The following is a 91,820-nucleotide window of genomic DNA, read 5'->3' as shown; positions in this document are numbered from 1 at the left end:
GGCCGGCCGTGAGAACGGCCACCGGCCGCCGGGCCCGCCAGGTGGCCACGGCCATGAGTCCCAGGCCGAACAGCGCAGCGGCGAACCAGATGATGGCGCCCACGATCGGGAAGAAGCCTACTCCGCGCAGGATCGCCCATCCCACCAGGAACGCCGGGTAGCGGCGGAGGCTCCGGCCGTGCCGCGACGGGCGGATCAGGGCCCGGCCCAGTGCCCACGAGGTCCAGACGTAGCCGACGGCGTACAGGAACGCCAGGGCCAGCAGCAGCCCGACCCCGAACGGGATGCCGACCAGGGTGACGATGGCGAGCACGGCCAGGATCGGAAGGCCCACGAACAGGGCCGCACCCCATCCGGTCGCGGCGCCAGGCGCGGAGGTGGACACGGCCGCGATCGCGTCGGCTCCCCGCGGCGCCAGCAGGAGCAACAGCACGCCCAGCAACAGGGTGGAGAGCGAGATGGCGAGCCACACCGGGAACCGGGCCACCACGGTCCCGGGCGCCGCGAACCGAAGGATCGTTCCCGTGTGCAGCCGCCCGTCGATGGCCGAGCCCACCTCCGTGACGGCCCGCCCCCGGCCCACCCAGACGTCGCCGGTGACGTGGGCCCCCCGCAGGAGGGTGACCGTCCCGTCCAGGGCCGCCACGTCCCCCTTCACCAGGCCGGAGACCGTGACGGGCCCGTCGAACACCACCACGGATCCCCGGACGATCCCCTCGACGTTCGCGCTGCCGTGGACCACCACGACGTCGCGAGACACCTCACCCCGGCGAACGTGGACGTCCCCCGACAGCACGACCTGGACGTGCGGCGGCGGGGCGGTCGCGGATGCCGGGGAACCGGCGGCCAGGGCTCCCGCGGGAACGACGGAACCGACCAGCGCGGAACCGAGCACGACCGAGCCGAAGAGGAAGGATGGGATCAGGCGACGCACCGCGAGCATCCTAGCCGCGGCGTTCAGCCGGACGAACGACCGAGGGCAACGGTCCGCCGGACGACCCCCGAGGGGTCAGGCGCTTCGCGCGGGCCGCGTTCGGGCCGGCATCCAGGTCCACCCGCGCGCCTCGTCCCGCACGAAGGAAGCACCGCAGCCGGCGCACGCGTACACCTCGTAGCGGACGCCTGGGCCGATGTCCACTCGCTGGACCCTTGTGAAGCGGCGCGTCTCGCCGCAGTGCGGGCAGGCTTCGTCCGGCATGTCGAGCGGAGGTGTTCCCTCCATCTTCGGTTTCGAATCATCCATATGCCCGGGGCTAAGGATTTTCGGGCGTCGATGCCGATACTCACCGTAGATGCAGCCGGCCGATGGTCTCGATCGCGCCGCCGGGCCCAGCCGCGCCCTGGTGGGCCGGGTCGCTGCCGTCCTCCTGCTGGCCTCGGGCGCCATTACCGCGGTCACCCTGCCACTTGCCGGCGGGCCCGGCGTCAACCGGCCCGCCCTCCTGGCGGTCTCCGCGGTGGCGCTGGCCACCGGCATCGGAGCGTGGCTCGCCCCCTGGGGCCGGTGGCCGAGGCGGGCCAGCCTGTGGCTGGTGCCGCCCGCCCTGGCCCTCATCGCGGCCGGGAACGCCTACGGCGGCACGGCCATCTACACCTACGGCGTGTTCTTCGTGGTGGTGTTCGCGTGGGTCGGCATCGGCCACCGGCCGTGGACGTCGCTAAAGCTCTCCCCGCTGGCCGCCCTGGCCTACGTGCTGCCGATCCTGGCCCTGCCCGGCGAGCACGGGACCGGCCTGGGGTCGGCGGCCGTGGTCGTGCCGGTGGCGGTGCTGGTGGGCGAATCGGCGGCGTGGCTGACGATGTCGCTTCGGCGGACCGCCGGCGAGCTCGGTCGGAGGACGGCGGAGCTCGAGCTGATGCGGGAGATCGCCACGGCGTCGAACGAGGCCACCTTGGTGGAAGAGGTCATCCGCCGGGCCCTCGACCTCGTGTGCGGGCACACCGGATGGCCGGTGGGCCACGCCTTCGTCCTGGACGAGGAAGGCCGCCCGGGGCGGCCTGGTCTCCTCGGGGGTCTGGCATCTCGCCGACCCCCGGCGCTTCGAGACGTTCCGGGCCGTGACCGAGGCCACCCGGACCGGGGGGGCGGTCGGCCTCCCCGCCGAGGTCCTGGCCACCGGCGAGCCGGCCTGGGTGACGGACCTGGCCCGCGATACCTCGTTCCTGGACGGGACCCTCGCGGGGGAGCTGGACATCCGGGCAAGCTTCGCGTTTCCGGTCCTGATCGAGCGGGAGGTGGTGGCGGTGCTGGAGTTCTTCGCCGACCGGCCCGCCGATCCGGACCCCTCGATGCTGGAGGTCATGGCCGACGTGGGGGCCCAGCTGGGCCGGGTGGTCGAGCGCAAGCGGGCCGCCGAGGCCCTGCGGTCGGAGGAGATCGCACGCCGGGCCCTGCACGACTCGCTGACCGGCCTGCCGAACATGACCCTGTTCACCGATCACCTCAGCATGGCCCTGTCGCGCCTGAGCCGCCACCCCGGAACGGTGGGCGTGCTGTTCGTGGACCTCGACCGCTTCAAGGCCGTGAACGACACCTATGGCCACGCGGCCGGCAGCGCGCTGCTGATCCAGGTGGTCCGCCGGCTCGAGCAGATGGTCCGGCCCACCGACACCATCGCCCGCTTCGGCGGGGACGAGTTCGTGGTCCTGTGCGAGGACCTCCCCGGCAAGCAGGAGGCCCTCCGCATCGCCGAACGCATCACCGGGGCCCTGGCCGAGCCGTTCGACGTGGACGGCCGGCGCATCTCCATCTCGGGAAGCGTGGGGCTGGCCATGTCCCACGAGCCCGGGCGCGATCCCGAGGAGCTGATCCAGGACGCGGACACCGCCATGTACCGGGCCAAGCGCCACGGGCGGGCCCGCTACGAGCTGTTCGACGGCCGGATGCGCTCGCAGGCCCGGGGGCGCCGGCGCGTGGAGACGGCCCTGCGCGAAGCGCTGGAACGCGACGAGCTGCGGCTGTACCTCCAGCCGGTGGTCCGTCTGGAGGACGAAGCCGCGGTGGGCGCCGAGGCGCTCGTGCGGTGGCGCCATCCCACCCGGGGCCTGCTGGCACCCCCGCAGTTCCTGCTGGTGGCCGAGGAGTCGGGGCTGATCGTGCAGATCGACCGCTGGATGCTCCAGCACGCCGCCGCCTGGCTGCGGAGCGCCGGAAACGCCGAGGGTGGGGGCGAGCCGATCTGGGTCAGCCTCAATCTGTCCGCCCGTCAGTTCGAGCGGGCCGACCTGGCCGAGGTGACCGCGAAGACGATCCGCTCCGCGGGCATCGACCCGGCGTCGATCTGCCTCGAGGTATCCGAGAGTGCGCTGGTGGAGGACCCCGAGGGGGCGGACGGCCGTCTGCGTGCCCTCAAGGAAGTCGGGGTCCGTCTGGCCGTGGACGGGTTCGGGACCGGGTTCGCCTCGCCCGGATTCGTGAACCGGTTCCCCATCGACATGCTGAAGCTGGCCCGACCGCTGATCGCCGGTCTGGGCTCCTCGGGGCGGCAGACCGCGATCGTGGACGGAATCGTGCGCATGGCAGGTGCGCTCGGCCTCCAGACCGTCGGCGAAGGCGTGGAGACCGAGGAGCAGGCCGCGGCCTCCGGGCGATCGGCTGCCAGATGGCCCAGGGCAACCGATGGAGCCGCCCGCAGCCGGCGGAGTCGTTCGCCCGCTTCCTGGAGCGCCGGCGTGTCGGGCAGGACCGCCGCCAGGACGCCCGGCAGGACGCGTAGCCACAGACGGCAGCAACCGCCCTCCGGCGTACACTTCGCCGCCATGCGGCGGGAGGACCGGGTCGAGCGGGACTTCTGGTGGCGGACCGGCCTCTACACGGTGGGAACCGTGGCCCGAGCCTGCTTCGACGTCCACTTCGCGGGGACGCACAACATCCCACGGAAGGGACCGGCCATCCTGGCCTCCAACCACATCAGCGTGATCGACCCGGTGATCATCGCGCTGGCCCCCTCCTACCGCGGCCGGACGGTCCGGTTCCTGGCCGCGGCCGAGATGTTCGAGAAGCCGCTGATCGGGACGGGGCTTCGGCTGATCAAGCAGATCCCCATCCGCCGGGGCGAGCGCGACTTCAAGGCGCTGGAGGAAGCGGCGGGCGTCATCGCCACTGGAGCGCTGGCCGGAATCTTCCCGGAGGGCGGGGTGGGCCCGGGGCCGCTCCAGCCGGGCCGGCGCGGTGCGGCCCGCATCGCCCTGTCCGGCGGCGTTCCGTTGATCCCGGTGGCCGTGTGGGGAACCCACCGTAGGTGGCCCCAGTTCGGGTTCAGGGTGGCGCCGCCGTGGCGGCCCAGGGTGGCGGCCGTGTTCGGCCCACCCATCACGCCGGTGGGCTCGGCGCGGAACCCGCACGACGTCCACGAGCTGAACGACCGCATCATGCGCGAGATCGCCCAGGCGCTGGACCGAGCCAAGCGCATCGCCGGCCCCTGAGGGCGGGCGAGCCTTTCCGCGGGCGCGGCCAGCGGCGCACGGCGGAGAGCACGACACCGACCCGGCTCAAAGATTTCCTGGCACGCGCGTTGACCCGCTGAGTGCCCGATATCGTCCATAACAGGCCCCGTCGATCGGAGCCAATGCCGTCGGAGAGCCTCGGACGAGATTGGCGCGGGCCGTACCATGCGGCCATGGAGGAGCTCACCTGTGAGGAGGTGGCGCGCCGGGCCGGCGCGGCGCCCGAGGAGATCGACCGGTTCGCGGCCCTGGGCATCCTCTCCAGCCGCAACGAGCCGTTCCGGTCTGTCGACGTCACCCGAGTCCGTCTCCTCCAGGCCTTGGAGCAGTCCGGCATCCGCCCAGAGGACGTGGGCACGGCCATTGCGTCCGGCGAGTTCTCCTTCGCCTTCGTGGACGCGCTGTTTCCCGAGCAGAACACCGCTGCGCTCTCGGACCGCGACTTCGAGGAGCTGTGCCGGCAGTTCGGAGTCCCCTTCGAGTTCCTGCAAGACGCCTACGCGGGGCTCGGTCTCCCCCAGCCGACGCTGAAGGACCGGGTCCGCCAGGACGATCTGGACATGGCGCCCGTGCTCCAGGCCATCCGGGGCATGCCGGTCGCCGGGACCGAAGGGGCCATCGCGCACGCCGCGCGGTTCTGGGGCGAGAACCTGCGGAACCTGACACGAGCGGAGCTCAACTTCTTCGAGACCTACGTGATGAACCCGCTGTTGCGTTCGGGGCTGCCGGAGCAGCAGATGCTCGAGATCGCGCTGCCGCAGGGCCAGATGGCCCAGGAGCTCGACGAGCGGGTGCTGGTGTGGCTGCACCGCCGGCACGTGGAGCAGGGGATGATCGAGTCGGTCCTCGAGCACGTCGAGGCGGCCATCGAACGGACGGGGGCCATTCGCCGTCCGCCCCGCCACGTGCCGGCGATCGGGTTCCTGGACCTGTCCGGGTTCACCGCGCTCACCGAGGAGCGGGGCGACGAGGCCGCGGTCGACCTCACGGTGAAGCTCTCCGACCTCGTTCGGTCGGCGACCCGCCGCCACGGCGGCAGGCCGGTGAAGTTCCTGGGTGACGGCGTGATGTGCTACTTCGCGCGGCCAACGGAGGGTGTCCTGGCAGCCCTCGAGATGGTGCGGGAAGCGCCGAGGGTAGGCCTCCCGCCCGCCAGGGTGGGACTGCACGCGGGCCCGGTCATCGCCAGGGACAGCGACTACTTCGGAAGGACGGTCAACATCGCCTCACGCGTGTCGGCCCACGCGCAGGCCGATCAGGTCGTGGTGACCGAGGACGTCTACACCCTGTGCGACTCGGACGACGTTCGCTTCGAGCCGCTCGGATCGGTCGCGCTCAAGGGCATCACGGCTCCCGTCGCCCTGCACCGGGCGACATCGGCCTAGCAACGACGGCAGGAACGCTGCTGGACGCGTCGTACATCTCGCGGGCGGTGATCACCCGCTCCATGTGAGCTACGGCCCAGTCACGGATCGTCGCGATCGGGTCGACCAGCTCCTTCCCGAGCTCGGTGAGCGAGTACTCCACCCGGGGTGGGATCTCCGGGAAGATCTCCCGCCTGACGAGTCCGTCCCGTTCCATCGCACGAAGGGTCTGCGTCAAGACCTTCGGGCTGATCCCGCGGACCAGCGACAGAAGCTGACCGAAACGCCGCTCCCGCTCCTCGAGGGCGCCCACGATCAACACCGTCCAGCGATCTCCGATCCGGCTCAACAGCTGCCGGGTGGGACAGTTCGGATCGTACGGATCCCACGGGCCCTGGAGCTTCGTTCCCGGTACCAGGTCAGTTTCCACAGGGAAATCATACCACTTTGAGGTCACTACTTCCCGTTGGGAATTAGCCAAGGGTACCGTCGGTTGCGCACGGCGATGCCCTCGATCGGCGAGGGCGAATGGGAGGAGGACCCCATGGCCGACCTGAAGCTCGATGTGTTCGTGGGAGGCGACAACGCCTTCAACGTGACGTCGACCATCGTGTCCGGTGAGCGCGACGCCGTCGTGGTCGACGGGCAGTTCACCCGGACCGACGCGGAGCGGCTTGCCGAGACCATCAAGGCCACCGGCAAGAACCTGACGGCCGTGTACATCACCCACGGGCACCCGGACCACTACTGGGGGCTCACCACCCTCAGGGCCGCGTTCCCCCAGGCTCGGTTCGTCACCGCGCCGGAGGTGATCGGCGTGATCGAGGAGACCCTGGCTGCCAAGGTGGCGCAGTGGGAGCCGCTCGACGGCGACGTGATCGACCTCGAGGGCAATGAGCTCCGGATCATCCACCTCGGACAGGGCGACGTCCACGACTCGACAGTGGTGTGGATCCCGTCGATTCGCGCCCTGGCCGCCGGGGACGTCGCCTACAACGGGACCCACGTGTGGCTCGCCGAGGCAAACGCCGACGAGCGGAAGGAGTGGATCGCCAACCTCGAGAAGCTGGCCGGCATGGACCCGGTCACGGTGGTGGCGGGCCACAAGGTGCCCGGGACCGACGACGAGGCGAGGCGGGTCCTGTTGGACGAGACCCGGGACTACGTAGCCGCCTTCGACGCCGCGGTCGAGCAGGGCTCGCCCAAGCAGGAGCTCATCCAGCGCGTCACAGCGAAGTACGGCGACCGGGCACTACCCATGATCCTGGACATCGCGGCCGGTGCCGCCTTCCCCGGGTGAACCGTAAGCCCGGGCTGGCGAGGCAACTTGTCATCTCGTGGGGACCGAGCCGCAGGTGATGTTCGCGGCGCCGGCGGTCATGGCGCTGGCCTGGTCCGAAGCCACGAAGGCGGCCACGTTCCCCACCTCGGCCAGCGACGTCAGCCGGTTCAGCATCGTCTTCCCTCGCAGCCACGCGATCAGCTCATCGCGCGTCATGCCCTTTCCCGAACCGGTGCCGTAGTCGAGGAAGCGCTCGATGTCGGCGATGGCCTCGGGGAGGCCGGTCGTCTGGAGCCAGACGACGCGGACGCCGAGCGGCCCGAGTTCGCATGCCCACTGCCGGCACAGGCTCTCGATGGCGTCGAAGGTGACCCCCGTGCCTCCGACCTCCGGGATCACCTGCCGGGCCGTCGTCGCGGTGATCGCCATGATCACGCCCGAGCCCCGCTCGACCATGTGCCGAGCCGCGGCCCGCCCGGTCAGGAACTGTGCGCGCATGGCCGTGGTGATGGGGCGAGCGAAGTCCTCGTAGTCCATCTGCAGCAGGGGCGTCCCGTGGACGTCCCCATGGCTGATCGCGTTGAAGGAGATGTCGATTCCCCCCGCCTTCTCGGCCACGGCGCGGGCGTGCTCCTCGACGGCCCGCTCGTCGAGGGCATCGACCTCCGCCGCCTCGGCCACCCCTCCCGCGGCGGTGATCGCCTTGGCCACCCGGTCCAGCGTGGCAACGGTCCGGCCGGCCAGGAAGACCCTCGCCCCCTCGCGGGCGAAGGCTCGGGCCACCGCGCCACCGACCGAGCCGCCCCCTCCGTAGATCACGGCGTTCTTGTTCTCGAGCAGCACGTGCGTCCTCCCTGTGCGCCGAATCGATCGAACGACGGGCCAGCATAGGCGCATCGGCTCCGGCGCCCGACGCTACATTGCGCTCTGACATGGCAGAGCTGCCCACCGGGACGGTCACCTTCCTGTTCACCGACATCGAGGGCTCCACACGCCTACTTCAGGAGCTCGCTGACCGGTACGCGGCGGTCCGCGACCAGCACGCGGCGATCGTCCGACGGGCCGTCGCCGCGAACGGCGGCGTCGAGGTCAGCACGCAGGGGGACTCCTTCTTCCTCGCGTTCCGCAACCCCGGTGGGGCGATCGAGGCCGCGGTGGCCGTCCAGCGGGACCTGGCCGCCCACGACTGGTCCTCGGGTTCACCCGTGAGGGTCCGCATGGGCGTCCACACCGGAGAAGGCGTGCTGGGCGGGGACGACTATGTCGGCATCGACGTGAACCGGGCGGCGCGGATCGCCGACGCGGCGCACGGCGGCCAGGTCATCGTCTCCGACGCCACCCGGGGGCTGGTGGAGCGCACCCTCCCCGACGAGGTCTCCCTTCGGGACCTCGGGCAGCACCGCCTCAAGGACATCGTGCATCCCGAGCATCTGTACGCCCTGGTGATCGAGGGGCTGCCGGCCGACTTCCCGCCTCCCCGGACGCTCGACGCCCGTCCCAACAACCTCCCCGCCCAGCTCACCTCGTTCGTGGGCCGGGAGGAGGAGATCGCCGAGATCAGGGACCTCCTGGCCCGAACCCGGCTCCTCACCCTCACCGGCGCCGGGGGTCCGGGAAGACCCGGCTGGCCCTGCAAGTGTCCGCGGCTGTCCTCACCGAATTCGGCGACGGGGCGTTCTTCGCGGACCTGTCGTCGTTGACCGATCCCGCCCTGGTTCCCTCGGTCGTGGCCCGGGCCCTGGGGGTCCCGGAGGCCGCCGGGCGGCCCATCCTCGAAGTCGTCCAGGATCACCTCCGCGATAAAGACCTCCTCCTGGTCGTCGACAACCTCGAGCAGGTGGCGGAGGCGGCCCCCGTGATCGAGGAGCTCCTCACGGCCGCCCCGAACCTGAAGGTCCTGGCGACCTCGCGCGTCGTGCTGTCGCTCCGGGGGGAGCAGGAGTACGTGGTGCCGCCGCTCGAGCCCCCCGATCCCGAGCGGCTCCCGGATCTCCTCACCCTCGGCCGGTTCGACGCGGTCCGCCTGTTCACCGAACGGGCCATCGCGGTACGGCCCCGGTTCCGGATCACGAAGGAGAACGCCCCGGCGGTGGCGGGGATCACCGCTCGGCTCGACGGCCTTCCGCTGGCCATCGAGCTGGCGGCGACCCGGACCAAGGTCCTGACGCCCGAGCAGATCCTGCCCCGTCTCCAGAAGCGCCTGTCCATCCTCACCTCCGGGGCGCGGACGCTACCCGAGCGCCAGCGGACCCTCCGCGGCGCCATCGCCTGGAGCCACGACCTGCTCGACGATGCCGAGCGACGCCTGTTCGCCCGGCTGTCGGTGTTCGCCGGGGGGTGGACCCTCGAGTCGGCCGAGGCGGTGTGCGCCCCGGAGGAGCTCGGCCTCGATGTCCTCGAGGGACTGACCTCGCTGGTGGACAAGTCGCTGGTCCGCGGGACCGAGCTCCCCGACGGCGAACGCAGGTTCTCCATGCTGGAGACGATCCGGGAGTTCGGGCAGGAGCAGCTCGCGGCCGGGGGCGACCTGGACCTGATCCTGCGGCGCCACGGCGAGCACTTCCTCCACCTTGCGGTAGAGGCCGAACCCCACCTCACGGCCGACGACCAGATCCCGTGGCTCGACCGGTGCGACCGGGAGCACGCCAATATCCGCAACGCCCTCCGCTGGGCCATCGAGACCGGAGCGGCGGACCGGGCCCAGGAGTCCGCCGCCGCGCTGTGGCGGTTCTGGCAGCAGCGGGGGCACCTGGCCGAGGGCCGGCGGTGGCTCGACGAGATCCTGGCGATGCCGTCGGGTCAGGGGCCGACCGCGGCCCGGGCCAAGGCCCTGATCGGAGCCGGAGGGATCGCCTGGTGGCAGCAGGACCGCGAGGCGGCCGGAGTGTTCTACGGGGAGGCGGTGGCCGTCGAGCGGGAGCTCGGCGACCCCGCCCGCACCGCGGAGGCCCTGTACAACCTGTCGTTCGTGGCGGCCGGGGACGACCTCGCCGCCGCGGGCCCCTTGCTGGACGAGAGCCTCGAGCTGTTCCGCCGGGCGAACGACGAGCGCGGGGTGGCCCAGGTCCTGACGCTGCTCGTGATGCCGGACGCCGAGGCCGGGCGGTGGGACGCGGTCATCGACAGCCTCGAGGAGGTCGTGGCCATCTGGCGGCGGCTGGGGGAGCGCCTGCACCTCGCATTCGACCTCCTGTGGCTGTCCTTCTCCCACGGCCGCGTCGGCCACCGGCGGGAGGCGCGTTCCGCCGGCCTCGAAGCGTTGGAGCTGTTCCGCGAGGTCGACAACCGCACGGGGATCGGGATCACCTTCACGGACCTGGCGTTCCTGGCGACCTGGGAGGGGCGGCACGAGGACGCCATCCGGCTGGCCGGCGCCTCGGAATCCATCAAGGAGCAGGTGGGTGGGCCCCCGGGTGCCATCGGCGGGTTGCTGGAAGGGGATCCGGTTGCGGAGGCCCGCGCGCATCTCTCGGAGGGCGCGGCCGACCGGGCCTGGGAAGAGGGCCGCGCCATGACCGTGGACGAGGCCGTGGCCGTCGCGAGGCGGGAGCCCGGGCTCGAACCCGACGGGCCGGCCGGCACGTAGGTCGACTTCGGCCAGGCGCGTTGACGTGGCCGGCGCTGCTCGATCATGCCCCCCACGCTTCCGGCTATCGTGATACACGGTGCCCACGACGCGTCGAACGGCCTCGTCCGAGCCGCCCCGACGCCTTCCGGACGTGCCAGAGGGACGGCGTCGGGTGGTCATCGAAGGGGTGACCCCCGAGATCGACGGGGGCCGTTTCCCCATCAAGCGAGTGGTCGGCGAGACGGTGGCCGTGGAGGCCGACGTGTTCGCCGACGGGCACGATCAGCTGGCCTGCGTCCTGCGATACCGGCGGGACGAGGACCCGCTGTGGTCGGAGTGCGCCATGGAGCCGATCGGCAACGACCGGTGGCGGGGCGAGTTCACCGTTGCCGAGCTTGGCCGGTACCGCTACACGCTCCGGGGCTGGATCGACCGGTTCGGCAGCTGGCGCCGGGACACCTCCGTGAAGATCGAGGCCGGGCAGGACGTCACCGTCGAGCTGCTGGCCGGGGCGGAAATGGTGGAGCGGGCCGCGGGACGCGCGGTCGGCGCCGACCGCAAGGCCCTCCGCGAGTTCGCCGCCGACCTCCGTTCGGGCGGGCCCCTCGGGGAGAAGGCCGCGCTCTCGGTCGAGCTGGCCGAGCGCATGGAGCAGCACCCGGACCGCCGCTTCTCCACGGCCTACGGCAGGGAGCTGGAGGTCGTGGTGGACCGGGAACGGGCCCGGTTCGGAGCGTGGTACGAGCTCTTCCCCCGGTCCACCAGCCCCGACCCCAAGCGGCCGGGGACGCTCCGCGACACCGTCAAATGGCTGCCGTACGTGGCCGAGATGGGGTTCGACGTGCTGTACCTGCCGCCGGTCCACCCGATCGGGCGGACCCACCGAAAAGGCAGGAACAACGACCCGAGGGGCGGCCCGGGCGACCCCGGGAGCCCGTGGGCCATCGGGGCCGAGGAGGGCGGGCACACCGCCATCCATCCCGACCTCGGCACGTTCGAGGACTTCGACGCGCTGGTCGCCGCGGCCCGCGACCACGGCCTCGAGATCGCCATGGACGTGGCCTACCAGTGCTCGCCCGACCACCCGTGGGTCAAGGAGCACCCGGAGTGGTTCCGCCGCCGGCCCGACGGCTCCATCCAGTACGCCGAGAACCCGCCCAAGAAGTACCAGGACATCTTCCCGCTCGATTTCGAGACCGGCGCCTGGCGGGAGCTGTGGGCCGAGCTGCGGGCGGTCATGGAGTTCTGGATCGCCCGCGGCGTCCGGATCTTCCGGGTCGACAACCCCCACACCAAGTCGCTGCGGTTCTGGGGGTGGGTCATCCGTGAGCTGAAGGACGAGCACCCGGAGCTGATCTTCCTGTCCGAGGCGTTCACCCGTCCCCGGCTGATGTACGGCCTGGCCAAGCTGGGGTTCACCCAGTCCTACACGTACTTCGCCTGGAGGAGCACGAAGCCGGAGCTCACCGACTACTTCACCGAGCTCACCCGGACCGAGGTCCGGGAGTACTTCCGCCCGAACCTGTGGCCGAACACGCCGGACATCCTGACGGCGGAGCTCCAGACCGGGTACCGGTCGACGTTCATGGCCCGGCTGGTGCTCGCCGCCACGCTGGGCGCCAGCTACGGCATCTACGGGCCCGCCTACGAGCTGATGGAGCACGACCCGATCTCCCCCGGGAAGGAGGAATACCGCAACTCCGAGAAATACGAGATCCGCCACTGGAACCTGACGGATCCCCGGAGCCTGGCCCCTTTCATCGCCGCGGTGAACCGGGCCCGCCACGAGAACCCGGCGCTCCAGGCCGACCGGGACCTGGTGTTCCATCCCACCACGAACGACATGCTGATCGCGTACAGCAAGGCCACGGCCGACCGGTCCAACGTGGTGCTGACCGTGGTCAACCTGGACCCGGTGCACCGCCAGTCGGGATGGCTGCACCTGTGGCTGGACGACCTCGGCGCACCGAGGGACGAGCCGTACGTGGTGGACGACCTCCTGACCGGGGCGCGGTACCTGTGGCGCGGTTCCGCCAACTACGTCGAGCTCGACCCGTCCCTCGTCCCGGTGCACATCCTGCGGGTGGGCTCCGTCGAATCACCGGGGGCGGCCTGATGCCCCGCCGTGCCGTTCGCGCCCGCAAGCCGGAGGCCGACACCAGCATGTCCCAGTGGTACAAGGACGCGATCGTCTACGAGCTCCACGTCCGGGCCTACGCCGACGCCGACGGGGACGGCATCGGCGACCTTCGGGGCCTGGTCCGCAAGCTCGACTACCTCCAGGACCTCGGCATCACCGCGCTCTGGCTGCTGCCGTTCTATCCGTCCCCGCTACGCGACGACGGCTACGACATCTCGATGTACAAGGGGATCCACCCCTCCTACGGGGCCCTCCGCGACTTCCGCTACCTGCTCCGCGAGGCGCACGAACGGGGGCTCCAGGTGATCACCGAGCTGGTGCTGAACCACACCTCGGACCAGCACCCGTGGTTCCAGCGGGCTCGCCGGGCCAAGCCCGGATCGGCCGCCCGGGACTTCTACGTGTGGAGCGACACGCCCGACCGGTACCGGGAAGCCCGGATCATCTTCCAGGACTTCGAGCACTCCAACTGGACGTGGGACCCCGTGGCGAAGGCGTACTTCTGGCACCGGTTCTACGGGCACCAGCCCGACCTCAACTACGACAACCCCGAGGTCCGCCGGGCCATGCTGGGCGTGCTGGACTTCTGGCTGGACATGGGCGTCGACGGGCTCCGCCTGGACGCCGTGCCCTACCTGTTCGAACGGGAGGGGACGACCTGCGAGAACCTCCCCGAGACCATGGACTTCCTGCGCGACCTCCGGAGCCACGTCGACGAGCGGTTCCCGAACCGGATGCTGCTGGCCGAGGCCAACCAGTGGCCCGAGGACGCCGTGGCCTACTTCGGGAAGGGCGACATGTGCCACATGGCGTTCCATTTCCCGCTGATGCCCCGGATGTTCATGGCCATCCGCCAGGAGGACCGGTTCCCCATCATCGACATCCTGGGCCAGACCCCCCCCATCCCGGACGCCGCCCAGTGGGCGCTGTTCCTGCGCAACCACGACGAGCTGACCCTCGAGATGGTCACCGACGAGGAGCGCGACTACATGTACCGGGTCTACGCGGAGGACCGCCAGGCCCGGGTCAACCTGGGGATCCGCCGCCGGCTCGCTCCGCTGCTGGGGAACGACCGCAAGGTCATCGAGATGATGAACGGCCTGCTGTTCTCCATGCCCGGCACGCCGGTCGTCTACTACGGCGACGAGGTCGGGATGGGCGACAACATCTACCTCGGCGACCGCAACGGCGTGCGCACGCCCATGCAGTGGTCGGCGGACCGCAACGCCGGGTTCTCCCGCGCCAACCCCCAGCGGCTGTACCTGCCCGTGAACATCGACCCCGAGTACCACTACGAGTCCCTGAACGTGGAGGCCCAGCAGAACAACCCGAACTCGCTGCTGTGGTGGATGAAGCGGATGATCGCCCTTCGCAAACGCTACAGGGCGTTCGGCCGGGGCTCCATGGAGTTCCTGTACCCGGAGAACCGCAAGGTGCTGGTGTTCGTGCGCCGGTACGGCGACGAGCGGATCCTGGTGGTGGCGAACCTGTCCCGGCACGCCCAGTACGTCGAGCTGGACCTGTCCGAGTTCAAGAGCGCGGTCCCGGTGGAGCTGTTCGGGCACACGGAGTTCCCGGCCATCGGCGAGCTGCCCTACTTCGTGACGCTCGGGCCGCACGCCTTCTACTGGTTCTCGCTCGAGCCTCAGCAGGCGGCGGCCAGCTCGGAGCCGCAGATCCCCGTCCTGGAGGTCACGGGAGCCTGGCAGGGGTTGCTGGGCAAGGGGGCTCGGAACCAGCTGGAGGAGATCCTGCCCTCGTACCTGAAGGCCAGGCGGTGGTTCGGGGCCAAGGCCCGGCGGGTCCGGTCCGCGCAGATCGTGGAGGTGGTCCCGGTGCCGGCGGACTGGCCGGCGCACCGTGGCGGCGACGGCTCGGCCCCCAGCCGGAAGGCGGCGGACCCGGCCGGGTACCTCACGCTGGTGCGGGTGGAGTTCAACGAGGGCGATCCCGAGACCTACGTGCTGCCGCTCGCGCTGGCGTCGGAGCGGCGCACCAGGGAGCTGCGGGAGGGACATCCCTACGCCGTGGTGGCCATGGTGACCACCCCGGAGGGTCCGCGGGCCCTGATCGACGGCCTGTGGGACCAGGAGGTCTGCATCGGGCTCCTGCACGCCATCGCCCGGCGCCGCCGGTCCCAGGGCGAACGCGGGGACGTCATCGCCGCACGGACCCCGGCGTTTCGGGAGCTCCGCGGCTCCGGCCGCGACCATCAGCCCGTGGTGATGTCCGCGGAGCAGAGCAACACGTCCGTGCTGTTCGGGGACCGGTTCGTGCTGAAGATCTTCCGGAGGCCCGACCAGGGGGTGAACCCGGACCTCGAGGTGGGCCGGTATCTCACCGCCCGGGGGTTCCCCCACGTGCCCCAGGTGGGAGGCCACATCGACTACCGGGAGGGGCAGTCGGAGTCCATGACCCTCGCCGTGCTGGCCGGGTTCGTGGCGAACGAGGGCGACGCGTGGGCCTACACGCAGGACGCCCTGGACAGCTACCTGGACGAGGCCCGGGCCCGCCGCCTGACCCCGGACGTCATGGACCTGACCGAGGGACACCCGGCGCTGCTCGCGCTGGCGGAGTCCGACATCCCGAACCTGGCCCGGGAGACCATCGGCCCGTACCTGGAGTCGACCCGCCGCCTCGGCCAGCGGACCGCCGAGCTGCACCTGGCCCTGGCCCAGCCCACGGAGGACGCCAACTTCGCCCCCGAGCCCTTCACGCCGCTGCTCCAGCGGTCGCTGTACCAGTCCATCCGCAACGAGACCTCCCGGACCTTCCGGCTGCTGCGATCCCGGGCCACCGACCTCCCGGACGTGAAGCCCGTCCTGGACCTGGAGCCCCAGATCCTGTCCCGGCTGGGCCGGCTGCTCAACACCCGGATCCAGGCCAGCCGCATCCGCATCCACGGTGACTACCACCTGGGGCAGATCCTGTGGACGGGCAAGGACTTCGTCATCATCGACTTCGAGGGGGAGCCGGCGGTGCCCCTCAGCCAGCGGCGGATCAAGCACAGCCCGCTCCGCGACGTCGCGGGGATGGTTCGCTCGTTCCACTACGCGGCGTACACCGCGCTCGGACGGCTGGCGGAGGCGACCTCGCGCCCCGAGGACCTCTCCGCCGTGGAGCCCTGGATCGAGCTGTGGTACCGCTCGGTCTCCGCCACCTTCCTGCGCGCCTACCTGGAGACCGCGGGGTCGTCGCCGGTCCTTCCCCAGGAACGCCCGCAGCTCGAGCTGCTGCTGGAGTCCCTGATGCTGGCCAAGGCCGTGTACGAGCTGCGGTACGAGGCCAACAACCGCCCGGAGTGGATCCACATCCCGGTCCGCGGCACCCTCGACCTGCTGGGCCTCGACCGGTGAGCGCCCGGATCGCCTCGTGAGCGCAGGGTGAGCGCAGGGTGAGCGCAGGGTGAGCGAAGCCGCCCGGGCCCGCCGGGGAGACCGGCCGCCGCCGCGCGACCTCCGGAAGCTGGCCCAGCTCTACGGTGTCCAGACCAGCTTCACCGACACCGAGAAGCGCCGCCGGCGAGCCTCCGCGGACGCCCTGACCGCGGTGCTGAGGAGCATGGGCGTGGCCGCCGGGACGGCCGCCGAGGTGAAGGAGGCGCTGCGGGAGCGCTCCGCGGCGAGCTGGGCCAGGCCCCTCGAGCCGGTGGTGGTGGCGTGGCAGGGTGAGGCCAACACCTTCGAGGTCCGCCTTCCGGCACGGGGCCGGGGCCCGGGAGCGGGCGTCCGGGGCCGGATCGAGCTCGAGGGTGGCGGCGGGAACGTGCTCTTGAGCGAGGCGGCTTCCGTGAATGGTGTGGACGCCGAGGGCCGGGTGGTGGAGGTGCCGCTGCCACCGCTCCCTCTCGGCTACCACCGGCTGTTCCTCGACCGGCCCCGGGCCTCCGCCCTGGTCATCTCCGCCCCCATGCGGTGCCCCACTCCCGACATCCGGCTGTGGGGCATGTTCCTGCCGCTGTACGCCCTCCGGACCGGCCGGAGCTGGGGCACAGCCGACTTCACCGATCTCTCGGCCCTGCTGGACTGGGCGGGGACGCTCGGGGCGAGCACCGTCGGGACGCTCCCCCTGTTGGCGTCGTTCCTGGACCAGGAGGATCCCTTCGAGCCCAGCCCGTACTCGCCGGCCAGCCGGCTGTTCTGGAACGAGCTGTACCTGGACGTGGAAGGGATCCCGGACCTGGAGGGGTCGCCGGAGGCGCGGGAGCTCCTGTCGTCCCCGGCGCTCCGGCGGCGGGTCCGGGGGCTCCGCGCTGCCGACATCGTCGACTACCGGTCGTCCATGGCGGCGAAGCGAGGGGTGCTGGAAGCCCTGGCCCGTTCCGTGTTCGCGGAGGCATCGGGCCGGCGTGCCGCCGTGGAGCAGTTGGCCCGCTCCCGGCCTGCCCTCGCCGACTACGCCCGCTTCCGCGCGGCCATCGCGCACTTCGGCGCGCCGTGGCAGGAGTGGCCGGGGCCCGCGCGCGGCGGGAAGCTCGCGTCCCGGCACGTCCCCGAGGACGAGCGCCGGTACCACCTGTACGTCCAGTTCCTGGCGGAGGAGCAGCTGGCCCGGGTCGCCGGGGCCAATCGCGGCCCGGGGACCGGCCTGTACCTGGACATGCCGCTCGGCGTCCATCCCTCCAGCTACGACACGTGGCGCGAGCGCGACGCATTCGCCCGGGACGCCTCCGGCGGAGCGCCGCCCGACTCGTTCTTCGGGGGCGGACAGAACTGGGGCTTCCCGCCGCTGCATCCGGAGCGGATCCGGGAGCAGGAGTACCGCTACCCCATCGCCAGCATCCGGCACCTCCTGCGGCTGGCCGGCGTGCTGCGTCTCGACCACGTGATGGGACTGCACCGGCTGTACTGGGTGCCGTACGGCCTCGACGCCACCCAGGGCGTGTACGTGCGGTACCGGGCCGAGGAGATGTACGCGATCCTCACCCTGGAGGCCGCCCGGGCCAGCGCCCTGGTGTCGGGCGAGGACCTCGGGACCGTACCGCCCAGTGTCCGCGCCGCCATGGCCCGCCACGGCGTCCACCGGACCCACGTGCTCCAGCTGGAAGCGATCGATCCGGAGGACGTCCTGCCGACCCCGCCTCGAGGGTCCGTGGCGTCGCTGAACACCCACGACATGTGGCCGTTCGCGTCGTTCTGGACCGCCGCGGACATCGACGAAGGGGAGTCGCTGGGGTACCCGAAAGCCGCCGCCCGGCGGGCCCGGGAGGGGCGCGCCGAGATACGCCGGGCCATGCTGGCGGCGCTGCGGGAAGCCGGGTTCCTCCGGCGGACTCGGGGCGTCACCACCGAGGAAGCCCTGCACGCCTGCCTGTCCTTCCTGGCCGCGAGCCCGGCCCGCCTGGCCGTGGCGAACCTCGAGGACCTGTGGGGGGAGGATCGGCCCCACAACCATCCCGGGACGTGGCGGGAGCGTCCCAACTGGCGGCGCAAGGCCGCCCTCGATTTCGAGGCGTTTCGCAAGCTTCCGGGCGTGGTGGGTACGCTGTCGGGGATGGACCGGCTGCGGAGAGGCACGTGAGACGATGAGCCAGCGGACGGAGGACGCCGTGCGCCAGCAGACCCTCCTGACGGACCAGGACCTGTACCTGTTCAACGAGGGAACCCACGGACGCCTCCAGGAGAAGCTGGGGGCGCACGTGGTGGCCACGGCGGAGGCCAGCGGCACGCACTTCGCGGTGTGGGCCCCCAATGCCGAGTCGGTGTCCGTGGTCGGCGACTTCAACGGCTGGGACCCCGGCTCCCACCCTCTGGGCCCGGTGGGCTCCTCCGGGATCTGGGCGGGGATCGTCCCCGGCGTGGGGGCGGGATCGCTGTACAAGTTCCACATCGTCCGCCGCGGCGGCGGATACCGCGTGAACAAGAGCGACCCGTACGGGCTGTTCTTCGAGACGCCGCCCCGAACGGCCGCCGTGGTGTGGGACCTGTCCTACGAATGGGGTGACGGCGACTGGATGGGAGGCCGCCGCGAGCGGAACTCGCTCGGCTCCCCCATGTCCATCTACGAGGTCCACCTGGGGTCGTGGATGCGCGATCCGGCCGACCCGAACCGGTTCCTGAGCTACCGGGAGCTCGCGCCGCGCCTGGCCGACTACGCCTCGAAGCTGGGGTTCACCCACGTCGAGCTGATGCCGGTGATGGAGCACCCCTTCTACGGCTCGTGGGGATACCAGTGCACCGGCTACTTCGCCCCCAGCAGCCGGTACGGCACCCCCCAGGACTTCATGTGGATGGTGGACACGCTGCACCAGGCCGGGATCGGGGTGATCCTGGACTGGGTGCCCTCGCACTTCCCCACGGACGAGTTCGCCCTGGGCTACTTCGACGGCACCCACCTGTACGAGCACGCCGATCCGCGCAAGGGCTTCCATCCCGACTGGAACAGCTACATCTTCAACTACGGGCGCAGCGAGGTCCGCTCGTTCCTGCTGTCGTCCGCGCTGCACTGGCTGAGCACCTACCACGCCGACGGCCTGCGAGTGGATGCGGTGGCCTCGATGCTGTACCTGGACTACTCGCGCAAGGCCGGCGAGTGGATCCCGAACGAGTACGGGGGCCGCGAGAACCTGGACGCCATCTCCTTCCTGCGAACCATGAACGAGCACGTCTACCGCGAGCACCCGGACACCCAGACCATGGCCGAGGAGTCGACCTCGTGGCCCATGGTGTCCCGGCCCGTCTACGTTGGCGGGCTCGGGTTCGGGCTGAAGTGGGACATGGGGTGGATGCACGACAGCCTGGACTACATGGCCAACGACCCCGTCCACCGGCGGTTCCACCACAACCGCCTGACCTTCCGCCAGCTGTACGCGTTCACCGAGAACTTCGTGCTGCCGCTGTCGCACGACGAGGTCGTCCACGGGAAGGGCTCCCTGATCGGGAAGATGCCGGGAGACGAGTGGCAGCGGTTCGCCAACCTCCGGCTCCTGCTCGGCTACATGTACTCACAGCCGGGGAAGAAGCTGCTGTTCATGGGCGGCGAGTTCGGCCAGTACGCGGAGTGGAACCACGACCGCAGCCTGGACTGGCACCTCCTGGAGCACGCCCCCCACGCCGGGCTCCAGCGGTGGACCCGCGACCTCAACGTCAGGCACCGGGAGGAGACCGCCCTGTACGAGCTCGACACCGACCCGGCCGGCTTCCAGTGGGTGGACGCGAACGACAGCGAGCACAGCGTGGTGTCGTTCCTGCGGCTGGACCGCTCCGGCCGGGCCGTCCTGGTGGTGTGCAACTTCACGCCCGTTCCCCGCGCGGGCTACCGGGTCGGCGTGCCATACGGCGGCTTTTGGCGGGAGATCCTGAACAGCGACGCCGGCGAGTTTGGCGGCAGCGGGTGGGGCAACTACGGCGGCGTCGAGGCGGAGTCGTGGTCCGTGCACGGGCGGCCGTTCTCGGTGTCGCTTACGCTTCCCCCGCTGGGCTGCGTCTTTCTCGAGGGAGAGGGGACCCAATAGCTACGTTCGACGCGCCGGGGGCCGTGGCCTCTCCCGACGGCAGCGCGCGGTTCCTGGTGTGGGCCCCTCGCGCCGAATCGGTGGATGTCGTCCTGCTGGGCGATCCGGAACGCACGGTCCCGCTGGAGCGGGGCGAGCACGGGTACTTCGCGGGCACGGCCGACGGCGTCGGCCCGGGCGCCCGGTACCGCTTCCGGCTGAGCGGCGATCGGGACCTCCCGGATCCCGCGTCCCGATCCCAGCCGGAGGGCGTCCACGGCGCCTCAGAGGTGGTCGGGTCCCCCGAGGACGGCTGGGACGACCACGGATGGCAGGGCCCGCCGTTCGAGGATTACGTGGTGTACGAGCTGCACGTCGGGACGTTCACGGAGCAGGGGACGTTCGACGCGGCGGCCCTGTACCTGGACGGGCTGGTGGACCTCGGCATCACGGCCGTGGAGGTCATGCCCATCGCGCAGTTCCCCGGCTCCCGGAACTGGGGGTACGACGGGGTATTCCCGTATGCGGCCCAGGACAGCTACGGCGGGCCGGAGGCGTTTCGCCGGTTCGTGGCGGAGTGCCACCGGCGCGGCCTCGCGGTCGTCCTCGACGTCGTCTACAACCACCTGGGCCCCGAGGGGAACGTCCTGGGGGAGTTCGGGCCGTACTTCTCCGATCGGTACCGCCAGGCCTGGGGGAAGGCGATCAACTTCGACGGACCGGGCTCCGACGAGGTCCGGCGGTTCTTCCTGGGAAGCGCGCTCCAGTGGCTGGAGGAGTTCCACGCCGACGCCCTTCGCATCGACGCCATGCACGCCATCCTGGACTCCTCCGCCCGCCCCTTCCTCCAGGAGCTGGCGGAGGCCGTGGACGAGCTGTCCGGCCGGCTGGGGCGGCCCCTGTACCTCGTGGCCGAGTCAGATCTGAACGACGCCCGCTTCGTCACCCCGGTCGGCCAGGGCGGCGTGGGGCTGCACGCCCAGTGGAACGACGACTTCCACCACGCCCTGCACGCGCTGCTGACGGGTGAGCGCGGTGGCTACTACCTCGACTTCGGGACGGTCGGGCATCTGGCCAGGGCGTTCACCGACGGCTACGTCTACCAGGGCGAGTACTCGGCGTTCCGGGACCGCCGCCACGGGAACTCATCCCGGAGCGTCCCCGCCGGACGGCTGGTGGTGTTCTCCCAGAACCACGACCAGGTCGGCAACCGGGCCCGGGGGGACCGGCTGTCCACGCTGGTGTCGGTGGAGGCCCAGAAGCTGGCCTCCGGTGTGGTCGCGCTGTCCCCGTACGTGCCGTTGCTGTTCATGGGCCAGGAGTACGGCGAGACCGCGCCGTTCCCCTACTTCATCAGCCTGTCGGACCCCAAGCTGGTGCGGTCGGTCCAGCGGGGCCGGACCGCCGAGTTCGAGTCCTTCGGATGGTCCCGCGAGGTCCTGGATCCGCAGGACGAGGCCACCTTCGCGTCGGCCCGCCTCGATCGCACCCTTCGAGAGTTGGAGCCGCACCGCTCGCTGCTGGAGTTCCACCGGGAGCTCCTGGCGCTGCGGCGGGGCCACCCCGCGCTGGCCCACCTGTCCAAGCAGGACATGGCGGTGTCGGCCGACGACGAGGCCGGGGTCCTGATGGCCCGGCGTCGGAGCGGGACCAACGAGGTCCTGGCCGTGTTCCACTTCGGCGATGGCGCCCGGGTTGCCGTGGCGGGGCTGGAAGGCCGGTGGCAGAAGCTGATGGACTCCGCCGACGAACGGTGGGGCGGCCCCGGCTCCCAGACGCCCGACGAGCTGGGCCAGGACGAACGGCTCCAGCTCGGACCCACGTCCTTCGTGTTGTACGGCCGCACCGGCGGGTAGGTCAGAAGCACTCGTGCGAGTCTGGCCGGGGACCCCTTATCCGCTCGGCGCCACGTGGGACGGCGAGGGCGTGAACTTCTCGATCTTCTCCGAGCACGCCACGGGCGTGGAGCTGTGCCTGTTCGACGGTCACCACGACGACCGGCCCTCCCACCGCATCCCCCTGCGCGAGCGCACCGACCTCATCTGGCACGCGTACCTGCCGGACGCCGGTCCCGGACAGCTCTACGGGTACCGGGTGGACGGCCCGTACCAGCCCGAGCAGGGCCACCGGTTCAACCGGAACAAGCTGCTCATCGACCCCTACGCCAAGGCCATCAGCGGCACCATCCAGTGGGACGACACGCTGTACGGCTACACCATCGGGGCCGAGGACGAGGACCTGACCTGCGATCCGCGGGACAGCGCCGGCCGCATGCCGAAATGTGTCGTGATCGACGAGTCGTTCGTGTGGGGCGACGACCGCCCTCCCCGTACCCCGTGGAACCGGACGGTCATCTACGAGACGCACGTGCGCGGCACCACCATGCGCCACCCCGGCGTGCAGAATCGCGTCCGCGGCACGTTCCTGGGCATGGCGTCCGACCCCCTCATCGACCACCTCCGGGCGCTGGGGATCACGGCCGTGGAGCTGATGCCCGTCCACCAGTTCGTCGCGGACCGGCGGCTGGTGGAGACGGGCCTCACCAACTACTGGGGCTACAACTCCATCGCGTTCTTCGCCCCGCATTCCGGCTACGCCACCGCGGGGCTGGGCCAGCAGGTCCACGAGTTCAAGTCGATGGTGAAGACCCTGCACCGGGCCGGGATCGAGGTGATCATCGACGTGGTCTACAACCACACCGGCGAGGGCAACCACCTTGGCCCCACGCTGTCCCTTCGCGGCATCGACAACCGCGCCTACTACCGCCTGCTCGCGGAGGATCCCCGCTACTACATGGACTTCACCGGCACCGGGAACAGCCTGAACATGCTGCACCCCCGGACCATCCAGCTGATCATGGACAGCCTCCGGTACTGGATCACGGACATGCACGTGGATGGGTTCCGGTTCGACCTGGCGCCGGTGCTGGCCCGGGAGCTTTACGAGGTGAACCGCCTGGGGACGTTCTTCGACATCATCCAGCAGGACCCGATCATCTCCCAGGTCAAGCTCATCGCCGAGCCGTGGGACGTCGGCCCGGGCGGCTACCAGGTCGGGAACTTCCCGGTCGGTTGGGCCGAGTGGAACGGGAAGTACCGCGACTGCGTCCGGAAGTTCTGGCGGGGCGACCCGGGACAGGTGCCGGAGCTGGCCTCCCGGCTGTCCGGCTCCAGCGACCTGTACGCGGCGAGCGGCCGGCGGACCTATGGCTCGATCAACTTCGTGACCGCCCACGACGGGTTCACCCTCCAGGACCTGGTGAGCTACGACCACAAGCACAACGAGGCCAACGGCGAGGGGAACCGGGACGGCGCCGACGACAACTACAGCCGCAACTGGGGGGTCGAGGGGCCCACGGAGTCGGCCCCGGTCCTGCGGGTGCGCGAGCGCATGAAGCGGAACTTCGTGGCCACGCTGATCTTCTCCCAGGGCGTCCGGATGCTGCTGGGCGGCGACGAGATCGGCCGGACCCAGCATGGCAACAACAACCCCTACTGCCAGGACAACGAGATCAGCTGGTTCAACTGGGACTCCTCCGCCATCGACCGCGACCTGCTCCAGTTCACCCGCGAGGCCCTGGCCACCTTCCAGTCCAACCCGGTGCTCCGGCGGAGGTCGTTCTTCACCGGCGGCCCCATGTCGGGCGGGGTGAAGGACCTCACCTGGGTCCGCCCCGACGGCAACGAGATGACCGACGAGGACTGGGGCGATCCGGAGAACCGCATCCTCGGCATGCTCATCCACGGCCGCGCCACCGACGAGGTGGACGAGCGGGGCCGGCCCATCTTCGGCGACACGCTGCTGCTGCTGCTGAACGGGGGGAGCCGCTCCAAGCTGTTCACGCTGCCCAGGATCGAGCGGACCGGGATCTGGGAGGAGATGCTGAACACGGCCCGCCCGGGCAGCCATCCGGTCCGAAGGCCCACGGCGACCCTCCAGGCGCATTCGGTGATCCTGCTGCGCTGCCGCGAGACCGCGTAGTGCCCGGGACGGTGCGCCGGTAATGGCGGAGGGGCCCGCCCGACCGTCGGCCACCTACCGGCTCCAGCTCCAGCCCGGTTTCGGGTTCTCGCAAGCACGGGGCCTGGTCGGGTACCTGAAGGCGCTGGGCGTTTCCCACGTGTACCTGTCGCCCATCCTGGCCGCTCGCCCGAGAAGCACCCACGGCTACGACGTGGTCGACCCCACCCGGCTGAACCCGGAGCTCGGGACGCCCGAGGAGTTCGACGCGCTGAGCGATGCCCTCCGGGAGCACGGGATGGGCGTGGTGCTCGACATCGTGCCGAACCACATGGCCGCCGCCGAGGAGAACTCGTGGTGGATGGACGTGCTCCGAAACGGCCCGTCGTCACGGTTCGCCCGGGTCTTCGACATCGACTGGGCGGCCCAGGACGGAAAGGTGCTGCTGCCCATCCTGGGAAGGCCGTTCGGGGAGAGCCTGGAGCGGGGCGAGCTCCGGCTGGACGTGGAGGACGGCGAGGTGGTGCTGCGCTACTTCGAACACGCGCTTCCCCTTTCCCCCGAGTCGGTCGGGGGCCACTTCGGAGCGGGTCCGGACCCCGACGACGTGTACTGGCACAACGGTGTTCCGGGAGAGCCGGCCAGCTTCGACCGGCTCCAGGCGCTCCTGGACGAGCAGCACTACAGCCTGGCCCACTGGCGGGTGGCGGCGCGAGACATCAGCTACCGACGGTTCTTCGACATCACCGCCCTCATCTCGGTGCGGGTGGAGGACCCCGAGGTCTTCGAGCTCACCCACGCCCTGGTGCTGGAGCTGGTGAGGAACGGGAGAGTGGACGGGCTGCGGGTGGACCACGTCGACGGCCTGCACGACCCGAACCAGTACCTCCGGCGGCTCCGGTCGGCCGTAGGGGAGGCCGCGTTCCTGGTGGTCGAGAAGGTCCTCGGTCCTGGCGAGGACCTGGTGGGGGAATGGCCGGTGCAGGGGACCACCGGCTACGAGTTCGCCGAGTGGGCCGGGGGGCTGTTCGTCGATCCCGACGGCGTGCGGCGGTTCGAGCGGGTGGCCGCCGAGGGGGCCGGGTGGGAGGGGCCGTTCGTGGAGGTGGCGGCGGCCCGCAAGACCCAGGTGATGCGGTCGCTGTTCTCGGGGGAGCTGACCGCGCTGGTGCGAGAGCTGCACGCGCTGGCCCGGGCCGACCGGTACGCGCGGGACCTGTCGGTGGGTGAGCTGGCCACGGCCCTGTCCCTGGTGACGGCGCGGCTGTCGGTGTACCGCACGTACACCGCCGGGCCGGGGGTCCGAAGGGAGGACCGCCGCCGCATCGAGCGGGCCGTGCGGGAGGCGCGTGAGCGGTTGCCGCAGCCGGCCCACGCCGCGCTGGCGTTCCTGCGGCGGGTTCTGCTGCTGGACCTGGCCCCGAACGCCGCAGCGGAGGTGGCGGAGGGATGGCTGCGGTTCGTGCTGCGATGGCAGCGCCTCACCGGGCCCGTCACCGCGAAAGGCGTCGAGGACACCGCGATGTACGTGTTCCCGGGGCTGCTGTCCCGGAGCGAGGTGGGGGGCCACCCCGGGGAGCCGGCCCTTTCCGTCGAGGAGTTCCATGGCCGCATGCGGGGCAGGGGAAGGGAGTGGCCCCGGGGCCTCTCGGCGACGTCCACGCACGACACCAAGCGAAGCGAGGACGTCCGGGCCCGCATCTCGGTGCTCTCGGAGATCCCGGACGAGTTCGGCAGGCGAGTGGCGCGGTGGCGGAGGTGGAACGCGGGGCACGTTCGGACGGTCGGCGCCCGCCCCGTGCCCGATCCGGCCGAGGAGTGGCGACTGTACCAGACGCTGGTGGGAGCGTGGCCGCTCTCAGCGGAAGAGCAGGGCGGCTTCGTTCGGCGGATGCAGGACTACGCGGTGAAGGCGGCCAGGGAAGCCAAGGTGCACACCACCTGGCTCGCCCCCGACGAGGCCCACGAGCGCGCCCTCCGGGCCTTCGTCCGTTCCGTCCTGGCCACCTCGAACGAGCCGTTCCGCGGCGACCTGGAGGCGTTCCTGGAGCGTGTGGCGCTGGCCGGCGCGGTGAGCTCGCTGGCCCAGGTCGTGCTGAAGGCCACGGTGCCCGGCGTGCCCGACCTGTACCAGGGCACGGAGCTCTGGTCCCTCGCCCTGGTGGACCCGGACAACCGGCGGCCGGTCGACTTCACGCTGCGGACGCGGATGCTCGAGACGCTGGAAGGTGCCGATCCCGCCGAGCTGCTGGCGAGCTGGCCGGACGGGCGGATCAAGCTGTGGGTCACGAGAGCCGCCCTGCGCTTCCGGGCGGAGCATCCCGACCTATTCGCTCGGGGAACGCATGTGCCGCTCGAGGTCTCCGGCCCCCGACGCGACAATGTCGTCGCCTTCGCCCGCCGCCGGGGTCGCGACTGGTCCGTCACCCTCGCCCCGCGCCTGGTGGCCGGCATGACCGCCCACGGCCGCATGCCGCTCGGGCGTTCGTGGCGGGACACCACGATCGCGCTCCCGGAACGATCCCCCGACTGGTTCCGCGACGTGCTCACCGGCCAGGTCGTGGACGCGCGCGATGGAACGCTCCGCCTGGACACTGCGCTCCGCACGCTTCCGGTCGCCGTGCTGGCCGCTCCGCGCTGACCTTTCCCGCCACGGCCGATCAGGCGAGAATCTGCCCGCAAGGGGGGAGCGCATGGACGGCGAGGCGGATCAGGGCAGGGGTCGCTACCAGCGAAAGCTGATCGGGCTGCTGTCGGTGGCCACGTTCTTCGACGGCTACGACTCGTTCGTGCTGGCGCTGGTCCTTCCGCTGATCCTGGGCGACCTCGGCGGGTCGGAGACGCAAGCGGGTCTGGTCCGCGGCATCGTCGGCGTTGGCCAGGTCCTGGGGTTCCTGCTGGCGGCCCAGGCGGACCGAATCGGCCGGAGGCGACTGCTGCTGATCACGGTGGTCGGCTACACGGCCGGGACCATCCTCACCGCGGCGTCCCCCAACCTGGCTTGGCTGACCGCGGCGCAGTTCGTCGCGGAGACCTTCCTGGCCGCGGAGTGGGCCGTGGCCATCACCATCGTGGTCGAGGAGTTCTCTGCCGACCGCAGGGGCCGGGCTCTCGGGATCGTCACGTCGATGAACACGCTGGGTGGCATCTTCGTGGGGGTCCTGGCCTTCCTCGGGTTGCAGAACGCCCCGACCTCGTGGCGGACGTTCTACCTGGTCGGGATCGTGCCGCTGATCGTGATCGGCATCGCCCGGCGCGGGCTCCGTGAGACCGAGCGCTACGCCGCCGTGCGCGCGAGCGAGGCCGGCCAGCGCCTGGACCACACCAGCCTCCGGGAGCCCTGGCGGCCCGAGTACCGCTACAACCTGATGTCGGTCGGCCTGATGCACTTCTTCCGGTTCGCCGCCGTGTCCTCCGCGGTGTTTTGGTTCCCGTTCTACGCGCAGCAGGAGGTCGGGCTGTCGCTCTCGCTGACGGGCCTGTACATCGCGGCGGCGGGCATCCTGGGGGCGGTGGGGTTCCTCTCGGCCGGACGACTGATGGAGCGTTGGGGGCGCCGGCCCGTGTTCATCGGGTACGGAGCGGGGACCGTCGTGTGCGGGCTGGTGGTGTTCCAGGTGCACTCGGGCACGGTGATGCTCCCGTTCCTGTGCCTGGCCATCTTCTTCGGCCTGGGATCGGGCGCCATCACATCGGCGTTCTCCACGGAGTTCTTCCCGACGTACGTGCGGAGCCGGGCGGCCGCGTGGTGCCGGAACTCGTTCGAGATCCCGGGCGGCATCGTGGGACCTCTGGTGGTGGGGATCCTGGGCGACCACCGGAGCGGGCCGGTCGGATCGATCGGTGACGCCATGAGCCTGCTGCTGGTGGCCACGATGATCCCGGTGCTGGTCATCGCGTTCCGCTACCTCGGCGAGACGCGGAACGTGGACCTGGGCGCCATGGACCGCGCAGCCGCGGAGCGGATGCCGTGAACAGGAAGCGCCTGGTGGTCGGAGCAGCGCTGCTGCTGGCTCTCCTGCCCGCGTGCGGCGGGACCGACCGCCCGGAAGGAGTCGTCGAGCGGTGGCTGATCTCGCTGAACCAGGGCGCCGCCGGCAGGCCCAGCAGGTACGCCGTGGACGCGTTCAGCGAGCGCATTCTTCCCGGATGGCGCGGCCGAGACCCCGGGGATCTCGTCCTGATCGAGGTCGGGAAAGGCGAGCTCGTCCACCGCCCGTACGGGATCGGGGGAAAGGGCCAGTCCGCCCCGGAGTTCACCGTCGTCCCGCTCCGCGTCGAACGCGTCTCCGGCCGGCAATTCGAGCGCGAGGCCATCGTGGCCGAGGTCCGGGGAACGCTTCGGATCGTGGCGATGGGAACGCTCGAACCGGGCCTGCTCGTTCCCAGTCAGGGAGGGCAGCGCGTCGGCGGCGCCACCATCGGCCAGTGGCTGGCCGGCGTCGGCGTCGGCGTGGCCCTGGCCCTCCTCGTGGTCGCGCTGATGCGCCTCGTCCCGAAACCGGCACCGCTCCCCCGCAGGGAGTAGAAATCATGTGAACAGCGGCTCGTGCACAGAAGGGAGCCCGGAATGATCAGCCTGGTATGGGCGAGCCACCGGGGCAGGATCGCGTTCCTGGCCGCCCTCTCGTTGGTCCTGCTCGTGGGCATGTCGGGCTCCCGTGGAGCGGCGGCGCCGAACGCGGTCGGGCCCATCATGGAGTTCGCCATCCCCACGACGGGGAGCGTCCCCACCGGGATCGCCCCCGGATCCGACGGCAACCTGTGGTTCACCGAGTACGGGGGGAACCAGATCGGCCGTATCACCCCGGGGGGCCTCGTCACGGAGTTCCCGCTGCCCGAGGACGACCGGCACCCATCGGCGATCATCTCCGCCGGGCTCGAGACGCTTGTGTTCATCGAGGACGACCCCATCCCCGAGAGCCGGATCGCGAGTATCTCCGCCGTGGGAATCCTTGGTCAGGCGTTCGCAACCCGAGCGGAGGAACCCTGGGGGCGATCGCGTCGGGAACGGAGGCACCTGGTTCGCGGAGACCTCGGCCAACAAGATCGCGAACACCGCGGGGACGGAGGTCACCGTCCCGACGCCCGCCAGCCAGCCCACGGGGGTGACACCGGGGCCGGACGGCAGCATCTGGTTCATGGAGCTCGCCGGCAACAAGATCGGCCGGCTCGTGCCCACGACCCACGCCATCACGGAGTTCCCGATGCCGACCGCGAACAGCGCACCGAACCAGATCACGTTCGGCCCGGACGGAAACCTCTGGTTCACGGAGCTCGCCGGCAACAAGATCGGCCGGATCACGCCCAAGGACGCGATCATGGAATTCGCGGTGCCCACTCCCGGAAGCTCCCCGCGCGGGATCGTCACCGGGCCCGACCGGAACGTCTGGTTCACGGAGTACGCCGGCGGCAAGATCGGGCGGATCACCCCCGCCGGAGTGATCACCGAGTATCCCCTGCCCGACAGCCATGGAGCGCCGGCGATGATCGCGGCCGCCCCCGACGGGAGCGTGTGGTTCACCGACGATCGCGGGGGGAGCGGCGAGCCTGAGCAGATCGGGCGGATCCAGGTCACCGGCCCGGGCGTCTTCTTCCTCGACGGCGCCCCGGTGCCACGCACGATGAATGTGGCGCAGGGAACCACCGCCCGGTGGAACGTCTACGGCGGCTTCAAGGTCTCCATCGTCGACAGCTCCGGCATGGGGCTGTTCGCGTCGGGGACCAAGGGCCTGGGCTCCATGTACACCTTCACGTTCGTAGGGGCGGGCACCTACCGCTACTACAACGGTCTGGACGGTTCCGGTCCCAACGTCAGCGGTGCGATCGCCGTCCCCGTCCAGGCCAGCCCCACCAGCGGCACGACGTCCACGTCGTTCACCATCACGTGGTCCTCGGCGCCTCCTCCGTCCGGGTTCGTCTTCGACGTCCAGGTCAACGGCCCCACCGACGCCGACTTCGTCGACCTGTTGACGAACCAGACCGCGACCAGCACGACGTTCACGCCAAACGAGGGACCGGGTGGCTACTTCTTCCGGGCCCGCCTCAGGAAGACGTCCGACAACACGCATTCGAACTGGTCCCCGCCGGTGGCGATCGCAGTGAGTTGAGCTGACGAACGGTAGAGTCCCTCGGGTGGAGTCCGGGCGGCCTCCCTCTCGTGCTGTCCTCATCACCGGCTGTTCGTCCGGGATCGGGCGGGCCACGGCGGAGCGGTTCGCCCAGCGTGGCTGGACCGTCTACGCGTCGGCTCGCAACCTCGACTCGATCCGGGACCTCGAGGCATCCGGGTGCCGGATCCTGGCTCTGGACGTGACCTCGGAGCCATCCATGCGAGAGGCCGTCCAGGCGGTGGAAGGCGCCGAGGACGCCGTCGGCGTGCTGGTGAACAACGCCGGCTTCGGCCTGCATGGGGCCGCCGAGGAGGCCGACCTCGACGATGTCCGCCGGCAATTCGAGACGAACTTCTTCGGGCTGGCCCGCCTGACCCAGCTGGTGCTGCCCGGTATGCGGCGGCAGGGCTGGGGCAAGCTGGTGAACGTGAGCTCGATGGGCGGCCGGGTGACCTTCCCCGGTGGGGCCTTCTACCACGCGTCCAAGCATGCCGTGGAGGCGTTCAGCGACGTCCTCCGGTTCGAGGTCCGGCCGTTCGGGGTCGACGTGATCGTGATCGAGCCGGGGCTGGTGCAGTCGCGGTTCGCCGACACGGCCCTCGGCACCATCGGGGAGGCCACGCCGGAAAGCGACGATGCAGGGCCCTACGATGCCTTCAACGCGGGCCTCGCCGCGACGATCCACGGTGCGTACACCGGCCCCATGTCCCGGTTCGCGGTCAGCGCGGAGCGTGTGGCCCGAACGATCGAGCGCTCTGCCTCCGCGAAGCGAAGCGGCACCCGCTACGTCGTCCCCGGCCCCATCCGGGGCTTCCTGGTGCTCCGGAAGGTCCTCCCAGACCGGATGTACGACGCGATGCTCCGGACCTCCTACCGGCCGCCGTCGCCCTCCTGACCGAAGCGTTCAGGAAGCCGGCGGGGAGGGCTGGATCAGGGTCCGCTCCAGGAACACCACCGCCACCAGCACGCCGGCCAGCCCGGCCGCCACGGCAAGCGGAGGCAGCGCGCCCTGGGCCGCCAGGATGCCGATGAGGATCGCCGCAGCGCCGAGCTTCAGCGACACCCCGACGCGTCGGCGTCCACCCAGGGTCACCGATCGCGTGCCGACCAGCGCGACCATGTAGAGCACCGCTCCGCCCAGGAGCGCCGCGGCGGCCCCCGCCCCCAGGTGTCCCTGTCCCGCCCGGTCGATCACCAGCCGCAGGCCCGCGCTCAGCGCCGCGAGGCCCATCAGCAGGGGGATGTGCGCGTACGAGTACACGACGACGGACATGGTGGACCCGTGCAGGACCACGTTCGCCTGCCGGTCGAAGTACAGCCACCAGATGGCCGCGACGGCGATGAAGCCCAGGACCGCTGCCGCCACGGAGTCCGGTCGCCAATGCGTACCCGCCGTCCCCACGGCGACGGCGACGACGGACTCGCCCAGCACGATCAGCGTGAACAGGGCCCACCGCTCGGGGAGATGGCTGGCGCTCGTGCGCACTCGACGGTGGATCCGGGTGGTGAGGGGAGGAAGGCTCAGCTCGAGCACCTGCGCGACCACCCACAGGGCGTACCGGGACGGCGTGGGGAGGGCGAGCGAGATCAGCCACAAGGCGGCCCCCGTGGCGTAGCCGATGCCGTAGAACCTGACCAGCGGGCGAGCTTCCGGGACCGCCCGCCACGCCCGCAGGTAGAGCACGAGCATGAACGAGCGCAGGCACACGTACGCGATGGCGAACTGCGCACTGTGGCGCCCGTCGGCGACGTCACCGATCAGCACCGCCATCGCGGCGATCGCCAGCATCGCCGCGAAGTAGGCCGCCCGGAACAGCAGGTCGTCGGTGTCGAAGCGGTCCGCGTAGGCCATGTAGCCCTGCCAGGCCACGAACACGGGGAAGAACAGCGCCGCGAACCGGAGGAAACCGCCCGCGGAGTGGTCGGCCACTAGCTCCCGCGACAGCTCGGTGATCGCGACGACGAACACGAGGTCGAAGAAGAGCTCCAGCCAGGAGGCGTGTCTCGGCTCCGCTTCCTCCGCGACCGTCTGCAATCGCGGCGGGACGAACCAGCGCTCATGGCGACGTGCGCCGGCCGGCCCGTCGGCCGTCTGGTCCGGTCTGGAAGGCTCCCCGAAGCGGACGCCCATCGCCGCAGAGGGTAGGCGATCAGCAGGTGTCGAGGAACTTCACATAGACACCCAGGGGAAAACGGTCGACCTCGTCTCGCATGCGCTTGGCAACTACTGGCATGTTACGCTCCGCCACCCAGGCTGAAGGAGGCTTCATGGCAGAACGGACGATCCTCGTGTGCGACATCTGCGGGCGACCAGCCGTGCAGACGGTCACATTCAAGATCGGACGAAGGAGCTTGCAGAAGGACTATTGCGAGATCCATCTCCAAGAACTCGCCGCCGGTGGCAGGGCTCCTCGACCGGGTCGGCGGCGTGGAACCGTGGTTGCAGCTCCGGCCAAGCGTCGGGGACGGCCGCCGAAGTCCGCTGCCACCACGGCGAAGCGCAGGGGAAGGCCAAAGAAGACCGCCACTGCGGCGCGCCGACCCCGCGAGACGCCCACGACCGCTGCCTCGGAAGAAGCTGCTGGACCGACCGAAGGCTGACGCTCTCAGCCCGAGGTCATGTCAGCCAGCCGGTGGGCCGTGCAACTCCGCGAGTCGTGAGTCCGGTCGGGAGCCTGCCGTCCAAGAGCTGGGACCCTGCCGGACGTTCGCGGACGCTGCTCGACTAGCGAATCAGCGAGGCCGCTTGCGCCTCCGGCGGGGGATGTCGACGTAGCCCATGAGCCCGACCCCTTTGTGCGGGTGGCCGTGCTCATCGAAGTACATGGCCTCCACCTCTTGGAGGGGGACGACCTCCTTACGAGTGCGCCAGTTGCGCCATCTCGTTCGGGCGGTCTGAGGCCAATGCTTCGGGTCGAATCGCTTGCCCATGGTGGCGACCCTAGCCGCCTGGTTCGAAGTCCAGGCGGATCTCGCCCTCATGAAGCGCGGGAGTCTTGTCCCACGCTTCGCCGAGTTCCTCATTCATGATCTCCGAACACAACGCGATGCACTCGTTGCAGATGGCAATGTCCCTCGGGCCATGGACGAGCTTCTTCACTGCCCTTTGGGACTTGCCGCAAAAGGAACACCCCATGTTCGACCCCCTGAGAACGTGGCCGCTAACAGCTAGTTTCCCGTCAGGCTGAAGTGCATGTAGTCCTGGTCGCCGCTCCAATCGCCGCCCCACGTCCAGCCGATGGAGGTGAACGCTCGAACCACCGCGTCGCCGGGATGGATCATGCCACGGAGATGCTGCGGGCGGTCGCCGTAGCGGCGCGAATGGTAGTTGCGGATGAACCCGTCGGAGGCCACGTACGGGTTCTGGAGCGGATTGACGTCGATGGCCAGCCCGTACGCGTGCTGCGACCAGCTCGCCAGAGGCCCGCGGGCCGTGAGTGCGGGGCGGCAGTTGAACCCCATGGTGAAGTCGCGCCGGTCGGTGGGCGGAGCATCCACGCCTCGAAACGGGATGGCCAGGTGGATCCGCTCGATGGGAAAGCGGGCCCGGAACAGCCGCCCGAACACCGTCACCACCTCGTCCGCCGCTGTCGCGTTCACCACCATCGGCCCCTGGTGGACGCGGCCGTCGAACCCCCAGTACCGGAGCGTGAGCAACCGGAGATCGGGCAGCGGCACCGGGCATCCCGGATGCCACGTCCGGCCGCGCATCGATCCGGCCAGGCCGGGCGGGATCGACGAGACCGTTCCCAGGAACCGGGCCGGCAGCGGCCGCCGGGTGGCGGCCGGCGATGGCGTCGGCGTCGAACCCGGCACCGCGTTCGAAGCGACACCCCCTCCGCCGGCCGAGATGACGGGGGCCGGGGCCGTCGGATGCCTCCCAGCGTTCGCTCGGGAACAGCCCGCCAGCAGGACCAGCACGGCCCCAAGGGCCCCGACCACCCTGGCCAATGCGCGCACGTTCGGCCTCAGTGCGGAGCGTGGTGGTAGACGCCGAAGGCGTTGCCGGCGGGGTCGCGGAAGGCGCCAGTATCCATGTGGTCGTCCACGGGCACGGGCCCGTACACGCGGGAACCGCCTAGCTCCTCCGCTCGGGCCAGCGTCTTCTCGACGTCCGGGACGCTGGCGTACACGGTGGCCCATCGTGCCTCCGTGCCCGAACCCAGCCCACCCTGGATCCCTCGGCCGGCGCCCGTGTCCACCAGCCAGTAGCCGGGAGGGCCAGACTCGTCCACGGTCCACCCGAACAGCTCCGAGTAGAAGCGCTGGGTCCGTTGGGCGTCCGACCCCAGGACCTCGAACCAGTCGACCGGCGCGCGGTCACCCGCGGAAGGGCCCGGTGGCGTGGTCTCCGTCGGCTCGGCGCTCTCAACCAGGCCGACCAGGAGGCCGTCCGGGTCGACGAGCATGGCCCAGGTCACGTAACCGAGCGACATGACCGGGACGACGGTCTTCCCCCCCAGCGATTCGGCCCGGTCGAGCATGGCCTGTAGGTCGTCGCCCTCGACGTAGAACGAGGACCACGGCTCGCCGGTCCGGCTCTTGCCGATCCCGCCGTTGATCCCGCCGCCGCTGCGCGTGTCCACCAGTGTGTAGTTCCCGGTGGGGCTGGTTCGGAGGCCCCAGCCGAACAGCTCCCCGTAGAACGCGACCAGCGGCTGGTCGTCGGGCCCGCCGATCTCGAAATGCACTACCGCGTTTCCCATCCCTTGCCCTCCTCCGTTGCCGGAGGGATTGAACCCCGTTCGACCCCCGGAGTTCCAGAGCCCTGACGCGAACGGGCCCCGGCAGCATGTCGCCGGGGCCCGGGTCGCTTCCGCGGGCGTGGGAGCTACATCTAGCTCTCGGGCGTGTACACCTCGAACCACAGGAACAGGTTGGTGTCGATGTCCCTCGAGGCCTCACCGGCGTGCTGGACAGCCCGCAGCGTGGACAGGCTCTGGCCCGCCACGAGCGTGTTCCAGCCGTCCTGGCTGGTGACGAACACGACCTTCACCGGCCACCACACCGAGTTCAGCTCCTCGTTGTCGTCGATCAGGACGCTGTGGGCGGGGAAGGTCGCGTTCGATTGGCCTCCCACCCGGGACAGATCGATCGTGTCGGGATGGTCGATGCACATCCCGGCGACGGGGCAGTGCAGCGTGGACTGGTCCGGTGTGAATCCCTTCGGGATCAGCACCCACACGGGAGCCCCGACATCGCCGGACGGCGGGTCGACCCGCGGAGCGCTTCCGGCCTCGCAGCTCGAGGACGCCGACGAGGGCGGAGGCTCCGCACAGAAGAAGTCGTGCGAGTACTGGAACTCGACGGTGCTCCCCTGGAACCACCCGTCGGTGATCCCGATGTTGATGCACTCCGGGCCGCCCAGGGTGCACTCACCTTCGGCGGCCTTCGCGTTGGGATGATGGCCCATGGCCAGGGCCGTGCCGAGGGTCGTGGCGAACACCACGAGGGCCCCCGCGAGTGCCAGGCCGGCCATCCGGTAGGGACGGGTTGCTCTTGCCATGTGACCTCCTGTGGGGCGCTGGAATGACGGACAGAAGGGGCGTCCAGAGGTACTACGGGCCGGATGGCCTAGGAGATGGCGCCGGACCGAGGGAAATCGAGAGCGGTCGTCCCTCGCGATGCCAGCAGTCCGTAAATCCCGACCGCGAGGATCGACGCCAGCACCGCCACGTACAGCCAGGCCGAGGGTTGACCCCACCGGACCAGGTCACCGTACCTGGCGAGCGCGATGCCCTGGAGCGCGCCCAGGCCCACGTACGCGAACAGGGCCGGGCGGACTCTGGTCCAGTCGTTCTCCCAGACCGCGGTCAGGAGGACGACGCCGAGACCGGCCATCCACGCGCTCATGGCCTGGGCGGTGAGCGGGGTGAGCGCCCACGGCCACAGGTGGGTGGCGGTCCCGGGCGTCACGAACAGCGCCCCGCCGACACCCAGCACGATCACCCCCTGGACGGCCAGCAACGCGCGAAGCCAGCGAGGAAGAAAGGCAGCCCGGGGCGGGTCGACCCCCACCCCGCGGGCCGTCCTCAGCTGGGCGATCCACAGCAGGGTCGCTGCCGGAGGCGCGAGCACGTAGACGATCAGCCACAGCCAGGCCGCCGTCCGGCTGACCAGGCCGGGGGCGTGCAGGTGGAACAGTCCGAGGTGCAGCAGGGTGGCGAGCAGGGTCAGCCACAGGAACAGCACCACGCCCGGAACGCCCACCCGAGCCCGTGCCCACACCAGGGCGAACCCGCTGGGCAGCGCCAGGGACAGGGCCGTGAAGTAGAACGCCCCCAGGAACGCCGCGGTCAGGGGGACCTGGATGGTCCAGGCGAAGTATTTGTCCGTGTGGTCGGTGCCCACGAACAGCTGGAGTCCGGCCAGGGTCACCAGCAGGGAGCCGACGAAGAAGACCGCGCGCATGCCGGGCGTCGTCCGGCGTATGGGCGAGCTCGGCGCCGGCTCCATGAGGCCCTACGGTAGCGCAGCGGGGGCCGGCGACGCTGCCCCGCGCGATTTCTTTGCCACGGATTCCGGCCGAACACTTGAACCGGCGGCCCGCTGGACGTGTCATGACATCGAAGATGTGGGATCCGTTCCGGCCCTCCGTCCTTCGCCCCCGGCGCGCCCGACGCACCCGCCGCATCCGGCGCGTCATCGGCATCGCGGTGGTGGTGCTGATCGTGGGGGGCGGCGCGACCGCGGCCGCCATCCTCATTCCCTCCATCGTGACCAAGGCCAGGCACGCCGGGACCACGAAGACGTCGCCGAGCCCCACGCCGGCTGCCCGCTGCGCGAGCGCTCGCGCGGCGGCCCGGGCAGGCGGCACCACCCGGCTGGGCGTGCTGGCATGGGTCCAGGACGGAACGCTCCGGACGTTCGACCTCGACGGCTGCCACAGCCGCACGCTGGTCGCGAAGGCCGCCGCCGGTCCGGTGCGGTTCAGCCACGACGGACGATGGGTGGCGTTCGGGGCCGGAGGCGTCGTGGGGGCGAACGGAGGTCAGGTCCTGCACCCCGTGGGGCAGCCGGCCGTGTGGCAGTGGTCGCCCTCGGACGACGTCCTGGCCGCCGTGACCGACGGGGGGGGTGTGGAGATCGGCGGGCCCACGCAGCCGGGACGCTCACTGCTCCCAGACGGGACGGGGGTCGGGCACCTCGCCTTCAGCCCGGACGGAAGCCAGCTGGCAGTCGACGTGGGCGATCACATCGACGTGGTGGACGTGCCGGGCGGCGCCAGCCGGACCGTGTACCGGGCGTCCTCCGGCACCCACGCGTCGCCGGAGGTCGCCGGCTGGTCACCGGACGGCCGGTGGGTGGTGTTCTGGTCGCATCTCAAGGGCCCGGCGGCCCCGCTCAACGCGGTGCCGGCCGGCGGAGGCAACTGGTTGAACGTGTTCAATCCGGTACTTCCGTACGGGGACTTCCTGTCCTGGTGCGGACCCGACCTCGCCTTCTCCGGCGGGAGCAAGGGGCAGCCCAGCAAGGGGAACCAGATCCTGGTCTCGGAACCGCCCGCCTGGCAGTTCCACAACGTCTCCGCCGATTTCATCCGGAGCTGGATCTGGCCGGCCTGCTCGCCGAACGGCCGGTGGATCGCCGCGACCGCGACGCCGAACCGCGCCGAGACACCGCCGGGCTACGGGGTCCGCTCGCTGTGGTTGCTCTCCACCAGGAGCAAGGACCGTCAGCGGCTCACGGACGTGACCGACGCGGCGTTCGAGGACTCGCGGTGGTCCTCCGACGGCCGATTCCTGCTGGTGGTCCAGCGGGGCCTGGAGCCGAACTCGGCCGGCGAGGTACTGCTCGTCCCTATCGACCCCCAGACCGGGAAGCCGGGGAAGATCGTCGGCCCGGTGGCCGACCTGGGGAAGGTGTCAGGGGGCCCGGGCCACCCCGACTGGTCGCAGGTGACCGACTGGTACCGGCCGGCCTGACCTGGGGGGCCGAGTCTAGCCGGCCTTGCGGATGGCCTGGATGAGGTCCCACTTGCCCATGCTGGACCGGCCCGCGATGTTCTTGCGCTTGGCCACCTCGTAGAGGTCCTGGCGGGTCCGGTCCTCGAGGTTCCGGCCGGGCTTGCCGCCCCGGGCCCTGGACTTCGCGGCCTGCCGGCCGAGGTCGCTTCGCACCGCCTTGGGCAGCTTGGCGATGGTGCGCTGGGACTTGGCCGCCGAGATCGCCTTCTTCACGTTGCGCTTCGCGGCCCGTACCTGCTTCCGCGTCGCCATGGCTCACCTCCCAGGAATCGACGCCTTCCTGAAAAAGCCTGCCCGTGAACGAAAGCGACAAGACCGCTCGAATCAGCGGATGCGATTGTGAAGCTCGATGCTCCAGCGCCACTCGGAGTGGTCGTCGGCGTTCCACCAGCTGAGCAGCAGGCCGACCTCGCCTCCGGGGAGGATCACCGGCTTGCCCTCGTCCTCCGGCCCCGGCCACACGTTCGCCCTGCCCACCTCGGCCCCCGAGACGGTCAGCCGCGACATGGGCGTGACGGCCTCGTGACGCAGCCCCATGCCCCGAGCCACCAGCTCGCCGTCCTGCGTCCGGACCTCCACGTCGACGCGCTCGGGAACGGAGTGGGCCAGCACCTCGAGATGCGGATCCATCTGGCCCCGGGCGAACTCGAGCCCCATGGAGCCCCCGTCCGGGTTCCGGAGCTCCCAGATCCACGGTCCCTCACCCATCGGAGTGAATGTACCCCTGGGGAACGCGCCCGGACATGCCCTGCGGGGTTTCTCACTCACGCATGGGGGCAAGGTGCTCGAAGAGGCGGGAGACTGGCGCGGCGAGATCGACCGGCGGGCGGGCTGAGTGGCGCGATCGCCCTGAACTCGGACTTGACAACCGGCGCGGGATCGGGCAGAGTCCGCGTTGGAGACCGCTGGGACCTTCGGGTTCCGGCGGTTTCCGCTTTCCGGGGGTGCGTCACTCCAGCGGGAGGTCCTCCAGGAACTCCACCCGCTCTTCCAGCCGGGTCACCTCGAACACCCGCTGCACCGTGCGGGGCCCCCGGATGAACAAGACCCGGCGCCCGGCCGCTCGTCCCCGGGCATCCACGTCGACCAGGGCCTGGAGGCCGGAGGAGTCCAGGAACGTCAGCTTCCTGAGGTCGACGTACACGACCGGCGGCGCTTCCTGCTCCACCTTGGCCAGTCGCCGGGCCACCCGGCCGACCTCAGCGAGGTCCAGCTCTCCGGTCAGGACGACGGCGACACCGTCGGCCCGGCGCTGGAGGTTCACCCGGAGCCAGCCCACCTCGGCTCCCTCGTTCGACGGTCCGCGATCGACGTCAAGCCCTCCCCCACAATGAACGCGTCCCCTCGACCAGCGATCGGGGGTAGCACCGAGACGAGCAGTGCCCGGAATCCTCGCGATCATACAAAGACGCGCTTCGCGTTCCCAGCCCTCAAGTCGCGGGTCTGAGCGCCCGACCCTTGGACCGATGAGCGACGCGACGAGAGCGTGGTCGTACCGGCCGCGTCACAGTGCAAGTCTCCGTCGGGGGACCGTCCTGTGGGCCGTGGCCAGCGTGCTCAGGCTGGCGGTCCTGATGGGGCTGCTCCTGGCCGTCTTCTTCGGTTTGACCGCCGGCGTAGGCTACGTCGTGGTCCATCAACTGGCGGGCTTGCTCACCAGCCGGTGAGGGCCGATTCCTCACCGTTGTCCCATTCGCACCGGTGTGACGGGGCTCGCCTTGGGTACATAGGCTCCGTCACGAAGGGGGCCCGCGCGTGAAGCTCGTCCTGATCAACGACGACGGCTACCCGGTGGCCGAGATCGAGGACGTCGAACGCTACGACCTGTCCACCACCCGGGGCCGGGCCATGCTCGACGACGACGTGGTCGTGGCCATGGGACAGGCCGACCGCCGGGCCGTCCTCGAGCTGATCCGGGCCCGCCGGGACGGCACCGAGGAGTAGTCCGGCCCCCGAACACCCCCTTCCACCCCTTCAGCCCGGAACGACCCCTTCACGAAAAGAAGCATGACGGCGCCCAAAACGGGGAAACGTTTCAGCGCCCGCGAGTGGAAGGGGTGAGGAGGGTGGACAGCCCGACCGGTACCAAGACGACGGACCAGGAAGATCGGGAGCAAGCGCCTGCCACCGGCGACGGAGACGGCCGGGAGGCCACGCAGGAGCAGGTGGTCAAGGTTCCGGAGGCACGCCAGGAGGAGAGCGCCCGGGCGCCTGACGGCGCATCGCAGCAGACCGCTACGTCGCCGTCTGGGGCCGCGTCCGACACGCAAGCGGCGGTCGCGGCGACGGCGGAGGAAGCGCCCAAAGAACCGTCGAAGGACGGGCACGAGGGGCCCTCAGAGGGGCCCTCCGAGAGGCCCTCGTCCACCGCCCCCACCACACGGATCCAGAGGGTGAAGAAGGAGGAGCCCGCTCCGAAGACTCCCCGATTCTCGCCCGCCAGGCTGGTCGTGGGGGCGATCCTCGTCCTGGGCGGCATCGCGTGGCTGCTCGACGTCACCAACTCCACCAAGGTCAACTGGGGCGTGCTGCTCTCGCTCGCCCTCGTGGCCGTGGGAGGCGGCCTCCTCCTGCTGGGGCTGCGCGGCGGGATGAACCGGGGCCTGATGCTGCTCGGGGTCATCCTCGCGGCCATCCTCACCGCCGCGGCCGCCCTGCGCATCGACATCGCCGGCGGCATCGGGAGCCAGACCGTGCATCCCGTGTCGGCCAAGGCGCTCGGGAAGACCTACCGCATGGCCGTCGGACAGATGACCATCGACCTCCGCCACGTCAACCTCGGGAACGGCTCGCCCAAGCTGCGGGCCACCGTCGGCGTGGGGCAGCTGGTGGTCCTCGTTCCCGACGGCGCGAACGTGCGGGTGCACGCCCGGGCGGGAGCCGGACAGGTCTCTGCGTTCAGCCACACCCAGAGCGGCCTGGACGTGGACCACACGTTCTTCCATGGAAGCGGCCCGCCAAAGGTCATCCTGGGCCTGTCGGTCGGCGTCGGCCAGGTCACCGTCCACAAGGGAGGTTAGCGACATGAAGGGGAACCTGAGCATCGGTGCGGTCGGGATCGGCATCTTCTTCGCGGTGGCGGGGATCGCGTTCCTGCTGGACCAGCTGGACGTGTGGACGATCAACGCCACCTTCCTGCTCCCGGCACTGCTGATCGGGTTCGGCGTGGCCATGCTGCTGGGCGGGGTTCGGCGGTCGGGAACGAGCCAGCCCTCCCGCTGACCGCCCCGAACGCCATTCCCGGGATTCCTCCTATGCTGAACTCGGGCGCCCCCGTCTCCAGGAGGGATTCCGCATGAAGATCGGTATCGGCCTTCCGAACACCATCCCGGGCACGCCGGGCTCCGTCCTGGTCGAATGGGCCAGGCGGGCCGAGGCCCGGGGCTTCACCACCCTCGCCACCATCGACCGGGTGGCCTATCCGAGCTACGAGTCGCTGGTGGCGCTGGCGGCGGCGGGGGCCGTCACCGAGCGCGTCGAGCTCTTCACCAACATCCTGCTCGCCCCCACCCGCAACACCGTCCTGCTGGCCAAGGAGGCGGCGAGCGTCGACCAGATCTCGGGCGGCCGGCTGACCCTGGGGCTGGCCGTGGGCAACCGCCCGGACGACTACGAGGCGGCGGGGCAGCCCTTCGAGAACCGTGGGCACCGGTTCGACGAGCAGCTCCAGACACTCCAGGAGGCGTGGAGCGGCAAGCCCGTGAGTGGCTCCGACAAGCCCATCGGGCCGCGGCCCGTCCGTGACGAGGGCATCCCCATCATGATCGGCGGGAACTTCCCGGGATGCTTCGACCGCATCGTGAAATGGGGCGTCGGATGGACCGCGGGAGGCGGGCCGGCGGAGCAGGCGGGCCCCTTCGCCCAGCAGGTTCGGGAGGCCTGGAAGGCGGCCGGGAAGGAAGGGCAGCCCCGCATCGTGGCGCTGTCCTACTTCGGGATGGGGCCGGACGTGGAGACCTCCAAGCGGACCATCCTGGACTACTACGCGTACCTCGGCGGATTCGAGAAGGACTTCGCCGAGTACCTTCCCCGGGGGGCGGAAGCCGTCCGCGAGACGGTCGAGAAGTTCGAGGAGGCCGGGATCGACGAGCTCATGTTCGACCCCACCATCCCCGATCCAGCCGAGGTGGACCTGCTGGCAGACACCGTCCTGTAGGACCGATCCCGGGCGGATGGGCGAGATCCTGATCGGCATCACCGGCTGGACCGAGCCGACGCTGGTCAAGGACGGCACCTTCTACCCGAAGAAGACCATGACCGCCGAGGAGCGGCTGCGCTTCTACGCCGAGCAGTTCCCCATCGTCGAGGTCGACTCGACCTACTACGCGCCGCCCTCGGAGCGAAACGCCGCGCTGTGGATCGAACGGACCCCCGCGCACTTCACCTTCAACGTCAAGGCCTACGCGCTGCTCACGAACCACCCCACGAAGCCGGACTCGCTGTATCGCGATGTCCGGGACCGGCTGCCCCCCGAGCAGGCCGGCAAGCGCAACGTGTACCGGGAACAGCTACCGGCCGAGCTGGTGGAGGAGGTGTGGCAGCGCTTCCGCGACTCGCTGATGCCGCTGCACTCCGCGGGGAAGCTCGGCGCGGTGCTGTTCCAGTTCCCGCAGTGGTTCGTGATCGGCCGCAAGAACAAGGACTACTTGGTCGAATGCGCCGAACGCCTGCCCGACTACCGCGTGGCCGTGGAGTTCCGCCACAAGAGCTGGATGGAGGAGCGCAACCGCGACGAGACCCTCTCGTTCCTGGAGGAGCACGCCCTGCCGTACGTGTGCGTGGACATGCCGCAGGGGTTCGACTCGAGCATCCCGCCGGTGGCGGCGACGACGGCGAAGGACCTGGCCCTGGTGCGGTTCCACGGCCGCGATCCGGGGCAATGGACGAAGAAGAACGTGTCCGCGGCGGAGCGGTTCCGCTACGACTACTCGAAGGAGGAGCTCGAGGAGTGGGTTCCCCGGGTCCGGGAGCTCGCCGAGAGCGCCCGCGAGACGCACGTCCTGATGAACAACTGCTACCGGAACTTCGCGGTGAAGAGCGCCCAGCAGCTGGCCACGCTGCTCGAGTGAAGGAGGCCCGAGGATGAGCGCGTTCACTGCCGCCGAGATCGAGTACCTGCAGGGCCAGCGCCGAGGATACCTGGCCACCGTGGGGCGGGACGGGCAGCCCCACGTCATCCCGGTGACGTACTGGTTCAACCAGGACGAGGACGCCCTCGACGTGGGCGGGATCAACTTCGCCGCCGGCAAGAAGTGGCGTGACGCGCAGGGGAACCCGAAGGTCACCTTCCTGGTGGAGGACGTCATCGTGGGGCCTCCGCGGCGGGCCCGGGCGGTCGAGGTCCGCGGCGAGGCCGAGCTCCACGAGACCGGCGGCGATTCGATCAACCCGAGGTTCCCCAACTTCGCGCCGCAGTTCTTCCGGATCCGCCCCAGGCGGATCGTCAGCTGGGGCGTGGACAGCGAGGGGTTCCACCCGAACGCGCGCAACGTCCCGTAGCCGCACCCGGCGACGAAGGCGATCCGGTCCCGGCCCGTATCCAGCCCGTGCAGGCATGCAACCCATGCCACGCTTCGTGCGTCGGAGGGATGCATCTACGAGAAGGGCTCCGATCCGTTGGACGAAGCCAGGCTCCGCGAGTTCGTCGAGACCGAGTACCCGAGGCTGGTCGGCGCGGTCTCGCTCATCTCGGGGAGCCGGGCGGCCGCCGAGGACACCGTCCAGGAGGCGCTGGGCCGGGCGTGGGAGGGATCGACCCGCGGCCAGTCCGTGGAGAACCTGGCCGCCTGGGTGACGACGGTGTCGCTGAACCTGGCCCGAAGCGGTCTGCGGAGGATCCGGGCCGAAGCGCGGGCTCGAAGCCGGCTGGGCGGATCAACCCCGTTCGACCACGCGGTGCCCGGGGCCGACCGGATCGACCTGGCCCGGGTCCTGCGAGGACTGACTCGCCGCCAGCGGGAGGCCACCGTGCTTCGGTACTACCTGGATCTCGACGTGGCGGAGGTGGCGGACGCCATGGCGGCCCCTGAAGGAACCGTGAAGAGCCTGCTGCATCGGGCGCGGTCGGCGATGGCGGCCGCGCTGGGCGTGCCGGACGTGGAGATGGAGGAGGTCGCCCCGGATGGCGAACGTGGAGGATAGGCTCCGGGACGAGCTCCGCCGGCTGGCGGAGCCAGGAAGTCCCGATGGCGTCGTGGAAATCGTGTTCCGCCGGGCGGCCCGGCGCCGGGCTCGTAAGCGCCTCGCCACCGTCGCGCTCGCCCTCGCCGTGGCGGTGGGCACGGTCGCCGGGACCTACCTGCTGGTCAGGGTGTTCCCGCGGAGCGGCCATGGGACGCCGGCCGGGGGTCTGTCGCCCGCTCCCATCGTTCCCCACGCCAACGGGCTCATCGCCTACGCGAACGGCTCGGTCATCCACACCATCACGCCGGAAGGTTCGGCGGGTGCGGCCATCCCGGCTCCGGGGGACGCCTGGCTGCTCGCGTGGTCGCCCGACGGCATGCAGCTCGCGGTTACCATCTTCCCTCCGGCAGAAGGCGACCGGACCATCTGGGTCATGGACGCCGACGGGTCGGACCCGCATCGGGTCGCGTCGGCGGACAACGTCAGCCAGGCGTCCTGGTCTCCCGACGGGTCAACCCTCGCCTACGCGGCCAAGAACGGCAAGACCTCAGCCATCCACATCGTGCGGAGGGACGGATCCGACGACCGGACCGTCTACAGCACGGAGGCCCCAGGAGCTCGCGCCGTCTTCTCCGCGGCGTTCTCGCCGGACGGGACACAGATCCTCTTCGACCAGGGGACGGATTCCGGCTTCGACGTCTTCGTCATGAACGCGGACGGCTCCGACGTGCGCAGGCTCACCCACACCGGCCACGACTACGACCCGCACTGGTCGCCCGACGGCACCCGGATCGCCTTCACCCGGCAGGGCGTGGGCCCGCAGTCCGACATCTACGTGATGGACGCGGACGGCTCGCACGTGCGCCAGCTGACCGACGGCGGGGCCGGGGCGACGAACCTGTACCCGGAATGGTCCCCGGACGGCACGAAGATCGCCTACGTGTCCGGAAGGAACGGCGGCCCCGGCGGGCTGGTGGTGATGAACCCGGACGGAACCGACCCGGTCATCCTGGTGAAGAACGGCGTGCTGGGCATCTCGTGGCAGCCTGTGCCGGTCAGTACGAGCCCCACACCCTCCAGCCGTCCGGGCGCTGGATCAGGTACAGGGTGAAGTCCAGGCTAGCGCTGTCGGTACCGTCGTCGAGGGTCACGGCGTAGGTTCGCGCGGCGACCTCCGGCCCGCAGCCGGTGGTCACCAGGTCGTCCTGCTGGGCCGCCACCGCGTTCTGCACGCTGATCGCGTCCGGCGACCCGGACACGCTCCACGAGGCGTGGTCGAAGGCCCCGTCGTCGGCCAGGGAGCGGGCGGTCGCCTCGTCCCCGGCCGCATAGGCCCTGGCGAATTGCAGCGCCGCGCTGCCGGCCTCCGCCGCCGCGTCAGGCCCGGGCGGCAGCGAGTTCGCCGTGTCCGGGCACCACTGGAACGCGCCCCCCGGGTGCGAGGGCGACGGCTGGGGGCCGGAACCGGTCAGCTGGAGGTCGGCATTGACATTGGGGACGAAGGCTTCATTCGAGGCCAGCACGTGCCCGTCCAGGGAGATCCGTACCATGAGAATGTCCAGGTGCCCGAGGTAGCCAAATCGTGCCGGATCCGGGTTGGAAACGAGCGTGCCGTCCAGGCTCCAGCGGGGACCCCCGGGACAGGCGAACTGTTGCGCGTTCGCGTCGTAGATGACGGTGCTGCACCCCTGGTGGTCCGCGGCGACCGCGTAGAACCCCTGCGGCGCGTGAACCAGGTAGAACGGGCGGACGACCCCATGGGGATTCGGCGGGAGCTCGGCGGAACCGAACCGGAGGACGGAGCCGACCGGATACTGATCCGGCCTCCCCAGGACGTAGAAGTCGACCTGGCTCCCGATGACGGAGGCCTCCCGAAGCGGCAAGAAAGTCCACGATTGAAGCGCGGACTGGAGCGCGGACCGGTCGGCCGCCGAGGCATGGGGCCCGATCCACGCGGCGACCCCGTAGTCGTCACCGTTCGCGAGGATCGTCCCGAAGTGCGGAACGGGCTCATTTCCTCCCACGTACCGCCTGATGGGATGGAGGTTCGCGAGGCTCACAGGGAACGAGTTGTCCGGACGCTGCTCGACCGCCACGATCCCAAATCCCCGGAACGACTGCCAGATCTGGAGCATCACCCCGTCGGAGGGGAACGAGCTGAGGAGGCCGAGGAACGAGTCCGCTCCGTTGGCGCCCGCATCGACGCCGGGGACCGGAAAGTTGGCGAGGCGGGCCCCGATCTCGGTCGTCCGGGCCTGGTCCCCGAAGCTCACGAAATGCCACCGCGCCGGGTAGCGGATCCTCCAGGCGGCCGTCCCCTCCCGGAACACTGTGCTCCCGATGGACACTCGCGGCGAGGTCCCTCGGAACGCCACGACGGCGCCGGCGAACCCGGCGATCGCGATGAGCACCGCAACCGCTCCGGCCTCTATGCGATGCCGTCGACGGCGAGCCACCCTACGCCGGGCCAGCCGCCCAAAGGCGTCCGGCCGGGGCGCGATTCGCTCCGCGACTCGGTCCAGCACGGTCTTGAGCTCAGTCATCGCTTCGCTCCAGCACTTGTCGTAGCGCCGCGCGGGCCTGGGACGCCAGCACCCGGGCGGTGACGGCCTTCACCCCGAGTGCTCGGCCCGCTTCTTCGGAGTCGTAGCCGACCATCTCCGTCAGCACGAGCGCGGCCCGCTGCCGGGGCGTGAGCGTGGCCAGCGCCCTCGCCACCAGATCGCGCTCGTCGGCTGCCTCGAAGGCGTCCGCCCCACGCGCCATCCCGACCACTCGCCGGGCTGCGCGGGCGGCTCGCCGGTACCGGCTCCGGAAGGCGTTCATGGCCGTGCGGTACAGGTAGCCCGTGGGGTCGTCGAGATGCCGCACGCGGTCCCACCGCTCCCACATCTTCAGGAACGCCTCCTGCATGAGATCCTCCGCCTCGCCTTCGTTCCCGGTCACCAAGAACAGGGCTCGCAGCAGCCGGGCGTGCTCCGCGCGGAAGAAGTCCTCGAAGCTCCGCGTGGCCGCCTCCGTGGCCCGCTCGGTCACCCGGCCGCCCGCCTCCCTCATCCACCCCATGAACGCCTCGTCTGGCCCGATCGTTTAGCGGCCCCACCGGTATCAGAGCACTCCGGGGTACCCTGGCCCAAGCAGACCTCCGGGAGGGCGCGGGTGTTCGGCAGGTCCTGGAAGATCGCCACCATCGGCGGGATCGCCATTCGCGTAGACAGGTCGTGGACGTTCATCGCTGTCTTCATCACGTACTCGTTCTGGTACCGGTTCGACGTCGAGGCTCCCTACCGGCACCTGGGGCGCGGCGCCATGCTCGGTCTGGCCGTCTTCGCGGCAGCCCTGTTCTTCGGATCCGTGCTGGCCCACGAGCTGGCCCACGCCGGGACGGCCCGGGCCCGCGGGATCCCGGTGTCGGGGATCACGCTGTGGCTGTTCGGAGGGGCAACCAGCGCCCGGATCGAGGACAAGGGGCCGAAGGACGAGTTCCTGGTCACGGCGGCCGGGCCGGCAACCAGCCTCGCCCTGGGCGCGTTGTTCTGGGGCCTGTCGAAGACCGGGAGCGTGATCTCGCCATCGGTGGCCGGGGCCCTCGGAGACCTCGGGTGGATCAACTTCATCCTCGGAGCCTTCAACCTGGTGCCGGGGTTCCCGCTGGACGGCGGGCGGCTGCTCCGCTCGATCGTGTGGCGGATCACCGGGGACCTCGATCGGGCCACCGGGGTCGCCGGGTGGACCGGCTCGGTGGTGGCCGCCGGGCTCATCGTCGCGGGCCTGGTGGAGGCCACGCAGCGGGACTTCGGGGGCGGGCTGTGGCTCGCCTTCATCGGGTGGTTCCTGCTCCAGGCCGCCCAGGGGTCCCTACGGCAGCGGCGCCTCCGGCGGCTGCTGGCCGCCGGCACGGCCGCCGAGGCCATGAGCCCACCGCCCCGGGCCATCCCGGCAGGGATGACGCTCTCCGAGGCCCTGTTCACCTACCTCGCGGGGCACGAGGAGCAGGTGTTCCCGGTGGTGGAGGACGGACGGGTCATCGGGATGCTCTCGTTCGCCTCGGCCCGGCGGATCGGGAGGCGCGACCCCATGCGTCCGGTCCGGGACGCCGTGATCCCACTGAAGGACGCCAACGCGGTCACGGAGACGGAGCGCCTCGACCGGGTGGCCGAGCTGGTCGGCGGCGGCGAGTCGGCGATCGTCCTCCGGGACGGGCAGCTGGTCGGCTCGATCACGCCGAACGACCTGTCGCGGTGGATGCGCGTGGCCATCCCCCCGAACGGCATCGAGCCCGGCGAACGTTCCGGCCGCTGGTCTCGGAGGCTCTTCGGCGGAGGAGGCTAGGCCGCTCGGCGCTCCTCCCCGGCCGCCGGCTGGGCTGACCGCCGCAGCCGCTCCAGGCGGTACGCGTTGACCGAGATGCCGCCCAGCAGGCCGAGCAGGGTCGCGGCGACGCCCCAGCCGGTCCCGGCCAGCCCCGAGCCGATGGCGTGGTCGACCGAGTAGGCCCCGGGCCCGGCGAACGCGATGGCCACGGCGACGATGCCCATGACCAGCGGGAATTCCATCCCGCCGTTCGTGTTCCACATTCCCTTCTCCGCGTGCACCGCGAGGATCGCCGTGGTCATCACGCCGACGATCGCGGCGCAACCCAGCGGCGTGAGCAGGCCGAGCATCAGGAGCAGGCCGCCGCCCGCCTCCGACACCCCGACCAGGACCGCCATGGGCTGCCCCGGCCGGAATCCCATTCCATGGAGCCATCCACCGGTGCCCTGGACCCCGTAGCCGCCGAACCAGCCGAAGAGCTTCTGGGTCCCGTGGCCGACGAACAGCGCTCCGACGACCACACGAAGGATGAGAAGGCCGATGTCCATGGCGGTTCATCTCCTTCTGTTGACCTCAGGTTGTCTACCCTCGGCGGTCGGACCGAAACCGGCCGCCTCCGGGCGCTGCGCTACGCGGCCCTGAGGTGCAGGTCGTAGCAGTCGCTGTAGAACCCCACGCCCGGCTTGCCGTTCCCGGCCACCGGCGTCCCGTCCTCGCCGATCGGGAACACCGACAGCGTGTGCTTCTTGGAGTCGATGACCACCCTCCCGAACCCGTAGGGATTGATCCCCGCGCACAGGTTCTTGTTCACGAACACCAGGAACGAGCGGACCAGTCCGTCCGGGCAGCCGCTGGTGCAACCCGGCTGTCCCAGGAACCCGTTGATCTCGGCCGCGAACGTGTCCGTGGCCACCGGGCCCACGGTGTACTCGCACATCCCCTGCACCCCGGAGCAGTTCGGCGGGTCGCTGGGGCTGCCGGGCGTGGCGGTGTTGTCGTCAACGGTGTGGGCGAGGAAGGCGTGGATGTCCGTGGCCAGCCACACCACGTTGTCGACGTTGTTCGTGTCGACGAAGTCGATGACCTGCTGGCGCTCCCAGCGGTACCCCTCCCACCGGTCGTACGGCAGGGCGTAGAACTGCTGGATGGGGTCCTCCGTGAAGACGATCTTCCATGTGGCCGTGCTGGCCTTCAGGTCCCTCTCGAACCGGGCCCGCTGCGCCTTGCCGAGCATGGTCCGCCCGGTGGCGTTGAGGTCGGCCGTGCAGAGCGCCGGGACGGGCTGGTCCAGCCCGCTCCCCGCGAACTGGGACGCGAACGAGTCCCGGACGTCCTGCGACAGGGTGGGGACCAGGTCGATGTGGCCGGTCGCCGGGTTGGTGCAGTCCGGCGTGCCGTCGCCGTTGGTGTCCATCTTGTCCGCCTCGATCGTCCGGAACGAGCGCTCGTCCAGGATGAAGATCTGGACCTGGCTGCCCCACCGGAACGTGCGGTAGAACCCCAGCTTCTTGCTGGGGGCGGCCATGCCGTCGTACTCCTCGAACGCCTGACGGCCCTTCGCCAGCAGCTTGGGGCTGAGGGTCTGTGCGTCGAAGTTGTCGCGGACCTCGTGGTCGTCCCACTGCGTGTAGAAGGGGAGCGCCGCGCGGAGGTTTCGAAGCGACGGGAACGACAGGTTCTTCCGGTAGCTCTGACGGTACTGGGCCAGGGTGGTGTCGGGCTTCTTCAGGCAGCTGGAGTCGGCATAGATGGTGTCGCCCAGGTTCACGTAGAAGGCCCCCGGGTTCTTCAGGGCCGTGGCGAAGGACTGGAAGTCCTTCTCGCCGGAGCAGGTCACGGAGGGGTCCCCCGGCTTGGGCGTGCCGTCCTGGTCCCCGCTGAACGTGAACGTCAGGCTGGCGTCCGAGGAAGCCGACGGCGCGGTCCGGAAGTGCCCCACGCGGCTGGTTCCGCCTCCGCCGGTGAACTTGTAGTAGTAGCTCGTGTTGGGCTTGAGCTTGCTCACCTCGACCAGGACGGTCCCGTCGTGGGCCGCCGGGACCTTCACCCCGCGCGAGTGATCGCCCTTCGAGAACGTCTTGCTGGTGCTCCACGTGAGCGTGACCTTGGAGGCCGTGGTCTCGGTCCACAGCAGGACCGAGGTGGACGTCACGTCGTTGGCCCCCACCCCGAACGGGAACTGCTTGGGCTCCGAGGCCGGGCCCCCGTGGGCCTTGGCAGCCTTGGCCGATGTGGGCCCCGCCGCCACGCCGGGGGCCCCGAGCGACCCGACCAGGGCGGCGGCCGCGAGCGCCACCAGGAACCGTCGCATGCGAATCTCCTTTCGACTCGAGCAGGCGCGAGGAGGGACGCGTTGGCCGCAGACCCCCGGCACCGGACACGGGATTCTCGTTCCTTGGCGGCTCCCCTGTCCAGGGCCGATGCCGGCCTGTCACACCCGGGCGCTAGCATCAGGCTGTGGCACCGAATCCGGCTCTCCAGTTCGAACCCGATCCCGCGCAGGAGCGGGTGCTTGCCCACGGCACCGGACCGATGCTGGTCACCGGCCCACCCGGGTCCGGCAAGACAGCCGTGCTCCGGGAGCGGTTCGCCCGCCTGATCGAGGAGGGGGCCGACCCGGAGCGGGTGGTCCTGGTGGTGGGGTCGGCGCGAGCTCGGGCGGAGGCCCGGAGCGCCCTGTTCGACCGGCTGCGGGCCTCGCTGCCCACCCTGCGGGTCACGACGGTGCACGGTCTGGCCTACGACGTGGTGTCCAGACGCTACGAGGCCCTGGACTACGCGGCGGCCCCCACCATCCTGTCCGCCGCCGATCATTTCGCCAAGGTCCAGGAGCTGCTCCAGGGAGAGGATCGGGCCGGCTGGCCCAGCTACGGCTCCATGCTGGGCCTGCGGGGCTTCGCCGACCAGGTCCGCCAGTTCCTGCTGCGGGCCCAGGAAGCGCTGCTGGCGCCGGAGGAGATCGCGAAGAAGGCAGAGGCCTCCGGCCTCACCGGGTGGCTCGAGCTGGCCGGGTTCTACCGGCGCTACCTCGAGGTCCTGGACGCCGAGAACTCCGTGGACTTCGCCGGGCTCGTGGAGCAGGCGGCGGCGGCCGTCCAGGGCCAGCCTCCCCTGTACGACCACGTCCTGGTGGACGACTACCAGGACGCCACGTTCGCCGGGGAGGCGCTCCTGGTGGGGCTCGCTCCGCAGAGCCTGGTCGTGGCCGGGGACCCGGACGGGCACGTGTTCTCGTTCCAGGGAACCACCGACGTGCCGCTGCGGGAGTTCACCACCCGCGTCCCGGCCGCCAGCCACACGTCGCTCGAGACCCGGCATCGCGGGCCCGACCTCCGCTTCGACGCCTGGCTGACCCCGCACGTGTCGGAGGAATACGGCGCGGTGGTCCGTGAGCTCCGGCGGGTCCACGTGGAGGAGGACGTCCCCTGGAGCCGGCTGGCGGTGGTGGTGCGCCGCCGCGGGAGCCACCTGGGCGGCCTGCTCAGGGCGCTGGACGACGGGGCCATCCCTCGGTTCGTGCCCGAGCGCGGCGTTTCCTTGCTGGCCGAGCCCGCCACCTACCCGTTCGTCCTGGCCCTCCGGTGGATCGCCCGGCCCGATCAGCGTGACACGCTCATCGAGCCCATCCTGACCTCCGAGCTGGCCCGCCTGGCCCCGGCGGAGGCCCGGGCGCTGGTCCGGGCGACCCGCGGCGCGGGCGACCCCGCCGGTCGAGCCCTCGCGCACGGCCACACGCTCGGCCGGGAACCGGCGGAGGAGGTGGAGTCCCTCCGGGACGTCCTCGCTGCGGCCGAGGCCAGGGGGCGGGACTCGGTCCTGGACACGTTCAGCGTCCTGTGGCGGGAATTGCCGTTCGCCCGCCGGCTGGTCGAGCGGGCGGAGAGCGACCCGGAGTCACGGCGGGACCTCGACGCGGTGGTCGCGTTCGCGGACGCGGTGGCCGCCGCCGGCTCGTCGGCCGACCCCACGCTGGAGGCGTTCCTCGAGGTGATCGAGGCGGGCGAGGAAGGGCCCGGGTACGGGACCGGCGGCAGGCGGGAGCCGGAGGCGGTCCGGGTGCTGACGGCACACGGGTCGGTGGGCCAGGAGTTCGACACCGTGGTCGTGGTGGGGGCCCTGGAGGGCAACTTCCCCAGCCTGTCCCGCCCCGAGCCGATGTTCGACCTCGCGGTGCTGGGACGGAAGATCCCACAGTCCGAGCGGAACCGGCTCCGGCTGGCCGACGAGCGCCGGCTGTTCCGCGTGGTGGTGGGCCGCGCGGCTCGGCGGGTGGTCTTCACGGCCAGCACCGCCCAGGAAGACCCGGACCTCACGGCGAGGTCCCGGTTCGTGGACGAGCTGGGGGTCAGGTGGAACGCGTTGTCGGGCGACCCTTCCACCGACCCCCTGACCGTGGCGGAGGCCGCCTCCACGTGGCGCCGGACCCTGGCCGATCCGGGGCGGGCCCGCGCGGAACGCCTGGCCGCGCTGGAGGGGCTCGTGGCCCTGGGCGCCGATCCGTCCGCCTGGTGGTTCCAGCGGGACTGGACCGACACCGGAAATCCCCTCCACGACCGCGTCCGGGTCTCGTTCTCGCGCCTGGACACCCTGGAGAACTGCGAGCTCCAGTACGTCCTGTCCGAGGAGCTCGGGCTCGGCCCCCCGTCCGGCTATCACGCATGGGTGGGCCATCTCGTCCACAAGCTGATCGAGGAGTACGAGGAGGGAGCCATCCCCCACTCGCTGGAGGCCTTGCTCCAGGCGGCCCACGACCGCTGGCGTCCCGAGGAGTTCCCCTCCTTCGCGGTGTCGGAGGCGTTCCGGCGCCTGGTGACCGGCACCATGCTCCCGAACTGGTACCGGGACTACGAACGGAATCAGTCGCTGGCGCGGGAGGTCCGGTTCGAGTTCGAGTTCGGCGGCGCCACCGTGACCGGCTACATCGACCGCATCGGCGAGATCACCGCGGGCGGGAACCGGATCACCGACTACAAGACCGGCAAGATCGAGAACGCCCGGAACGCCGATGAGAACCTCCAGCTCGGGATCTACTACCTGGCCGTGGACGAAGCGCCCGAGCTCGCTCCGTTCCGTCCCATCCGGGCCGTGCAACTGGCGTTTCTTCGGGGCCGGTGGAACGAGCCTGGCCGGGTGGCCAAGCTGGAATGGATGCCCTCGCCCGATCACGTGGCCTCCTACCGGGACGGCATGCGAGAACGCCTGGGCGGCCTGATCGGGCGGATCGGCAGGCTCATGGAAGGCGACGTCTACCGCCCCGACCCCGCCGCGAACTGCCGGTTCTGCGACTTCAAGACCCTGTGTCCACTGTGGCCGGAGGGGTCTCCCCTGTTCCCGGAGATCGAGGGAAGGACAGGCCGATGACGGCCGGAGCGCTGGGCATTCCGAAGGAGATCACGGCCGCGATGGGCGCCGAGCCCACCGACGAACAGTGGCGCGCCATCTCCATGCCCCTCGAGCCGTACGTGGTGGTGGCCGGGGCGGGCTCCGGCAAGACCTCGGTCATGGCGGCCCGGATCGTGTACCTGGCGCTGGTGGCCCTGGGCCGGATCGACGGCCGAGGACAGGACACCGGCGTCCTCCCCGGGAACGTGCTGTGCCTCACCTTCACCAACAAGGCCACCGAGAACCTGATGCTCCGGGTCCGCCGCGCCCTGGCCCACCTCGACCTGGCCGAGGGCGAGGAGCCCGAGATCCTCAACTACCACGGGTTCGCCGCGCAGATCGTGGAGCGGCACGGGCTGATGGTGGGCATCGAGCCCGGCCAGCGGGTCCTCTCGCCGGCCCAGCGGGCCGAGCTGTGCGCGCAGGTGCTCGACCGGATGACCTTCGACCACATCGCCGCGGAGTGGCAGCCCAGCGTCGTGGGCAAGATCCTCGAGCTCGCCGACCAGGCCGCCGACCACTGCGTCGACCTGGACCGGCTGATCCAGTTCAACCAGGGCCGGATGCAGCAGCTCTCCGCGTACCGGAGCGACCGGGCCTATCTCGCCGCGCACGAGCGGATCGAGCTGGCCCGGGCCGCCCAGGTGTTCCACCAGCTGAAGCGAGACCTCGGCGTGATCGACTTCGGCGACCAGATCGCGCTGGCCCTTCGCGTGGTGGAGGAGCGCCCGGACGTGGTCCAGGAGTATCGCTCCCGGTTCGCCACGGCGATCCTCGACGAGTACCAGGACACGAACGTGGCCCAGGCCCGCCTGATCGCCGGCCTGTTCGGCGACGGCTTCCCGGTCACCGCCGTGGGCGATCCGGACCAGAACATCTACGCGTGGCGGGGGGCCAGCCTGTTCAACCTGCTCCAGTTCCAGCGGCAGTTCCCCCGGGCCGACGGCTCGCCGCCGGCGAAGCTCCCCCTGTACACCAACTTCCGCTCGGGAGCCCGGATCCTCGCGGCGGCCGACCGGATCATCGCGCCGCTCCCGCCCGAACAGCGCCCGGACCCGGACAAGCGGCTGGTGGCATGGGAACCGAACGGCGCCGGAGTGATCGAGGTGGTTCGCCACGGCGACGAGTGGGAAGAGGCCAGGTGGATCGCCGGCCGGATCGTGGAGCTGCACGAGGCCGGCGAGCGCTGGTCGAGCTGCGCCGTGCTGTGCCGCACCAGCAGGCTCTTCTTCGCGCTCCAGCAGTCCTTCGCCGAGCGCGGCATCCCGGTCGAGGTGGCAGGGTTGACCGGCTTGCTGAAGCTGCCCGAGGTGGTGGAGGTGTTGGCGTACGCCCGGGCGGTGGCGGACCCGAACGCCAGCGTGAGCCTGGCCCGGATCCTCCTGGGCCCTCGATACCGGGTCGGATACAAGGACCTGGCACGGGTGGCGGCGTGGGCCAAGGAGCGCAACTACGGCGTCCGCGGGACCGAGGAGGGCGAGGCCATGCCGTTCCTGTTCACGGAGGCCCTCGACCACCTCGACCAGACTGCCGGGCTTTCCGAGGAAGGGCGAACCCGCCTGGAGGGGTTTCGACGCGAGCTGGCGGCCCTCCGGCAGGAGGCCCGTCGCCCGGTCGGGGAGTTCCTGGCGGAGGTCATCCGGCGGACGGGGATCCTGGCCGAGCTCGACGCCAGCCCCGACGCGGGGGTGGCCACGGCCCGGCGCCGGAACCTGGCCGCGTTCCTGGACGAGGTCCACGCGTTCTCTCCGGTCGAGGGCGAGCTGACGTTGCGGGCCTTCCTGGACTACGTGGACGCGGTAGATGCCAGCGACCGGCCCGAGTGGTCGCCCGTCCAGCCCAGCGACGCGGATTCCGTGAAGGTCATGACCATCCACCAGGCCAAGGGGCTCGAGTTCGGCAACGTGTTCGTGCCCGGGCTGGCGAAGGACCTCATGCCCAGCAACCGAATCCAGCAGAACCCGGCCGAGCGCGGCAAGTCGCTCGACTTCGAACTGCGCGGGGACGCCGAGATCCTCCCGCGCTTCGACGGCGTGCTGGCACGCTTCCGGGAGGCCCTGAAGGCGCAGGAGCTGATCGAGGAGCGCCGGACCTGCTACGTCGCCCTGACCCGAGCCCGAAAGCGCCTGGTGGTGACCGGCGCCCACTGGTACGGAGAGACCCAGAAACCCAAGAACCCGAGCGACTTCTTCGAGGAACTGGCCGCGTGGGGAGAGGAGAGCGGTGAGGCCATGGTGGACCGGGGGCCCGACATCGAGGAGGAGAACCCTCTGATCGGGTACCGCCAGCGCTTCGTCCAGGACTGGCCCGGGCGGGCGCTGCCGCGGGAGGAGGACGAGCTGTTCCCCGAGGGATGGCGGGCCGCGGCCGTACGCGCGGCGGAAGCCGGGAGCGCGCCGGACGCCGCGGGGGCGGAGCTGTCCGCGGCGGAGCGCGAGTCGCTGGAGGCGGCGGCGGACGGGAACCGCACGCTCGCCCGTCACCTCGTCGAACGTGAACGGGAACAACCGGTCCCGCCGTGGGTCCCGCCGAGCATCTCGGTGGGTGGCGTCATCGACTACGCACGCTGTCCCAAGCTGTTCTACTGGTCGGCCGTCCGGCCGCTTCCTCGGTTCAGCGGGCCGGCCGCCCGCATCGGAACCGAGATCCACAACTGGATCCAGCGCCGCTCGACGGGGCAGACCACGCTGATCGAGATGGAGGAGCAGCCCGACCTCACCGCCGAGGAGCTGTCCGGCGAACCCGGGAAGCTCGAGCGGCTCCGGGAGGCCTTCCTGGCCAGCCGGTTCGGTGATGCCGTCCCGCTGTACGCCGAGCGGCCGTTCGTGTTGAGCGTCGACGGCGGCGTGGTGAGCGGCCGGATCGACGCCGTGTACGGGACGCCCGGCGGGCCCTGGGAGGTCGTCGACTACAAGACGGGACGGAAACCGGCCGCCGAGGACCCGCTGGCGGGGCTCCAGCTCGACCTGTACGCCCTGGCCTGCGTGGAGGCGTTCGGCAAGGACCCGCGGGACCTGACGCTGACGTACCTCTACCTGTCCTCGGGGGAGGAGGACACGAGACCGGCCGGTGACCCCGGGCGAACGCGGGAGCGGGTGATGGCCGCACTGCGCGGAATGGCAGCCGGAGCTTTCGACCCGACCCCGGGCGAACAATGCCGGTGGTGCGACTTCCGGAGCTTCTGCGAGGCCGGGAAGGCGTACCTGGCCGCGAAAGAGCATTCCGCCTAGTCGACGGTCAGTGGTGGGCTTCGGGGAGCGCTTCCGGGCGAGACTCTCCCGGTTGCGGCTCGGCCTCGAGCGGTGAGCCGGCCAGAAGCCGGTCCACCGACTGCTGGAAGGTGCGATAGGCGGAGGCCGGGTCCCACCCGCCGTGCCCCTTGGCCTCGGGGACCAGCCGCACCGACAGCCCTTCGTCGGCGGCGCGGCGGACCGCCGCGGCCCGGAACCACTCCAGGCTGCCTGGCTCCAGCATGGCCTCGCCGCTCGAGCCCAGCGGTCGCAGGGAAGCGTCGTCCACCACGACCGGCGTGAGCCTGAAGATGCGCGCGATCGCCGCCCGCACGGCGGCGTCGCCGGAATGGATGTCGACGCGGGGGCCGTCCAGCCGGGCCACCCCGACCGGCGTGTCTGCATCCTCGCCCCGATAGAATTCCGCGCGCATGGCTACGCCGGCGGGCTATCGGACGCCATCAGCCCTCCCCCGGCGGCTCCGGGCTGCCCAACGACACCCACAGGTGGGCGGCCACGAGCATGTTGACCGGCATGGCGGCCCCGAGGGCGGCCAGGTGATCCGCCAGGGCCTCCCGCCGCTCCTCGCTCAGACCCCGCCGGGCCAGCACGTCCCACTGGAGGTCCATGGGGTGTGGCAGCGACCGCAGGACATCGGACGCCGAGCGGCGCAACCGGCCGATGGCCTCGGTCCATTGCACCGACCGGGTGGCCGGAATGAGGCGCCGCCAGGATTCCTCGAGGTAGCGAGGCCACGTCCCGATGGCGTGGAGCGCCGTGGGGGTGGTGGAGAGCCCCAGATCGATCGTGGCGTCGTCCACCAGGGCCTCGGCCTCCGAGGGCAGGGAACGGGGCATCGTGCCGAGCCCCTCCTGCCACGAAGGGATCCCGCGCTTGGCCGGCGGCTCTTCCTGTCCGGTCCCGGGAACCCGTCGTCGCAGGGCCAGCGCCGTCCAGGCGTGGAGGATCACCGCGACCTTCGCGGAAGCATGGTGCACCGCCTGGACCGTGCGGATCAGTCGCTCACGCTCAGCCCCGCCAAGCGTCTCCAGCGACGATCCATTCGAAGGCGGGTCGGTGGACCGAAGCGACGGAATGGACTGCACCGCGTCGATCGCGGCCAGGCGGACCCGTTCCGTCCCCAGGGCGAAGCTCCGCGTCATGTTGGGCTTGGTGGCCGCCCACGCGGCCGTGAAGAAGACCGGGGACGACGACACGCTCCGGAGGGCCGGGTCGATCCAGAACGTGCGGAGCGTGTGCCGGACGTCGTCCATGACCGCGAACAGGATCGCGTCGTCCTGGGCCGGCCTGGAGCCCGGACGCCCCACAGCAGGGGGAGGATGGATACTCATGGGCGGCCGGCCGCCGTCACGCGGTCAACGAGCGTTCGTTGTTGCGCAGCCGCTTCGCCAGTTCCTCCAGCATGGCCACGACGATGCTCGAATCCTCCTCGAGCATCTTCTGGAATCGCTTCCGGTCGATGGTGAGCGTCGTCACCGGGGTCTCGGCGATGACCGAGGCCGTTCGCGGGCCGGCGTCGATCAACGCGATCTCGCCGAAGAAGTCGCCGGGGAGGAGCCGGTTGATCTTCCGGCCGGCCCGGGTGACCTTCGCCTCGCCCTCCAGCATGATGTGGAACGTCTCACCGGGCTTTCCCTCTTCCGCCAGCGTCGCGCCCTCGGGGAAGCTCTCCTCCTCGGTCAGGCCGGCGATGTGGCGCAGATGCCTCCTCGCGAGCCCCGCGAAGAGCGGAACGTCGCCGAGGGCTTCCGGACCTCCTCTGGCCATGTGGCTCCCTTCTCTCCCGCCCTCCGGGACCGCATTCTGACGGGCCCTCGTGCTGCCTCAACCAGTTGCCACGATCAGCACGCTGGTGCGCGCCTCGTGGGCAACCCGGTCGGGGACACTGCCCAGCAAGCGCCGCGGACCAGCGATCCCTCGATTCCCCACGACCACCAGATCGTACCGTCCTGATTCTGCCAGGTTGACGAGCGCGGTGGCAGGGGGTCCGTGGGCGACGAGCGTGATCAGGCCGGGCCACCGGGATCGCACCGGCTCGAGGGCTGACGTGCCGGCCGCCTCGTCATCCGCGGCCGTCGCCGCGGCGATCTCCGCCCCCGTCCTTTCCCCGAGCCAAACCGCCGCATCGATCGCTCGCTGCGAGCTGGAAGATCCGTCCGTTCCGACCAGGATCCGCCGGTACCCGGGGGCGCGCCCGCCCATGGTGTCCGCGATGAGGACGGAGACCGGGGCTCGATGGGACACCCGGTCCGGCACGCTGCTCAGGGGAGCCCACGCGGCGCGGCCCATCCCGCGGTTCCCGACGACCACGAGGTCGACCGCTTCCCGGGCGGCCAACTCCACGAGCGCTTCCCCGGGCGGACCGGCGACCGCGACGGCCTTCAGCCGAACCGTCGAGCCGTGGGCGTGCGCCGCGTCTCTGAGAAGAGCCCTTGCAATGGCGGCCTGCGGATCATCCGAAGCGGGAGGCGAACCCTGCCGGCGCTGGCCGCGACCTCCGTGCGCGGTGGCCACGATGAGCTCCGCGTCGAGCGCGGCGGCCAGGTGCGCCGCATGCGCGACCGCAAGCTTCGCGGTCTCCGAGCCATCGGTACCGACCAGGATCCTTCCGAACACGGAGCCTCCGGAACCGGAAACGCCGGATTGGACCAGTCGGCCCCGGCTCGGCGCAGCCTACCAGCGGGCCCCACCCGAAGCGGAGCGATCGAGCCCGTCGGCCTTGCGGCCCGGGTTCAGCGCGTCGACGGGGCGAGGGAAAGGCGGGACAGCTGGTCTTCGGTCTCTGCCGCGACACAGCGCAGGGCTGCCTCATCCGTCACCAGATACCGTCGGCCCACTCGCTGGATCGCCCCATCCGCCGCCAGGCCCGCGAGAGCCCGGTTCACCGACTCCCGAGTGGCGCCGGCGAGGGCAGCGAGTTGCGCCTGCGTCACCGGCAGGTCGATGAGGATGCCTTCCGCTCGGTGACGGCCGAAGGCGCCCATCAGCGCGCACAGTCGTCTCGCCAGCCGTGCCGGCACGTCGAGGAGCACCAGGTCGGCCAACCACTCCTCCAGCGCGTCGCACCGCGAAGCGAGCGCCCGCGCCCAGGCGGGGTCGCGGGGCGGCGTTCCACCGGGCCGGGATGCGAGCCTCCCGACGTCCACGGTTTCGATGAGCGAGTGCCCGAACGCCCGTGCCGTTCCCCGGTGCCGTCCGTCCGCCAACGAAGCCTGACCGAAGGCCTGCCCAGGCGCGATCAGCCCCAGCACGACCTCGCGGCCGGACGCGCAAACCGCCGTCACGACCACCGCACCGGATCGGACCACGTGGAGCTCCGAGCCGGAGTCGCCCTGGTGTAGGACGGCTTGACCGTCCCCGAACCACCGAAGGCGGGCACGACCAGCAGGGTCGAGCTCCCACCGCTCAAGGGCTCCCGGAACGTGCGCCGATCTCGAGCGCCGTGGGCCCGAGCGACCCAGCCGTGGGCGCGTATTCGTCATGTCGCCTGGGTTCGCCAGGTTCTCACCCCCTTTCGAGCACGCACATACATCGACTCTCGAGGGGGATGCGGACCCGTCGCGCCGCCGCCGGACCGGTCCGATCGGAAACGTAGCACCCCCCACTGACAAGAACGGCCCAGCGTGGCGGCGCATCCAAGGTTCGCGTTCATCCCGATGGGTCAGCCTGGTGGGGCCTCCGCTGGTGGGCCTCCGCTGGTGTACCTCCGGCTGGTGGGCCTCCTGCTTTCAGGAACTCTCTGGTTCCGGAAGCCCTTCTTGGCCCGACGGCGGTTCCGGTGGTTCCTGGAGCGCGTCCAGGCTGCAGCTGCGGCAGAGGCGCGAACGCGACATGGCGGGCCGACCGCATCGATCGCACCGCCGGTCGCCCACCAGCTCGAACGCGGCGCCGTCCCCGGTCCCCGTCCGCTCCGCGCTTCCCTCCCGCTCCAACTTCAGCAGATGGGCCAGGACCTGGCGCTCGGCCACCGGGAACATCTCCGGCGGGTAGTCCTGATAGATGCCGGGGACGATCTCGCGCGGCGTCCGCGGCCCGGCCCGAAGGGCCTCGACGACCTGCCGCTCCCGCATGGCCCGATGGTCGACGTACTCGTTCAGCTTCGCCGCAGCGTCGAAGACCGTGGGACCGTGGCCCGGGTACAGCACCCGAGGCGCGAGGGCCTGCATCCGGCGGAGCGAACGAAGGTACGCGGCGAGATCCCCTTCCGGCGGATCCACGACGCTCGTTCCCCGCCCCAGCACGGCGTCGCCCGTGAACAGGGCCCGCTGAGCGACCGCCCACAGCACCACGTGGTCCACGGTGTGGCCCGGAGTGTGCACGGCGCGCAGGCGTACTCCATCGGCCTCGACAACCTGGTCGTCCCGCAGCCGTTCCTGGCCGGGTCCCGGGCGGAACGCCATGACGGGCGCGCTCACCCGTCGGGACAGCGCGTCCGCGCCCGGCGCGTGGTCCGGGTGGGCGTGCGTGACCAGGATGGCGGCGACGTCTCCGGCCTCCCTGGCCACGGCCCAGAGGTGCGTCTCGTCGTCTGGCCCCGGATCGATGACCAGGGAGGGCCGCTCCCCCACGATCCACGTGTTGGTCCCTTCGAGGGTGAACGGACCGGGGTTGTTCGCGAGAACCCGAACCACCCGCATCAAGCCGAGGCCTCCGCACCTTGGTCCGTTCCCGGCCGGCCGGCTCCATCGCTCCCACGGTTGGCCGACCCCTCAGGAACCTCCAGCTCGGTCCATTCGGGCGACCGAGCCCGCCCCGGCATGGGAGGCGGTTCCTGCTCGACCCGCAGCGCCAGCACCTCCTCGACGCTCGCGCAGCCGGCCAGCCGTTGCAGCGTTCGGTACGTGGGCCACATGATCGACTCGTAGAGGCGATGCCCCTCCAGCACCGCGGCCGGACGCGCCCACTCCGCGTGGTCGATCTCCACGCCGTCGGGCCGAGCGACCGTCCCGGCAGGCGCGGCGACGGCGAAGAACCGGGCGTCGAAGCGAACCGACAGGAACGCCGGCGCGACCCACCGCGCCATCTCCGGCAGCGCCTCGACGGACGGAGGTGCCTGGCTGATCGCGACGAGCGGGTCCTCCCCGGGGACCATCGGACGGAGCCCCGTCGAGGTCGCCACAAGGCCCGCCTCCTCCGCGAGCTCGCGAACGGCACATGCGCGGAACTCCTCGGACCGATCCCCGAACCACCGGGCTGCCAGGTCGCCGTCCCGCGGGTCCACGACCCCGCCCGGGAAGACCACGAAGCCGGGCGCGAACCGGCTGCCGGCGGCCCGGCGGAGCACCAGGACCTCGACGCCGCCCCGTCCGGGACGCGCCACCACCACGGTCGCCGCGGGCTGGGGCTCGGGCGGGACATCCCGGCTCTCGCTCTGCACGAAGGCATTGTCGCCGACCTGGGCATCGGGCAGACAGCGCGTACTCTGGGGCCATGTCGGACCGGGTGCGAGAGGCCGTGCTCGCGGCCATCCGGGACCACGGGCCCATCTCGTTCGCCGAGTACATGGAGATGGCCCTGTACGGGCGGGGCGGCTTCTACGAGAGCGAGCACCCGATCGGCGAGGGTGGCCATTTCGTCACCAGCCCTCACGTCCATCCCGTGTTCGGGAGCCTCCTGGGCCGGGCCATCCGGTCCTTCTGGGAGGCACTCGATCGCCCGCCCCAGCTCAGCATCGTCGAGGTGGGGGCCGGCGACGGGACGCTCGCTCGCCACCTCTTGGCGGCCCTGGCCGACATGGCCGTCGAGTACACGGCGGTCGAGCGAAGCTCGGGGGCCAGGGCACAGCTGGTCGGGCTCCCCGTTCACGTCGCGTCGGGACCGGAGATGGTGAAGCAGAACGTGACGGGGTGCGTGCTGGCGCACGAGCTGTTCGACAACCTTCCCTTCCATCGGGTCCGCGGGACGGAGCACGGGCCGGTGGAGGTGTGCGTGGGCGTCGGCGCCGGGGGCCTGGTGGAGGTGGAGGTGTCCTGCGACACCACACTGTTCGAGGGGTTCCCGGAGCCGCATCTTCGACCCGGACAGGAAACCGTGATCCAGGGGACGGCGCTACGGATGCTCGAACGCATCGCGCGCTTCCTCGGGACCGGCTACGTCCTGCTCATCGACTACGCATGGCGGGATGGGGCGACGCCGCCCCATGGGTACCGCGACCACCGCGTGGTCGAGGACGTCCTGCGTGATCCCGGCAGCGCGGACATCACGACGGGGGTGGTGTTCGACGCGCTGGAGCGACGGGCCGGCGACCTCGGGCTTCAGGTGCTCGGCCAGGTGTCGCAGCGGTCCGCGCTGACGTCGCTCGGGTTCGGGGCGTGGTCGGAACGTGGGCGCCGCACCCAGGTCGACGCGCTGACCCGGCTGGCCGGGCGGGAGGCCGTCCGGGCATGGAGCGAGCGGAACGAAGCCGCGCTCCTCACCGACCCGGCGGGGCTGGGCCAGCTGCGGTGGCTCGTGCTGGCCACCGCGAGCCTGCCACAGCCGCCGTGGCTCCGGGCCGCAAGCGAGCTCGAGCCCTGAGGCGTCTGAGGCGTCTGAGGCGTCTGAGGCGTCTGAAGGGCTACCGGTCGATGTCGCCGACCACGAAGAAGATGCTCCCCATGATCGCGATGAGGTCCGGGAGCAGGTTCCCCTCCAGCAGGGAAGGGAGCAGCGAGACGTTCGAGAACGACGCGGTCCGCATCTTCAGCCGGTACGGGAACTTGGACCCGTTCCCGACCAGATAGTACCCCATCAGCCCCAGAGGGTTCTCCGTACGGACGTAGACCTCACCGTCGATCTTCACCGTCTTCGGCAGCCCGGAGGCCCGGTAGCTTCCGGCGGGAAGCCGGTCCATGCACTGCTCGATGATCTTGCAGGACTCCCACATCCGCTGGACCAGCACCCACAACCGGTCGTAGGCGTCCCCGTTTCGGCCCACCGGGATGTCGAACTGGACCTCCGCGTACTTCTCGTAGGGCTCGTCCTTCCGCGGGTCCATCGGGACGCCCGACGCGTGCAGCACCGGACCCGAAGCGCCGTATGACACCGCCACCTCGGGCGGCAGCACGCCGATTCCCCTGGTGCGAGCGACGAAGATCTCGTTGCCGAGGATGAGCGTCTCGAAGTCGCGGAGCTTCTTGCGGACCCAGGCCAGGACCTCCGCGGAATGCTGGACGAATCCCCGCGGCAGGTCGTCCTTCAGCCCTCCCACCCGGGCATACGAGTGGTGCATCCGTGCCCCGGTGCATGACTCCATGAGGTCCTGGATCATCTCCCGCTCGCGGAACGCGTAGAACATCGGCGTCATCGCGCCGAGCTCCAAGGGGAACGAGCCGCAGAACATCAGGTGGTTCAGGATCCGGTTCCACTCGGCCATCATGGTCCGGATCCACTGAGCTCTCTCCGGGACCTCGATGCCGGCCAGCCGTTCCACCGCCATGACCCAGCCCAGCTCGTTGTTGAACGCCGAGAGCCAGTCGTGGCGGTTCATCAGGACCAGGGTCTGGCGGGCGTCGCGGACCTCGGCCAGCTTCTCCGCGGCGCGGTGCATGTAGCCGATCACCGGCTCGGCCCGGGCGATCCGCTCCCCGTCCAGCTCCAGCACCAGCCGCAGGACCCCGTGCGTGGAGGGGTGCTGCGGGCCGATGTTGAGGGTCATCGCCTCGGTGGCGAAGGGGCCCTGCTGCTCGACGATCACGTCGATGCCGCCCCCCCGCACCATCCAGGCCTCGGTGGCGGAGGAGAACGCGCTGCGGTCGGCCGCCTGCTCTTCGGTGTCCACGGAGGGCCCTATTGTGGCACGCGGACGCGAAGGAGCCCCGCGACGTGACGCCGCCGGGCTCTGGTCTGCCGGGCGAATGCCCTGTGTGTCTCGAGTGGATCGAAGGAAGCTAGCCCTCGGTGCCGGTCTTCCTGGCCCCCATCACGCGATCGGGCGTGCCCCGATCGGGACCACCGCCCACGTCGAGGGTCGAGTCCGACTCGGAGATCTCCTCGAGCGTGTCGCCGACGGCGCGGCCGGAGGCGTCCGCCTGCGCCACGTCGCCGAGCGACAGGATGCCGACGATCTCCTCGCCCTTCATCACGGGAAGACGGCGAACCTTGTGCTCCGCCATCAGGTCCCGGGCCTCGGACAGCTTCATGTCCGGGGTCACCGTCACCGGCGAGCGGGTCATGATCTCGCCGACCGCCACCTCGGTGGGGTCCTTGCGCTCCGCCAGTACCCGCATCGCGAGGTCCCGGTCGGTGACCAGGCCGAGTAGCTTCCCGCCCTCGGCCACGGGGATCACGCCGACGTCGAGCTCCCTCATCAGGGCGGCCGCGTCGCCCGCCGTCATGCCAGGTTTGATCGTCTGGGGCAATTCCGTCATGGCATGTCGAACCAGAATCGTCATGGGCTCCCTCCTTCCCGCTTGCATGCCTCTTCCTTGTTGACCTACCCCGCAACCGGTCGTTCATGCGGCCCGGGCCCGACTACAGTGAGCGCCCATGGACTTCTCCGTCCCCGAGGACATTCGGCAGCTCCTCGATTCGTTCCGGTCGTTCCTGGAACGCGAGGTGCGCCCCGTCGAGGAGCACTACACGGATCGCTTCCAGGAGGACACGTTCGACGAGGAGATGGCGAAGGCCGGCCTGGGCCTCCGGCGACGCAGCGCGGACCTCGGCTTCTACGCGGCGTACATGCCCGAGGAGGTGGGGGGCGGAGGGCTGTCGAACCTCGGCTATACCCTGCTGGTGGAGGCGGGCGCGGCCTCGGGGATGCGGTTCGCGAGCTTCGTGCTGGGACCGCCCAACCCCGCGGCACCCAACCCCATCCTCATGGACCTCCCCGATCACCTCCGGGAGAAATACATCCCCTCGTTGTGCCGGGGCGAGACCACCATGTGCTTCGCGCTGACCGAGCCGGGTGCGGGCTCGGACGCCCAGGCCATCCGGACGAGCGCCGTGCTGGACGGCTCGAGCTGGGTCCTGAACGGCCGCAAGCACTTCATCACCAACGGCGCGCACGCCGACGTGTCGGTGGTGTTCGCGGTGACCGACCGGGAGAAGCGCGCGAACGGCGGCATCACGGCGTTCCTGGTCCCGAAGGGCTCGCCGGGATTCCTGGTGGGACGGAACCAGCGGACGCTGGCGGGCGACACCAACCAGGCCGAGCTGATCCTCGAGGACTGCCGGATCCCCGAGGACCACGTCATCGGCTCGGTCGGCTACGGGTTCGGCTCGGCCATGCGGTTCCTGAACGCGGGCCGCGCCTACATCGGGGCCCTGTGCGTGGGCATCGCCGACTACCTCATCCGCATCTGCACCGAGCAGGCGCAGTCACGGGAGGCCTTCGGCAAGCCCATCGGGAAGTTCCAGGGCGTGCAGTGGATGCTGGCCGACTCCGCGGTGGAGGTCCACCCCGCCCGGCTCATGGCCTACCACCTGGCCTGGCTGGTGGACCAGGGCGAGTACCCCATCAAGGAGTCCTCCATCGTGAAGCTGCACAACACCGAGATGGTGAACCGTGTCGCCGACCGGGCGGTGCAGATCTTCGGCGGGATGGGCCTGCTGGCCGAGGGCCCGGTGGAGCGCATCTTCCGGTACGTGCGGATGCTCCGGATCGTGGAGGGCACCAGCGAGGTCCAGCGCATGATCATCGCCAGGAACCTCGGGCTGTAGGTCTCGTCGCGGGAACCGTTCTGCCGCAACGGATCGTCGAAGAGCCCGTGAGACGGCACCTCATCATCGCCGCGAGCCTCGTTCTTGGAATGACCGCCGCCGCGTGCGCCAAGGCGACACAGCCGGCCGAAGGCAGCCCGCCCCCCGTCGGACACGTCGACGTCACCCAGTCCATCCAGGGCCCCCTGTACATCGAGGGATCCGTGGGCTACGTCCAGATCACGGACGGCTCCGGCGTCGTGTTCGAGGGGAAGGTCCCCCAGGACGGCCTGACCCGGGACCTGCCCACGGGGACGTACTCCCTCCACTCGTACCAGCGGATCTGCGGCGGGAATTGCGACCACCTCGGTCCGCCCACCGACCGGTGCCAGGCCAGCCTGACGGTGACGGCGAACCGGTCCATCGACGCCGTGGTCCAGCTGACGCCCACGAAGAACAGCTGCTCGATCTCCGTCGGCTGACCCGCGTCCGACCGCCGCGCGGCGGCTCCGGTATACGCTCACCCGGCATGGCGAGCACCACGCGCGGCAACGACCCCCTCCGGCGGATCCCGTCGGTCGACGCGCTGCTCCGCTCTCCGCCGGGACGCCGGGGAGCCGAACGGTTCGGCCGGCCTCTGGTGAAGTGGGCCGTCCAGGGAGTGCTGGACGCGGCCCGCGCCGACGCCGCCCGGGGAATCGACCCGCCCACCGACGACGTGCTCATGGCCCGTGCCGTCGGTCTGGCCGCCCGGACCGCGTTCGGCCTGTCCCCCGTCATCAACGCCACCGGCGTCATCCTGCACACCGGCCTCGGACGGGCTCCCCTTCCCCGGGTAGCCGTCCGGGCGGCCGCCCGCGCCGCCCAGGGCTACGCGGACCTGGAGGTGGACCGGGAGACCGGCAAGCGCGGGAAGCGAACGACCCGGGCCGAGGCGCTCCTCATCGCCATCACCGGGGCCGAGGCCGCCTTCGTGGTCAACAACAACGCGGCCGCGTTGCTCCTGGCGCTGACGGCGCTGGCCCGGCGGCGCGAGATCCTGGTGTCGCGCGGCGAGCTGATCGAGATCGGGGGCGAGTTCCGGCTGCCGGACATCATGGCCGCCTCCGGGGCGAAGCTGGTCGAGGTGGGGACGACCAACCGGACCCGGCTGGCGGACTACCGCAACGCCCTGTCGCCGAAGACCGGGCTGGTGCTGAAGGTCCATCCCAGCAACTACCGGGTCATCGGGTTCACCCAGTCCCCAGCGGCCAAGGACCTGGCCGCGCTGGCCGCAGGGGCCCAGGTGCCGTTCCTGTACGACCTGGGCTCCGGCCTGCTCCACCCCCTGGCCGGTGTGCCGCTGGACGAGCCCCCCGCCACCAGCGCCCTGGCGGAGGGCGCCGACCTGGTGTGCTTCTCCGGCGACAAGCTCCTGGGCGGGCCGCAGGCCGGGATCCTGCTCGGTCGGGCCGACCTGGTGGAGCGGCTCCGGCGCCATCCCATCGCCCGGGCCCTGCGCGTGGACAAGATGCAGGTGGCCGCGCTGGAGGCCGTGCTCCGGGCCTACGCGAACGACCGGTGGGCCGAGCTGCCCGTGTGGCGGATGTTCCGGACCCCGGCGACCACGATCCGGCAGCGGGCGAAAGCGGTCGCCGCGGCCCTGGACGGCACGGAGGTCCGGCGGTCCGAGGCCGTGGCGGGCGGCGGGTCGCTTCCCGGCTACGGAGTGCCGTCGTGGGCGGTGGCCCTGCCGGTGGACCGGCCGGAAGTGCTCGCGGCGCGGCTCCGGCAGGGAAGGCCACCCGTGTTCTGCCGGGTGGAGGAGGGCGTTCTGCTGTTCGACCTCCGCACCGTGGAACCGGCGGACGACGAGGAGCTGGCCCGGGCCGTCCGGTACGCCCTCGGCCGGCCGTGACCGCGGAGCGGGCCGCCCGGCCCGGCGAGTCGCCCGAGCCAGCCCCGGACGAGCCTCAGGTGGTGGCCACGGCCGGCCACGTTGACCACGGCAAGTCTGCGCTTATCCTGCGCCTGACCGGGATCGACCCCGACCGACTGGCGGAGGAGAAGCGCCGCGGGCTCACCATCGACCTCGGGTTCGCGTGGGCCACCCTTCCATCGGGCCGCGAGGTCGGCTTCGTCGACGTCCCCGGCCACGAGCGGTTCGTGCGGAACATGCTGGCCGGCGTGGGGCCGGTCCGGCTGGTGCTGTTCGTGGTGGCCGCCGATGAGGGTTGGAAACCGCAGTCCGAAGAGCACCTGGCCATCGTCGACGTGCTGGGCGTCCACGGCGGCGTCGTCGCGCTGACCAAGCGCGATCTGGTGGACGAGGAGACCCTGGACATCGCGGTGGAGGAAGTGCGGGAGCGGCTGGCCGGGACCGCCCTGGAGGGAGCGCCGATCGTGCCGGTCTCGTCGTTCACCGGCGAGGGGCTCGACGACCTCCGGGCGGCGCTGGACGATCTGGTCGCCGCCGCGCCGCCACCCGAGCAGGCCGGTCGCCCCCGCCAGTTCGTGGACCGGGTCTTCTCGATCCGGGGCGCCGGCACGGTGGTCACCGGGACCCTGGCCGGCGGGCCGCTCCGGGTGGGGCAGGAGATCGAGGTGTACCCCGTGGGGGCCAGGGCCCGCATCCGGGGGCTCCAGACCCACAAGCTGGCCATCGATTCGGCCCGGCCGGTGTCCCGCGTCGCCACGAACCTGGTGGGGGTGGAACGGGAGCAGCTCGAACGGGGCGACGTGATCGGGCTGCCGGGGCAATGGAGGCCGACCACGGTGTTCGAGGCCAGGATCACGCCGATCCGCGGGCTGGACCACGCCCTGTCCGCGCGGGGGGCGTACAAGCTCTACGCCGGCTCGGCCGAGCGCGACGCACGGATCCGGTTCTATCCGGGCGAGGGCGGCGCGTTCGCCCGGATCCGCCTCTCCGCCCCGGTGGTGCTGGACGTCCACGAGCGGTTCGTGCTGCGAGAGGCGGGGCGGCGGGCCACGGTGGCCGGCGGCACGGTGCTGGACACGGAGCCGCCCATGCGCCCGGGGCCGCAGCCGGAACGCCGCCTTGGGGCCCGGGAGCGAGCGACCCGCGAGGAGCTTCCGCCCCTGCTGGTGCGGGAACGCGGAGCGATCCGGGCGAGCGACCTCGTCGTGCTGGTCGGGCTGAGCCCGCAGCACATCCCGGGCGCGCGGCGGGCCGGCGCGTGGTGGGTCAGCGAGGACCTGTACGAGGGCGTGACCGGAGCGGTGACCGGGGCGATCGGCCGCTTCCACGCCGAGCACCCGCTCCGTGAGGGCACCGACCTGTCCCTGGCCCGCTCCGCCGCCGCGGAGCCGTTCGAACGCGCCGGGCGCGGCGCCGACCCTGGCCTGGTGGAGGCGCTGGTGGAGGACCTCGTGGAGGCGGGGAAGCTGCACCGGAGCGGGTCCGAGGTCCGGCTGTCCTCGCACCGGGTGGCGCTGGACGAGCGCCGGGAGGAGGTGGACCGGCTGGTGGAGGCGGTCGCCGCCGGCGGAACCGCTCCACCCAGCGTTCCGGAGCTGGTCCGTTCGGGGTTCTCCCGCGAGGTCGTCGACGCGGCGGGCCGGGCCGGCGCGATCGTCCGGGTCTCGCCGGACATCGTCCTCACCCCGGAGCTCGTCCGCCGGGCGGAGGAGGTGCTCCGCCGAACCGGCGCCACCGGCGTCACGGTGAGCGCGTTCCGGGAGGAGCTGGGCACGTCCCGGAAGTACGCGCTGCCACTGCTGGAATGGTTCGACCAGCGCGGCGTCACCCGGCGCCAGGGCGACCTGCGGTTCCTGCGACGCCCAGACTAGGCCGGACTAGGCGGCCGGGACGGCCCCTCCCAGGGCCGCGACCACGCTGTCGTACTCCTCGCGCCACATCCGGTGGGCGCGGAAGCGAACGACCGTCCCGTCGGCGCGCTGGATGGCGAGCTTGCTGTAGACGGCGTGCGGCGTCGCCTCCGCCAGCTTGACGGAGGCGCGGGGCTCGGAGAACAGCACGTCGCCGGGCTTGCCCATGCGGACCGCCACCACCCGCCGGTCCGTCACGGCGAGCCAGTAGTACTTGGTGAGGAGGGCTCCCAGGATCCCGCCCACCAGCCACAGACTGGGCCCCCGAAGGACCATCACCGCCGCCTGGATCTGCTCGCCCGGCTCCATGATCGAGCCGAGGCCTTCCAACATCTTGGCCTTGGGCTTGTCCTTGAGTCCCACCGTGCCTCCTTCCGAGTCGAAGTCGGGCGGAACCCTACGACATCCCGGCCGCGGCGGCGATTCTCCTCACCCGGCCTGGCGCTCCCGTTCCCGGGACCGAAGGAGCGAACGGCGCTCCAGCTCGTTCAGACCGCCCCAGATCCCGTGAGGCTCCCGGATGCGCAGGGCATATTCCAGGCATTCCTCGCGAACGGGGCAGCCGCGGCAGATGGCTCGGGCTCGGGCCTCGCGGGCGTCCTTCTCCTCCTTGCGCTCGAAGTAGTTGGGGGCAAAGAAAAGGCCGGAGTCCTCGCCGCGGCACGCGGCCAGGAACTGCCAGCCGATCATTCGGTTCACAGTCGCCATTCGGGTCGGCCGCGGGAGGGCCTCCCTCCTTTGCAGAAGTAGTTCGTAATTCGACGCCGGTGAGATTGCGCGGGTTCCAGAGGGCAGCGAGGAGGGCTGGCTCCGGGCCGGGCTATTCCTCGGGTTCCACCCGCAGGATCAGGCCCTCCACGCCCCGGACCCGGACCCTGGTGCCGGGCGGGATGGGTCCGTCCATGGCCCGACCCCGCCACAGCGTGCCCTTCACGAACACCGGACCCTCGGGCGACAGGAGGCCGCGGGCCTCGCCAACCAGGCCCACCAGGCCTCGCTGGGTCGAGGTGATCCGCTCGCGGGCCCGCTGGGCCACGGTGAGCGCGAATCCCCAGTACAGGAACACCGCGATGGCGGCCGGCACCACCAGCCAGATCGGCAGGTCGATGGCCGGGGCAACCTTCCGGAACACCAGCTCGGAGCCGGCCACGAACGCGCCCATGCCCGCGGCGGTGATCGGGCCCAACCGCCGGAGCGCCACGTCGACCGAGAGCAGGACCATTCCTCCGATCAGCAACGCGAGCCCCAGCGGGTCGAACGGCACGATCAGCAGCCCGTAGGCCGCGAGCCCCACCGCGGCCAGGCCCGCGATCCCGGCCACGCCGACGCCGGACTGGGTGAGCTCGAACGCGATCGCCATCAGCCCCAGCACCAACAGCACGTAGATGGCCACCGGGGAGGCCACCGCGTGCAGGACCCGGCGGCCCGGGCCAAGCTCGTGGAAGCGGAGGACGGCATACTTCGGGTCCGTCCGCAGCGTGGCCGTTCCTCCCTGGACGGGAACCGTCACGCCGTCGATCTTTTGGAGCAGGTCGCCCAGGCTGCCGGCGGCCCGCCGCACCACGTGCGCATCGAGGGCCTGCCGGGCCGACGCCTCGCGGCCCGAGGACGCGAAGGCCGGATCGCGGCCCCGGGAGGACGACCACCGGTCGATCAGCGCGAGGGCCCGGAGCTTCAGCGCGGGATCCTCGGTGGAGGACGTGGACGCCAGGTCGAGCGGGTCCAGCGGGCCCACCCCGGAGCCCGGTGACGTGGCCGCGTAGCTCGACGCGTACAACAGCAACAGACCGCCGCCCATGGCGTGCGAGCCGGGCGGCCCCACCCACACGACGACCGGGACCCGGGCGTCGAAGATGCGCCGGGCCAGCGCCGTGGGATCGACGTCCAGCGTGCCGGGCGTGTTCAGCTGCACGACGACCGTGTCGCCGCGGGCCTCCGCGTCCTCGAGCGTGGCGACCAGGTAGTCGGCCACCGGGCGGTCGATCACGCCGTCCACCTTCACCACGTCCACCACGGGGGCAGACGGGAGGCCGGGAGCGAGCACCGCGCTGGGGGAGGGCGAAGCTGGGGATGGCGACAGCGATGATGGCGACGCCGAAGATGTGGACGGGGAAGATGTGGACCCGGAGGACGGGGACGCGGCCACGGCCGGACGGGCCAGGAGGGGGAACAGCGCCAGCGCGGCGGCCGCGGAGGGGAGCAGGAAACGGCGGAGGGGCACCATGCCCCGCGTATCCTACCGAGCCATGATCGGGGCCGATCTGCTGGACCGCCGCCTGCTGATCGTCTCGGGCAAGGGCGGGGTGGGAAAGACCACCGTGGCCGCCGCACTGGCCCGGGGCGCCGCCCGGGGCCGCCGGCGGGTCCTGCTGGCCGAGGTGGAGGGGCGCGGTGGGGTCTCCCGCCTCCTGAACCTGCCCGCGCCGGGGTTCGAGGAGCGACCCACGCCACTGGGGTTCTCGATCACGGAGATCGCCCCCCGGGAGGCCCTGGTCGAGTACCTGTGGATGTTCTTCGGGATGCGCGCGCTGTCCAGGACCCTGGCCCGGGCCCGGGTGGTGGAGATGGCCACCGACGGCATCCCCGGCTTCCGGGACCTCATGACCGCGGGGAAGCTTTACGAGCTGACCGAGTGGCGTCGACACTCCGGGAGCGTCCGAGGCCGCAGCCCGTACGACCTGGTGGTGGTGGACGCGCCGCCCACCGGACAGCTCCTGCCGCTGCTCCGCGCTCCCTCCGCGTTCCTGGACATCATCCGGATGGGCCGCCCCCACCGCCAGCTGGAATCGATCGACCGGCTGCTGCGGCGGGTGGCCGGCGTGGTGCTGGTGGCCATCCCGGAGGAGATGTCGGTGGTCGAGACGCTCGAGACCGCCGATGCGCTCCGGGACGAGGGCATCCCGTGCCGCGCGGTGATCGTGAACCGGGTCCTTCCGCCGGCCTTTCCCCGGGGAACGCGGACGGCGGCACACCGCCTCCGGCCCGCGGCGCTGGTCAAGATCCTGGCCGAAGCGGGCCAGGAAGCCGAGGAAGCCGATGCCGCGTCGCTGCTCCAGGTGGCCCGGGCCCAGGACGACCGGGTCAGGGCCCAGCAGGACCTGATCTCGACCCTGTCGGCGGCCGGCCCCCTGAGCGAGCTGCCGTTCCTGTTCACCCGGTCCTTCGGGCCGGCGGAGGTCGATGCGCTGTCCCGAGAGCTGGTGCCGTGACCCTGGGGCTGGAGCGACGCCGCATCGTCGTGGTGTGCGGAGCCGGTGGCGTCGGGAAGACCACCGTGGCCGCGTCGGTGGCGACGGCCCTGGCTCGATCCGGCCGGCGGACCATCGTGATGGCGGTGGACCCGGCGAAGCGGCTGGCCACCTCGCTGGGGCTGCCCAAGACACCCGGCGAACGCTCCACCGTCGACGCGGGCCAGGGCGCCACGATGGAGGCCCTGCTGCTGGACACGAAGCGCACCTTCGACGAGCTCGTGGAGCGCCATGCGGCGAGCCCGGAACGCCGCGACCGCATCCTGTCCAACCGCTTCTACCAGCGGATCGCCTCGACCCTGTCCGGCACGTACGAGTACATGGCCATGGAACGCCTGTACGAGCTGGCCACCACGGAGGACTGGGAGGCCGTGGTCATCGACACGCCTCCCACTCGCAGCGCCCTGTCGTTCCTGGACGCGCCGCGGCGGCTGACCGACTTCCTGGGCGGGAAGATGTTCCGCTGGCTGCTGTGGCCCACCCGGGGGGCCGGGCGGGCCGGCATGCGGGGCGCCAGCATGGGGGCCCGGCTGCTGTCGGCCACGGTCGGCCGCATCGCCGGCGCGGAGCTGTTGTCGGACACGGCCGAGTTCCTGTCCGCCTTCGAGGGCATGTACGACGGCTTCAAGCAGCGCGCCGCCAGCGTCCACGCCCTGCTGTCGGAGGAGCAGACCGGGTTCGTGGTGGTGACGGCGCCCGAGCGGGCCAGCCTGGACGAGGCCGGGCACTTCGTGCAGCGGCTGACCTCCTCGGACATGCACCTGTCGGGGGTCGTGGTGAACCGGTGGGTCGAGGCGCCCTCGCTGACGGCGGCTCCGGGCGTGGTCGAGCGGCTGGCACCGGGCTCGCCCCCGGAACGCGCCGCGGCGGCCTGCCTGGAGATCGGGGAACGGCTGCGGGCGGTGGAGGCGCGAGGCCGGGCGGCGGTGAAGCCGTTCGCGAGCGCGTACCCGGAGGTCCCGCTCACCTACGTCCCCGAGCTACCCCTCGACGTGCACGACCGCGCCGGGCTGGACCGGATGGCCGCCCACCTGTTCGGCTAGGTCGCTCAACCCACGGTGAGCCGGACCCAGGCGGGGTCGTGGTCGCTGCCGTCGCCCGAAAGGTGCGTCCTCCGATTGATCTCCGAATGAAGGAGCTTCGGGCCGAGCGACGGACTCAGCCAGATCTGGTCGAACAGGTTGTGCTCGGCCGGCTGGCCGGTCGGCTTGAACCGCTCCGTCCACGCGGTCGTCTTCGGCATCGGGTCCTCTCCAGGCGAGCCCTGGGACTCCGTTGGATCGACCAGGGCGTTCACCAGCTCGAGATCCGACGACACGAGTGGGGCCAGGGGGGCGGAATCCGGATTGTCGTTCATGTCCCCAAGGACCGCGAAGGTGCTGTCCGGTCGGGTACGAGCCCGGATGATCGAGGCAGCGGCCACGCATTGCCTCCGCCGGAGCTCGTCGTTGTCGGCGGCACCCGTGGTGGGGTTCGTCCCGAAGGGGACGAACCGGCTCTTCAGATGGTGGATGAAGATGGTCAGGAGGCGACGGGTTCGGGAGGCGTTCATATCACGTCCACCTCGAGCATGTCCCGGCTGAAGATGGGCCTGGTGGGATCGGGAAGGTAGACGGCGTGCCGCCACGACGTGACCGCGCCCAGCGGGAACTTCGACAGGACCCCGACGTCGATGAGCCGGGGGTCGTTCCCCTCGACGAGTCCGATCTCCTCGTAGAGGCCGCCCAGCTGCTGCCCGTTGAACGTCCTCAGCGTGTCGATGTCCTCCACCTCCTGCACCGCGAGGACGTCGAGATCCATGGCCTTGATCCGGTCGGCCAGCATCTGCTGGGCGTCCGACGGCTTCGGCCTCACCAGGGCTCCCAGGTAGGTGCGCAGGACGAACGACTGAGGATCGTCGAAGTTGAAGGTCGTTCGCGACTCGATGGGCGGCCCCGGCTGGGTCGTGTCGATCTCGGCCTTGAAGTCGAACCGCGAGAACAGGTTATTGAGGTTGAACGTCCCAACAGTGATCTCCACCGCCATCCCTCCTGCCTGGGGAAGCGGGGCCACCGGTGTTCGAGACCCTAGCTCCTGGCTCGCCGGCCGGTCAATGTGAACGTGGATGGCTCGGCGCAGATCAGATGCCCGAGAACGCCACCACTCGGTCGGTGGCGGCGACGTACAGGCGGCCCGACACCGCCGCGGGCGTGGCGAAGTGCGTGACCGCTCCGAGCGGAGCCCGGAAGACCTCGTGGCCATCGGCGCTGTCGAATGCGACCAGGTCTCCGCTCCCGATGTCCACCGACCACACCGCTCCCCCGGACACGATGGGAGGCCCGGCCTCGAACCCCGGGGTCCTCCAGGCCACCGAGAAGGACGGACCCGCCGAGTCCACCTTCAGGGCCACCAGCCCGTCGGTGCAGGGGACGTACACGAACGCCCCCATCGAGGCCGTCCCTCCGAACGCGGCGGAGCACACGCTGGCCGAGAAGGCCTCGCCGCCGATCTGACCGAGGTCGCCGGGCCTGACCAGGTATCCCACGCCCTCCTTCCCGATCTGGAACGCCAATCCGTTCGACAGGACGGCCGGCCCCACCGACCCCAGGTCGATGTCGCCCTGGTCGAGGGCTGCCCAGTTGGAAGGGGCGAACCACCCGATCTCCTTCAGGTCCGGGGACAGGCGGATCACGGCGTCTCCGAAGTCGAAGTCGGATCCCGAATCGCTGTTCCCGGTGGCCACCAGCAGGTTCCCCTGGGGATCGACGGCGGGGCCGGACGGCCCCCAGATCCCGGCGGCCCGCCCGGAGGGCACCAGGTAGGACAGCAGCGGCCCGGAACCGTCCAGGGCCACGCCGACGACAGCGCCGTGGTAGTCGCCGCAGTCGCCGAACAGGCCGCCGAACGCCGCGAACACCCGCCCGCCCGAGATCGCCAGCGCGCCTCGCTGTTGCTCGAGCAGCGGGTCCAGGCCGGGCGGGTCGGCCGAGCGCCGGAACCGCACCCGGCCGGCGCCCACGTCGAGCGCGACCAGCTCGTGCCGGCCGGGCTGGACGAAGTCGACCGCATACAGCAGCCTGCCGGCAGGATCGATGGCCGGCGTCCCGGTGATGCCCGTGGGGTCGATGTTGCCGCACGGCAGGCTCGACCGGGGGACCGGCCCCCCGAGGTTGGTCCGCCACGCCACGTCTCCCGTCGCCGCGTCCAGGGCGTACACGGAGTCGCCCTCGGTGGCGACGAAGACCCGGTCGCCCAGGACCAGCGGCTCGGCGTAGACGGCGCCGTCCAGCCGGGGTGACGTCCACACCTGCCGGACGGAGCCGAGCGCCGGCGAGGACGGGTCGAATCCGGTTCGGGCCCCGTCCCGGTGGTAGGTGGGCCAGGCCGGCTCGCCCGACCCGGACGGCACCGGGGACGAGGAGACGGACGAGCCGATCGGCGGGGAACCGGTCGGAACGGGGGACGGATTCGAGCTGCACGCCGCCAGGACCACGACGACCACCGCCACGGGGAACCAGAACGGACCCCTTCCGGCCGGACGGGCCATCGTGCGCCACCCTCCCCATAGCCCCGCCGCCACGCTATCCTTGCCGCGGCTTCGGCCCCACCCTATGGCAGTCACCGTCCAGCGACGAAGATCACTTGGTCCACGTCCCGGGGGGCAACGTCCGCCCCGCGGGCCCGTGGCGTGGCCGCTCCGGCCCGTCCTGCTCCTGCTGATCATGGCCGCGGCCGGCGTGTTCGTGGCCCTCACGTTCCTGCCGATCGTCGGCGCCCTGGGCACCGCCGCCAAGAACGTCGAGCAGAAGCTGGCCCTCCCGGCCAACACCGACATCCAGTTCCCACGGTTCCCGCAGCGCTCCACCATCTTCGCGGAGGACAACACCAGGCTCGCCACGCTGTACCTGGAGAACCGCAAGGTGGTGCACCTCGACCAGATCGCTCCGGTGGGGCGGCGGGCCGTCCTGGCCATCGAGGACTACCAGTTCTTCCACCACGGCGCCATCGACGTGAAGGCCATCGTCCGGGCCGCGCTGGCCAATCTCCGGGCCGGCCACATCACCCAGGGCGGCTCGACCATCACCCAGCAGCTGGTGAAGAACATCACCGGCCACACCGCCGACACCCTGATCCGAAAGCTCCGCGAGGCGCAGCTCGCCGTCAAGATCGAGCAGACCTACACCAAGAAGGAGATCCTGGAGCTGTACCTGAACGAGATCTACCTGGGGAACGGCGTGTACGGCCTGGAGGCGGCGTCGGAGTTCTATTTCGGCCACCACGCCAACCTGCTGACCCTCCCCGAGGCGGCCATGCTCGCCGGCATGATCTCCAACCCATCCCAGTACGATCCGCTGGCCGACCCCACCGCCACGCTCGATCGCCGCAACGTCGTGCTGGCCCGGATGGCCCAGATCGGGTGGATCAGCCAGGACAAGGCGACCACGATGGAGGCCCTGCCGCTCGGCCTCTCCAAGAACGCCGGCAAACCGCTCCAGTCGCGCCAGCCGTTCTTCGTGCAGTTCGTCCGAAAGCTGATCGAGGAGAACAAGGACGGGCAGTTCGACGTTCTCGGCGCCACCAAGAACCAGCGCGTCCACGCGCTGTACCAGGGCGGACTGTCGATCTACACGACCCTGAACCCGGCCTGGGAGTCCACCGCGCTCCACGTCATCAAGAGCCACCTCCCGCTCAACTCCGACCCGCAGTCCTCCATCGCCACCGTGGAACCGGGGACCGGAGCGATCCGCGTGCTGGCCTCGGGCCGGAACTTCTCCCAGACCCAGACCGATCTGGTGAGCGGCCTGGACGGGCTGGGCCGGCGCCAGACGGGGTCGGCGTTCAAGCCGTTCACGCTGGTCGCGGCGTTCCGCCAGGGCATCCCTCCGACCAGGGAGTACAGCTCGGCCTCTCCCGTCGACCTGTCCAAGGAGTGCAACGGCTGGAAGCCGTTCAACGCGGAGGGCGCCGGGGACTCCGGGTTCGTGGACCTGTACACGGCGACCGCCGACTCCATCAACGTGGTGTTCGGGCAGCTGGCCCGTGACGTGGGGCCGCCCAACATCGCCCGGGCCGCCGAGGACATGGGCATCCCCGGGGACACCCTTCCCCAGGGGGGAGCCGACTGCTCCATCACCCTGGGAACGGGCTCGGTCTCGCCCCTGGACATGGCCACCGCATACGCCACGCTGGCCGACGACGGCATGTACTGCCCCTACTACGCCGTGGAGCGGATCGTGGGGCCGGGCGGGAAGACCATCTACCAGCACGACCCGACCTCCCAGTGCCACCAGGTGGTCAAGAAGGACATCGCCCTGCTGGTCACCGACATGCTGAAAGGGGTGGTCGCCCACGGCACGGGCACGCGAGCCAACATCGGGAGGCCGCAGGCCGGCAAGACCGGCACCAACGAGGAGTTCAAGGATGCCTGGTTCTGCGGGTACGTGCCCCAGCTGGCCACCGCGATATGGGTGGGGTACCCGGGCGTTCCCCGCAGCATGCTGGGCGTCGAGGGGTTCCCGGAGATGTTCGGAGGCGACATCCCGGCCGAGGAATGGCACGACGTGATGTCGGTGTTCGTGCGGGGCATGCCGCCCAAGGACTGGCCGCCGCCGCCGCCGCCGCCGACCGGAACCGTCCCGGACGTGGTGGGCAAGGCGCAGGACGAGGCCATCAAGATCCTGGGTGACGCGAACTTCTCGCCCATGGTGGCAGGACAGGTCAACTCCACCCTGCCGGCGGGGACGGTGGCCTCCCAGAGTCCGGGCGGAGGATCGACCGTCGAGCTCGGGTCGATCGTCAACCTGTACATCAGCAACGGCCAGCCGCCGAAGGCCCAGGTTCCGGGCGTGGTGGGGCTTCCCGAGGCGGCGGCGAGGTCCGCGCTGGCCGGCGCGGGGTTCAACGTCGCGGTGAACGAGGTGCTGGTGGCCGACCCGGCCCAGGACGGGCTGGTGCTCCAGCAGCAGCCCGGGCCCGGGGCGAGCGTGCTGGCGGGTTCCACGGTGACCATCACGGTGGGGCGGTTCACCCAGCCGTCTCCGCCCCCGCCGCCACCCAGCCCACCGCCGACGACACCGCCGGGGCCGACCGGACCGACCGGACCCACGGGACCGGGGGCGCGCCGCTAGGAGGTGGGGGACCCCAGCTCGCCCAGGCGGGCCCGGACCCTGGCCTGGACCGCCGAGCCGTCGACCTTTCCCTTGGCCCGGCCCATGACGTGGCCCATGACCTTGCCCATCTCCTTGAGGTCGGTGGCGCCGGTGGCGGCGATGGCCTCGTCGACCAGGGCGTCGACCTCCTCCTCGGAGAGCTGCGGCGGGAGGTAGGCGGACAGGACGTCGCGCTCCTCGCGCTCCCGGGCCGCCAGCTCCTCGCGCCCGCCGCGCTCGTAGGCCTCGATGCTCTCGCCGCGCCGCCGGACCTCCCGCCCCACCACCTCGCGGAACTCCTCCTCGGTGAGGGGCCGCCTCAGCTCGACCTCGCGGTTGTGGACCGAGGACGACAGCAGCCGAAGGGCCGCCAGCCGGACCTTCTGCCCGGACTTCAGGGCGGTGCGGATCTCGGCGGCCAGCCGCTCCTCGAGGTCCGTGGCCTTCGTGGCCTTCGTGGCCTCTGTGGCCTCATCCCCCACGTAGACTCCCCTTCGTGGTCTGGTGGATCGTCGCGGCCGTCCTGGTGGCCGGCGCCCTGTGCGTGGCCTACGGGATGGCCATCGAACAGACGTGGTTTCGCCTATCCCGGTACCGCCTGGACATCCTACCGGCGGACGCCGGCAGGCTCTCGATCCTGCACCTGTCCGACCTGCACTTCCAGCCGGACGACCGGCGGAAGGCGCGGTTCCTGGCCGGCCTCCCGACGGCCGACGTCGCCGTCGTCACCGGCGACATCCTGGGTGAGGCCGACGCGGTCGAGCCGGTGGTCGAGGCGCTCCGGCCGGTCCGGGGCCGCCTGGCGTCCTACTTCGTCCTGGGCTCGAACGACTACTACCGGCCCAGGCCCACCAGCTACCTCAAGTACTTCTTCCCGGGCGGCACGTCCCGGCGGCGCCGGCTGACCCGCAGCCGCGACCGCGAGCTGGTCGAGCAGCTCACCGCGGACGGGTGGGTGTACCTGCACAACGTCCGCCGCGACATCTCGCTGAACGGGACCCGCCTGGAGGTCGTGGGGCTGGACGATCCCCACATCCACCGGAGCGACCTGCGGGTGGCGCCCCGGCGCTCGCAGGAACGGTTCGGCCTGGCGGTGGTGCACTCGCCGGACCCGGCCCCCGAGCTCGCCGCCCTCGGGTACGAGCTGATCGTGGCCGGCCACACCCACGGCGGCCAGGTCCGGCTGCCGGTGGTGGGAGCCCTGGTCACGAACTCGCACATGCCGAGACGGATGGCCAGCGGCATGTTCCGGCTGGGACCGTCGTACCTGCACGTGTCGCAGGGCATGGGGACGAGCAAGTACGCGCCGTTCCGGTTCCTGTGCCGGCCGGGGGCCACCCTCCTCGACCTGCAACCGGCCGACGGCCACGCCGGGTAGGCTCGCCAGGCCGCGTTCAGGACTCTTCGGCGAGCACGCGTTCGAAGGCGCGTTCGTAGCCCTGGACCATGGCCTCCTTCGAGAACAGCCGCTCGACACGAGCTCGGCACGCCTTGGGGTCGATCTCGTCCAGCCGGCCCAGGCACTCCACGGCCGCCGCCGGGTAGTCCTCGACCGGCACGATGAACCCCGTCTCGCCGTCCGCGATCACCTCGGGAACCGAGCCCCGCGGAGTGGCGATGACCGGCGTCCCGCACGCCATGGCCTCCGTCATGACCAGGCCGAACGGCTCCTCCCAGTCGATCGGGAACAGGACCGCCCTCGCGCGGGCCAGGAGCTCGACCTTCCCCTCGTGGTCGATCTCGTCGTGGACCACCGTTCCCGGCGGCAGGTGGGGCTTGGCGTCGCGTTCCCAGTGCTCCCGCTCGTGCGGATCGGCCATCTTCAGCGCGAGCACCAGCGGCAGCCCGGCCTTCTTCGCCGTCAGGACCGCCCGGAGCAGCCCTTTCTCCGGCGCCGCACGCCCCAGGAACAACAGGTACTCGTCCTTGTCGGCCTGGAATGGGTACTGCTCCAGGTCGATGCCGTTGTAGACGACACCCGCGTACCGGAGCTCCTCCATCTGGCGGCGCTGCGACTCGCTGATGGCGACGAACCACGCCCGGTCCCCGACCCGGTCGAACAGGTCGCGCATCCGGTCGTTGATCGAGCCGTGGACGGTGAGCACGATGGGCCGGCCGCACAGGGTCCCGGCCACCAGCGCCGCCCACGGCACGTGGAGGTGGTACAGGTCGAACCGTCCGGGGTCCCGAAACGCGTGCAGCGCGTGCACTGTGTCGTGGTAGACGGAATTGATCCAGGTGGCCCCGGGGGCGTGCTCGAACACGTATTCCAGGCGGGCCTTGGTGGTGGAGTCACCGGTGGCGAACAGGGTCACGTCGTGGCCGTGCTCCGCCAGTCCGTCGGCCACGAGCGACACCACCCACTCGATCCCGCCGTAGCCCTTGGGCGGAACGGCGATCCAGGGGGGAGCGACCTCGGCGATCCTCACGATCGGGGCTTTCGAAGCATACCCACGTGCCTTCCCTTCCCATACGGGACCGCATCGCAAACGGCCGGGGGACGATCCTGGCCAGCCGCTACACTAAGCGCCTGGCCGGCCCAGCCGGCCGACGGGACGTAGCGCAGTTTGGTAGCGCGCAGCGTTCGGGACGCTGAGGTCGCGGGTTCAAATCCCGCCGTCCCGACTCATCACGAGTCAGCCCCCCCGGAGCCCGGCCATTCGGGCTTGGGCTTCTTCTCCCGCAGCAGGTCGTCCAGCGACTGCTTCGGCTTCTGCTCCCCGGCGAGCAGGTCGTCCAGCCCGCTGCCCGGCGTGAGGTCCCCGGCCGCCTCCAGCATGTCGTCGAGCGATTTCCCGGGGTCACCTTTCAGCCGGATGCGGAGCGCGGCCAGCACCGACGCGTGGCGGTTGGAGAGGCCTTGGGCGATCTTGATCTCGGTGAGCGTCTGCTCGGCACGCCGCAGGAGCTTCTCGTCGTCGTCCATGCGATGAGTCTGCCACCGGACGCCGCGCGCTGCCTCCGTAGGATAGGGAACCGTGAAGCTCGTGGTCGTGGGGGGCGGGATCGCTGGGCTGGCCGCGGCCCGAGCCGCGCGGATGGAGGCCGCCTCTTCGGGCACCGCCGTCGAGATCACCGTGCTGGAGGCCTCCGAGCGCCTGGGCGGCAAGCTGTGGACCGAGACGATCGACGGGGCCGCCCTGGAGTGGGGGCCCGACTCGTTCCTGGCCACCAAGCCGTGGGCCCGGGAACTGGCGGAGGAGCTCGGCCTAGAGCTGGTGTCCCCGCGGCCCCAGGCCTCCCGAGCGTTCCTGCTGGTGGACGGGCGGCTCCGGCTCCTGCCGCCCGGCCTGGCCATGGGCATCCCGACGCGGGCCTCGGCTCTGGTGGAGGCGGTCCGGGCGGGGATCGTCGGGCCGGGCGGGGCGCTTCGGGCGTGGGCCGACCGCGTGCTGCCGGCAGAGCCGAACGGGACCATGGAGCCCTCGGTGGGCGAGATGGCCCGGCGCCGATTCGGCCGGTCGTGGACGGACCGCGTGATCGCTCCCCTGATCGTCGGCGTGTACGGCGTGCCTCTCGGCGAGGTCAGCTTCGGCCACGCGTACCCGGACGCGCTCGGCGCGCGCAGCCTGATCGCGGCGGCGCGCCGGCGTCCGCGGCCATCCGGCCCGATGTTCCTTTCGGTGCGCGGCGGCATGGGCCGCCTGGTCGCAGCCCTGGTCGAGGATCTCGCGGACGCCCGGCTCCGGACCGGCTGCGCCGCGGAGTCGATCTCAGTGGACGGCGAGGGGCTGAGCGTGGGAGCGATGGGCGAGGACGTTCGCGCTGACGCGATCCTGCTGGCCGTCCCCGCCCCGGCGGCGGCCCGCCTGCTCGAGACCGTGGCGCCGGAGGCCGCCGGGCCGCTCAGGGACATCCGGTACAGCGCCTCCGCGGTGGTGCTCCTCGGCTACGAGTCCGGGACCATCGGTCGCCCGCTGGACGGTTCCGGCTACCTCGTCGCGCCCCAGGAGCGGGCGATCGTGGCGGCGTGCTCCTGGCTTCCGGTGAAGTGGGCCCATGCGGCGTCCGCCGAGCGCGTGTGGCTCCGCGCCGTGGTCACCGACGCGAAAGCGCTGGCGCTGCCCGACGACGTCCTGAAGGGTAGGGTCCGCGACGAGGTCGACGCGGCCATGGAGGCGATCCGCCCTGCGGCGGACGTTCGCGTGCGCCGCTGGGCCCGGTCCCTCCCCGTCTTCGGGCTCGGCCACGCGAACCGCGTCGCCGCCATCCGCCGCTCGCTCCCTGAGAAGATCACCTTGGCCGGCGCCTACCTCGAGGGCCTCGGTGTGTCCGACTGCATCCGAACGGGCCAGGAAGCCGCCCGGCGCCTTGTCCGACCCGCCGCCGGGTAGGGTCGAACCGCCGCTCGACGAGCCGAACCGGCGCCCGCCACACGGTACAGTCCGCGCCGAGATGGGGACCCCGCGGGTCACGCTCGTCGAGCTGCGGGTGCTGGACGGCCCGAACCTGTACTTCCCACGCCCCGCGATCAAGCTGACCCTCGCCGTTCCGGCATGGATGGCGCTTCCCGAGGAGCGAGCGGCCGCTCTGGCCGCGCGGCTGGGCCTGCCGTCCGGTCCGGGCGCCAGGCCCGGGACTCCGGGAACCGTCCACCGGCGCCGCTTCGCGGCTCGGCTGGCCGGCCACCTGACCCGGCGCCTGGCCGCCGCCACGGGAACCAACCTGGCCGTCCGCTCCCGCGCCGGCCCCGAGCCCGACCAGGTCGTGGTGGCGTACCCATGGCGCCGGAGGAACGCAGCGGAGGTCTTCGGACGCGAGGCGGCGGCGCTCATGGCAGCCGTCCTGGACGCCAGGCGTTCCTTCCACCGCGCGATCGTCGAGCGAGCGGCCCCGGTCTTCGCGGCCGACCCCGGACCGTCGCCCACCGTCCCCGCGCCCTCCATCCCGGTGGTCGCCGTGACCGGCACCAACGGGAAGACCACCACGGTTCGCCTGCTGGCCCACATCGGAAGGACCGCGGGACTGTCCGTGGCCTACTCGTCCACCGACGGCGTGTACGTCGACGGGCGGCTCATCGAGGAAGGGGACTACTCCGGGTTCGGAGGAGCCGGGACTGCGCTCACCCAGCCGGGCGTCCAGCTTGCCGTGCTGGAGACGGCGCGGGGCGGCATCCTGCTGCGCGGCATCGGCACCGCCCACAACGACGTGGCCGTGGTCACCAACGTGTCCGCGGACCATCTGGGGCTGCACGGCATCCACACGCTGGACCAGCTCTCGGAGGTGAAGTCGACCATCGTGCGGATCACCAGGCCGGACGGGTGGGACGTCCTGAACGCGGACGACCCCCGCGTGCTGGCCATGCGGCGGTTGGCGACCGGACGTTCGTTCCTGTACTCCCTCGACGCCGACCACCCGGCGCTGCGCATCGCCCTGGCCGAGCACGGCCGGGCCATGACGGTCATCGACGGCGCGCTCGCGGTCCTGGACCCCGGACACGACCCCGAGCCGCTGATTCTTTTGGAGGACGTCCCGGTGACGCTTGCCGGCATCTCCCGCCACAACATCCACAACGCGATGGCGGCCGCGGCGGCCGCCCTGTCGGTGGGCCTCCCCACGAAGGCCGTCGTCCGGGGCCTCCGCACGTTCGTGCTGGACCCGGAGACGAACCCCGGCCGCGCCAACCTGTTCGAGCTGGACGGGCGGATCGTCGTGGTCGACTACGCCCACAACGAAGCGGGCATGGCCGGGCTCACCGAGCTGGCACGGGGCCTGCGAGCGCCGGGCCGTGCGATCTGGCTGACGTACGGCGCAGCCGGGGACCGCACCGACGAGGTCCTCCACGGCATGGGGTACCTGGCGGCTCGAGGCGCCGACCACGTGGCCGTCGCGGAGCTCCACCGCTACCTGCGGGGACGCGATGCGCGTGAGCTGGTGGACCTGTTGATCACCGGCGCAGACGACGGCGGTGCGACCGACGTGCCCGTGTTCCCTGACGAGATCCACGCCCTGGAATGGATGCTCGCTTCGTCCAAGCGCGCCGACGTCGTCGTCGTCACCGCCCTCGGCCAGCGCCCCGAGATCTTCAAGCTGCTGGAAGGCCGCGGCGCGAAGCGTGTCGGACCCAGCCGCGTCCGCCAGCTGGTCCGCCGCGCCCGGAGCGCGGTCAGCCTTCCCAGAGGCTCACATACCTGACCGACCTGGTCTCGGGAAGACCCTTCTCGCGGCGGCTCACGTCACGGAAGCCGGTCGCGACGATCCCCACACCTATCGAGATCGGAAGAACCACGTGCACCCAGAGGTTGTTCCACGGAGCCATGGTCAACGAGAACAGGCCCGTGATGACGACGATGGCCAGCGCTCGCAGGAGCACCTCCGGCCGGCTTGGCGGCCGGGGGGGCTTGAACACTCCTCGCCGGGTGAGCATGCAGAACAACCCGAGCAACGACACGGATGCGCCAACGACGACGGCATCGACCGTGTTGCCGAGCGACGATTGGCGAGGGAAGGGACCTGACGCATAGGCGAGGTACCCGACCGGCGCCCCCGACACGAGCAGTGCCAGTCTCGCCCACGTCCACACGCGGCTCCTGCCGCTCATCGCCGTCCTCTACAGGCCGAGCTCGAACTGGACGAGGTCGGGGTCGCCGCTGAGGCCCTCGACCTGGCCGTCGCCGCCCTCTCGGGCGGGGAGCACGCTTGGCTGAGCCAAGGACCGGCGCACCTCCAGCTCCTTCCACACCTCGGTGGCGTAGTCCACGCACAGCACCACCAGGTCGCCCGGCCTGCTGTGGTCGAGGGCCCGCCGGGTGGCCTCCATCTCGTCCAGCTCGACCTCCACGCTGCCCGCCCGACCTCCGGCCCGCATGCCCTCGTGCACGCCTTCCAGGACGTGGGCGGCAACCTCGCCGGGCTTGCGACCGCGGAGGTTCCGGTCCTCCCGGATGATGATCTCGTCGAAGTATTTCGCCGCCACGCGCCCCAGCTCGCGCATGTCCTCGTCGCGGCGGTCACCCGGGGTGGCGATCACGGCCACGCGCAGGTTGGCGGTCCACGTCGGCGCGCCGGGCGGGCCCATGGGCGCCCCGGTCGTCATCTGCTCGACGAACTCGCCCACCCCCTGGAGCCCGTGGGCGTTGTGCGCGTAGTCGACCAGCACCTTGACCCCACCCAGCTCGAACAGGTTCAGGCGCCCCGGTGCCTGGTAGTAGGAGGTCGTGAACGTCCGCAGGCCCTGGCGTATGTCGTGGAGGTGGGCTCCCGCAGCATGGGCCGCCCCCGCCGCCGCCATCGCGTTCTGGACCATCATGCGGGCCCGGCCCTCGAACGTCGCCGGCAGCAGGTGGACCCAGGCGATCGGCATGGTCCGCCGGCCCTCCCGGATCACCATCATCTCGCCCCGAGGTCCCCGGTCCAGCACCACCGCCTTGCGGCCCCGACGGATCCACCGCTCCACCAGGTCGTCGCGATCACGCATGGAGAACAGGATCACCGAGCCCGAGCAGTGCCGCCGCATCTCCGCCACCAGCTCATCGTCCGCGTTCAGCACGGCGGTGCCGGTCCGGGGCACCGCCTCCACGATCACCCGCTTCACCGCGGCCAGCTGCTCCAGCGAGTTGACGTCCCGAAGCCCCAGGTGGTCGCCGGTCACGTTCAGCACCACGGCCACGTCGTTGCGGCCGTAGCCCAGGCCCTCCCGGAGGATCCCGCCTCGGGCCACCTCGAAGACGGCGAAGTCCACGCGCGGGTTCTGCAACACCATCTGGGCCGACTTCGGCCCTGCGGCGTCGGCCCGCTTCACCAGCCGCTCGTCGATGTAGATGCCGTCGGTCGAGGTCAGCCCGACCTTGTGGCCCATCCCCTTCATGATGTGGGCGATCATCCGCACGGTGGTGGTCTTTCCGTTCGAGCCGGTCACGGCCACGATCGGGATCCGCGACGGCGTCCCGGGCGGGAACAGCAGGTCGATGACGGGCTTGGCCACGTACTGCGGCTCGCCTTCGGTGGGGTTCGTGTGCATGCGGAACCCCGGTGCGGCGTTCACCTCGACGATGGCGCCGCCGGTCTCCCGAACGGGCTGGGAGATGTCCGGGGTCAGGAAGTCGATGCCCGCGACGTCCAGGCCGATGACCCGGGCCGCCTCCTCGGCGATCTCCACGTTCTCCTCGTGCGCGTCCCAGGTCCGGTCGATGGAGATCCCGCCGGTGGACATGTTCCCCGTGGCGGCGAGCTTCACGAACGCGTCCCTGGGCGGCACGTCGTCCAGCTCGAAACCCTGCTTTCGGACCAGCTCCTCGGCAACGGGGTCCAGCTTGATCCTGGTCAGGACCTTCTCGTGGCCGATGCCGCGCCGGGGGTCCTGGTTCGTCCGCTCCACCAGCTGGCGGACCGTGTGCTTCCCGTCCCCGACGACGTGCGCGGGGATCCGCTCGGCCACGGCCACCATGTGCCCGCCGATCACCAGCACCCGGTAGTCGTTCCCGGTGACGTAGCTCTCCACCACCGCGGCCTTGCGGCGGGCCTCCTCCAGCGACTGCTTGAACCCGGACCGAACGGCGTGCTCGTCGCGGAGCTCGAGCATCACGCCCCGGCCGTGGTTGCCGTCGATCGGCTTGGTCACCACCGGGTAGCCGATCCGACGGGCCGCGGCCACGGCTTCCTGCTGGGTCCGCACGATCTCGCCCCGGGGCACCGGCAGCCCCGCCGCGGCCAGCAGCTGCGTGGTGAGCTTCTTGTCGCCCGCGATGTCCACCGCCAGCGCCGGGGTCAGCGACGTCATGGTGGCCCGGACCCGCCGCTGGTACTTCCCCTGCCCCAGCTGGAGAAGCGAGGCCTCGTTCAGGCGGAGGTACGGGATGTCCCGGTTGGCCGCCTCGTCCAGGATGGCCTGGGTGGATGGACCGAACGCGCGCCGCTCCGTCAGCAGGATGAGCGCTTCCAGCTCGGCCGGGAAGTCGAACCCCTCCTCCGGCTTCACCAGGTCGTTCACCAGGCGGACGGCGAGCTTGCCGGCGGCCACGCCGACCTGCTCCTCGACGTAGCCGTAGATCACGTTGTACTGCCCGGGCTCGGTCGCGCTTCGGGTCTTGCCCCGGTAGATGTGCGCCCCGGACTCGCGCTGGAGCTCGAGGGCGATGTGCTCGGCCACGTGTCCCAGCCACGTCCCCTCGTTCAGCCGTTCCACGAACCCGCCGGCGCGCCCCACCGAGCAGGAGTGCTCGGCGATCCCCGGCAGCCGCTGGAGGAGCTTCTTGGTGAACCCCCGGAGCGTGTTTGACGGCCAGTGCTCGAGCGAGCCCAGGTCGACCAGGAGGCGGATGCACGGCTCATAGGACCAGTAGTTGGGCCCCCGGAAGATCTGGGTCTCCAGGATGCGGAGGTCCGGGGCGGCAGGGGGCTTCCGCGCGCCCGGCTCCCGGCGGGTGCGCTCTCGTGCGGCCACCATCCTCGTCCGGGAGGCGCTCACTCCGAGGCCTCCCGCTCCTCCCGGGACGCCCGCCGATCCATCACGAAGCTGTCCGCGCCCTCCGCGGCGATCTCCCGGGAGACCCGGCGAAGCCGGCGCTGGGCGGTTTCCCGCCGCTGAGTCGTCCGGCGGACGTGGGGCTCCGGAGCCGCCAGCAGCGTCCGGCTCTTGAGGTCGAACCGGTAGCCCGCCGGCAGGGAGTGCAGCACGGCCCCCGACACCATCATGGGGCGGTGTCCCTTGGTCTGGAACGCGTCCGTCGTCACGTTGGAGCCGTCCACGACGGTGACGGCGCCCCGCCCGATGACTTCCATGGTGTCGTCCCCGTACACGATGGCCGCGGTGTCCTCGTCCAGGCCCAGGCCGACCAGTGAGGGCGACTGCGCGACCACCGCCAGCAGGCGCCCGAGGCGGGTGCGCTGCTCGAAGTGCTGGTCGACCACCACGCCGCGGAGCAACCCGAGCCCGGCAGACATGTGCGCCATCCGGTGCTTCGGCGTCGCCCCCGACATCCCGAACGCCATCATGTGCGTGGCCACGGCGCTGGCGCCGGCGGAGGTCCCCGCGATCACCGCGCCCCGCTCGCGGGCCGCGATCAGGGCCGCCCCCAGGGCGGTCCCCACCACCACGGAGGAGAGGCGGAGCTGGTTCCCGCCCGTCAGGAACACCCCCGTGGCCTGCTCGACCACGTCGGACATGGACCGGTCGTTGGCGTACACCCGGGTCACCGGCCGGAGTCCCCACACGTGGGCCGCTCCGAAGCTGGTGAACAGCGTCGAGTACAGCTCGGTGGCCTCGTCGCCCAGGCTCGAAGCGGTGGCGATCACCACGATCCGCGCCTCGGTGCCGCCGGCGAGCTCGACGAACCGGGCCAGGATGACCTTGTCCCGGAGCTTGTCCTCGGCTCCCCCGATCGCCATGACCGGTCCAGGTCCGTCACCGGCCGGACCTGGGGTCCCTCGGGCTCGCTCCGTCATGGACGGCAGTCTACCGGCGCGCCGGGGCCGACCCTCACTGGCCGCGCTAAGGCGCGACGGCGCGAGGGCGAGGCTCCTAGACCGTCGCCCGGCGCTTCGGGGTCCGGCTCGTCGGCACCGCCCGCACTCGACCAGCAGCGTCGCGGCCACCGTCGCCCCGTCGGTGCGGATCGTGCCGGCCACGGCGGTCGCTCGTGCGCGGGTCTCGGGGGTCAGAGTGGTCCTGAGCGCGGCTGACAGGGACTCGGTGGTCGGAGTCGGACCGTCGTGTGCCGTGCCGATGCCCAGGTCGGCCACCCGCCCGGCCCTTCACCCTCCTCGCCGACGCCCTGCGCGTCCACCGCCTGGGACCGGCAAAGTAAGCATCAGTCACGTGGAGGCGGGTGCATCAACGTTTGTGGCGTCGCAGTTGCGGTTCGGGTGTGCGAGTCGACGTCTACTCCATTCGGCGTTCGGTTGGGCCGAGCATCGCGTCGCGTCATGGTGATCCGAACCAGGTAGTCAGCGCGTCGCGCAATCCGGTATCTATACCGTCCCCCACCCAGGCGATGTATCCATCGGGTCTGATCAGCACGGCAGCAGGGGCTGCTACTTGGCCCAGGGCCGGAAGCTCCCAATCGCCGGCATATTTGGCGTCGATCGTCAACACTCGGTGTGCCCATGGGGAGATGTCGAAACCCCAGGGCTTGCCGAGGTTCAGAAGGACCGGGTGGGCGTCGTGAAGGAGGGTGAATACTCGCACCGTTCCACCGGGGGTGACCAGGTCGAGATCGGGCATGCGGCGTCCGAGCAGCGGGTGTCCCTCGCCCAGGTCGTAATGAATGTCCAGACCGGACATCATCGCGGCGAATCGTTTACGCGGCTCGTCCATGCTGAGGAGCTCGGCCACGGTGTCGCCCAAGGCCTTCGTGCGTTCGTCTGGGCGGAGCAGCGCGACTTGCGCCATCGTGTTGCGCAGCACGCGGGCAGCGACCGGGTGGCGCTCGGCATGGTAGGTATCCAGCAGGCTTTCCGACGCTGTCTGGTGGACCACCTGGGCCAGCTTCCATCCCAGATTCACCGCATCCTGCACACCGGTGTTGAGGCCCTGTCCACCGACCGGGGAATGCACGTGCGCCGCGTTGCCGGCCAGCAGGACCCGTCCTTCGCGGTAGGCCGCGGCCTGCCGGGTCATGTCGGTGAACCTCGTGATCCAGGTGGGACTGTGGATCCCGTAGTCGGTCCCGTATACGGCGATGAGGCCCTCGCTGAGATCGCGCAGGGTGGGCTCGCT

The 91,820-nt window shown here is 71.0% G+C and carries 79 protein-coding genes, 1 tRNA gene and 3 pseudogenes; 42 read left to right on the top strand and 41 right to left on the bottom strand.

Translation table 11 applies throughout. From position 1 onward, the window contains the following. Positions 1-934, bottom strand: a 934-nt coding sequence (locus tag M3Q23_11745; GenBank protein ID MDP9342738.1) for a polymer-forming cytoskeletal protein, incomplete at its 3' end; no start/stop codon positions are given. 753 nt (positions 935-1,687) lie between these two features. Beyond that, the gene (locus tag M3Q23_11740; GenBank protein ID MDP9342737.1) at positions 1,688-1,909 is read right to left on the bottom strand and encodes a hypothetical protein; all 222 of its coding nucleotides are present in this window, start codon (positions 1,907-1,909) and stop codon (positions 1,688-1,690) included. 149 nt (positions 1,910-2,058) lie between these two features. On the opposite strand from M3Q23_11740, the gene M3Q23_11735 reads away from it, so the two are divergent. Continuing rightward, positions 2,059-4,425 carry an EAL domain-containing protein gene (locus M3Q23_11735; GenBank protein ID MDP9342736.1) on the top strand — a complete coding sequence of 789 codons (2,367 nt, stop codon included), beginning with the start codon at positions 2,059-2,061 and terminating at the stop codon, positions 4,423-4,425. 194 nt (positions 4,426-4,619) lie between these two features. Beyond that, complete coding sequence (locus M3Q23_11730; GenBank protein MDP9342735.1) at positions 4,620-5,831, top strand: adenylate/guanylate cyclase domain-containing protein; 1,212 nt, start codon at positions 4,620-4,622, stop codon at positions 5,829-5,831. On the opposite strand, the gene M3Q23_11725 is transcribed toward M3Q23_11730, so the two are convergent. Further along, positions 5,791-6,228: a helix-turn-helix transcriptional regulator gene (locus tag M3Q23_11725; protein ID MDP9342734.1), complete on the bottom strand. Its 438-nt coding sequence runs from the start codon at positions 6,226-6,228 to the stop codon at positions 5,791-5,793. The two genes, M3Q23_11730 and M3Q23_11725, sit on opposite strands and share 41 nt — an antisense overlap. Before the next feature lie 75 nt (positions 6,229-6,303). On the opposite strand from M3Q23_11725, the gene M3Q23_11720 reads away from it, so the two are divergent. Next, positions 6,304-7,110 carry an MBL fold metallo-hydrolase gene (locus M3Q23_11720; protein ID MDP9342733.1) on the top strand — a complete coding sequence of 269 codons (807 nt, stop codon included), beginning with the start codon at positions 6,304-6,306 and terminating at the stop codon, positions 7,108-7,110. Positions 7,111-7,140: 30 nt separating this feature from the next. Here M3Q23_11720 and M3Q23_11715 read toward each other — a convergent pair whose 3' ends face one another. Continuing rightward, positions 7,141-7,935 carry an SDR family oxidoreductase gene (locus tag M3Q23_11715; GenBank protein MDP9342732.1) on the bottom strand — a complete coding sequence of 265 codons (795 nt, stop codon included), beginning with the start codon at positions 7,933-7,935 and terminating at the stop codon, positions 7,141-7,143. Positions 7,936-8,024: 89 nt separating this feature from the next. On the opposite strand from M3Q23_11715, the gene M3Q23_11710 reads away from it, so the two are divergent. The 13 genes from M3Q23_11710 to M3Q23_11650 all read left to right on the top strand — a co-directional run bounded on the left by M3Q23_11710 (position 8,025) and on the right by M3Q23_11650 (position 31,200). After that, complete coding sequence (locus M3Q23_11710; GenBank protein ID MDP9342731.1) at positions 8,025-8,792, top strand: adenylate/guanylate cyclase domain-containing protein; 768 nt, start codon at positions 8,025-8,027, stop codon at positions 8,790-8,792. After that, positions 8,729-10,678: a hypothetical protein gene (locus tag M3Q23_11705; protein ID MDP9342730.1), complete on the top strand. Its 1,950-nt coding sequence runs from the start codon at positions 8,729-8,731 to the stop codon at positions 10,676-10,678. Before M3Q23_11710 ends, M3Q23_11705 begins: the two co-directional genes overlap by 64 nt. Before the next feature lie 133 nt (positions 10,679-10,811). Continuing rightward, a complete protein-coding gene (locus tag M3Q23_11700; GenBank protein MDP9342729.1) occupies positions 10,812-12,776 on the top strand; it encodes an alpha-1,4-glucan--maltose-1-phosphate maltosyltransferase in 1,965 nt (654 codons plus the stop codon). After that, the gene (gene treS / locus M3Q23_11695; protein MDP9342728.1) at positions 12,776-16,156 is read left to right on the top strand and encodes a maltose alpha-D-glucosyltransferase; all 3,381 of its coding nucleotides are present in this window, start codon (positions 12,776-12,778) and stop codon (positions 16,154-16,156) included. Before M3Q23_11700 ends, treS begins: the two co-directional genes overlap by 1 nt. 49 nt (positions 16,157-16,205) lie before the next feature. Then, entirely contained in the window at positions 16,206-18,320 is a 2,115-nt protein-coding gene (malQ, locus tag M3Q23_11690; GenBank protein ID MDP9342727.1) for a 4-alpha-glucanotransferase, read from the top strand. Between the two features lie 4 nt (positions 18,321-18,324). Continuing rightward, complete coding sequence (glgB, locus tag M3Q23_11685; protein MDP9342726.1) at positions 18,325-20,253, top strand: 1,4-alpha-glucan branching protein GlgB; 1,929 nt, start codon at positions 18,325-18,327, stop codon at positions 20,251-20,253. Positions 20,254-20,276: 23 nt separating this feature from the next. Continuing rightward, positions 20,277-22,088 (top strand): malto-oligosyltrehalose trehalohydrolase, encoded by a 1,812-nt coding sequence (treZ, locus tag M3Q23_11680; GenBank protein ID MDP9342725.1) that lies wholly within the window; start codon positions 20,277-20,279, stop codon positions 22,086-22,088. A gap of 13 nt (positions 22,089-22,101) precedes the next feature. After that, positions 22,102-24,213: a glycogen debranching protein GlgX gene (glgX, locus tag M3Q23_11675; GenBank protein ID MDP9342724.1), complete on the top strand. Its 2,112-nt coding sequence runs from the start codon at positions 22,102-22,104 to the stop codon at positions 24,211-24,213. A gap of 22 nt (positions 24,214-24,235) precedes the next feature. Beyond that, positions 24,236-26,833: a malto-oligosyltrehalose synthase gene (gene treY / locus M3Q23_11670; protein ID MDP9342723.1), complete on the top strand. Its 2,598-nt coding sequence runs from the start codon at positions 24,236-24,238 to the stop codon at positions 26,831-26,833. Between the two features lie 52 nt (positions 26,834-26,885). Beyond that, on the top strand, positions 26,886-28,166 hold the full coding sequence (locus M3Q23_11665) for an MFS transporter (GenBank protein ID MDP9342722.1): 1,281 nt from the start codon (positions 26,886-26,888) through the stop codon (positions 28,164-28,166). Beyond that, positions 28,163-28,720 carry a hypothetical protein gene (locus tag M3Q23_11660; protein ID MDP9342721.1) on the top strand — a complete coding sequence of 186 codons (558 nt, stop codon included), beginning with the start codon at positions 28,163-28,165 and terminating at the stop codon, positions 28,718-28,720. The genes M3Q23_11665 and M3Q23_11660 overlap by 4 nt, the downstream gene beginning before the upstream one ends. Positions 28,721-29,147: 427 nt before the next feature. After that, positions 29,148-30,302, top strand: coding sequence for a hypothetical protein (locus tag M3Q23_11655; GenBank protein ID MDP9342720.1), 1,155 nt, complete (start codon positions 29,148-29,150; stop codon positions 30,300-30,302). Between the two features lie 25 nt (positions 30,303-30,327). Beyond that, a complete protein-coding gene (locus tag M3Q23_11650; protein MDP9342719.1) occupies positions 30,328-31,200 on the top strand; it encodes an SDR family NAD(P)-dependent oxidoreductase in 873 nt (290 codons plus the stop codon). A gap of 9 nt (positions 31,201-31,209) precedes the next feature. Here the strand turns inward: M3Q23_11650 and M3Q23_11645 are convergent, their stop codons facing one another. The 7 genes and pseudogenes from M3Q23_11645 to M3Q23_11615 form a co-directional block, all read right to left on the bottom strand. Continuing rightward, positions 31,210-32,436, bottom strand: a complete 1,227-nt coding sequence (locus M3Q23_11645; GenBank protein MDP9342718.1) for a low temperature requirement protein A — start codon at positions 32,434-32,436, stop codon at positions 31,210-31,212. A 602-nt stretch (positions 32,437-33,038) separates the two neighbouring features. Then, positions 33,039-33,236 carry a hypothetical protein gene (locus tag M3Q23_11640; GenBank protein ID MDP9342717.1) on the bottom strand — a complete coding sequence of 66 codons (198 nt, stop codon included), beginning with the start codon at positions 33,234-33,236 and terminating at the stop codon, positions 33,039-33,041. 82 nt (positions 33,237-33,318) lie between these two features. Then, positions 33,319-33,441 (bottom strand): annotated as a pseudogene (locus tag M3Q23_11635) (hypothetical protein). A 32-nt stretch (positions 33,442-33,473) separates the two neighbouring features. Then, positions 33,474-34,121 (bottom strand): M15 family metallopeptidase, encoded by a 648-nt coding sequence (locus M3Q23_11630; protein MDP9342716.1) that lies wholly within the window; start codon positions 34,119-34,121, stop codon positions 33,474-33,476. 152 nt (positions 34,122-34,273) lie between these two features. Next, positions 34,274-35,011 (bottom strand): VOC family protein, encoded by a 738-nt coding sequence (locus tag M3Q23_11625; GenBank protein ID MDP9342715.1) that lies wholly within the window; start codon positions 35,009-35,011, stop codon positions 34,274-34,276. Positions 35,012-35,142: 131 nt separating this feature from the next. Then, positions 35,143-35,811, bottom strand: a complete 669-nt coding sequence (locus M3Q23_11620; GenBank protein ID MDP9342714.1) for a hypothetical protein — start codon at positions 35,809-35,811, stop codon at positions 35,143-35,145. Positions 35,812-35,879: 68 nt separating this feature from the next. Then, a complete protein-coding gene (locus M3Q23_11615; GenBank protein MDP9342713.1) occupies positions 35,880-36,716 on the bottom strand; it encodes a hypothetical protein in 837 nt (278 codons plus the stop codon). Between the two features lie 149 nt (positions 36,717-36,865). Here M3Q23_11615 and M3Q23_11610 point away from each other — a divergent pair, with 149 nt between their 5' ends. Continuing rightward, the gene (locus M3Q23_11610) at positions 36,866-38,230 is read left to right on the top strand and encodes a hypothetical protein (GenBank protein ID MDP9342712.1); all 1,365 of its coding nucleotides are present in this window, start codon (positions 36,866-36,868) and stop codon (positions 38,228-38,230) included. A gap of 15 nt (positions 38,231-38,245) precedes the next feature. Here M3Q23_11610 and M3Q23_11605 read toward each other — a convergent pair whose 3' ends face one another. The 3 genes from M3Q23_11605 to M3Q23_11595 form a co-directional block, all read right to left on the bottom strand. Next, complete coding sequence (locus M3Q23_11605; protein MDP9342711.1) at positions 38,246-38,524, bottom strand: hypothetical protein; 279 nt, start codon at positions 38,522-38,524, stop codon at positions 38,246-38,248. Between the two features lie 72 nt (positions 38,525-38,596). Beyond that, the gene (locus M3Q23_11600) at positions 38,597-38,980 is read right to left on the bottom strand and encodes a hypothetical protein (GenBank protein MDP9342710.1); all 384 of its coding nucleotides are present in this window, start codon (positions 38,978-38,980) and stop codon (positions 38,597-38,599) included. Positions 38,981-39,221: 241 nt separating this feature from the next. Then, positions 39,222-39,551, bottom strand: a complete 330-nt coding sequence (locus tag M3Q23_11595) for an STAS domain-containing protein (GenBank protein MDP9342709.1) — start codon at positions 39,549-39,551, stop codon at positions 39,222-39,224. A gap of 187 nt (positions 39,552-39,738) precedes the next feature. On the opposite strand from M3Q23_11595, the gene M3Q23_11590 reads away from it, so the two are divergent. The 9 genes from M3Q23_11590 to M3Q23_11550 all read left to right on the top strand — a co-directional run bounded on the left by M3Q23_11590 (position 39,739) and on the right by M3Q23_11550 (position 45,506). Continuing rightward, positions 39,739-39,939 carry a hypothetical protein gene (locus M3Q23_11590; protein ID MDP9342708.1) on the top strand — a complete coding sequence of 67 codons (201 nt, stop codon included), beginning with the start codon at positions 39,739-39,741 and terminating at the stop codon, positions 39,937-39,939. 88 nt (positions 39,940-40,027) lie between these two features. Further along, positions 40,028-40,216: a hypothetical protein gene (locus tag M3Q23_11585; GenBank protein ID MDP9342707.1), complete on the top strand. Its 189-nt coding sequence runs from the start codon at positions 40,028-40,030 to the stop codon at positions 40,214-40,216. A 122-nt stretch (positions 40,217-40,338) separates the two neighbouring features. Continuing rightward, the gene (locus M3Q23_11580; GenBank protein ID MDP9342706.1) at positions 40,339-41,292 is read left to right on the top strand and encodes a LiaF-related protein; all 954 of its coding nucleotides are present in this window, start codon (positions 40,339-40,341) and stop codon (positions 41,290-41,292) included. A 4-nt stretch (positions 41,293-41,296) separates the two neighbouring features. Then, the gene (locus M3Q23_11575; GenBank protein MDP9342705.1) at positions 41,297-41,494 is read left to right on the top strand and encodes a hypothetical protein; all 198 of its coding nucleotides are present in this window, start codon (positions 41,297-41,299) and stop codon (positions 41,492-41,494) included. A gap of 73 nt (positions 41,495-41,567) precedes the next feature. Further along, complete coding sequence (locus tag M3Q23_11570) at positions 41,568-42,428, top strand: LLM class flavin-dependent oxidoreductase (GenBank protein ID MDP9342704.1); 861 nt, start codon at positions 41,568-41,570, stop codon at positions 42,426-42,428. Between the two features lie 16 nt (positions 42,429-42,444). Further along, positions 42,445-43,341, top strand: a complete 897-nt coding sequence (locus M3Q23_11565; protein ID MDP9342703.1) for a DUF72 domain-containing protein — start codon at positions 42,445-42,447, stop codon at positions 43,339-43,341. Positions 43,342-43,354: 13 nt separating this feature from the next. Further along, positions 43,355-43,771: a pyridoxamine 5'-phosphate oxidase family protein gene (locus M3Q23_11560; GenBank protein MDP9342702.1), complete on the top strand. Its 417-nt coding sequence runs from the start codon at positions 43,355-43,357 to the stop codon at positions 43,769-43,771. Positions 43,772-43,888: 117 nt separating this feature from the next. Then, positions 43,889-44,413, top strand: coding sequence for a sigma-70 family RNA polymerase sigma factor (locus M3Q23_11555; GenBank protein ID MDP9342701.1), 525 nt, complete (start codon positions 43,889-43,891; stop codon positions 44,411-44,413). Further along, entirely contained in the window at positions 44,394-45,506 is a 1,113-nt protein-coding gene (locus M3Q23_11550) for a DPP IV N-terminal domain-containing protein (GenBank protein MDP9342700.1), read from the top strand. Before M3Q23_11555 ends, M3Q23_11550 begins: the two co-directional genes overlap by 20 nt. Here M3Q23_11550 and M3Q23_11545 read toward each other — a convergent pair. Together M3Q23_11545 and M3Q23_11540 are read right to left on the bottom strand one after the other, a co-directional pair. Beyond that, a complete protein-coding gene (locus M3Q23_11545; GenBank protein ID MDP9342699.1) occupies positions 45,451-46,938 on the bottom strand; it encodes a hypothetical protein in 1,488 nt (495 codons plus the stop codon). The genes M3Q23_11550 and M3Q23_11545 overlap by 56 nt on opposite strands. Next, a complete protein-coding gene (locus M3Q23_11540; protein ID MDP9342698.1) occupies positions 46,931-47,461 on the bottom strand; it encodes a sigma-70 family RNA polymerase sigma factor in 531 nt (176 codons plus the stop codon). The genes M3Q23_11545 and M3Q23_11540 overlap by 8 nt, the downstream gene beginning before the upstream one ends. A 93-nt stretch (positions 47,462-47,554) precedes the next feature. Between M3Q23_11540 and M3Q23_11535 the strand changes: the two genes are divergently transcribed. Next, on the top strand, positions 47,555-48,727 hold the full coding sequence (locus M3Q23_11535; GenBank protein MDP9342697.1) for a site-2 protease family protein: 1,173 nt from the start codon (positions 47,555-47,557) through the stop codon (positions 48,725-48,727). On the opposite strand, the gene M3Q23_11530 is transcribed toward M3Q23_11535, so the two are convergent. Together M3Q23_11530 and M3Q23_11525 are read right to left on the bottom strand one after the other, a co-directional pair. Beyond that, positions 48,724-49,257: a DoxX family protein gene (locus M3Q23_11530; protein ID MDP9342696.1), complete on the bottom strand. Its 534-nt coding sequence runs from the start codon at positions 49,255-49,257 to the stop codon at positions 48,724-48,726. The genes M3Q23_11535 and M3Q23_11530 overlap by 4 nt on opposite strands. 80 nt (positions 49,258-49,337) lie before the next feature. After that, on the bottom strand, positions 49,338-51,020 hold the full coding sequence (locus M3Q23_11525; GenBank protein ID MDP9342695.1) for an alkaline phosphatase D family protein: 1,683 nt from the start codon (positions 51,018-51,020) through the stop codon (positions 49,338-49,340). Between the two features lie 221 nt (positions 51,021-51,241). Here M3Q23_11525 and M3Q23_11520 point away from each other — a divergent pair. Beyond that, positions 51,242-52,936 (top strand): annotated as a pseudogene (locus M3Q23_11520) (ATP-dependent helicase). On the opposite strand, the pseudogene M3Q23_11515 reads toward M3Q23_11520, so the two are convergent. Beyond that, positions 52,920-53,201: pseudogene (locus M3Q23_11515) on the bottom strand (hypothetical protein). The pseudogenes M3Q23_11520 and M3Q23_11515 overlap by 17 nt on opposite strands. Between M3Q23_11515 and M3Q23_11510 the strand changes: the two are divergent. Further along, positions 53,102-54,070, top strand: a complete 969-nt coding sequence (locus M3Q23_11510; protein ID MDP9342694.1) for a PD-(D/E)XK nuclease family protein — start codon at positions 53,102-53,104, stop codon at positions 54,068-54,070. The pseudogene M3Q23_11515 and the gene M3Q23_11510 overlap by 100 nt on opposite strands. Continuing rightward, on the top strand, positions 54,067-57,321 hold the full coding sequence (locus M3Q23_11505) for an ATP-dependent helicase (GenBank protein ID MDP9342693.1): 3,255 nt from the start codon (positions 54,067-54,069) through the stop codon (positions 57,319-57,321). The genes M3Q23_11510 and M3Q23_11505 overlap by 4 nt, the downstream gene beginning before the upstream one ends. 7 nt (positions 57,322-57,328) lie before the next feature. On the opposite strand, the gene M3Q23_11500 is transcribed toward M3Q23_11505, so the two are convergent. From M3Q23_11500 to M3Q23_11470, 7 genes are all read right to left on the bottom strand, one after another. Next, positions 57,329-57,754, bottom strand: coding sequence for a hypothetical protein (locus tag M3Q23_11500; GenBank protein ID MDP9342692.1), 426 nt, complete (start codon positions 57,752-57,754; stop codon positions 57,329-57,331). A 28-nt stretch (positions 57,755-57,782) separates the two neighbouring features. Then, the gene (locus tag M3Q23_11495) at positions 57,783-58,649 is read right to left on the bottom strand and encodes a hypothetical protein (GenBank protein ID MDP9342691.1); all 867 of its coding nucleotides are present in this window, start codon (positions 58,647-58,649) and stop codon (positions 57,783-57,785) included. Positions 58,650-58,689: 40 nt separating this feature from the next. After that, positions 58,690-59,109, bottom strand: coding sequence for a cyclic nucleotide-binding domain-containing protein (locus M3Q23_11490; protein MDP9342690.1), 420 nt, complete (start codon positions 59,107-59,109; stop codon positions 58,690-58,692). Between the two features lie 57 nt (positions 59,110-59,166). Next, entirely contained in the window at positions 59,167-59,958 is a 792-nt protein-coding gene (locus tag M3Q23_11485; GenBank protein MDP9342689.1) for a universal stress protein, read from the bottom strand. Positions 59,959-60,074: 116 nt separating this feature from the next. Beyond that, entirely contained in the window at positions 60,075-60,650 is a 576-nt protein-coding gene (locus M3Q23_11480; protein ID MDP9342688.1) for a Crp/Fnr family transcriptional regulator, read from the bottom strand. Positions 60,651-61,070: 420 nt separating this feature from the next. Continuing rightward, complete coding sequence (locus tag M3Q23_11475; protein ID MDP9342687.1) at positions 61,071-61,973, bottom strand: MBL fold metallo-hydrolase; 903 nt, start codon at positions 61,971-61,973, stop codon at positions 61,071-61,073. Between the two features lie 5 nt (positions 61,974-61,978). Next, entirely contained in the window at positions 61,979-62,719 is a 741-nt protein-coding gene (locus M3Q23_11470) for an NUDIX hydrolase (GenBank protein ID MDP9342686.1), read from the bottom strand. 53 nt (positions 62,720-62,772) lie between these two features. Between M3Q23_11470 and M3Q23_11465 the strand changes: the two genes are divergently transcribed. After that, positions 62,773-63,858 carry an SAM-dependent methyltransferase gene (locus tag M3Q23_11465; GenBank protein MDP9342685.1) on the top strand — a complete coding sequence of 362 codons (1,086 nt, stop codon included), beginning with the start codon at positions 62,773-62,775 and terminating at the stop codon, positions 63,856-63,858. A gap of 40 nt (positions 63,859-63,898) precedes the next feature. Here the strand turns inward: M3Q23_11465 and M3Q23_11460 are convergent, their stop codons facing one another. Further along, positions 63,899-65,101 (bottom strand): NADH-quinone oxidoreductase subunit D, encoded by a 1,203-nt coding sequence (locus M3Q23_11460; GenBank protein ID MDP9342684.1) that lies wholly within the window; start codon positions 65,099-65,101, stop codon positions 63,899-63,901. A gap of 109 nt (positions 65,102-65,210) precedes the next feature. Beyond that, on the bottom strand, positions 65,211-65,657 hold the full coding sequence (locus tag M3Q23_11455; protein MDP9342683.1) for a CBS domain-containing protein: 447 nt from the start codon (positions 65,655-65,657) through the stop codon (positions 65,211-65,213). Positions 65,658-65,808: 151 nt separating this feature from the next. Here M3Q23_11455 and M3Q23_11450 point away from each other — a divergent pair, with 151 nt between their 5' ends. The 4 genes from M3Q23_11450 (at position 65,809) to selB (ending at position 70,749) form a co-directional block, all read left to right on the top strand. Continuing rightward, on the top strand, positions 65,809-66,981 hold the full coding sequence (locus M3Q23_11450) for an acyl-CoA dehydrogenase family protein (protein MDP9342682.1): 1,173 nt from the start codon (positions 65,809-65,811) through the stop codon (positions 66,979-66,981). 89 nt (positions 66,982-67,070) lie between these two features. After that, positions 67,071-67,442 (top strand): hypothetical protein, encoded by a 372-nt coding sequence (locus M3Q23_11445; GenBank protein MDP9342681.1) that lies wholly within the window; start codon positions 67,071-67,073, stop codon positions 67,440-67,442. 47 nt (positions 67,443-67,489) lie between these two features. Further along, positions 67,490-68,857 carry an L-seryl-tRNA(Sec) selenium transferase gene (gene selA / locus M3Q23_11440; GenBank protein ID MDP9342680.1) on the top strand — a complete coding sequence of 456 codons (1,368 nt, stop codon included), beginning with the start codon at positions 67,490-67,492 and terminating at the stop codon, positions 68,855-68,857. Beyond that, on the top strand, positions 68,854-70,749 hold the full coding sequence (selB, locus tag M3Q23_11435) for a selenocysteine-specific translation elongation factor (protein ID MDP9342679.1): 1,896 nt from the start codon (positions 68,854-68,856) through the stop codon (positions 70,747-70,749). The genes selA and selB overlap by 4 nt, the downstream gene beginning before the upstream one ends. 6 nt (positions 70,750-70,755) lie before the next feature. Here selB and M3Q23_11430 read toward each other — a convergent pair whose 3' ends face one another. The 3 genes from M3Q23_11430 to M3Q23_11420 all read right to left on the bottom strand — a co-directional run bounded on the left by M3Q23_11430 (position 70,756) and on the right by M3Q23_11420 (position 73,012). Next, entirely contained in the window at positions 70,756-71,151 is a 396-nt protein-coding gene (locus M3Q23_11430; protein ID MDP9342678.1) for a hypothetical protein, read from the bottom strand. A 66-nt stretch (positions 71,152-71,217) separates the two neighbouring features. Next, a complete protein-coding gene (locus M3Q23_11425; protein MDP9342677.1) occupies positions 71,218-71,496 on the bottom strand; it encodes a WhiB family transcriptional regulator in 279 nt (92 codons plus the stop codon). A gap of 112 nt (positions 71,497-71,608) precedes the next feature. Next, on the bottom strand, positions 71,609-73,012 hold the full coding sequence (locus M3Q23_11420) for a hypothetical protein (protein ID MDP9342676.1): 1,404 nt from the start codon (positions 73,010-73,012) through the stop codon (positions 71,609-71,611). Here M3Q23_11420 and M3Q23_11415 point away from each other — a divergent pair. Together M3Q23_11415 and M3Q23_11410 are read left to right on the top strand one after the other, a co-directional pair. Continuing rightward, positions 73,011-73,997, top strand: a complete 987-nt coding sequence (locus M3Q23_11415; protein MDP9342675.1) for an AAA family ATPase — start codon at positions 73,011-73,013, stop codon at positions 73,995-73,997. The genes M3Q23_11420 and M3Q23_11415 overlap by 2 nt on opposite strands. Continuing rightward, entirely contained in the window at positions 73,994-75,079 is a 1,086-nt protein-coding gene (locus M3Q23_11410) for an AAA family ATPase (protein ID MDP9342674.1), read from the top strand. Before M3Q23_11415 ends, M3Q23_11410 begins: the two co-directional genes overlap by 4 nt. Positions 75,080-75,084: 5 nt before the next feature. Here M3Q23_11410 and M3Q23_11405 read toward each other — a convergent pair whose 3' ends face one another. The 3 genes from M3Q23_11405 to M3Q23_11395 form a co-directional block, all read right to left on the bottom strand. Continuing rightward, the gene (locus M3Q23_11405) at positions 75,085-75,588 is read right to left on the bottom strand and encodes a hypothetical protein (GenBank protein ID MDP9342673.1); all 504 of its coding nucleotides are present in this window, start codon (positions 75,586-75,588) and stop codon (positions 75,085-75,087) included. Further along, positions 75,585-76,055: an endonuclease/exonuclease/phosphatase family protein gene (locus M3Q23_11400; protein MDP9342672.1), complete on the bottom strand. Its 471-nt coding sequence runs from the start codon at positions 76,053-76,055 to the stop codon at positions 75,585-75,587. Before M3Q23_11400 ends, M3Q23_11405 begins: the two co-directional genes overlap by 4 nt. Before the next feature lie 100 nt (positions 76,056-76,155). Further along, positions 76,156-77,562 (bottom strand): PQQ-binding-like beta-propeller repeat protein, encoded by a 1,407-nt coding sequence (locus tag M3Q23_11395; protein ID MDP9342671.1) that lies wholly within the window; start codon positions 77,560-77,562, stop codon positions 76,156-76,158. A gap of 136 nt (positions 77,563-77,698) precedes the next feature. Between M3Q23_11395 and M3Q23_11390 the strand changes: the two genes are divergently transcribed. Beyond that, positions 77,699-80,143 carry a transglycosylase domain-containing protein gene (locus M3Q23_11390; protein ID MDP9342670.1) on the top strand — a complete coding sequence of 815 codons (2,445 nt, stop codon included), beginning with the start codon at positions 77,699-77,701 and terminating at the stop codon, positions 80,141-80,143. Here the strand turns inward: M3Q23_11390 and M3Q23_11385 are convergent. Beyond that, positions 80,140-80,646 carry a GatB/YqeY domain-containing protein gene (locus tag M3Q23_11385; protein MDP9342669.1) on the bottom strand — a complete coding sequence of 169 codons (507 nt, stop codon included), beginning with the start codon at positions 80,644-80,646 and terminating at the stop codon, positions 80,140-80,142. The two genes, M3Q23_11390 and M3Q23_11385, sit on opposite strands and share 4 nt — an antisense overlap. 14 nt (positions 80,647-80,660) lie before the next feature. Here M3Q23_11385 and M3Q23_11380 point away from each other — a divergent pair, with 14 nt between their 5' ends. Next, the gene (locus M3Q23_11380) at positions 80,661-81,542 is read left to right on the top strand and encodes a metallophosphoesterase (protein ID MDP9342668.1); all 882 of its coding nucleotides are present in this window, start codon (positions 80,661-80,663) and stop codon (positions 81,540-81,542) included. 16 nt (positions 81,543-81,558) lie between these two features. Here the strand turns inward: M3Q23_11380 and M3Q23_11375 are convergent, their stop codons facing one another. Beyond that, positions 81,559-82,593 carry a glycosyltransferase family 4 protein gene (locus M3Q23_11375; protein MDP9342667.1) on the bottom strand — a complete coding sequence of 345 codons (1,035 nt, stop codon included), beginning with the start codon at positions 82,591-82,593 and terminating at the stop codon, positions 81,559-81,561. 122 nt (positions 82,594-82,715) lie between these two features. Here M3Q23_11375 and M3Q23_11370 point away from each other — a divergent pair. Beyond that, positions 82,716-82,789 (top strand) — tRNA-Pro (locus tag M3Q23_11370). 4 nt (positions 82,790-82,793) lie between these two features. Here the strand turns inward: M3Q23_11370 and M3Q23_11365 are convergent. Then, positions 82,794-83,090: a hypothetical protein gene (locus tag M3Q23_11365; GenBank protein ID MDP9342666.1), complete on the bottom strand. Its 297-nt coding sequence runs from the start codon at positions 83,088-83,090 to the stop codon at positions 82,794-82,796. A 52-nt stretch (positions 83,091-83,142) separates the two neighbouring features. Between M3Q23_11365 and hemG the strand changes: the two genes are divergently transcribed. Further along, a complete protein-coding gene (gene hemG, locus M3Q23_11360; GenBank protein MDP9342665.1) occupies positions 83,143-84,498 on the top strand; it encodes a protoporphyrinogen oxidase in 1,356 nt (451 codons plus the stop codon). A 61-nt stretch (positions 84,499-84,559) separates the two neighbouring features. Next, positions 84,560-86,299, top strand: coding sequence for a Mur ligase family protein (locus M3Q23_11355; GenBank protein ID MDP9342664.1), 1,740 nt, complete (start codon positions 84,560-84,562; stop codon positions 86,297-86,299). On the opposite strand, the gene M3Q23_11350 is transcribed toward M3Q23_11355, so the two are convergent. The 4 genes from M3Q23_11350 to M3Q23_11335 form a co-directional block, all read right to left on the bottom strand. Continuing rightward, positions 86,271-86,705, bottom strand: coding sequence for a hypothetical protein (locus M3Q23_11350; protein MDP9342663.1), 435 nt, complete (start codon positions 86,703-86,705; stop codon positions 86,271-86,273). The two genes, M3Q23_11355 and M3Q23_11350, sit on opposite strands and share 29 nt — an antisense overlap. A 9-nt stretch (positions 86,706-86,714) precedes the next feature. After that, positions 86,715-89,549 (bottom strand): cyanophycin synthetase, encoded by a 2,835-nt coding sequence (cphA, locus tag M3Q23_11345; GenBank protein MDP9342662.1) that lies wholly within the window; start codon positions 89,547-89,549, stop codon positions 86,715-86,717. 17 nt (positions 89,550-89,566) lie between these two features. Beyond that, positions 89,567-90,490 carry a cyanophycinase gene (locus M3Q23_11340; GenBank protein ID MDP9342661.1) on the bottom strand — a complete coding sequence of 308 codons (924 nt, stop codon included), beginning with the start codon at positions 90,488-90,490 and terminating at the stop codon, positions 89,567-89,569. Between the two features lie 535 nt (positions 90,491-91,025). Then, positions 91,026-91,820 (bottom strand): FAD-dependent monooxygenase (locus M3Q23_11335; protein MDP9342660.1); only part of this gene is annotated, 795 nt, incomplete at its 5' end.

The organism is Actinomycetota bacterium (genome assembly GCA_030774015.1).
Classification (GTDB): Bacteria; Actinomycetota; UBA4738; order UBA4738; family JACQTL01; genus JALYLZ01.
Note: the sequence above shows the minus strand (reverse complement) of the source record. Positions and strands in the feature narration are given on the sequence as shown.

Excerpts from the sequence above, each read along its gene's own strand:
- M3Q23_11445 (MDP9342681.1), top strand. The coding sequence starts at position 67,071 with ATGACCGCCGCCGCGTGCGCCAAGGCGACACAGCCGGCCGAAGGCAGC.
- M3Q23_11605 (MDP9342711.1), bottom strand. The coding sequence starts at position 38,524 with ATGGCGACGCGGAAGCAGGTACGGGCCGCGAAGCGCAACGTGAAGAAG.
- M3Q23_11530 (MDP9342696.1), bottom strand. The coding sequence starts at position 49,257 with ATGGACATCGGCCTTCTCATCCTTCGTGTGGTCGTCGGAGCGCTGTTC.
- M3Q23_11465 (MDP9342685.1), top strand. The coding sequence starts at position 62,773 with ATGTCGGACCGGGTGCGAGAGGCCGTGCTCGCGGCCATCCGGGACCAC.
- M3Q23_11615 (MDP9342713.1), bottom strand. The coding sequence starts at position 36,716 with ATGCGCGCGGTCTTCTTCGTCGGCTCCCTGCTGGTGACCCTGGCCGGA.
- M3Q23_11505 (MDP9342693.1), top strand. The coding sequence starts at position 54,067 with ATGACGGCCGGAGCGCTGGGCATTCCGAAGGAGATCACGGCCGCGATG.
- M3Q23_11645 (MDP9342718.1), bottom strand. The coding sequence starts at position 32,436 with ATGGGCGTCCGCTTCGGGGAGCCTTCCAGACCGGACCAGACGGCCGAC.
- M3Q23_11340 (MDP9342661.1), bottom strand. The coding sequence starts at position 90,490 with ATGGCGATCGGGGGAGCCGAGGACAAGCTCCGGGACAAGGTCATCCTG.
- M3Q23_11560 (MDP9342702.1), top strand. The coding sequence starts at position 43,355 with ATGAGCGCGTTCACTGCCGCCGAGATCGAGTACCTGCAGGGCCAGCGC.
- M3Q23_11405 (MDP9342673.1), bottom strand. The coding sequence starts at position 75,588 with ATGAACGCCTCCCGAACCCGTCGCCTCCTGACCATCTTCATCCACCAT.
- M3Q23_11545 (MDP9342699.1), bottom strand. The coding sequence starts at position 46,938 with ATGACTGAGCTCAAGACCGTGCTGGACCGAGTCGCGGAGCGAATCGCG.
- M3Q23_11550 (MDP9342700.1), top strand. The coding sequence starts at position 44,394 with ATGGCGAACGTGGAGGATAGGCTCCGGGACGAGCTCCGCCGGCTGGCG.
- M3Q23_11730 (MDP9342735.1), top strand. The coding sequence starts at position 4,620 with ATGGAGGAGCTCACCTGTGAGGAGGTGGCGCGCCGGGCCGGCGCGGCG.
- M3Q23_11575 (MDP9342705.1), top strand. The coding sequence starts at position 41,297 with ATGAAGGGGAACCTGAGCATCGGTGCGGTCGGGATCGGCATCTTCTTC.
- M3Q23_11640 (MDP9342717.1), bottom strand. The coding sequence starts at position 33,236 with ATGGGCAAGCGATTCGACCCGAAGCATTGGCCTCAGACCGCCCGAACG.
- M3Q23_11350 (MDP9342663.1), bottom strand. The coding sequence starts at position 86,705 with ATGAGCGGCAGGAGCCGCGTGTGGACGTGGGCGAGACTGGCACTGCTC.
- M3Q23_11420 (MDP9342676.1), bottom strand. The coding sequence starts at position 73,012 with ATGGTGCCCCTCCGCCGTTTCCTGCTCCCCTCCGCGGCCGCCGCGCTG.
- M3Q23_11365 (MDP9342666.1), bottom strand. The coding sequence starts at position 83,090 with ATGGACGACGACGAGAAGCTCCTGCGGCGTGCCGAGCAGACGCTCACC.
- treS (MDP9342728.1), top strand. The coding sequence starts at position 12,776 with ATGCCCCGCCGTGCCGTTCGCGCCCGCAAGCCGGAGGCCGACACCAGC.
- M3Q23_11395 (MDP9342671.1), bottom strand. The coding sequence starts at position 77,562 with ATGGCCCGTCCGGCCGGAAGGGGTCCGTTCTGGTTCCCCGTGGCGGTG.
- treY (MDP9342723.1), top strand. The coding sequence starts at position 24,236 with ATGGCGGAGGGGCCCGCCCGACCGTCGGCCACCTACCGGCTCCAGCTC.
- M3Q23_11665 (MDP9342722.1), top strand. The coding sequence starts at position 26,886 with ATGGACGGCGAGGCGGATCAGGGCAGGGGTCGCTACCAGCGAAAGCTG.
- cphA (MDP9342662.1), bottom strand. The coding sequence starts at position 89,549 with ATGGTGGCCGCACGAGAGCGCACCCGCCGGGAGCCGGGCGCGCGGAAG.
- M3Q23_11620 (MDP9342714.1), bottom strand. The coding sequence starts at position 35,811 with ATGGCAAGAGCAACCCGTCCCTACCGGATGGCCGGCCTGGCACTCGCG.
- M3Q23_11355 (MDP9342664.1), top strand. The coding sequence starts at position 84,560 with ATGGGGACCCCGCGGGTCACGCTCGTCGAGCTGCGGGTGCTGGACGGC.
- M3Q23_11710 (MDP9342731.1), top strand. The coding sequence starts at position 8,025 with ATGGCAGAGCTGCCCACCGGGACGGTCACCTTCCTGTTCACCGACATC.
- M3Q23_11570 (MDP9342704.1), top strand. The coding sequence starts at position 41,568 with ATGAAGATCGGTATCGGCCTTCCGAACACCATCCCGGGCACGCCGGGC.
- M3Q23_11525 (MDP9342695.1), bottom strand. The coding sequence starts at position 51,020 with ATGCGACGGTTCCTGGTGGCGCTCGCGGCCGCCGCCCTGGTCGGGTCG.
- M3Q23_11540 (MDP9342698.1), bottom strand. The coding sequence starts at position 47,461 with ATGGGGTGGATGAGGGAGGCGGGCGGCCGGGTGACCGAGCGGGCCACG.
- M3Q23_11565 (MDP9342703.1), top strand. The coding sequence starts at position 42,445 with ATGGGCGAGATCCTGATCGGCATCACCGGCTGGACCGAGCCGACGCTG.
- M3Q23_11455 (MDP9342683.1), bottom strand. The coding sequence starts at position 65,657 with ATGACGGCGGGCGACGCGGCCGCCCTGATGAGGGAGCTCGACGTCGGC.
- M3Q23_11610 (MDP9342712.1), top strand. The coding sequence starts at position 36,866 with ATGACATCGAAGATGTGGGATCCGTTCCGGCCCTCCGTCCTTCGCCCC.
- M3Q23_11600 (MDP9342710.1), bottom strand. The coding sequence starts at position 38,980 with ATGGGTGAGGGACCGTGGATCTGGGAGCTCCGGAACCCGGACGGGGGC.
- M3Q23_11625 (MDP9342715.1), bottom strand. The coding sequence starts at position 35,011 with ATGGGAAACGCGGTAGTGCATTTCGAGATCGGCGGGCCCGACGACCAG.
- M3Q23_11500 (MDP9342692.1), bottom strand. The coding sequence starts at position 57,754 with ATGCGCGCGGAATTCTATCGGGGCGAGGATGCAGACACGCCGGTCGGG.
- M3Q23_11590 (MDP9342708.1), top strand. The coding sequence starts at position 39,739 with ATGAGCGACGCGACGAGAGCGTGGTCGTACCGGCCGCGTCACAGTGCA.
- glgB (MDP9342726.1), top strand. The coding sequence starts at position 18,325 with ATGAGCCAGCGGACGGAGGACGCCGTGCGCCAGCAGACCCTCCTGACG.
- M3Q23_11425 (MDP9342677.1), bottom strand. The coding sequence starts at position 71,496 with ATGGCGACTGTGAACCGAATGATCGGCTGGCAGTTCCTGGCCGCGTGC.
- M3Q23_11415 (MDP9342675.1), top strand. The coding sequence starts at position 73,011 with ATGCCCCGCGTATCCTACCGAGCCATGATCGGGGCCGATCTGCTGGAC.
- selA (MDP9342680.1), top strand. The coding sequence starts at position 67,490 with ATGGCGAGCACCACGCGCGGCAACGACCCCCTCCGGCGGATCCCGTCG.
- M3Q23_11490 (MDP9342690.1), bottom strand. The coding sequence starts at position 59,109 with ATGGCCAGAGGAGGTCCGGAAGCCCTCGGCGACGTTCCGCTCTTCGCG.
- M3Q23_11450 (MDP9342682.1), top strand. The coding sequence starts at position 65,809 with ATGGACTTCTCCGTCCCCGAGGACATTCGGCAGCTCCTCGATTCGTTC.
- M3Q23_11740 (MDP9342737.1), bottom strand. The coding sequence starts at position 1,909 with ATGACCTCTTCCACCAAGGTGGCCTCGTTCGACGCCGTGGCGATCTCC.